This is a genomic window from Salipiger sp. H15, assembly GCF_040409955.1.
GTDB lineage: Bacteria > Pseudomonadota > Alphaproteobacteria > Rhodobacterales > Rhodobacteraceae > Salipiger.
The window spans coordinates 1,691,605-1,801,076 of sequence record NZ_CP123384.1; the positions used below are offsets into that span (position 1 = coordinate 1,691,605).

Consider the following 109,472-nt stretch of genomic DNA (forward strand, 5'->3'; position numbering starts at 1 on the left):
GAGGAGGCGCCGCGCGACGTGCCCTTCTTCCGGCTCGACCCGGACCACGGCGGCAAGGAGCTGACCGAGGACCAGGCGGCGGCGGCGGAGGTGCTGCGCGAAGGGGTGCGGTCGGGAAAATACGGCACGGTGCTGCTCAAGGGTGTGACCGGCTCGGGCAAGACCGAGGTCTACCTCGAGGCGGTGGCCGAATGCCTGCGCAAGGGCCGGCAGGCGCTGGTGCTGCTGCCCGAGATCGCGCTCACCTCGGAATTCCTGACCCGCGTCGAGGCGCGCTTCGGCGCGCGGCCCGCCGAGTGGCACTCGGGCGTCACCGTGACCGAGCGGCGGCGGGTCTGGCGGCAGGTGGCCGAGGGCGGCGCGCAGCTGGTGGTCGGCGCGCGTTCGGCGCTCTTCCTGCCGTTCCGCGACCTTGGCCTCACCGTCGTCGACGAGGAACACGACACCTCCTACAAGCAGGAGGAGGGCGTGCTCTACAACGCCCGCGACATGGCGGTGCTGCGCGCCTCGATCTGTTCCGGGCGGGTGGTGCTGGCCTCGGCGACCCCCTCGCTCGAGAGCTGGGCAAATGCCGACGCGGGCAAGTACCAGCGGCTCGACCTCGTCTCGCGCTTCGGCCCGGCGGTGATGCCGCAGATGCGCGCGCTCGACATGCGCGCCGAGGATCTGCCGGGCAGCCGCTGGATCTCGCCCTCGCTGCAGGCGGCGGTGAAGCGGCGGATCGCGCAGGGCGAGCAGTCGCTGCTCTTCCTCAACCGGCGCGGCTATGCCCCGGTCACCATCTGCCGCGCCTGCGGCCACCAGATCGCCTGCCCGCATTGCGACGCGCGCATGGTCGAGCACCGCTTCCAGCAGCGGCTGATCTGCCACCAGTGCGGCGAGAGCACGCCGAAGCCCGAGAAATGCCCCTCCTGCGAGGTCGAGGGCAAGCTCGCGGCGGTCGGGCCGGGGGTCGAGCGGCTGGCCGAGGAGGCGGCGGAGGTCTTCCCCGACGCCCGGCTCGCGGTGCTCTCGTCGGACCTCTTCGGTTCGGCCCGGCAGCTGAAGGACGAGATCGAGAAGATCGCCACGGGCGGCGCCGACATCGTCATCGGCACGCAGCTGGTGGCCAAGGGGCACAACTTCCCCAACCTCACGCTGGTGGGGGTGATCGACGCCGATCTTGGCTTGCAGGGCTCGGACCTGCGCGCGGCGGAGCGGACGTTCCAGCTGATGCGGCAGGTGGCGGGGCGCGCCGGGCGGGCCGAGAAGCCGGGCACGGCGCTCCTGCAGACCTTCCAGCCCGAGCACCCGGTGATCCGCGCCATCCTCTCGGGCGACGAGGAAGGGTTCTGGAAGGCCGAGGCGGACGAGCGCCGTATCGCCGGGATGCCGCCCTATGGCCGCCTCGCGGGGGTGATCCTGTCGTCGACCGAGGTGCAGGAGGTGTTCGACCTCGGTGCCGCCATGGCGCGGCAGGACGGGCCGCTGCGGCGGATCGGGGCGCAGGTCTACGGTCCCGCGCCGGCGCCGATCGCCCGGGTGCGCGGAAGGCACCGGGTTCGGCTGCTGGTCAAGGCGCCGAAGGGCGTGGCGCTGCAGGCGGCGCTCGCCGAATGGGCCGGGCAGTTCCGCCTGAAGGGCGAGCTGCGCATGGCGATCGACATCGACCCGCAGAGCTTTTTCTGACGCGCTAGCCCGACCGGCTCAGCTTCGTGCTGAGGTGGATGAGGCTTTCCGAGCTCTTCACCCCGCGCGCCTCGGCGATCCTGTCGAGCGTGGCGTCGAGCTCCTCGGTGCTGCGCGCGCTCACCTGCACCAGCAGGTCGACCCGCCCCGAGGTAGTGTGCGCGGCCTCGACCGCGGGCATCTGGCGCAGCCGGGCCAGCACCTCGGGCTGGCTGCGCGGCTCGATGCACACCAGCACCGTCGCGCGGATCGGCGCCTTCAGCGCGGCGCCGCGGCGGAGGGTGAAGCCGGCGATGATGCCGCGCGCCAGCAGCCGGTCGATGCGCGCCTGCACCGTGGTACGCGCCAGCCCGAGCTTGCGCGCGAGATCGGCCACCGGCAGCCGCGCATCGGCCTCGAGCAGCGCGATGAGCTGGCGGTCCGTCTCGTCGATCTGAAGGGTCTTGTCGTCGATCTGTCGCATCATACCGTATAGTCTGCGCCATCTGCCACGCGGATCCGAGCGTTTTCTGCGCCATGCTGAAAAGAAAACCGACAGGAGGCAGTGACCCATGCGCATCGATCCCACCCTCGCCCCGACGCCGGAATCCTGGCTCGCGGCCAATGCGCCGGACGAGCCGGTGTTCTTCTTCCACCCGGCGCGGCTGATGCAGGTCGCGCGGGATTTCCTTGCCGGGTTTCCCGGGCTGGTGACCTACGCGGTCAAGGCCAACCCCGCTCCCGAGATGATCCGCACGCTGCATGCGGCGGGGATCAGCGCCTTCGACGTGGCCTCGCCCGCCGAGATGGAGCTCGTCCGCGCCCATGCGCCGGGCGCGGCGCTGCACTACCACAACCCGGTGCGCTCGGCGGAAGAGGTCGCCGCGGGGCTGCGGGCCGGGTGCGTGTCGTGGTCGGTGGACCGCCCGGCGGAACTCGCCAAGCTCGCGGGCCTGCCGCGGGGCACCGAGATCGCCGTGCGGCTGAAGCTTCCCGTTCCCGGAGCGGCCTATGACTTCGGCGCCAAGTTCGGCGCGACGCCAGAGCAGGCGGCGGCACTGCTGCGGCAGGTGGTGGCGATGGGCTTCACGCCCTCGCTCACCTTCCACCCCGGCACGCAATGCACCCGGCCCGAGCCCTGGGCGCGCTACATCGTCGAGGCCGCGGCGGTCGCGCGCTCGGCGGGAGTGACGCTGCACCGGCTGAACGTCGGCGGCGGCTTCCCCGCGCATCGCGACGCGGCCCGGCCCGACCTTCAGGGCATCTTCGACACCATCCGCGAGGCGACGCAGGGCGCCTTCGACGAAGCTCCGCTGCTGGTCTGCGAGCCCGGCCGGGCGCTGGCCGCCGAGGCGCTGACGCTGGCGACCCGGGTCAAGGGCGTGCATGACGAGGCGGTCTTCCTCAACGACGGCGTCTACGGCGGGCTCGCCGAGTGGCGCGACATCGCGCCGATGGACCGGGTGCGGGCGGTGGGCCGGCAGGGCGGGGCGCTGACGGGCGAGACCCTGCGCCGCGTGGTCTTCGGCCCGACCTGCGACAGCATCGACCGCCTGCCCGAGACCCTGCCGCTGCCCTCTGACCTGCAAGAAGGCGATTTCCTGCTCTTCGCGGGCATGGGTGCCTATTCTCGCGCCCTCGTGACCGGGTTCAACGGCTACGGCGTGCGCAAGGTGGTGGAAATCGAAAGTCAGGACTGAGATCACAGTCCCGGGTGCTGGACTCTGCCGCCGCGGCCTCTACAGTCGCGGCGAATACGCAGTCGCGGGAGGACCAGCCAGATGGAAAAATTCGGCAAGAGCCAGTCGTTCAAACGCAGCGAGGACGTGCGCTTCCTGACCGGGCATGGTCGCTACGTGGATGATATCGTTCCCGAAGGGGCGCTGCATGCCTACCTGCTGCGCTCGCCGGTCGCCCATGCGGTGATCGCCAAGCTCGACGTGTCTGATGCGCGCGAGATGCCGGGCGTGCACCTCGTGGCCACGGTCGAGGACCTGCTCGCCGCGGGGGTGAACATCTCGATGGACGGCACGGTGATCAAGAACCGTGACGGCAGCAAGGCGGCCGACCCGCTGCGCCCGATGCTCGCGCAGGGGCGTGTGCGCCACGTCGGCGAGCCGGTGGCGGTGATCGTCGCCGAGACGATGATCGAAGCGAAGGATGCCGCCGAGGCGATCGTCTTCGATTTCGAGGACCTGCCGGTGCACCTCGCGCTCGAGGCGGGCGGCGAGGCGATCCACGCCGAGGCCCCCGACAACCGCGCCTTCGACTACGGCATGGGCAACGAGGCCGAGACCGACGCCGCCTTCGCCGCCGCTGCCAAGGTGGTCTCGCTCGAGGTCGGCGACAACCGCGTCATCGTCAATGCCATGGAGCCGCGCGGCGCCTATGCCGAGTGGGACGGCGAGAAGCTGCACGTCGCCTTCAACGGCCAGGGTGTCTGGGAGGTCAAGTCCGAGCTGGCGCAGGCCTTCGGCCTCGAGGTCGAGCAGGTGCGGGTCACCAACCCCGATGTCGGCGGCGGCTTCGGCATGAAGGCCCCGAGCTACCCCGAGTATTTCGCCATCGCCTTCGCCGCGATGCAGCTCGGCAAGCCGGTGCGCTGGATGTCGGACCGCACCGAGGCGATGCTCTCGGACCACGCCGGGCGCGATCTCGTCACGCTGGCCGAGCTGGCCTTCGACGCGGACAACCGCATCCTCGGCTACCGCAACCACACCCGCTGCAACCTCGGCGCCTACAACTCGAACTTCGGGCAGGCGATCCAGACCGCGCTCTATGCCAAGGTGCTGACCGGCACCTATGACATCAAGGCCGCCTACATGCGGGTCGAGGGCTTCTACACCAACACCACGCAGGTCGACGCCTACCGCGGCGCCGGCCGCCCCGAGGCGATCTACACGCTCGAGCGGATCATGGACCGCGCCGCCCGCGAGCTCGGCGTGGACCCGAGCGAGCTGCGCCGGATCAACTTCGTGCAGGAGTTCCCCTACAAGACCGTCACCGGCGAGAATTACGACGTCGGCGACTTCTCCCGCGTGCTCGGCCATGCCGAGGCGGATGCCGACATCGCGGGCTACGCCGCGCGCAAGGCCGCCTCCGAGGCGCAGGGCAAGCTGCGCGGGCTTGGCCTCTGCTACTACATCGAGAGCATCCTCGGCGATCCGGCCGAGGACGTGAAGGTCGAGTTCAACGAGGACGGCGGCGCCACGATCTACGTCGGCACCCAGTCGAACGGGCAGGGGCACGAGACGGTCTTCGCCAAGTTCCTGTCGGACCACACGGGCATCCCGGTCGAGAAGATCACCTTCGTGCAGGGCGACAGCGACCGCATCCCGCGCGGCGGCGGCACCGGCGGCTCGCGCTCGGTGACCACGCAGGCGACGGTGACGCTGACCGCGGTGCGCGACATGATCGCGGGCTTCTCGGAATTCCTCGCCGGCGAGATGGGCGTCGATCCCGACGAGGTGCGATTCGACGACGAGCAGTTCCGCGCCGACGGATCGAACCTGCATCCGACCATGCTCGAGGCCGCGGCCATGGCCCGCGCGAAGGGCCGCGACGACCTGCTGAGCTGGTCCGCCCGCACTGCGATCGACGCCCGCTCCTACCCCAACGGCGCGCATTTCTGCGAGGTCGAGATCGACCCCGAGACCGGCGTCACGCAGGTGGTGAAATACACGGTGGTCGACGATTTCGGCAATCTCATCAACCCGATGCTGGCCGAGGGCCAGGTCCATGGCGGGGTGGTGCAGGGGCTGGGCCAGGCGCTGACCGAGCACACGGTCTTCGACGAGGACGGCCAGCTCCTGACCGCCACCTTCATGGATTACGCCATGCCGCGCGCCAAGGATTCGCCCTGGATCGCCTTCGACGTCGAACCCGTGCCCTCCACCGGCAACCCGATGGGGATGAAAGGCTGCGGCGAGGCAGGGACCGTCGGCTCGATGGCTGCCGTGTCGAACGCCGTGCAGGACGCGCTGTGGGAGAAGGGGATTCGCCAGGCCGACATGCCCTTCACCCCGCACCGGGTCTGGCAGATGCTGAACGGTGTGGCGCTGGCGGCGGAGTGAGGCCGCCAGCACGTGACGCGAGGAAGGTCAAGATTTTTTCATCACATGATCGCGAGGGGTCTTCAATCTGTGGCATTTTCGCCTAACTCTGGTGCAGAGGCGCGGATCTGGAACCTCCGCGACCCCTTCACTGTCCCTCGTTCCGTAACTGCGTCCGGGTTTTCCCGGACGCTTTTTCTTTCCGCGGGAGGCGCCGCGGCGGCTTCCTCTTCCCGCGGCGCTGTGACAGGCTGAACGCATGAGCTATTCCGACGCATTCCTCAAAGACATCCTGACGCGGACCCGGGTGATCGCCGTGGTCGGCATCTCGACCAACCCCGTGCGACCGAGCCATTACGTCTCGCGCTTCCTGCACCAGCGCGGCTACCGGATCATCCCGGTGAACCCGGCGCATGTCGGCCAGACCCTCTTCGGCGAGGAGTTCCGCGCGGGGCTCTCCGAGATCGACGCGCCGGTCGACATGGTCGACATCTTCCGCCGCCACGACGCGGTGCCCTCGGTGGTCGGCGCGGCCCTGTCGCACCTGCCGCAGCTGCGCACCATCTGGATGCAGCTCGGCGTGGAACATGCCGAGGCCGCTGCGAAGGCGCAGGCGAAGGGCATCGACGTGGTGCAGGACCGCTGCACCAAGATCGAGTACGAACGGCTGCTGGGTGCCGGCGTGCCGCTGGCCGAGGTCATCGGCGGCTGACCCTGTCCCGGGGGCGCTGCCCCCGCCACGCCGGGCGCGCCTCCGCAGGACTGTTCCGCCCGCGGCAAGACCCGCCGCCGCGCCGGGCAGGGGCGGCATGTCCGATCTTCTTCTCTTGAAAAATACGCCGGGGGTGAGCCGCGCAGCGGCGAGGGGGCAGCGCCCCCTCTCTTCGGCTCAGCCCTTGGGGCGCGCGGCCTTCTCGGCGATGCCGGACTGGCCCTGCCGGCGTTCGAGCTCGGCCATCACCTCGGCCAGCGGCAACTCGCGCGCGCGCAGCATGACGAGGAAGTGGAAGAGCACGTCGGCGGCCTCGGAGGCAAGTTTCTCGCGATCGCCCTTCACCGCTTCGATGATGGCCTCGATCGCTTCCTCGCCGAACTTCTCGGCGCATTTCTCCGGGCCCTTGGCGAGCAGCTTGGCGGTCCAGCTCTCGTCGGGCGAGGCGGCGGCGCGGGCGGCGACGATCTCTTCGAGCTTTTCGAGGGACATGCCGGTCATCTCAGAGCCTCACGGGAACGCCGGCCGCGGCCATGTGCGCCTTGGCCTCGGCAATGGTGTAGGTGCCGAAGTGGAAGATCGAGGCGGCGAGCACCGCCGAGGCATGGCCCTCGGTCACGCCCTCGACCAGGTGGTCGAGCGTGCCGACGCCGCCCGAGGCGATCACCGGGATCGGCACCGCGTCGGCGATGGCGCGGGTGAGCGGCAGGTTGAAGCCCGCCTTGGTGCCGTCGCGGTCCATCGAGGTCAGCAGGATTTCCCCGGCGCCCTTGCGCGCCATGGTGATCGCGAACTCGACCGCGTCGATGCCGGTGGCGCGGCGACCGCCATGGGTGAAGATCTCCCAGCGGCCGGGCTCGACGGTCTTCGCGTCGATGGCGCAGACGATGCACTGGCTGCCGAAGTGGTCGGCGGCCTCGGCCACGACGTCGGGATTGGCGACGGCGGCGGAGTTGAACGAGACCTTGTCGGCCCCGGCCAGCAGCAGCGCCCGCACATCGGCGACGGTGCGCACGCCCCCGCCCACGGTGAGCGGGATGAAGCACTGCTCGGCGGTGCGGGTCACCACGTCGAACATCGTGCCGCGGTTTTCATGCGTGGCGTGGATGTCGAGGAAGCAGATCTCGTCGGCGCCGGCGGCGTCATAGGCTCGGGCGGCGTCGACCGGGTCGCCCGCATCGCGCAGGTCGACGAAGTTGACGCCCTTGACCACGCGGCCATCGGCCACGTCGAGGCAGGGGATGATGCGCGTCTTCAGCATGGGGACCTGATAGTGCGGAATTTCCCCGGGGGGAAGAGGATGTTGCGGCCCCGTTTTCCGGAAGGGTGCCGAACGGAAGGGGGCGCGCCGTTGCCGGCGCGCCCCCTGTTCGTGGCCGAGGCCGGGCGGATCACTCCTTCACGGTGATCCGGCCGTCGGTGTAGGGCGTGTAGGGCGTGCCGGCGGCGATGAACTCGGCCGTCACGTCGGCGAGGTCGGGGCCGAAGTCGTAGGCCTTCTCGGCGGTGGTGAACATCGCATAGCCGTCACCGCCGTTGCGCACGAAGTTGTTCGACACGACGCCGTAGGTCTTGGCCTCGTCCAGCGCGGCGGCGCCGACCATCACGTCCGAGATGCGGCTGCCGACCTCGGCCGAGGGGGTCACGGTGAAGCTGATCCCCGAGACCTGCGGGAAGCGGCCGCCGCCTTCCTCCATCTGGCTGACGCCGTTCTCCAGCGCTTCCTTGATGACCGCGCCGGTGACCTGGAAGGTCGAGAGCGTGTTCTGGAAGGGCAGCACGGTCAGCACCTCGCCCATGGTCACCTCGCCCGCGTCGATCGAGGCGCGCAGCCCGCCGCCGTTGGTGATGGCAAGGTCGATGCCCTGGTCCTTGACCCGGTCGAGCATGGCGTCGGCCACGAGGTTGCCCATCGGGCACTCCTCGGCGCGGCACATGTCGCGGTTGCCGTTGATCTCGTCGGTGGATTCGCCGATGACCTTGTTGCGGATCTCGTCGAGCGGCTTCGCGGCCTCCGAGATGCGCTCCTTGGTGGCGGCGTCCTCGGTCACGGCGGCGTCGAGGATGAGCGGCGCGCCCGAGGCCTCGGTGATGTTGCCCGCGTCGTCGAAGGTCACCTTCAGCTCGCCCAGGAACTTGCCGTAGGCATAGGCCGAGACGATGGCCGTGTCCTTGACCATGGTCGGGTAGGGGCCCTCGGCGCCGTCCATGTCACCGAGCAGCGTGTTGGAGTGGCCGCCGACGATCACGTCGACGCCGGTGGTCTCCTCGGCGATGCGCAGGTCGACGTGGTAGCCCGAGTGCGAGAGCACGACGATCTTGTTCACCCCCTCGGCGGTCAGCGCGTCGACCTCGGCCTGGACCGAATCGACCGGGTCGGTGAAGACGACGTTCTTGCCGGGGCTCGAGAGCTCGTCGGTGTCGACCGGCGTCAGGCCGATGAGGCCGATCTTCTGGCCGTCCTTCTCGATGATCGTGGATTTCTTGATCGCGCCCTTGAGCAGCTCCTCGCCGGTAAGGTCGGCGTTCGACATGAGCACGGGGAATTTCACCGAGTCGACGAAGCCGCGCAGCACCTCGGGGCCGTCGTCGAACTCGTGGTTGCCCACGGTCATCGCGTCGTAGCCCATCTGGTTCATCATCTCGGCGGCGAGCTTGCCCTTGTAGTAGGTGTAGAAGAGCGAGCCCTGGAACTGGTCGCCGCCATCCACCAGCAGGTAGTTGCCGGCGCGGGCCTTGGCCTCGGTGATCGCGGTCTGCAGGCGCGGCGAGCCGCCGAAGCACTTGCCCTCCGCGTTGTCCGCCTCGCCGCAGGTGGAATCGTACTTGCTGATCGGCTCGAAGCGCGCGTGGAAGTCGTTGGTGTGCAGGATGGTGATCGAATAGTCCGCGCTGGCTGCGCCGGCGGTCAGGGCGAGCGCTGCGGCGCCGGTCAGAAGACGAAGCGACATCTGGAATCCTCTCTGTCGGGTTTTTCTTATCTGCCGATCCTGCAACGGGTCTTCCCTTGAGTCAAAGCACGGGAGGTGAAGTTTTCACGGCAATCCAGCCTTGGCACAGAACGCGGGCAAGTATCTGGGGATCATCGTCTATTCCGCCCGAGAGCAGTTTGAACCAGAGCGTCGCGATGACGGAGTCGGCAAGCCGGGCAGGGGGCAGGCCGGGCGCCAGCTCGCTGCGGGCGCCGGCGCGGGCGATCACCGTCTCGAGCCCGGCGCGCCGTTCGAGGCGGAACTCGGCCAGCGCCTCGGCCACGTCCGGCTCGGCCTGCGCCGCGGCGATGATCGAGCGGAACACCTGCCCGGTCTCGCCCTGCCAATGCGCGAAGACCTGCGCGAAGACCGCCGCGAGATCGCCCTCGAGCGTGCCGGTGTCGGCGTAGGCATCGACCGGCTTGCGGCGCCGGTAGAGCGCCAGCAGCAGCGCGCCGCGGGTGGGCCACCAGCGGTAGAGCGTCGCCTTGCCGGCGCGGGCGCGTTTCGCCACCGCCTCCATGCGCAGCCCGGCGATGCCCGCCTCGGAGAGGATCTCGGCGGCGGCATCCAGCACGGCGGCTTCCGTCTGGGGGTTGCGGCGGGCGCCGATGGAGGCGCGCTTTTCGGTCATGTCCTTGGCTCCGGGGCGGATTGCAGGGGCTGCGACCGGCATAGCGCTTTACAGCCGCGCGCACCAAGCGTTATGAAACGAAACGTATCGTTCCGATATGCCCCCCCCGACACTGGAGACAGCCATGACACCCCCGTCGCGTCCTCCCTCGCGCCCGCGTCTCGCCCTCTTCGTCTTTCTCGCCGTCTATCCGCTGGTGACGCTGCTGCTCTACCTCATCGGCCCGGTGACGGCGGAGTGGGAACTCTGGCAACGCAACCTGCTCTTCGTGCCGATCATGGTGGTGGCGATGGTCTGGGTGATCATCCCGCGCATCCACCGCCATCTCGGCCGCTGGCTCTGAGCGCGCTTTCGCCCGGCCGCACCTGACGGCGGGGATTGACCGGAACGGGGTTCCACGGCATCAGCCGTTCATGCTGATCTACAAAATCCTCCGGGCCGACGAATGGGCGGCGTTGCAGGCGCAGGGCGAGACCGCCGGCGCCCCGATCGACGTGGCCGACGGCTACATCCACTTCTCCACCGCCGAGCAGGTGCGCGAGACGGCGGCGAAGCATTTCGCCGGTGTCGAGGGGCTGCAGCTCCTGTGCTACGAGGTCGAGGATTTCGGCGACAGGATCACCTGGGAGCCCTCGCGCGGCGGGGCGCTGTTCCCGCATCTCTATTCCGCGCTGCCGCTGGCCGGGATACTATGGTCGCGGCCGCTGCCGCTCGGCAGCGCCGGGGCGCACGTGTTTCCGGACGATCTGGCATGATGAGATTCATCGAGAAGATGGGACTGCCGCTGTTCCACAAGTTCGACCCCGAGCAGGCGCACGGGCTGGCGATCATGGCGCTGAAGATGGGCCTTGCCCCGGCGCCGGGCCTCGTCACCTCGGACCGCCTGCGCTGCGAGCTGGCGGGGCTGGCGCTGCCCAACCCGATCGGCCTCGCGGCGGGGTTCGACAAGAACGCCTCGGCGCTGCAGGGCCTTGCGCGCGCGGGCTTCGGCTTCGTCGAGGTCGGCGCGGTGACGCCCCGCCCGCAGCCGGGCAATCCCAAGCCGCGGCTCTTCCGCCTGACCGAGGACCGCGCGGTGATCAACCGCTTCGGCTTCAACAACGAGGGCATGGAGGTCGCGGCGCAGCGCCTTGCGCAGCGTCCGCGCGGCATGGTGCTGGGTCTCAACCTCGGTGCCAACAAGGACAGCGAGGACCGCGCGGCGGATTTCGCCAAGGTGCTGACGCGCTGCGGCGAGCACCTCGACTTCGCCACCGTCAATGTCAGCTCGCCCAACACCGAGCGGCTGCGGGACCTGCAGGGCAAGGACGCGCTGACCGCGCTGCTCGGCGGGGTGATGGAGGCGCGGGCGCGGCTCGACGACCGCATCCCCGTCTTCCTCAAGATCGCGCCCGATCTCGACGAGCAGGGGCTGAAGGACGTGGCCGAGGTCGCCATGGCCTCGAAGGTCGACGCGGTGATCGCCACCAACACCACCCTCTCGCGCGAGGGGCTGAGCTCGCCCTTCGCCTCCGAGGCGGGGGGCATGTCGGGCCGTCCGCTCTTCGAGAAATCCACCCGCGTGCTGGCCAGGCTCTCGGAGCTGACCGGGGGCCAGATGCCGCTGGTCGGCGTCGGCGGCATCGGCTCGGCCGAGCAGGCCTTCCAGAAGATCCGTGCCGGCGCCTCGGCGGTGCAGCTCTACTCGGCGCTGGTCTACGGCGGGCTCTCGCTGGTGCAGGAGATCGCCGAGGGGCTCGACGCGATCCTCGCGCGCGAGGGTTTCGCCTCGGTCGAGGAGGCCGTGGGCACCGGGCGGGGCGACTGGACATGATCCTCTGGCACAACCCGCGCTGCAGCAAGTCGCGCGAGGCGCTGGCGCTGCTGCAGGGCAAGGGCGTCGAGCCCGAAGTGCGGCGCTACCTCGAGGACGCGCCCAGCCTTGACGAGCTGAAGGCGGCGCAGGCCGCGCTCGGCCTCCCCGCGATCAAGATGGTCCGCGTGAAGGAGCCCGAGTTCGCGGCGGCGGGCCTGTCGAAGGACAGCGACGACGAAACCCTGCTGCGCGCCATGGCCGAGGTGCCGAAGCTGATCGAGCGCCCCATCGCCTTCGCGGCGACCCGCGCGGTGATCGGCCGCCCGCCCGAGCGCGTGCTCGACCTGCTCTGACGGGACATGTGATGGACAAGACATTCGAGATCTTCCTGGCCTGCGCGCCGGGGCTGGAGCCCGTGCTGGTGGCCGAGGCCAAGTCGCTCGGCTTCGGCCCGCTGAAGCCCGAGCAGGGCGGCGTCAGCTTCCAGGGCGGCTGGCCCGAGGTGGCGCGCGCCAACCTCGAGCTGCGCGGCGCGGCGCGGGTGCTGGCCCGCATCGGCGGCTTCCCGGCGGTGCACCTCGCGCAGCTCGACAAGCGCTCGCGCAAGTTCCCCTGGGCCGAGGTGCTGCGCCCCGACGTGCCGGTGAAGGTCGAGGCGCTGAGCCGCAAGTCGAAGATCTACCACGCCGGCGCCGCGAAGGAGCGCATCGAGCGGGCAATCACCGAGGAACTGGGCGCGCCGCTCGCCGACGACGGCGTGCGCATCCTCGCGCGGATCGAGGACAACATGGTTTCGTTCTCCGTCGACACCTCCGGCCAGCCGCTGCACCGGCGCGGGTTGAAGCAGGCGGTCAGCAAGGCGCCGATGCGCGAGACGCTGGCCTCGCTCTTCCTGCGCGCCTGCGGCTATGACGGGATCGAGCCTGTGCTCGACCCGATGTGCGGCTCGGGCACCTTCCCGATCGAGGCCGCCGAGATCGCCGCCGGGCTGCTGCCCGGCCGGGCGCGCGCCTTCGATTTCGAGCGGCTGGCGGTGTTCTCCCCCGCCGAGCTGAAGGGGCTGAAGCGCCAGGAGCCGCTGCGCACCCCGTCGTCGCGCTACTACGGCTCGGACCGCGACGCGGGCGCGGTGCGCTTTGCCACCGAGAACGCCGCGCGCGCCGGGGTCACCGACTGGACCCGCTTCGAATGCCGCCCGGTGAGCGAGCTCGAACGCCCCGACGGACCGCCCGGCCTCGTCATGGTGAACCCGCCCTACGGCGCCCGGATCGGCGAGAAGGGCCCGCTGCACGCGCTGCACGCCTCGCTCGGCTCGGTGCTGAAAGAAAGGTTCGGAGGCTGGCGCGTCGGCATCATCACCACCGAGCCGGGGCTCGCCAAGGCGACCGGCCTGCGCTTCCTGCCGACCGGCGCGCCGGTGGCGCATGGCAGCCTCAAGGTGAAGCTCTACCGCACCGAGCCGCTCTGAGCCGGGACAATGCAAGAAGGGCCGCCCTTGGGGCGGCCCTTTCGCTTTTGGGGGTGTCGCGCCGGATCAGCCCTTGAGGGCGACCAGCGCCTCTTTCAGGTCGATCGCGCCATCGTAGAGCGCCCGGCCCGAGATCGCGCCGTTGAGCGCAGCGCCACAGTCGCGCAGGGCGATGAGGTCGGCCAGCTTCGACACGCCGCCCGAGGCGATCACGGGGATCGACACGGCGCGTGCCATGGCGGCGGTGTACTCGATGTTGGGCCCCTGCATCGCGCCGTCGCGGTTGATGTCGGTGTAGATGATCGCCGCGACGCCATCGTCCTCGAAGCTGCGTGCGAGGTCGACCGCGTCGACGTCGGTCACCTCGGCCCAGCCCTTGGTCGCCACGCGCCCGTCGCGCGCGTCGATGCCCACGGCGACCTTGCCGGGGAAGGCCCTGGCGGCCTCGCGCACCAGCGCCGGGTTCTCCACCGCCACGGTGCCGAGGATGACCCGGGCGAGCCCCTTGTCGAGCCAGCGCTCGATCGTCGCCATGTCGCGAATGCCGCCGCCGAGCTGCGCCGGCACCTTGGTGCGCGCGAGGATCGCCTCGACCGCCGCGGCGTTCACCGGCTCGCCGGCAAAGGCGCCGTTGAGGTCGACGAGGTGCAGCCAGTCGCAGCCCGCCTCGACGAACTCCATCGCCTGCGCGGCGGGATCGTCGTTGAAGACCGTGGCCTTCTCCATGTCGCCGCGCAGCAGGCGCACGGCCTTGCCGTCCTTGAGGTCGATGGCGGGGTAGAGGATCATGGCGCGGCTCCCGAAATCAGTGTCGGCCCCCTATAGCCGCGAGCGACCGCGCTTTGCAATCCGCGCGCTGCCGCCGCGTGAGGCGAGGGGCGCTCAGGGCGCCCAGGTCAGGAAGTTGCCGATCATCCGCAGCCCGGTCTCGGCGCTCTTCTCGGGGTGGAACTGGAAGCCCAGCATGTTGTCCTGCCCGACGATGGCGGTGACCGTGCCGCCGTAGTCCACATGCGCCAGCCGGTGCTCGGGGGTGAGCATGCGCATCTGGTAGGAGTGCACGAAATAGGCGTGATCGCCGCTCTCCACCCCGTCCAGCACCGGGTGGGCGCGGTCGATCACCAGTTCGTTCCAGCCCATGTGCGGCACCTTCAGCGAGGTGTCGTCGGGCAGGATCTTCTCGACCTCGCCATCGACCCAGCCGAGCCCCTGCGTCTCCTCGTACTCGTAGCCCACCCGCGCCATCAGCTGCATGCCGACGCAGATGCCGAGGAAGGGCCGGCCCTTGACCGTCACCGCCTCGACCATGGCCTCGAAACAGCCCGAGTGGCGCAGCGCCCGGGCGCAGGCAGGGAAGGCGCCGTCGCCGGGCAGCACCAGCCGGTCGGCGCGGGCCACCACCTCGGGCGCGTCGGTCACCACGACCTCGCCCGCGCCGAGCTCCCGCGCCATGCGCTGGAAGGCCTTCTCGGCGGAATGCAGGTTGCCGCTCTCGTAGTCGATGATCGCCGTCAGCATGGATCCCACCTTTCCGGGCCGGATCGGTCCGGCCCCCTTTTCATCTTTCCGCAAATACTCCGGGGAGCGCGAGGGGCAGCGCCCCTCGCCGCGCGCCGGCAAACGTCAGAGCGCACCCTTGGTCGAGGGGATCGCGTCCCCCTTGCGCGGGTCGGGCTCGACCGCCTCGCGCAGGGCGCGGGCCACGGCCTTGAACGCCGCCTCGACGATATGGTGCGAATTCACCCCGTCCAGCATCTCGATGTGCAGCGTGATGCCGCCATGGGTCGCCAGCGCCTGGAAGAACTCGCGCACAAGCTCGGTGTCGAAGCTGCCGATCTTCTCGGTGGGCAGCGCCACCTTCCAGACGAGGAAGGGCCGGGCCGAGAGGTCGAGCGCGGCGCGCACCAGCGCGTCGTCCATCGGCAAGAGGCACGAGCCGTAGCGGCGGATGCCGCGCTTGTCGCCGAGCGCCTTGGCCAGCGCCTGGCCGATCGCGATGCCGGTGTCCTCGACGGTGTGGTGGTCGTCGATGTGCAGGTCGCCCTCGGCGCGCACCACCATGTCGATCAGCGAATGGCGTGCAAGCTGGTCCAGCATGTGGTCGAAGAACCCCACGCCGGTCTTCATGTCGTAGCTGCCCGTGCCGTCGAGATCGAGGCTGACCTCGATCTTCGTCTCGGCGGTACTGCGGCTCACCTCGGCCTTGCGCATGGACCATACTCCTCGATGTCTCGCAGGGGCTTATAGGGCGGGGCAGGGCGCAGGCCAAGCCCCGCGCGTGCCGGGCGTCGGGGCGTGCTTGCGGCGGCAGGGCCGGTGTGACAGCTTGCCCGCATATCAATGAAAGGCCCGCCCATGACCACCTGCGTCTTCGTCCAGATCCGCTGCAAGCCCGGCACCACCTACGAGGTCGCCGACCAGATCGCCCTGCGCGAGATCCATTCCGAGCTCTACTCGACGTCGGGCGAATGGGACCTGCTGCTCAAGCTCTACATCCCCGAGGGCGCCGACGTGGGGCATTTCATCAACGAGAACCTGCTCACGGTGCCGGGAATCGAGCGCACGCTGACCACGCTGACCTTCAAGGCGTTCTGAGACGACGGGGCCGGGGCGGCCGGGTGCCGCCCAGCATCCATGCGCTGCGCGCGACGGCAGAAGGGGCAGGCGGCAGAAGGGGCAGAGGCCGGCGAAGGTGAAGCGCCGGAAACGCGAAAGGCCCGTCGCAAGGACAGGCCGCGTGATCAGCGATCCGGGAAATTCTTCTTCGAGGAAAGTGGTGAATGGAGCGGGCGAGGCGATTCGAACGCCCGACCCTTACCTTGGCAAGGTAATGCTCTACCCCTGAGCTACGCCCGCAAACCATTCATCATGTGGGTCTTTCGACCCGTCCGGCCTTTCACCGGCCCGGCTTGCGCCGGAGGTCCAACTGGAGCGGGCGAGGCGATTCGAACGCCCGACCCTTACCTTGGCAAGGTAATGCTCTACCCCTGAGCTACGCCCGCTTCCTTGTTGGTGTGGGCGATTTAGAATTTCCCGCGGACCTCCGCAAGGGGAAAAACGACCTTTTTTCCGGAAATTTCTTCGAGGGCGAAAAAAACCCAATAAGACGCGACGGAAACCTCGGCCCCGCGCGTGAGGTCTTCGGAGCCGCGGGGGAGGACGCGGCGCCGGGACAGTCACTCACGGAGCCAGCCGAGCCATGAAACCGCTTCTCAACCGCTACGCCACGCCCTTCATCACCGGACTTTTCCTCGTTTCGCTGATTTCGGGAATCGCCCTTTTCTTCCACTGGAACTCCGGATGGTTCCACGGGATGCACGAATGGCTCAGCATGGTGCTGATTCTGCCCTTCGCGCTGCACCTGTGGAAGAACTGGCGGTCGATGACCACCTACCTGCGCAAGCCGGCCTTCGCGCTGGCGATGGCCGCCTCGCTGGTCATGGCGGCCGCCTTCGTGCTGCCGGGCCTCTCGGCCCAGCAGGGCGAGCGCCGCGGCGGCCCGCCGCAATTCGCCGCCGCGCAGATTCTCCTGAACGGCAGCGTGGCCGAGGTGGCGGCGCTGCTCGATGCGCCGGCGGACCAGCTTGCGGACGGGCTCGTGGCGGCGGGATTCGCCGTCGGCAGCACGGAGGAGAGCCTCTCGGCCGTCGCCGAAGCCTCTGGCCACAGCGACACCGAGCTGCTCGCGGCCCTGGTCTCCGCGGCACGCTGAGGACCGCCTCCGGCGGGCGTATGTTGAAAGAGAAGAAGCCCGGAGCGTTCGGCCACGGGCTTCTGTCGTGATCGGGTATCCCGTCGCAGGCGCGCGCAGCGGCGCTGGGGCGGAGTCCCATCCTCAGCCTGCGGGTCAGAACGGCACGTCGCCCGCCGAATCCGCCGCGGCGACGAATCGCGCCACCACCTTCTTCACCCCGGCCTTCTCGAAATCGATCTCGAGCTTGTCGCCCTCGATGCCGATGATCGCGCCGTAGCCGAACTTCTGGTGGAAGACCCGCTCGCCCATCTCGAAGGCCGAGACCGCCTGCAGGTCGATCACCGTGTTGCGGCTCTCGCGTGGCTGGCTGACCGGGCGCACGCTCGACGAGCGCTCCTGCAGCCGCTTCCAGCCGGGGGAGTTGTAGACATTCGCCTCGGCGGCGCGGGTTTCGAGCCCGGAGCCGCCGCCGTAACCGCCCCCGCCGAAGCCGCCGCTCATCCCCGCCGCGCCGTAGCCGCCGCCGTAAAGGCCGGGCGGGGTGAGAATCTCCACATGCGCCTCGGGCAGCTCGTCGATGAAGCGCGACGGCAGGGCGGATTGCCACTGCCCGAAGACCCGGCGGTTGGCAGCAAAGGAGATGGTGCAGAGCTCCTCGGCGCGGGTGATCCCCACGTAGGCGAGGCGCCGCTCTTCCTCGAGGCCCTTGAGGCCGCTCTCATCCATCGAGCGCTGCGAGGGGAAGAGCCCGTCCTCCCAGCCCGGCAGGAAGACCGCCGGGAACTCGAGCCCCTTGGCCGCGTGCAGCGTCATGATCGATACCTTGGCGCCGGTCTCCTCGGTCTCGTTGTCCATGATCAGCGCGACGTGCTCGAGGAAGCCCTGCAGGTTGTCGAAGCTCTCGAGCGCCTTCACCAGTTCCTTGAGGTTCTCGAGCCGGCCCGGCGAGTCGGGATTCTTGTCGGCCTGCCACATCTCGGTGTAGCCGCTCTCGTCGAGAATGGTCCCCGCCAGTTCCATGTGGCTGACCGCGCGGCTCAGCGGCTTGTCCTCGTCGATGAGCACGAGATCGTCGTCGTCCTGCTGCACCTCGGAGGGCAGGCCCATCTGCTGCCGCGCGACCTCGTGCCAGCGCTCGATCTGCTCGACGAAGGTGGCGAGCCTGGCCGCGCCCTTGCCGGTGATCTCCTTGTCGCGCAGCATCAGCCGCGCGCCGGCGAGCAGCGACACGCCATGTTCGCGCGCCTTCAGCTGGATCTTCTGCTGCGCCTTGTCGCCGAGCCCGCGCTTGGGGGTGTTGACGATGCGCTCGAAGGCGAGATCGTCCTCGGGCGAGACCACCAGCCGGAAATAGGCCATGGCGTCGCGAATCTCGAGCCGCTCGTAGAAGCGCGGGCCGCCGATCACGCGGTAGGGCAGGCCGATGGTCAGGAACCGGTCCTCGAAGGCGCGCATCTGGTGCGAGGCGCGCACGAGGATCGCCATGTCGTCGAGCGAGTAGGCGTGCATCCCGCGCGAGCCGCGCTGCGCCGCCTCGATCTCCTCGCCGATCCAGCGCGCCTCTTCCTCGCCGTCCCAGTGGCCGATCAGCCGCACCTTCTCGCCGCCGGGGGCGTCGGTCCAGAGCTCCTTTCCGAGCCGGTTCTCGTTGCCGCGGATCACCGAGGAGGCGGCGGCGAGGATATGCGCGGTCGAGCGGTAGTTCTGTTCCAGCCGCACCACGTGGGCGCCGGGGAAGTCCTTCTCGAAGCGCAGGATGTTGCCCACCTCGGCACCGCGCCAGCCGTAGATCGACTGGTCGTCGTCGCCGACGCAGCAGATGTTGGTGTGGCCCTGCGCCAGCAGCCGTAACCAGAGGTACTGGGCGACGTTGGTGTCCTGGTACTCGTCCACGAGGATGAAGCGGAACCAGCGCTGGTATTGCTGCAGCACGTCCGCATGCTGCTGGAAGATCGTCACCACGTGCAGCAGCAGGTCGCCGAAGTCGCAGGCATTCAGCTCGCGCAGGCGGGTCTGGTACTGGGCGTAGAGCTCGGTGCCGCGGTTGTTGAAGGCCGAGGCCTCCGACGCGGGCACCCGGTCGGGCGTCCAGGCGCGGTTCTTCCAGTTGTCGATGAGGCCCGAGAGCTGGCGGGCCGGCCAGCGCTTCTCGTCGATGTTGTTGGCAGCGATCACCTGCTTCAGCAGGCGGATCTGGTCGTCGGTGTCGAGGATGGTGAAGTTGGTCTTCAGCCCCACCAGCTCGGCGTGGCGGCGCAGCAGCTTGACGCAGATCGAGTGGAAGGTGCCCATCCAGGGCATGCCCTCAACCGCGTGGCCGAGCAGGCGCGCGACCCGTTCCTTCATCTCGCGCGCGGCCTTGTTGGTGAAGGTCACCGACAGGATCTCGTTCGGGCGCGCGCGGCCGGTCATCAGCAGGTGCGCGATGCGGGCGGTCAGCGCCTTGGTCTTGCCGGTGCCTGCCCCGGCGAGCATCAGCACGGGGCCGTCGAGCCGCTCGACCGCCTCGCGCTGCGCCGGGTTGAGATCGTCGAGATAGGGCGCGGGACGCGCCGCCATGGCCCGCGCCGACAGCGAGGCTCCCTCGAATGCATCCATGTCGTCGAAACTGCTCATGCCCCAAATCTAGCGTGCCATGCCGCGTTGCGAAAGGTGCGTTCTGTGTTTGTTCATCACTTTCCTCGGCGTCGGATCCCCGTGCCGGACGCGCCCTGCGCGGGGGCTTTTGCAAACTGCCGAAACTCTGGTGCTAACTTTGCATAGACACCTTGCGCTGCAACGCAGCATGGCGTTCACTCCACGTCAACCGGCCCGGCAGGCCTGTGACGGAGGAAAGAATGCCAGAGTTCCAGAAGATCCTCATCGCCAACCGTGGCGAGATCGCGATCCGCATCATGCGGGCGGCGAACGAGATGGGGAAGAAGACAGTTGCCGTCTTTGCCGAGGAGGACAAGCTGGGGCTGCACCGCTTCAAGGCCGACGAAGCCTATCGCATCGGCGAGGGGCTCGGGCCGGTGGCGGCGTACCTGTCGATCCCCGAGATCATCCGCGTCGCCAAGGAGTCCGGCGCCGACGCGATCCACCCGGGCTACGGGCTGCTGTCCGAGAATCCCGAGTTCGTCGACGCCTGCGACGCGGCGGGGATCACCTTCATCGGCCCGCGCGCCGAGACCATGCGCGCGCTCGGCGACAAGGCCTCTGCCCGCAAGGTGGCGGTCGCCGCCGGGGTGCCGGTGATCCCGGCGACCGAGGTTCTGGGCGACGACTGGGAGGCCATCGAGAAGGAGGCCGGGGAGATCGGCTACCCGCTGATGCTCAAGGCGAGCTGGGGTGGCGGCGGGCGCGGGATGCGCCCGATCAACGGCCCGAAGGAGCTCAAGGAGAAGGTGCTCGAGGGCCGGCGCGAGGCCGAGGCCGCCTTCGGCAACGGCGAGGGCTATCTGGAAAAGATGATCCTGCGCGCCCGCCACGTCGAGGTGCAGATCCTCGGCGACAAGATGGGCAACATCTACCACCTCTACGAGCGCGACTGCTCGGTGCAGCGCCGCAACCAGAAGGTCGTCGAGCGCGCCCCCGCGCCCTACCTTTCGGAGGCGCAGCGCGAGGAGATCTGCGAGCTCGGCCGCAAGATCTGCGCCCATGTGAGCTACGAATGCGCCGGCACCGTCGAGTTCCTGATGGATATGGACACGGGCAAGTTCTACTTCATCGAGGTCAACCCGCGCGTGCAGGTCGAGCACACCGTCACCGAGGAGGTGACCGGCATCGACATCGTGCAGGCGCAGATCATGATCGCCGAGGGCAAGAGCCTCGCCGAGGCCACCGGCAAGGCCAGCCAGTACGACATCCGGCTGACCGGCCACGCGCTGCAGACGCGGATCACCACCGAGGATCCGACCAACAACTTCATCCCCGACTATGGCCGGATCACCGCCTACCGCTCGGCCACCGGCATGGGCATCCGGCTTGACGGCGGCACCGCCTACGCCGGCGGGGTGATCACCCGCTACTACGACTCGCTGCTGGTGAAGGTGACCGCCAAGGCGCCGACCCCCGAGAAGGCCATCGCCCGCATGGACCGCGCCCTGCGCGAGTTCCGCATCCGCGGCGTGAGCACGAACATCGACTTCGTGATCAACCTGCTCAAGCACCCGACCTTCCTGACCAACCAGTACACCACCAAGTTCATCGACACGACGCCCGAGCTCTTCGACTTCAAGAAGCGCCGCGACCGCGGCACCAAGGTGCTGACCTACATCGCCGACATCACCGTCAACGGCCACCCCGAGGTGCAGGGCCGCCCGCGGCCCCATGCCGAGCTGAAGCCCGCCCGCGCGCCCCAGCTGCGCGCGGACCTGCCGCCGCCGGGCACCCGCACGCTGCTCGAGGAGAAGGGCGCGCAGGCGGTGGCCGACTGGATGGCGGCGCAGAAGCGGCTCCTGATCACCGACACCACCATGCGCGACGGCCACCAGTCGCTGCTCGCCACCCGCATGCGCTCGCTCGACATGATCAAGGTGGCGCCGGCCTATGCGGCGAACCTGCCCGGGCTCTTCTCGGTGGAATGCTGGGGCGGCGCGACCTTCGACGTGGCCTACCGCTTCCTGCAGGAATGCCCCTGGCAGCGCCTGCGCGACATCCGCGCCAAGATGCCCAACATCCTGACGCAGATGCTGCTGCGCGCCTCGAACGGCGTCGGCTACACCAACTACCCCGACAACGTGGTGCAGAGCTTCGTCGCCCGCGCGGCGGAGAGCGGCGTCGACATCTTCCGCGTCTTCGACTCGCTGAACTGGGTCGAGAACATGCGCGTCGCCATGGATGCCGTGATCGAGAGCGGCAAGATATGCGAGGGCACGATCTGCTACACCGGCGACATCCTCGATCCCGCCCGCGCCAAGTACGACCTCAAGTACTACGTCGCCATGGGCAAGCAGCTTCGCGACGCCGGCGCGCATATCCTCGGGCTGAAGGACATGGCCGGGCTTCTCAAACCCTCGGCCGCCGGGGCGCTGATCACCGCACTGAAGGAAGAGGTCGGCCTGCCGATCCACTTCCACACCCATGACACCTCCGGTGCCGCCATCGCCACCATCATGGAAGCCTCGCGCGCCGGGGTCGACGCGGTGGACGCGGCGATGGACGCGCTCTCGGGCAACACCTCGCAGCCCACCCTGGGCTCGATCGTCGAGGCGCTGCGCCACACCGACCGCGACACCGGGCTCGACGTCGACGTGATCCGCGAGGTCTCGAACTACTGGGAGGCGGTGCGCGGCCAGTACGCCGCCTTCGAGAGCGGCATGCAGGCGCCCGCCTCCGAGGTCTACCTGCACGAGATGCCGGGCGGGCAGTTCACCAACCTCAAGGCGCAGGCGCGCTCGCTGGGGCTGGAAGAGCGCTGGCACGAGGTCGCCAAGACCTATGCCGACGTCAACATGATGTTCGGCGACATCGTGAAGGTGACCCCGTCCTCCAAGGTCGTGGGCGACATGGCGCTGATGATGGTGAGCCAGGGCCTCAGCCGAGCGCAGGTCGAGGATCCGAAGACCGAGGTCAGCTTCCCCGACTCGGTCATCGACATGATGCGCGGCAACCTCGGCCAGCCGCCGGGCGGCTTCCCCGCAGGCATCCTCAGGAAGGTGCTGAAGGGCGAGACCCCGAACACCGAGCGCCCGGGCAAGCATCTGCCGCCCGCCGATTTCGCCAAGCTGCGCGCCGAGCTGCAGGCCAAGTTCCCGGATGTCGAGTTCGACGACGAGGACTTCAACGGCTACCTCATGTACCCCAAGGTCTTCACCGACTACGTGGCGCGGCACGAGGATTACGGCCCCGTGCGCACCCTGCCGACGCTGACCTACTTCTATGGCATGGAGCCCGGCGAGGAGCTCACCGCCGAAATCGACCCCGGCAAGACGCTGGAGATCCGCCTCATCACCGTCGGCGACACGCAGGATGACGGCGAGGTGCGGGTGTTCTTCGAGCTGAACGGCCAACCGCGCACCGTGCGCGTGCCCGACCGCAAGGCCAAGGCCGCAGGCGGCGCCAAGCCCAAGGCCGAGGTGGGCAACCCGGGCCACATCGGCGCGCCGATGCCGGGCGTGGTCGCCACCATCGCGGTGCAGGCGGGCGCCAAGGTCAAGGAGGGCGACCTGCTGCTCACCATCGAGGCGATGAAGATGGAGACCGGCCTGCACGCCGAGCGCGACGCCACCATCAAGGCGGTGCACGTGCTGCCGGGCGGGCAGATCGACGCCAAGGACCTGCTGATCGAGCTGGAGTGAACGGGAAGGGGCCGCCGCCCCGCCGCGGGGCGTGCGGCAGGTCATGAAAGAGGGGGCTCCGCCCCCGCCGCGCTGCGCGCGGCTCCTCCGGCGTATTTGAAGAAGAGAAGAAGGGGAGGGCGCGCGCCTTTGCCTTCTTCTCTTTGAAAAATACGCCCGCCGGAGGCGGTCCTGCCCGGGCCACGGGCGCGGCGCCCGAGGGAAAGTGCCGGGGACGCCGGGAAAAGCGCGGGCGCGTCTGGTGCGCGGCGCGCGGCTTTAGTAGGGTCGCCGGCATGACGGCACCCGCGATCAGTTTCTCCGAGGATCAGGCCGAAGCCTGGGACCGCGTGGCCGAGATGCTGCGCGGCGCCGGCGTCGATCTCGACGAGGGCACCACCGAGCCCGCGCGCGAGGGCCTTTCCAAGGTCATGGCGCTGATGGGCAAGGCCGGCTCGGGCAAGACGCTGTTGCTGGCCGAGCTCTGCAAGGCGCTGCAGGAGGCGGGCTGCGAGGTGGTCTCGGGCGATTTCGAGAGCCGCCGCAAGCGCGACAAGCGCACGCTGGCGATCCTCGCCCCGACCAACAAGGCCGCCTCGGTGCTGCGCATGCGCGGCGTTCCGGCGACCACGATCCACCGCATCCTCTACACGCCGGTCTACGATCCGGTCTACGAGCGCATCGCCGAATGGCTGATGGGCAACGAGGAGCGCCCGGTGATCGAGGCGCTGACCGACGAGGCGCTCGACCGGGCCCATGCGTCGTACCAAGGCCACAAGTCGGTGCCGGCGGCGCTGGCGGCGGCCGGGCTGCGCGGCAGCGATTTCATCACCGGCTGGAAGCGCCGCGAGGAACCGCTCGACATCGGTTTCGTCGACGAGGCCTCGATGCTCGACGACCGGCAGTTCGAGGACCTGAAAGAGATCTTCCCCAACCTGCTGCTCTTCGGCGACCCGGCGCAGCTGGCGCCGGTGAACCAGTCGGGCAAGATGGTCTTTGACGCGGTGCCCGAGGACCGCAAGATGGAGCTCTCGCGCATCCACCGGCAGGAGGCGTCGAGCCCGATCCTCGACCTTGCGCACGCGCTCGCCGACCCGGAGGTGGACTTCTACCGTTTCGAGCGGCTGGTCGAGGAGGCGGCGGCAAGGGACGACCGGGTGGTCTGGGGCCAGCGGGTCGAGGTCGACCTCATGGCGCGCTCGCCGGTGCTGGTCTGGCGCAACGCCACGCGCATCCGGCTGATCAACGCCTTCCGCGCGGTGCATGGCGCGCCCGAGACCGAGCTGCTGCCCGGCGAGCCGCTGATCTGTGACGGCATCGAGCTGCCGCTCAAGCACCGCAAGAAACGGCTCGACCTCGAGGCGCGTGGGCTCATCAAGGGCGCGCAGGTGGTCTATCTCGGGCCGGGCAAGAAACCCGGCTTCTCGCGGCTGCACGTCATCGGCGCGCCCGACCCGCAGGTCTCGGCCGCCTCGATCGTGAAGATCGAGAAGCCCGACGAGGAAGAGCCCTTCATCCCCTTCGCCGCGCGCATGGGGGCGACCTTCCTGCACGGGGCGGCGGTGACCATCCACAAGGCGCAGGGCTCGCAATGGGAAAACGTGCAGGTCTTCGCGCCCGATCTCTACACCGCGGCGCGCATGGGCCGGGTCGAGGCGGGCCAGCCGCTGTGGAAGCGCCTTGCCTATGTCGCGGTCACCCGCGCCTCGGACCGGCTCTACTGGGTGGTGCGCAACCGGCTGTCGCGCCCCTCGGGGCCGCTGCGGGTGGATGACCTCGGCGGCGGGCCGGTGCCGCTCGAGCTCGAGATGCAGGGCGAGGACGTGGAGGGCTGAGCCCCTGCCGGGCGGCGTGCTGCCCGGATTTTGTCTTGCCAGCGGCAGGGGCGATCCGCCACTCTGCCCCGGGATCCGGATCATCGCGGGAGACGGGATGCGGCGCGGAAGAGTTCGAAGCGGGGGAGCGGGCCATGCCGGCTGAGGCAATTCTGGAAATGGAGCCCAAGGTGTCGCGCTGGTTCACGCTCGACGCCGAGACCGTGGCACGCTTCGGGCAGGTGACCGGCGATCTCAAGTTCTTCCATTCCGACGAGGAGCGCGCGGCCGAATTCCTGTTCGGCGCGCCGGTGGCGCAGGGGTTCCTGACGCTCTCGCTGCTCTCGGCCATGTGCGCCGATGCCGTGCCGCCCTTTCCCGGGCAGATCGCCAACGTCAACTACGGCTTCGACCGGGTGCGTTTCGTCACGCCGGTGCCGGTGGGCTCGCGCGTGCGCGGGCATTTCACCGTCGGCGGGGTCGAGGAGGAGGACGAGCGGCTGACCGTGCACTGGGATGTCGAGGTCGAGATCGAGGGCCGGGGACGCGGCGAGCCGGCGCTTGTCGCGCAGTGGCTGACCTTTCTCGAGCTGCGCGACTGAGGTTCGGGCGCATGGCTTGACCCCGCCGCGTGCAGGGCCGAGAACGGGCGCGCAGAGCAGGAGAGGCCCATGGACAAGCAGAGCGCGGACACCCAGATCACCGAGGCCCCGTCGGGCTACCTGTCGCATCTCGGCATCGAGATGGTGGCATGGGGCGAGGGGTTCTCGCGGTTCGAGCTGGCCATCGCGCCCGAGCACCTGAACCGCCACGACAACCCGCATGGCGGGGTGCATGCCTCGATGATCGACACCGCCATGGGCTACGCGGGCTGCTGGACCGGCGACGCGGAGGACAGGCTCATGGCGCTGACGCTCTCGCTCAACGTGCAGTACCTGTCGCGGCCCAGGGGCACGCGGCTGATCGCCGAGGGAGTGAAGACCGGCGGCGGCAAGAGCACCTTCTTCGCCGAGGCGACGATCTCGGACGAGACCGGCGAGGTGATCGCCAAGGGCACCGGCGTCTTCCGCTACCGCCGCCGGGGCTGAGGCCTCAGGCCAACGCCTCGAGCGCCGCCACGTCGCCTGCTTCGAGCGCGGGGCGGGCGGCGGCGATGCGCTCGGGCGGCCAGTCCCACCACGCAAGGCGCAGCAGGCGGGCGATCTCGTCTTCCGTGAAGCGCAGTCGCGCAACCCGCGCGGGGTTGCCGGTGACCACGGCATAGGGCGGGATCTCGCCCCGCACCACCGTGCCCGCGCCGATGATCGCCCCCGAGCCGATCCGCGCCCCGGCCAGCACCAGCGCGCCGGTGCCGAGCCAGACGTCGTGGCCGATCTCGATGCCGCGCGGGTCGGGCTGGGCATCGTGCATGGCGTCGGGGTCGAAGGCGGTGAACGGGTAGGTGGTCAGCCCGGTCATCGCGTGGTTCGCCGAGCCGCCGATGAAGCGCACGCCGTGGGCGATCTGGCAGAACCTGCCGATCACCAGCCGGTCGCGCGAGAAGGGGAAGAGATAGGGGGCGAGCCGCGCGATCCAGCCGCCCGGCGGCGGCGGGTCGAAGTCCGAGGCATAGGTGTAGGCGCCGATCTCGGCCTGCGGATGGTCCGCGACCACGGCAAGGTGGACGGTGCCCGCGTGGGGCGTGCCATCCGGCAGGATGATGGGGTGAACGGCATCCGCCGGGGGAAGGGCAAAGGGCATGGGAGCCTCCTTTCGAAACGCGTGTGACTGGGTTTCAAAGGTGCTGGTCCATGGCGCCCTCCCTCGGTGGATGGCTCAATTATAGGGCAGGGCGCGCCGGGGCAAAGGCGGGCGGGCGGAAACCCGCCTCACTCGCCCGGGCGCTTGAGCGAGAAGACCTCGCGGATCACCGAGTAGTCGCGGTAGCCGAGCCGGGTGAGCGGCTGGAATTTCGTCACGTCGAACCGCCCGTCGACAAGGCAGTCGTCGCGCATGTGCACGCCGGTCACCTCGCCGAAGACCGCGAAATTGGCCTCGCCCTCGAGCCTGACGATCTGCGTCACCCGGCATTCCAGCGAGGCGGGGGCATTGGCGACGCGCGGGCAGTCGATGGTCTGGCACTGGGCCTTGTCGATGCCGGCCAGCGCGAACTCGTCCTCGCCCGCGGGCCAGGGGCCCGAGCTGAGGTTCATCACGTCGCGCGCCGCATATTCGACGATGTTGACGCAGAAGACGCCGCTCTCGCGGATCTGCGCCACGCTGTCCTTGGTGCCGTCGCGATCCTCCTTGGCCGAGGTCGAGGCGAACATCACCTGCGGCGGCACATAGGCCACGGCGTTGAAGAAGGAGTAGGGGGCGAGGTTGTCGCCAAGGCTGCCACGGGTCGAGATCCAGCCGATGGGGCGGGGCGTCACGATGGCGTTGAACGGGTTGTGCGGCAGTCCGTGGCCGTCTTCCGGGCGATAGAACATGCCAGTCCTCTCAGCTGTTTGCGCGTGTGTCGGACCCGTGATAGGGCGGATTCGTCCGAAACGCCACGGGGAGAGCCCGCCTCTGTACAGTCTGTCTCAGGAACGCCCGGACGATCTCTGGGAGGTCGAGGCCCTTTACGACCTGTGCTTCGCACCGGGTCGGACGCTGCTGTCGTCCTACCGCCTGCGCGACGGCGTGCCGCCGGTGGCCGAGCTGTGCCGCGTCGCCAAGGACGAGGCCGGCACGATCGGCGGGGCGATCCGCTACTGGCCGGTGCGCATTGGCCCTGCGCAGGCGCTGCTGCTGGGGCCGGTCGCGGTGCACCCGACGGCGCAGGGCGAGGGGCTGGGGGCCGCGCTGATCCGCGACACGCTGGAACGGGCACGGGCGCTGGAATGGGGCCGGGTGCTGCTGGTCGGCGACGAGCCCTATTACCGCCGCTTCGGGTTCACCAAGATCGAGGGGGTCACCATGCCCCCGCCGACCAACCCCGACCGGGTGCTGGCGCTCGAGCTGCGCCCCGGCGCCTGGGCCGGGGTGACCGGCGAGGTCATGCGCAAAGCTTGAAATCCGCCGTTGCGGGCCGATCTTCTATGGAAGACCGTAGGAGGCGCCCATGACCGCACCCGTCACCGGAACGCAGCTCGTTCCCCTCAGCATCGACGCGGAGATCGCCGCGCTTGCCCGCCGTCACCGCGCCGCGGGCGGGGTCGGGCTGCAGGTGCTCAACATCATCGGAGGCAAGGCCGAGAACCTGCTCGAGCGCCTGCCGGACAAGGTGAAGGAACGGCTCGAAGGCAGCACGGCCAAGGCGCTGGAGCTGGCGTTCAAGGCCGCGTCGGGCTCGCGCCGGGCGGTGCCCGACCAGAAGGGCTGGCTCAACACCGCGCTCGCCACCGCCATGGGCGCGGCGGGCGGGGCCGGGGGGCTGCCGACGGCGCTGGCCGAGCTGCCGGTGACGGTGACCGTGCTGCTGCGTGCGATCCAGGGCATCGCCGCGGAATACGGCTTTGACCCCGCGACGCCCGAGATCGGCCGCGAGTGCCTCAGCGTCTTCGCCTCGGCCGGGCCGCTGTCGCAGGACGACGGGGCGGAGCTCGGCTTTCTCGCCACGCGCGTCACGCTGACCGGGGCGACGGTGCACGGGCTGATCGGCAAGATCGCGCCGCGGCTCGCGACGGCGCTGGGGCAGAAACTGGCGGCGCAGACTGTGCCGATCCTCGGCGCGGCGGCGGGGGCGGCGACGAACTACGCCTACACCAGCTACTACCAGCAGATGGCGCACGTGCATTTCGGCCTGCTGCGCCTGTCGGAGCAGAGCGGCCGGCCGCGCGCCGAACTGGTCGCGGCGCTGCAGAAGAAGCTGGAACTTCGCGGTTAACCGCTTCGCAAGGTTAATGCCCTAGGACAGCCCCGGGGCGCGGTGAAACCCGCGCCGCCGCACCCGCGCAGAAGGCGCGGGTCGTGTCCCGTGTCAGAAGGCCGGCGATGCGCGCAGGAAGATTGTCGCCCGGGGCGTCGGCGAACCGATGCGCCGGGCGAGGCTCAATCCTTCAGCCCTGCCAGCGCATGTATTCCATGACCGCCCCGCGCACCGACTGCTCGCCGCGCTCGCGCGCGTCGCAGATCACGTCGTAGAGCGCATCGAGGTCGGTGCGCATGATCAGGCTCTTGACCGGCCCGATCGAGGCCGGGCGCATCGACAGCCGGTGCAGGCCGATGGCGGCGAGGCAGATCGCCTCGATTGGCCGGCCCGCATCCTCGCCGCAGAAGCTGAGCGGCGTGCCGGTGGCCGAGCAGCGCTGCACGATCTGCTCGAGGAAGGTCAGGAAGCTGACGTTGAGCGTATCGTAGCGCCGCCGCACCCGCTCGTTCTCGCGGTCGGCGGCGAAGAAGAACTGCTTGAGATCGTTGCCGCCGATCGAGACGAACTCGACCTCCTCGAAGAACTTGTTCGAAGCATAGGCAAGGCTCGGCGTCTCGAGCATGGTGCCGACCGAGATCTTCTCGGGGACCACGTGGCCGAGTTTGCGCTCGGTGGCCACGGCCTTGTCGACCTCGGCCCGCGCGGCGCGGAACTCTTCCCACTGCGCGACGAAGGGGAACATCAGCGTCAGCGGCCGCCCCTCGGAGGCGCGCAGCAGCGCCTGCAGCTGCATGCGCATGACGCCGGGCCGGTCGAGACCGACGCGGATCGCCCGCCAGCCGAGCGCCGGGTTGGGCTCGTCGGTGGGCTTCATGTAGGGCAGCACCTTGTCCGAGCCGATGTCGAGCGTGCGGAAGATCACCGGCTTGTTGCCGGCGGCCTCGGCGGCCTCGATCACCCGCTTGTAGACCGCCACGAGATCGGTGCGCGAGGGCATCTTGTTGCGCACGAGGAACTGCAGCTCGGTGCGGAAGAGGCCCACGCCCTCGGCGCCGGAGCTTTCCAGCGAGGGCAGGTCGGCCAGCAGGCCCGCGTTCATGTAGAGGCTGATGCGCTTGCCGCATTGCGAGATCGCGGGCTTCTGCCGGATCGAGGCGTAGCGCTCCTGCGCCTCGGCCTGCATGGCGATCTTGTCGCGGAAGGCGGTGACCACGGTGTCGTCGGGGCGCAGGTGCACGATGCCCTGGTCGCCGTCGACCATGATGTGATCGCCGTTCAGCGCCTCGGTGGTGATGCGCGGCGCGTTGATCACCAGCGGGATCGCCAGCGCGCGGGCGACGACGGCGGCGTGGCTGCCGACCGAGCCTTCCTCGAGCACGACGCCGCGCAGGCGGCGGCCGTATTCGAGCAGCTCGCCGGGGCCGATGTTGCGCGCCACCAGGATCGGATCGGTGGGCATCGAGGCGCCGGTGTCCTTGCCCTGGCCGGTGAGGATGCGCAGGAGCCGGTTCGACAGGTCGTCGAGATCGTGCAGCCGCTCGCGCAGATAGTTGTCGGTGACCTGGCTCATCCTGGCGCGGGCGGCGGACTGTTCCTTTTCCACCGCGGCCTCGGCGGAAAGCCCGCGCGAGATGTCCTCTTCCATCCGCCGCCGCCAGCCCTTCGAGTTGGCGAACATGCGATAGGCCTCGAGCACTTCGAGCTGCTCGGCGTCCTCGACCGCGCCGGCGAGCATCTCGTCGACGCTGACGCGCAGCTGGTCGATGGCGTCGCCGAGCCGCTCGCGCTCGCGCTCGGGGTCGTCGGCGACGAGGTTGGTGACCATCACCCGCGGCTCGTGCAACCAGACATGGCCCTCGGTCGTGCCCTCCTGCCCGGTGCCGCCGCGCAGCATGGTGGGCTGGGTGTGCCGCGCCGAAAGCGCCGCCGTGTCGCCGACGAAGGCGCCGAGCTCGGTCATCTCGGCGAGCACCATGGCGACCACTTCCAGCGCGTAGACCTCGTCTGAGGTGAACTCGCGCTTCTGCTTGGTCTGCACCACGAGCACGCCCAGCGTCTCGCCGAGGCGCTGGATCGGCACGCCGAGGAAGCTGGAGTAAATCTCCTCGCCGGTCTCGGGCATGTAGCGGAAGCCGCGTTCGGTGGGCGCGTCGGCGGTGTTGACCACCTTGCCGCTGCGCGCGACCCGGCCGACGAGGCCCTCGCCCATGCGCATGCGGGTCTGGTGCACGGCCTCCTTCTTAAGGCCCTCGGTGGCGCAGAGCTCGAGCGTCTCCTCGTCGCGGAAGAGATAGATCGAGCACACCTCCGAACCCATGGAGTCGGCCGTCAGATGCGTGATCTTGTCGAGGCGCGCCTGCCCGGCAGCATCCTCGGCCATGGTGTCCCGCAGCCGCCCCAGCAGCTTGCGGCTTTCGCTTTCCGTGCCATCCGGCATAGTGTGCTCGACTTCATCCGTTCCGGTCTCCCGATCAGCTATATGCGGTTTGCTCCGAGAAAGGAAACGGCATCAAATACACCGGTCGCAATCCTGTGTCCCTACCGGGACTCTGCCGGGGGATTGCGCTTCTTTTCTGGTCTCATTTCCGCGGGATGCTCGTCCGCCGGAGGTGTGGAATAGCCAATCCGGAATGCGAATAAAGAAAAACGGCGCCGAAATGAACGGCGCCGCAATTCGTGATGCTGCTGAGAGCGCGCCGGTAATCGGGCCGCGCGCGGAAAGGTCTCAGACCGGCTTTTCGAGCTCGAAGGCGTCGTGCAGGGCCTGGACCGCAAGCTCCATGTACTTGCGCTCGATCAGCACGGAAATCTTGATCTCGGAGGTGGTGATCACCTGGATGTTGATGTTCTCGTCCGAGAGGATCTTGAACATCTTGGCCGCGACGCCGGCCGCCGACCGCATGCCGATGCCGACGACGGAAACCTTGGCGACCTCGGTCTCGGTCTCGAGCTTGTCGAAGGTCAGCGTGCCCGCCGCCTGCGCGTCGGCCAGCGCCTTCTCGGCGCGCTTCACCTGGTTGACCGGGCAGGAGAAAGTCATGTCGGTGACGCCACCTTCATGGTCCTTGTAGTTCAGCTCGGACACGTTCTGCACGATCATGTCGACGTTCACGCCCGCATCGGCCAGCGTGCCGAAGATGGCCGCGGCGATGCCCGGACGGTCGGCGATGGTGACGAGGGTCATCTTGGCCTCGTCGCGCGAGAAGGCCACACCGGCCACAACTTTCGATTCCATGATATCCTCCTCGTCGCAAACGAGCGTGCCTGCCTCGTCGGACTGTTCCTCGAAGCTGGAGAGCACCCGCAGCTTCACCTTGTAGCGCATTGCAAGTTCGACCGAGCGGGTCTGCAGCACCTTGGCGCCGAGCGACGCGAGTTCCAGCATTTCCTCGAATGAGATGCGGTCGAGCTTGCGGGCCTTCTCGCAGACGCGCGGGTCGGTGGTGTAGACGCCGTCGACGTCGGTGTAGATGTCGCAGCGCTCGGCATCGAAGGCGGCGGCGAAGGCGACGGCGGTGGTGTCCGAGCCGCCACGGCCCAGCGTGGTGATGCGGCCCTCGGGGCTGATGCCCTGGAAGCCGGCGACCACGGCCACCTTCATGCCCTCACCGAACTTGCGGTTGATGTTCTCGGACGGGATCTCCTCGATGCGCGCGGAGCTGTGCGCCGAGGTGGTGATCAGCGGCACCTGCCAGCCCTGCCAGCTGCGGGCGGGGATGTCCATTTCCTGCAGGGTCAGCGCCATCAGGCCGGCGGTCACGTTCTCGCCCGAGGACACGACGGCGTCATACTCGCGCGCGTCGAACAGCGGCGAAGTCTCCTCGACGTAGCCGACGAGCTTGTTGGTCTCGCCCGACATGGCCGAGACGATGACGATCACGTCGTAGCCCTTGGCCACCTCGACGCCGACGCGTTTGGCAGCCCGGCGAATCCGGTCCAGCGTGGCGACGGATGTGCCGCCGAATTTCATCACGAGAACGGGCATGGCGCCTCCCCGGGTGTCCTTTGAATCAGCGGTCCTTTACGCGGGGGGGCGGGGCTGCGCAAGGGGATTGCACGGCCGCCGCGAGCGATCGCTGCGTGAGGGGTAGGGTCCGTGAGTATTTTCGGAAAGATGAAAGCGCCCGCAGTTCCGGGATGTTCGGGGACGGGGCGCGGCGGGGCTCAGCGACCGCGGTAGTCGGCGGGCGAAAGCCCGTCCTGCGCGACGAAGGTTTCCTGCCCCGGCACGACCTCGGTGTTCTGCGCGGCGACCGCTTGCCAGCCCTCGGCGCGGCGCTCGAGCACGAAGATGAGGATGGTCTGGCGCGGCCCGGCCGCGGTGCCGTCGGGCGCGCGCTGGCCGGTCATGTGGAAGCGGCAACGCACCACGGCATGGTCGGTGCCCAGCATTCGAACGGCGATGCGCCCGGGGCGCAGCGTGGTCGCGGCGAAGAAGCTCTTCAGCGCGTAGTCGTGCGGGCGGGCGATGGCCTCGCGCCCGGTCCACCAGAGGCCGGTCACGTTGACGAACTCGGCGTCCTCGGCGAAGAGCGCGGCGATGGCCGCACCCTCGCGCGTGGCCCAGGCGCGGGCAAAGGCGGCGGGGAAATCCCCGGGCCGCCGCGGCAGGTCAGTAACGGTGGGGCCGGCCATCCCAGGTCTCGAAACGGCCGGTGGACTCGAGGCTCAGCGCCTCGAGCCGGTCGGCGAGCCCCTCGGCGGATTGCCGGGGCGTCAGTTCCGCCGCCGCGCCGCCCATATCGGTCGAGACCCAGCCGGGGTGGTAGATGCCGACCGCGATGCCGCGCGACCTGAGCCCGGCGGCGAGGTTGCTGCCGAGGTTCAGCACCGCCGCCTTGGAGGCGCGGTAGATCAGCGCGTTGCCGCTGGCGAGCGCGTTCGAGCCCATCTGCGACGAGATGATCATGATCTTCGGCTGCGCCGCGCGTTCGAGCAGCGGCAGCATGGCCTGCACGGTGAGGAAGGTGCCGGTGACGTTGACCGCGAAGGTTTCGGCCCACATCTCGGCCGAGTAGCCGGTGTCGATCTGCTCGGGCCGGTCGAGGAAGACGCCGGCGTTGCAGACCAGCGCGTCGAGCGCCATGTCGCCGAGCGAGGCCGCGAGCGCGCGCGGCCCGGCGGGATCGGTCACGTCGAGCGGCAGCAGGCCCGGGGTGTCGCGGGCGGTGCCGAGCACCTCGTGTCCGCGGGCGCGCAGGGTCTCAGAGAGCGCCGCGCCGATTCCGCGGTTGGCGCCGGTGATCAGCAGGGGCATGGGCAGGCCTTCAGTTGGATTTCCGGGTGGGCAGGAAGGGCAGGGGCGCGACGGGCACGCCATCCTCGATCAGCGCCTTGGCCTCGTCGCCGCGGGTCTCGCCCCAGATCGGCCGGTGCGGGGTGTCGCCGCTGTGCATGGCGCGCGCCTCGCGGGCGAAGTCGCGGCCGACATAGTCCGAGGTCTTCTCGACGTGCTCGCGCAGGGCGCGCAGGGCCTGTTCCGCCTCGGAAGAAGGTTCGGAGAGGTTCGGCTTCTGCGGCGCGGGGGTCTGCTCGGGGCGGGCCGCGCCGCTGTTCACGCGCGGCGCCATGGGCACCTTCTCGACCTTGGACGAGCCGCAGACGGCACAGGCCACCATGCCCGCCGACTGTAGCTTGTCGAAGGCGCTGGCCGACTGGAACCAGCTGTCGAAGCGGTGGTCTTCCGCGCATTTGAGAGAGTACTGGATCATGCGGCTTTTCCGAAATGATCCCTTTTACCTAGTCAAATTCCCGGAGAGATCAAGCCGGGGTCAGTGGTGGCGCAGCGGCGGCCGGAAGTTCAGCAGCAGGTTCGCGAGCCCGGGCTGATCGACCAGTTCGGCCGCGCGTTTCGGACTGACCCAGCGCTGCTTGCGCTCGCCGCGCTCGGGGTAGCTCTTGTCCCGCGACTCGACCTCGAGCGGATAGACCAGCGCCATGTGCGGGTGCGGCGAGTTGCGCTTCATGTAGACGAAGCCGCCGACGCAGGTTTCCTGTACGAGGCCGCGGATGCCGGCCTCTTCCCAGGCCTCGCGCGCCGCCGACTTCGCCGGGCTCTGGCCTTCGACCGGCCACCCCTTGGGAAGCGTCCAGCGGCGGCTGCCGCGGCTGGTGATGAGCAGGACCTTCAATTTTCCGTCACGAATGCGAAAGCACAGCGCGGCATATTGCACGTGCGTGCGCCTCGGCAGTTGGCCAATTCGCGGTGCGCGGGGGGAAATTTCCGGCGATGCACTCATCCTGTTGTCCTGCTCGTTTTGAGAGGATGGTGCGCCTATTTCGTCGCCGCGTCTATATGCAGGGTCAGATCTTCGACGAGATCGGCGGCAGATGCCTCGGGTTCGAGCAGGGCGCGGGCGGCGGCCCCGGCGCTGCGCTGCGCCTTTTCGTCGGAAAGCGCCAGCAGGGCGGCCGCGAGGCTGGCCGCGTCGGTGATCGGCGAGGCCGCACCGGCGGCGTCGAGCAGGCCGAAGGGCACGCGGAAATTGCGCACATCGGGGCCATGCAGCAGCGCCGCACCAAAGGCCGCGGGCTCGTAGGGCGTGTGGCCGCCGCGGTCGGTGAGCGTGCCGGCGATGAAGACCCGCCCCGCGAGCCGGTAGAAGAGCGCCATCTCGCCCAGCGTGTCGGCAAGGTAGACATCGGCACCGCTCGGCGTCTCGCCGAGGCTGCGGCGCGCGCAGCTGAGGCCGCGGTCGGCGGCGAGCCGGGCGATCTGCTCGGCCCGGCGCGGGTGGCGCGGCGCGAGAATCAGCCGCAGCCCGGGCTCCTGCAGGCGCGCCTCGGCATGGGCGGCGAGCACGGTCTCGTCCTCACCCTCGTGGGTCGAGGCGGCGAGCCAGGTGCTGGCGCGCGAGAATTCCGCCTCGAGCGCGGCGTCGTGCTGCTCGGGCGGGGTGTAGAGCGCCTTGAGATCGACCACCGGGCCGCAGGCCTGTTTCGGCAGGCCGGCCTCGAGGAAGCGGTCGCGCGAGTCGGGATCCTGCGCCGAGAGGAAGGCGATGCGATGCAGCACCCGCGCCTGCAGCCCGCCGAAAAGCCGCCAGCCCTTGGCGGTGCCCTCGGTCAGCCGTCCGCCCAGCACCAGCACCGGGCCGGGGCAGGTCAGCAGCCGGTGCGGCCAGAGCTCGGATTCCATGGTGATGTGGCTGCGCACGTTCCAGCGCCGGTGCATGCGCTTCGAGGCGCGGGCAAGGTCGAGCGGCGCGAGTCGCGCGCAGAGGCCCCAGCTTTGCGCCAGCGCCACGCCCGACTCGGAATTGCAGGTGACCAGCAGCTTCATCGCGGGCCGGGCGGCGCGCAGCGCCTCGATCACCGGCCGCGCCGAGGCCAACTCGCCGTTCGAGGCCGCGTGCAGCCAGACATGCGCGCCGGGATTCGCCTTGCCATGCCCGAGTCGCGCGCGCAGCCCGTCCCAGTCGCGTCTGAACGCGGCGCGAACCAGCACCACGGTCGCGAACAGGGATAACAGCAGGCGGTAACGCAGCATCGGTCGGGCTGGGTCCTCGTGAATATGAAAAAGGCACTTAGGCCGAAGGGCCAAGCGCCGCAACACTCTGGAGCAGCGTGATAACACATCACTGCCGAAAGCATGTATAGAAGGAGATGTCGTCTGGGAGGGAAAGTGGTGGGCGACCCTGGAATCGAACCAGGCGTGCGTCTCCGCGAGGGAGTTACAGTCCCCTGCCACACCTTGCGGCCTGTCGCCCACTTTCCGCCGTCTCCGGCGTCCTCTGCCGTTTGACCGGCGTCGTGGGGCGCTGACTACAAGCAGTCAAAAGGGCCGTCAACAGGAAAATATCTTGCAGCGCGTCACGGGGCGATGCAGAGACCGAAGCTCAGGAAAAAGGGGCGCGTGCCATGGTCAAGAAACCGAAGTGGGTGGTCGAGAAGGAACAGACGAAGAAGGCCAAGGCGGCCGAGACCGTCTGGCTGTTCGGCCTGCATGCGGTGCGCGATGCGCTGATGAACCCGAAGCGCGAGAAACTGCGCTTGATATTGACCTTGAACGCAAAATCCAAGCTCGAGGACGCGCTGGAGGCGGGCGGAATCGAGCCCGAGATCCACGATCCGCGCAAGTTCGGCGCGCCCATCGACCCGCAGTCCGTGCACCAGGGCGCGGCGCTGGAAGTCAAGCCGCTGAACTGGGGCCGACTCGAGGACGTGGCGCTTGGCGATGGCAAGACGCCGCCCCGCCTGGTGCTTCTCGACCGGGTGACCGATCCGCATAACGTCGGGGCAATCCTGCGCTCGGCCGAGGTGTTCGGCGCGCAGGCGGTGATCGGCACGCTGCACCACTCGGCCCCCGAGACCGGCGCGCTGGCGAAAACCGCCTCGGGCGCGCTCGAACGCCAGCCCTACCTGCGCGAGCGCAACCTCGCGGACACGATCGTCGCGCTGCAGGGGATGGGGTACATCGTGCTGGGTCTCGACGGTGAGGCCGAGGTGAGCATCGACGAGGCGATGGAGGGCAAGCGCGACCGCGCCGTGGCGCTGGTGCTCGGCGCCGAGGGGCCGGGGCTGCGGCAGCGCACCAAGGAGACGGTCGACCAGCTGGTGAAGATCGAGTTCGCGCGCGGCTTCGGCTCGCTCAACGTCTCGAACGCGGCGGCGGTGGGGCTCTACGCGGTCCGTCCCTGAGACTTCATGCCCCGGCGCCTCCGGGCGCCGGGCACCTGCACAGGGTGCAGCACAGTCCCGCACAAAAACCGGCCTAGTCTTTTTTGCCCTCCTGCCGTATTTGGCGGGTGCAGATCAGAGAGGCGAAATGGTGGATTACAAGACCCCCGGCCCGGTTGAAGAAAACTGGAAAGACGCGATCTCTTCGGTGGAAGAGATCATCGAAGATGCCCGCAACGGGCGCATGTTCATCCTCGTCGACCACGAGGACCGCGAGAACGAGGGTGACCTCGTGATCCCGGCGCAGTGGGCGACCCCCGACGCGATCAACTTCATGGCCACCCATGGCCGCGGCCTGATCTGCCTGTCGATGACCTCCAAGCGCATCGACGAGCTCGGCCTGCACCTGATGTCGGTCAACAACTCCTCGCGCCACGAGACGGCCTTCACCATCTCGATCGAGGCCCGCGAGGGCGTGACCACCGGCATCTCGGCCGCCGACCGCGCCAAGACCGTGGCCGTGGCGATCGACGCCTCGAAGGGCGCTGCCGACATCGCCACCCCGGGCCACGTCTTCCCGCTGCGCGCCAAGGACGGCGGCGTGCTGGTCCGCGCCGGCCATACCGAGGCCGCGGTGGACGTCTCGCGCCTTGCCGGGCTGAACCCCGCCGGCGTGATCTGCGAGATCATGAACGAGGACGGCACCATGTCGCGCCTGCCCGAGCTGGTTGCCTTCGCGCAGCGCCACGGGCTGAAGATCGGCACGATCTCGGATCTGATCGCCTACCGCCGCCGCCACGACAACCTCGTGCGCGTGCGCTCCGAAGAGGTCGTCCGCTCGGAATTCGGCGGCGACTGGCACATGCGCATCTACACCGACCAGAGCCACGGCGACGAGCATATCGTGCTGACCAAGGGCGATATTTCCGGCCCCGAGCCGGTGCTGGTGCGGATGCACGCGCTCGATCCCATGCTCGACATCATCGGCACCGGCCACGAGGGCCGCTCGGACGAGTTCCGAGACTCGATGAAGGCCGTCGCCGAAGAGGGGCGCGGCGTGGTCGTGCTGCTGCGCGACACCTCGATGAAGCTTGAGTTGCATGACGACGTCTCTCCGCGCACGCTGCGTCAGTACGGGCTCGGCGCGCAGATTCTCTCGTCGCTCGGCCTGTCGAAGATGGTTCTGCTGACCAACTCGCCCACCCCGCGCGTCGTCGGGCTCGAGGCCTACGGGCTCGAGATCGTGGGCACCCGCAAGATCGGAGAGTGACGATGGCCTCGAGCGAAACCCATTACACCCTGCCGCGCGCTGAGTTCGACAGGCCGGTGAAGATCCTCATCGTCGTCGCTCCCTACTACAAGGATATCGCCGACGAGCTGGTCGCCGGTGCCATCGCCGAGATCGAGGCGGCGGGCGGCTTCCATGAGATCGTCGAGGTGCCGGGCGCGCTGGAAGTGCCGACCGCCATCGGCATCGCCGAGCGCATGTCGAACTTCGACGGCTACGTGGCGCTTGGCTGCGTGATCCGCGGCGAGACCACCCATTACGACACGGTCTGCAACGACAGCTCGCGCGGGCTGACGCTGCTCGGCCTGCAGGGGCTCTGCATCGGCAATGGCATCCTCACCGTCGAGAACTACGAGCAGGCCCGGGTCCGGGCCGAATCGCAGGGTCAGAACAAGGGTGGCGGTGCCGCTGCTGCGGCCTTGCATCTTGTCGCTCTGGCCCGTAGGTGGGGCGGCGCCCGCAAGGGGGTGGGATTCGTGCCCGCCCAGGATGAATATCAGATCGCGGGCGCTTCCAAAGGAAAGCATAGCGCATGACGACCCCGGTCCCCCCCTCCGGCAATCTCAAACGCCGTATGAAATCCGCATCGCGGCTCTATGCCGTGCAGGCGCTCTACCAGATGGAGCTCTCGGGCACGACGGCCGAGAAGACGATGCGCGAATTCCTCGACTACCGCTTCGGTGCGGAGGTCGAAGAGGGCGTGGAGCTGGTGGACGGGGACGTCGACCTCTTCGGCAAGCTGCTCGGCGAGGCGGTGAACTGGCAGGCGAAGATCGACCAGATGACCGACCGCGCGCTCGTCGCGAAATGGCCGATCGACCGGATCGACCCGATCCTGCGCGCGCTGTTCCGCGCCGCCGGCGCCGAGCTGGTGGCGCTCGACACGCCGCCCAAGGTGGTCATCACCGAGTTCATCGACGTGGCCCGCGCCTTCTTCAACGAGGGCCGCGAGGTGCAGTTCGTCAATGCCGTGCTCGACCACATGGCGCGCGAGGCGCGGCCCGAGGCGTTCTGAGCCGGGCCGGGGAGGGGCGCTGCCCCGATTGACCCCGGGATGTCCGAACATGGAAAAGGCCGGTCGCGCGGGGGCGTGACCGGCCTTTTCGCGTCGCGGGCCCATGTCCTCGCGGCAGCCTGTCTTGTGTTCCGGCCCGGGCTTCCTAGATTCCGATGTGACGGGGCGGAATTTTCCGCGGGGCTTGTGCTTTGTCACGGCTGCGCTACGCTTCGTGAGACAGAAGAAGGAGAGAGTCACATGCCGAAACTCGTCCGCCTCTACATCAGCCAATGCGCGATCGGCTTCGGCCTGTCGGCGGGTTTCGTGGCGCTGCTGCTCTGGCAGAACGTCGCCAACCTGCAGCACCTGGTGACCCATTCCGACGCGGGGATGCTGGCGGTGTTTCTCCTGTGGCTTTTCAATGGCCTGGTCTTCGCGGGCGCGCAGTTCGGCATGACCGTGATGCGCATGTCCGGCGATCAGGACCGCCCGGCCGGCGGCAAGCGCATGGCGCTCGAGCCGATGCCGATCCGCATCCCCGTCGAGCAGAAGAAGCGCCGTCTTCTCTGATCCCGGGCCAGCCGGACGTGATTCGAAGCGCCTCCTCGCGGGGCGCTTTTTTCATGCGCGCGTCATGAATGGAGACCTGCGCGCAAAAAGAACGGCCCATCGCCGGGCCGCGCCTGTTCGGATCGTTCTGTGGGGGGAAGCGGCGGGAACCGGTCCTTCCGTGGGGTTATCTCATTCCCGAGGACCTGTATATACAGGTGGGCGTCAGGTAACCGGACCAGGGCCCGGACAGAGCCAACTCCCTCGGAATTGCTTAAGGCCACCGGAATGCAACCATGCACGCAAAGGTCAGAACCCGCCTGATCCCGAGATAGTATCGCCGGGGCCTTTCGACAAGAGGCAAGCTGTGTCCGGTCAGCCCTCGTCCGTCACGAATTTGTATCGGGCCAGTTCCTCGGGCAGCAGGATGTAGATCTGGTCGGCGGGCGTGGCGAGCGCGGGGCGCAGCACCATGGGATCGATCCCCATCTCCTCGAGGTATTCCATCACGTCGCCCTGGCCGCGCTGGATCTGCTCGACCGCGACGAAGGCGGGCAGCAGCGTGCTTTCGCCGAAATAGTGCTGGTGAACGCCGACCGAGGCGCCCTCGGCGATCTCGCGCGTGGTGCCCGAGGCCAGCAGGTAGGGGCAGGCGGAATAGCAGAACTCGCCCTCCAGCATCCGCGTGGCGAGTCCCAACTGCCGCACGTGCCGCCCGATGGCGAGCGCGTCGGGCACTGAGCCGCCGGGGCTCTGCAGGATCAGCGTCTCGATCGTACCTGCCTCGACGAGCGCCGCGATGACCCGTTCGGCGTCGCCCTCGGCGATGGTGCCCTCGAGCCGCCATGTCGCGCCCTCGGCGCGGGTGAGGGCGAGGCGGCCGGGCATCTTGCCGGGATCGCGCAGCGGCACGAGCGGCGGCAGGTCGCGGCCCGGCGCGAAGGTGCGGCGCTGGTCGCCGGGCTGCACCGGCTGCGACAGGCGCGGCGCCGAGGGACCGAAGCGGGGCAGGGAGAAGTCGCTGCCGCCAAGATCGCCGAGCACGAGGAAGGCGCCGAGCGCCAGTTGCAGCACCAGAGCGCCGGTCAGCGCCCGGGCGACGGTGAGGTGCCTCATGGCGTGCGCCCGGTGAAGCGCGAGACCTCGGGGCTGTCCGCCGGGGAGGAGGCCGGACCCGTGACCGGCGCGGGCGCCTGCGGCACGGCCTCGGCGCTGGCGGGGGCTGCGGCGGGTGCCGGGTGCAGCGCGAAGTCCACGTCGCGCATGGCGTGGAGGGCGGCGCGAAGCTCGGCGAGGGTCAGCGTGTCCTCGATCTCGGCCCCCTCGCGCCCGTGGCGGATCGCGCCATGGGTGACGGCGAGGATCAGCACCAGCACCGCGGGCAAGAGGTCGATGGCGATGGCACCGGCCCAGGAGGGGATGAAGTTGCGCGCGTACATGATCACCGCGTCGGCGGCGGAGACGGGCGTGTAGGTCACCTCGGCGGCGGGCTGCAGCGCCAGCACGTTCTGCGCGGCGCGCTCGAGCGTGGTGGCGCGCTGGCCGAGGACTTCCAGCACCGAGGTGATGGTCGCGGCCTGGTTGCCGCGGTCGGCATCATTGCGCCCGTCAAGCTCGGGCAGCACCACCGAGGCGGCCAGGTCCTGCGCCGCGCGCTCGACCAGTGGCGCGACCGAGAGCTGGCGAAGCTGCGCGATGAGGCCCTGAAGCTCGACCGCCGCCTCGGAAAACTCCACCGAGCGCGGCTCGACCGGGCCGGGCTCGACGGTGAGGGCGCGCATCCGCGACAGTATGGCGTTGCCCTGCGCGAAGGCGCTGTCCACGAGCGGCGTCTGCTCGGCGATCTGCGCCTCGAGCGCCGAAAGCTCCGCCGCCTTCTGCCGCAGCACCCGGAACACCGCGCCGCGCCCGGCGAGGCCGGAGAGCGAGCCCTGCGCCTCCTGCTCCGAGAGGTCCTCGAAACTCTGCCGCACCCGCGCCACGTCGCGTTCCAGCGACTGGCCGGTGAGGGCGATCTCATGCGTGCGCTCGAGCGCGCCCTGGTAGTCCTGCACGGTTTCGGCGAGGTGCTGCTCGACCGCCGCCGAGCCCGCCAGCGCCGCGGCGTTGAGCCAGGAGGACATGGCGATGATCGCCAGCGAGCCGAGCCCCATCGCCCCCAGCAGCCCCATGCGCGAGCGCGTCGAGCGCATCGCCGGGAAGAGCCGCATCAGGTAGGACCAGAACACGAAGATGCCCACCGAGACCGCCACCGAATAGGCGATGGCGGCAAAGACGGTGAAGGCGCCGCCCTCCTCGAGCAGCGACGAGACCCCGAGATAGGTGTAGATGCCCGAGGCCACCGAGAGCACGCCGAGCGCCGTGCCCGAGAAGGTGTCGAGCCATCCCAGATGCGATTCGAGCTCGCGCGCGTGGCGGATGCCGCGGGTCCGCGACCGGGCGGAGCGGGTATCGTCGGTCTCGTCGGGGACGGTGGTCATGGGCGGGGCCTCCTGCAACCATTTGACAGGAAATAGGCGCAGAGACGGCGCAAAAAAGAGTGAGGCGCCTCGCGCTTGCGTTTGTTCACCTATTGTTCATAGTGGGGGCATGAGCATGCTGAGCGAAACCCCGATGATGCCCGGCCAGCTTCTGGCGCGGGGCGTGTGCCGTCACCTTGCCAGTCTCGGCTTCGCGCCGGTCGAGGAATTCGTGCCCGAGCGCGGCCGCCGCGTCGATGTCATGGCGCTGGGGCCGAAGGGCGAGATCTGGGTGGTCGAGTGCAAGAGCAGCCGCGCCGACTTCATGTCGGACGGCAAGTGGCAGGGCTATCTCGATTGGTGCGACCGCTATTTCTGGGCGGTTGACGAGGTCTTTCCGACCGACCTGCTGCCCGAGGGCACCGGGCTCATCATCGCCGATGCCTATGACGCGGAGATCCTGCGCATGGCCCCCGAGCACAAGCTCAGCGGGGCGCGGCGGGCGGCGCTCACGCGGCGCTTTGCGACCCATGCGGCGCGGCGGCTGCACGCGCTGCGGGACCCCGAGGCGCGGCTCGACGCCTAGGGGTAGATCGCGCGGCGGATGCGCTCAGCGGCGCGTCTTCATGTTGCGCGCGGTGGCGGCGGCGGCCCGCAGCTCCTCGGCGATTTCCTCGGCTTCCTCGGGATCGAAATCCATCGGGATCTCGAGATCGCCGGCGTAGACGTAGAGACGCACCATCCCCTGGTCGGTCGGGCCGATCTGCAGGTTGGCTTCGATGTCGCGTTCGGTGTTGATCCCCATGACCGTCCCCATGAAACTGGAATTGCGCGGGCTTAGACCCGCGGGGTGCATATTGCAAGCGCGGGGGGCAGGATGTCCATGTTGCACGAGGTTGAAGAGGGGCTTGAGCTGAGGCTCTACGAGGCGGCCGACCGGGACTGGCTGGTGCGCCAGCATGCCGAGCTCTACGCCCGCGACGAAGGGTTCGACGACACGTTCGGTGCGCTGGTCGAGCAGATCCTGCGCGGCTTCGAGGCGGGGCACGACCCGGCACGCGAGCGCGGCTGGATCGTCTGGGACGGGGAGGCGCGGCTCGGCAGCATCTTCTGCGTGGATGCGGGCGGGGAGCAACTGGCCAAGCTGCGGCTCTTCCTGCTGTTGCCCGAGGCGCGGGGCAGGGGGCTGGGGCAGCGCCTGCTGGACACCTGCCTCGGATTCGCGCGTGACGTCGGGTACACCAAGATGACGCTCTGGACCCACGAAAGCCACCGCGCCGCCTGCGCGCTCTATGCGAAGAACGGGTTTTCCCTTGTGTCTTCGGTACCTGTGACCAGCTTCGGGGTGGCTCTGGTCGAGCAGCACTGGGAGCGTGCAATTTAACTCAGGATTGGGGCTTGCAATCGAAAAAGGCTGGCGTTATTCCCCCCGAGCGTGCCGCCTTAGCTCAGTAGGTTAGAGCGCTTGATTGTGGATCAAGAGGTCTCCCGTTCGAACCGGGAAGGCGGTACCATCTCCCCCTCATCAGAGTAACGACAGATCGCCCCTTCACGGGCGGATCGCGTTTCTCATGCTCGGGGTTCTGCTTCGCCTGTGCTTTCCCGCGGTATCCGGGGGATTCCTTGCCATAGGAAAATCCCCGGGACGGGGCTCAATCGGCGGGGGTGATGGCGATGGTCTGGCGCAGCGCGTGGCTCTTGCGGTCGAAGATGAGAATCTGATCGTCCTCGGTGACCACGGCGTACCAGTCGCCGCCTTGCGTGAAGGCGTTGGCCTTGGCGCCCGAGGGCAGGGTGATCTCGGCGGGCAGCGGCGCGGGGGCGGTGGTGGCGGCCGTGAAGCGGATGACAATCAGCGACACAATGGCTACAAGCCCTGCGATCATCACCGCCGTGAGCACCGTGACCAGCCGCCGCAGGAAGCGCAGGTTGGCCGGTTCGGGCAGGATTTCGGGATCTTCAGGAGTATTGGACATGGAGCAGCCTCTGCGCGTCGTCATCGGGGAAGCCCCGCCGCCGCGTCTTGATAAGGCGCTGGCACGCGATGTGCCAGAGGAAGCCGCGCTGTCGCGCACGCGCCTCGCGAAGCTGATCGCCGAGGGCGCGGTCTCGCGCGCAGGCGAGGTGCTGTCCGATCCCAAGACGAAGGTCGAAGAGGGCGACGTGCTGGAGATCAGCGTGCCGCAGGCCGAGGAGAGCCACATCGGCCCCGAGGAGATTGCGCTCGACATCGTCTGGGAGGATGCCGACCTCGTGGTGGTCAACAAGCCCGCGGGCATGGTGGTGCACCCCGCGCCGGGCACGCCGACCGGCACGCTGGTCAACGCCCTGCTCTGGCATTTCGGCGACGATCTCTCGGGCGTCGGCGGGATGAAGCGGCCGGGCATCGTGCACCGGATCGACAAGGACACCTCGGGCCTGCTGGTGGTGGCGAAATCCGACCGGGCGCATCACGGGCTTGCCGAGCAGTTTGCCCGCCACAGCGCCGAGCGCGCCTATCTCGCGCTGGTGCACGGCGTGCCCTCGACCGCCGATCCGCGCCTGCACGGCGTGCGCGGCGTCTCGGTCGAGCCGGGCGAGGTGATCCGCATCCAGTCCGGCCTCGCGCGGCACAAGACCGACCGGCAGAAGCAGGCGGTCTATTTCGACGGGCAGGGCCGGCACGCGACGACCCGCGCGCGGGTGCTCGAGAGCTTCGGCACGCCGCCGACGATCGCGCTGGTGGAATGCCGGCTCGAGACCGGGCGCACGCACCAGATCCGCGTGCACATGGCCCATGCCGGGCACGGGCTGATCGGCGATCCGGTCTATGGCGGACGCCGCAGGATCGCCGCCAAGGCGCTGCCGCCGCAGGTGGTCGCCGAGGTCGAGGCCTTCGACCGGCAGGCGCTGCATGCCGCGCTGCTCGGCTTCGAGCACCCGGTGACCGGCGAGCATCTCAGCTTCGAGGCGGAGTTGCCGGAGGACATGGCGCATCTGCTGCAGACACTGCGTGGCGAGTGACATAAGCTTCGCATCTGCGTGAGCTCGCCGAAATCCGGATCCGCGCGACGGAGTTATGAGTTAAATACGTGATAACCTTGAACACCCTACTGTGCGTTACCGCGCGGAGGGGCGGTTGAATTCAATCGAGGGAGTGCCCATCTGGCATGTTAACCCTCATAACATTGGAGGAAGGGGCACGTGAGCAACTACGCTAATCTGCCGGCGCCGTCGCCGGAAGCCGGCCTCAGCCGTTACCTGCAGGAGATCCGCAAGTTCCCGCTGCTGGAGCCGGAAGAGGAATACATGCTGGCCAAGCGCTGGGTCGAGGAGCAGGACGCGGCCTCGGCCCACAAGATGGTCACCAGCCACCTGCGCCTCGCCGCCAAGATCGCCATGGGCTATCGCGGCTACGGGCTGCCGCAGGCCGAGGTGATCTCGGAGGCCAACGTCGGGCTGATGCAGGCGGTGAAGCGTTTCGACCCCGAGAAGGGCTTCCGCCTCGCGACCTACGCCATGTGGTGGATCCGCGCCTCGATCCAGGAGTACATCCTGCGGTCCTGGAGCCTGGTGAAGCTGGGGACGACCTCGGCGCAGAAGAAGCTCTTCTTCAACCTGCGCAAGGCCAAGAACCGCATCGGCGCGCTCGAGGAGGGCGACCTGCGGCCCGAGCATGTCGAGAAGATCGCCACCGACCTCGGCGTCTCCGAGGACGAGGTGATCTCGATGAACCGGCGCCTGTCGGGTGGCGACGCCTCGCTCAACGCGACCGTCGGCTCCGAGGGCGAGGGGACCATGCAGTGGCAGGACTGGCTCGAGGACGAGGATGCCGACCAAGCCGCCGACTATGCCGAGCGCGACGAGATGGACGCGCGCCGCGCGCTGCTGGCGCAGGCGATGGACGTGCTGAACGAGCGCGAGAAGGACATCCTTACCCAGCGCCGGCTCGCCGAGCAGGCGGTCACGCTCGAGGAGCTTTCGGGCATCTATGACGTCAGCCGCGAGCGCATCCGGCAGATCGAGGTCCGCGCCTTCGAGAAGCTGCAGAAGCGCATGCGCGAACTGGCTCTTGAGCAGGGCATGCTCACCGACGCCTGAGCCTTTCCCGGCTTGACCCATGCAAACGCCCGTCGCCCTGCGGCGGGCGTTTCGCTTGCGGGCGGCGCTGTCGGCGCTACCATCGGCCGCGACACAGCAAGGGACAAGATCATGGCCGACCACGTCAGATGGGGCATCCTCGGCGCCGCCAATTTCGCGAAGAACCACATGGGCCCGGCGATCCACGCCGCGCGCGGCGGCGCGCTGGCGGCGGTGGCCACCTCGAAGCCGGAGAAGGCCGCGCCCTTTGCCGCCTTCGCGCCGGGGCTGAAGGTGCACGCAAGCTACGAGGCGATGCTCGCCGACCCCGGGATCGACGCGGTCTACATCCCGCTGCCCAACGCCATGCACGCGGAGTGGAGCCGCAAGACCGCCGAGGCGGGCAAGCACGTGCTCTGCGAGAAGCCCATCGCGATGAAGGCCGAGGAGATCGACGATCTGATCGCCGTGCGCGAGGCCACCGGCAAGCTGGTGGCCGAGGCCTGGATGGTGGCGCATCACCCGCAGTTCGCCAAGGCGCGCGAGCTGCTGCAGGCGGGCGAGATCGGCGATCTCGTGCGCGTGGATTCCACCCACAGCTTCTACAACGACGACCCGGCCAACATCCGCAACCAGGCCGATGTCGGCGGCGGCGCGCTGCGCGACGTCGGGGTCTATGCCTTCGGTTCGGTGCGGCTGATCACCGGGCAGGAGCCGGGCGAGATCCTCGCCACCGAGATCGACTGGCGGAACGGCGTCGACGCCACGGCCCATGTCATGGCGCGTTTCCCGGGCTTTCTCTACACCGGCCGCGTCTCGACCCGGGCGGCTCCGTGGCAGGAGATCGTGCTGCACGGCACCAAGGCGGTGATGCGCCTACCGGTGCCGTTCAACGTGCAGGTTTTCGGCCAGGCCGAGCTGCACCTGCACGGGCCGGGGCTGGAAACCCGGATCTGGCGCTGGCCGGCAGAGAATCACTACGTGCTGCAGGTCGAGGCGTTCAACGCCGCGGTGCAGGGCAGGGCGGACTATCCGCTGCCGCTGGAGTTCTGCCGCGGCACGCAGGAGTTCGTCGACCGGATCTTCGCAGCGGCGCCGCAGGTGTGATGCTGCGCAGCATTTTTCCGGCCGCGGCGCAGAAAAACCCCGGCCCGCGGTCGGCAAGTGCCGGTGAAACGGATGCTTTTCTTTTTTTCTGCACTCGCATAGGCTTTTCCCGAGCTCTGCGTGGAGGGAGGCACCAACGTGGCCGACAAGGATAAACCGCTGCTGATCAAGCGCTATGCAAGCCGGCGGCTCTACAATACCGAGACCAGCGACTACGTGACGCTCGAGGATATCTCGGGTTTCATCCGGGACGGGCGCGACGTGCAGATCGTGGATCTGAAGTCGGGGGACGACCTGACCCGCCAGTACCTGCTGCAGATCGTCGCCGAGCATGAGAGCCGCGGCGAGAGCGTGCTGCCGATCAACGTGCTGACCGACCTCGTGCGCAGCTACACGACGCAGGCCACCTCGGCCGTGCCGCAGTTCCTTGCCGCGAGCTTCGAGATGTTCCGCGAGAGCCAGAGCAAGTGGGCCGAGGGCATGAGCCAGATGAACCCGATGATGCCGAAGATCCCGGGGCTCGAGGCGATGCAGGCCCAGCAGGAGGCCTTCCTCAAGGCGATGTCCGGCAACATGGGCAAGAGCTGGTCCGCGCCCGAGAAGGACGAGGCGGCAAGCGAAGGCGGGGAGGACCTCGCGGCGATCAAGCGGCAGCTGGCCGAGCTGCAGCAGAAGCTCTCGAAGATGGACAAGTGACGCGGCGGGCCCTTCGGGGCCCGAACTGCTTCCGCCTGCCGTGGCGCCAATGCGCAGGATCCGGATTTCCCCGGAGCGCGGCTTGCGGCAAAGAGCGTGCATGGACCACGCATCTTCCCCCCGCATCGACCGGCTCGCCGCCCTCCTGCTGCTCTCGCTGGCAGCGCTCTGGGGCAGCAGCTTCCTCTTCGCCAAGATTGCCCTGACCGAGCTCAGCCCGATGCAGGTCACCCTGCACCGCGTGGTGCTGGCGCTGCCCGCGCTCTGGCTGGTGCTGCGCTGGCGCGGGCTGCGGGTGCCGATGCAGCCGCGGCTCTGGGGCGCCTACCTCGTCATGGGCGCGCTCAACAACGCGCTGCCCTTCACGCTGATCTTCTGGGGCCAGACCCATATCGAGGCCGGGCTCGCGGCGATCCTCAACGCCTCGACCGGGGTGCTGGGCGCGGTGGTGGCGGGGCTGCTGCTGCGCGACGAGCGGCTCAGCTGGAGCAAGCTCGCGGGCGCGGCGCTGGGGCTGGCCGGGGTGGCGGTGGTGATCGGCCCGCAGCGGCTGACCACGCTCGACCCGCGCAACCTCGGGCAGGGGGCGGTGCTGCTGGCGGCGCTGAGCTACTCGCTCGCGGGGGTCTGGGCCAAGCTGCGCCTTTCCGGGCAGCCGCCGCTGCTCAACGCCTTCGGAATGCTGGCGGGCAGCGCCGCGATCATGCTGCCGCTGGTGCTCTGGCAGGAGGGTCTGCCGGTGCTGCACCATTCCGCCCGGGTCTGGGGAGCGCTGCTCGGCCTGTCGCTGCTGGCAACGGCGCTGGCCTTCATCCTCTACTTCGCGATCCTCACCCGCGCGGGCGCGGCGAACCTGATGCTGGTGACCCTGCTCATCCCGCCCTTCGCCATCCTCTTCGGCCGGCTCTTCCTCGGCGAGCAGCTGCCGCCGGGCGTCTACCTCGGCCTCGGGATCATCGCGGCGGGGCTGGTGGTGACCGACGGGCGGCTGACGGCGCGGTTGCGCCGACGTCCGCCCGCCGAAAAGCCTCAGGTGCCATAAGCGCGCTGCGGGCCCATCACGGCCTCGGCGGCGCCGACCAGCACCGCCGCCACCGCCTCGCATTCGCCCAGCGTGAGGCGCGCAGGCAGGCGGGTGTCGCAGGCGCGCTCGAGCATGGCGCGGGTGCGCGGCAGCTCGGGCAGGTCCTCGAGGAATTGCCAGTTCCAGAAGGCGCGGGCGTTGTCGGTCGAAAGCCCGAAGAGCTGCACCTTGACGCCGCTCGCCTCGGCCGCCGCGATGAAGGCGCGCATCTCCTCGGGGCCCATGCCGGTCAGGTTGAACTGCAGCGAGTCCGGCGCGCGCTCCTCGGGGCCGAGCTTGCGCGGCACCTCGATCCAGGGCGAGCGGTCCAGGATCGCCGCCACGTGGTCATGGTTGCGCCGCCCGTCGCGCACCCGGCGTTCGACATGCGCGAGCTGCGGGCGGATGACGGCGGCGGAAAGGTTCGACAGGCGCAGGTTGTAGAGCGGCAGGCGGTTCTGCCAGCGGGAGAAGGCCTCTTCGAGCTCGGACGAATTGTCGCCCGGCGCCATGTGCTTCTTCCAGTTGTGCTCGTAGGCGCCCGAGAGGATCACCGCGCGGGCCACAAGTTCGGCGTCGTCGGTGATCAGGATGCCGCCTTCGCCGGCGTTGACCAGCTTGTAGCTCTGGAAGCTGAAGCAGCCGACGCGGCCGATCGTGCCGATGTTGCGCCCGGCCCAGGTCGTGCCGAGCGAATGCGCCGCGTCCTCGATCACCGGCAGGTCGCGCGCATCGCAGAGCGACAGGATCGCGTCCATGTCCGAGGTGTGGCCGCGCATGTGGCTGATCAGCACCGCGTCGACGCCGCCCAGCTTGGCCGCGAAGTCGGCCAGGTCGATGCGGTAGTCCTCGCCCACCTCGCAGAGCACCGGCACGCAGTCGGCATGCACCACCGACGAGGGCACGGCGGCAAAGGTGAAGCCCGGGATCAGCACCTTCGCGTCGCGCGGCAGGTCCAGCGCCTTCAGCGACAGGAAGAGCGCGGCCGAGCAGCTCGACACCGCCAGCGCGTACTTGGCTCCCATCATCGCGGCGAACTCGCGCTCGAGCAGGGCGACGGGGGCATCCTCGGGGGCGGTGTAGCGGAAGAGGTCGCCGGAGAGCAGCAGCCGGTCGATCTCGGCGCGGGCCTCCTCGGGGATGGGCTCCGCGTCATGCATGTTCGGAAGACGGCTCATATAACCAAACCCAAATTGTTTATTCTGAAAATCTTAAACACCGCGTCCATGACGCCCAAGTGAAAATGCTTCCGCTGGGGAAGCATTTCGCGGCGTTGAGCGGATTTTCTCTCAGAACCCGAGGCGGTCGCGCAGCGCGTACCAGCTCATCGCCAGCGCCAGCAGCGGCGAGCGCAGCGCCGCGCCGCCGGGGAAGCCCGGCACCGGCAGGGCCGCCATGGCGTCGAACCCGGCGGACTGTCCGCGCACCGCCTCGGCGAGCAGGCGTCCCGCGTGGACGGCGGTGCCGACGCCGTGGCCGGAATAGCCCGAGGCGCTCAGCACGTTGGGCGCGAGCCGGGCAAGTAGCGGCAGGCGCTTCATGGTGATCGCCAGCGTGCCGCCCCAGGCGTAGTCGATCTTGACGTCGCCCAGGTGGGGGAAGATCTCCAGCATCGGCTTGCGCACCAGCGCCTTGATGTCGGCGGGGAAGCGGTAGCCGTAGCTCTCGCCGCCGCCGAAGAGCAGCCGCCCGTCATGGCTGAGCCGGAAGTAGTTCACCACGAATTTCGAATCCGCCACCGCCACGTCGCGGGTCAGCACCTCGCGGGCGCGCCTGCCGAGCGGTTCGGTCGCGACGACGAAATTGTTGATCGGCATGACCCGCGCCGCCACCCTGGGCTCGAGCCCGCCGAGATAGCCGTTGCAGGCAAAGATCACGTGGCCCGCGCGCAACGTGCCGCTGCCGGTGTGGACCAGCACCTCGCGCCCCTGCTCGACGCTCTCCACGTGGCTGGTCTCGTAGATCCGCGCCCCGGCCCCGGCGGCGGCCTTCGCCAGCCCGAGCGCGAAGCGCAGCGGGTGCAGGTGCGCGGCGCCCATGTCCAGAACCCCGCCGCGGTAGTCGGGCGAGGGGCAGAGCGCGCGGAAGGCGTCGCGGTCGAGCGCCTCGATCGCGTAGCCGTATTTCTCGCCCATGTGCGCGGCGTAGTGGTGCAGGTGCTCGACCTCGCCCTTCGAGGAGCCGCACCAGGCCACGCCGTCGCGCAGGTGGCAGTCGATGCCGTGCTTCGCGATCAGCGATCGGCAGAGATCCTTCGCCTCCTCGCCAAGATCCCAGAGCACCCGCGCCGCGGGTTCGCCGACGATCTTCTCGAGGCTGACCTGGTCCTGCCGCTGCCCCGAACCGAGCTGCCCGCCGTTGCGCCCCGAGGCGCCGAAGCCGACCCGGTGCGCCTCGAGCAGCGCCACGTCCAGCCCCGCCTCGGCGAGGTGCAGCGCCGCCGAGAGCCCGGTGTAGCCGCCGCCGATGATGCAGACGTCGGCCCGCGCCTGGCCTTCGAACTTCGGGAAGGGCGACAGCAGATCCGAGCTTGCCGCGTACCAGCTCTGCGGATACTCGCCGCGCCGATCGTTGGAGAACAGCAGATCCATCTCGCCCTCGTCCCCTCTTCCATATGGTCCAAATATCCCGGGGAGCGCGAGGGGCAGCGCCCCTCGCCTGTCCCGCCCCGCCGCGCTTCCCGCTCAGACGTTGAGCAGCAGGTGCTCGCGTTCCCAGGGCGAGATCACCGCGAGGAATTCCTCGTACTCGGTGCGCTTCACGATCGAGTAGACGCGGGCAAACTCCGGTCCCAGCACCTCGTGCAGCTTGGTCGCCTCGTCGAACAGGTCGAGCGCCTGGCCGAGCACGCGCGGGATGTCGCCCTCGCCCTCGTAGGCGTCGCCGCGGAACTGCTTGGAGGGGCGGCGCTCCTCCATCAGCCCGAGGTAGCCGCAGGCCAGCGAGGCGGCGATGCCGAGGTAGGGGTTGCAGTCCATCCCCGCGAGCCGGTTCTCGACCCGCCGCGCCTCGGGGCTCGAGATCGGGATGCGGATGCCGGTGGTGCGGTTGTCGCGGCCCCATTCGAGGTTGATCGGCGCGGCGCTGTCGCGCACGTAGCGGCGGTAGCTGTTGACGTAGGGCGCCAGCACCGCGATCGCCGCGGGCAGGTAGGTTTGCAGCCCGCCGATGAAGTGGAAGAAGGCGTCGGTCTCGCCCCCGGCCGGGCCGGAGAAGATGTTGCGCCCGGTCTCGCGGTCCATCACCGAGTGGTGGATGTGCATGGCCGAGCCCGGCTCGTCGGCGATCGGCTTGGCCATGAAGGTGGCAAAGCAGTTGTGGCGCAGCGCCGCCTCGCGGATCAGCCGCTTGAAGTAGAAGATCTCGTCCGCCAGCTTCACCGGATCGCCATGGCGCAGGTTGATCTCGAGCTGGCCGGCGCCGCCTTCCTGGGTGATGCCGTCGATCTCGAAACCCTGCGCCTCGGCGAAGTCGTAGATGTCGTCGATCACCGGGCCGAACTCGTCGACCGCGGTCATCGAATAGGCCTGGCGGGCGGCGGCGGGGCGGCCCGAGCGGCCCATCATCGGCTCGATCTCCTTGGCGGGATCGAGGTTGCGGGCCACCAGGAAGAATTCCATCTCGGGCGCGACGACCGGGCTCCAGCCCTGCTCCTCGTAGAGCTTTACCACGCGCTTCAGCACGTTGCGCGGCGCGTTGGGGATCGGCTTGCCCTTGCGGTCATAGGCGTCGTGGATGACCTGCAGCGTCCAGTCCGCGGTCCAGGGCGCGGCGGTGGCGGTGCTCATGTCCGGGCGCAGGATCATGTCGCGCTCGATGAAGCCGACGGTCTCGTCCGCGGCATCGCCCCAGTCGCCGGTGATGGTCTGGTAGAAGATCGACTCGGGCAGGTGGAAATAGTCCTGGCGCGCGAATTTCGACGCCGGAACCGCCTTGCCGCGGGCGATCCCGGGCAAGTCGGCAATCACGCATTCGACCTCGTCAAGCCGTCGCCCCTCCAGGTAAGCGGTGGCGGGGAGGGGAAGCTGGTTGGTCCAGTCTTCGGTCATGCGAGAGCCTTTTGCTTGAAGAAATGTGCGAACTGGTCGGCGATGGCGCGCTGGTCGAGCGGGATGCCGAGGGCCTTGCCCGCGGCGTCGAGCCGCTCCTGCGGCACCACGCCGGGGCCGCGGGTCTCGATCAGGGCGCGGGTGAAGTCGTCGTTGAATTCGGGGTGCGGCTGCACGGTATAGGCGCGGCCCGGGTAGAGCAGCGCGGCGTAGTCGCAGATGTCGGAGCTGGCGACGACCTCGGCGCCCTCGGGCAGCTCGGTGACCTGGTCCTGGTGCCAGGCGTTGATCACCTTCTCCTGCCCGTCGCGGAAGCGGTAGGTTGTCGGCCCGACGACCCAGCCGCCGGGGAATTTCTCGACCTTGCCGCCGAGCGCCTGCGCGATGATCTGGTGGCCGAAGCACACGCCGATCAGCGGGCGGCCCTGCGCGTAGATGTCACGGATCAGCTGCTCGAGCGGCGGGATCCAGGGGTGGTCCTCGTAGGCGCCGTGGCGCGATCCGGTGATGAGCCAGCCATCCGCCGACTCGGGGCCTTCCGGGAACTCGCCGTTCACCACCGCCCAGCTCTGGAAGTCGAAGCCGTAGCCGCCGAGCAGCCGGGCAAAGAAGTCGGGGTATTCACCGGTCTCGGCCGCGAGTTCCGCGGGGACGAGTCCGGTCTGCAGTATGCCGATTTTCATGGATCACACGTTGGTTTCGCTGGCTCGAAGGTAGACCTGCCGCAAGGTCGCGGCAAGGCACCTGTCAGACCGTGTCGAGATAGATCTCCACCTGCTCGAGCGGCGAGAGCTCGGTCATGTAGAGCTGCTCCTGACGCTTGGTCAGCAGCAGGTTGTGGATCAGCTCCTGCGGCAGGATGCGGGGCATGATCTCGCTGGTCTCGAAGGCGTCCATCGCCGATTCCCAGTCGGTCGGGACCATCGGCAGGTCCTGCGCATAGGCGTTGCCGGTGATCGGGGCGGGGGGCTCGATCTCGTCCTCGATGCCGTTGAGCGCGGCGCCGAGGATGGTGGCGATCAGCAGGTAGGGGTTCACGTCGCCGCCCGCCACGCGGTGCTCGATGCGCCGCGCCGCCGGGCTGCCCGAGGGCACGCGGATCGCCGCGGTGCGGTTCTCGTAGGCCCAGGAGATGCCGACCGGCGCGTGGTTGCCGGGGATCAGGCGATCGTAGGAGTTGAGGTGCGGGGCAAAGATCAGCGTGCTGTCGTGCATCGCGGCGACGCAGCCGCCGATGGCGTGGTGCAGCACGTCGGTGCCCTTGGGGCCGCCGTCGTCGAAGATGTTGTTGCCGTCCTCGTCGAGCACCGAGAAATGCATGTGCATCCCCGAGCCCGCGTAGTCCTCGTAGGGCTTGGCCATGAAGGAGGCGGCGAAGCCGTGGCGGCGCGCCATCCCCTTGAGCAGCATCTTGAAGAGCCAGGCATCGTCCGCCGCGCGCAGCGCGTCGTCCTGGTGCATCATGTTGATCTCGAACTGCCCGAGCCCCGCCTCGGAAATGGCGGTGTCGGCGGGGATGTCCATGTCCTCGCAGGCGTCGTAGAGATCGGTGAAGAAGGTGTCGAAGGCATCGAGCGCGCGGATCGAGAGCACCTCGGCGGCCTTGCGGCGCTTGCCCGAGCGGGGCGAGACCGGCACCTGCAGCGTGCGGGTGCTGTCGTCGATCAGGAAGAATTCCATCTCGAGCGCGACCACCGGGGTCAGCCCGTGGCGCTTGTAGCGGTTGACCACCTGCGCCAGCGCGTGGCGGGGGTCGCCCTCGTAGGGCTTGCCGCCCTCGTGGTACATCCAGATCGGCAGGAGCGCGGTCGGCGCCTCGAGCCAGGGCATCGGCACGAAGCCGCGCTCGGTGGGCTTGAGCACCCCGTCGCGGTCACCGGATTCGAACACCAGCGGGCTGTCGTCGATGTCCTCGCCCCAGATGTCGAGGTTCAGCGCGGAGAAGGGGAAGCGCGTGCCGTCCTCGACGACCTTGTGTGCGAAGCGGGAGGGGACGCGCTTGCCGCGAGGCTGTCCGTTGAGGTCGCATGCGGCCACGCGGATGGTGCGGACCTGGGGGTTCTTGCGGAGCCAGGTTTTCGGGTCTGTCATTTTCTGTCCAAGAATTTGATCAAATTTAGCGTAGCGAGTCGGATCGAAGCTGGCAAGCGGGGGCTTGCGGCGGGAAAGGGAGTATTTTTGGAAAGATGAAAGGGGAGGCGGCGCGCGGCGGGGGGCCGGGAGCCGCGCCGCTGCGCGGCAGGCATGAAAAAAGCCGGGCGCGCGGGGCGTCCGGCTTTGGGGGCTTTTGAAGGGGCGGCCTCAGCGCATCAGCAGGCGCGGGCGCATCCGGATTTTCTTGCGGCGCTCCTTCGGCAGGTGCCGGTTCAGCCGCTTGTTGATCAGCCCGAAGAGCCCCACGACCGTCAGCGTCAGCAGGATGAAATAGCCCGCGAGGATCGGGTAGGGGATGAACGGGTTGAAGGTCTTGTCGGCGAAGTAGTTCGCGTAATAGAGCGCGTCGCCCCGCTGCTGCCAGGCCGGGAAGCCCGAGAAGAACACCAGCGTGGTGGCGTGGAAGAGGAAGATCGCCTCGTTGGTGTAGGCGGGCCACGCGAGCCGCAGCATGGTCGGCCAGACGATCCGCCGGAAGCGCGGCCAACCCGAGAAGCCGTAGGCATCCGCCGCCTCGACATCGCCCTTCGGCACCGAAAGCAGCGCGCCGTAGAAGATCTCGCCGGTATAGGCGGCGGTGTTCAGGAACAGCACCAGCGCCGCCCCGAGCCAGGCCGAGGTGAACGGATCGAAGGCGGGCGAGACGCCCTTGAGGCTGAGGAAGAGGAAGTAGGCGAAGAAGAACTGGATGAACAGCGGCGAGCCGCGGAACACGAAGATCACCCATTCCGCCAGCTTGCGGACCGGCGTGATCCGCGACGCCTTGCCGAGTGCCAGCGCGGTGGCGAGGAAGAAGCCCGTGACCAGCGCGACCACGCCGAAGTAGATGTTCCACAGCATCCCCGAGCCGATCAGCGTGAACTGCTGGCACAGGGTGAAGTTGTCGCGCGGCAGCAGCCGCTCGCCGATGCCGATCGAGCGCAGCCCGTAGTCCGCGATGGTTTCCCAGCAGCTCATGTGGCCTTCCTCTGCGCTTCGCCGCCCATGGTCGCCTGGCCGTGGGTGAGCCGCTTCATGATCCGGTCGAGCACGATCTCGGAGACGCGGGTGAACAGCAGGTAGAAGACCAGCAGCGCCAGGAAGTACCACACGCGCCAGTCGGGGTGGGGGTAGTCGGTGAACTTGGTGGTCTTCGATCCGCCGAGCTCGCGCGCCCAGTAGACGATGTCCTCGACGCCGAGCAGGAACAGCAGCGGAGTGGCCTTGATCAGCACCATCCACAGGTTCGACAGGCCCGGCAGGGCATAGACCCACATCTGCGGCACGAGGATGCGCCAGAAGGTCTGGCGGCGGGACATGCCATAGGCCTCGGCGGTCTCGAGCTGCGCATGCGGCACGGCGCGCATGGCACCGTAGAGCACGTTCGCGGCGAAGGCGCCGAAGACGATGGAGAAGGTCAGCACCGCGAGCGAGAAGCCGTAGGTCTCGTGCACCCACTGGGCGGCGTTCGAGAGCGGCAGCTTGGCCTGCGGGCAGACCACGAAATCATTGCCCTGGCGGATCGGCTGGTCCCAGTCGGGGCATTTCACCTTGTGACGCATCCACTCGAAGAACTGGTCGAGGGCGATCACGAAGAAGAGGAAGAAGGCGATGTCGGGCACGCCGCGCACGATGGCGATATAGGCCTTGCCGAGCCACGACAGCGGCGGGAAATGCGAGCGCGCGGCCATGGCGCCGCCGAAGCCGAAGGCGAGGGCGACGGGCGCGGTGATCGCCAGCAGCAGCAGCACGGTGCCCACCGACAGATAGATCGACAGGTGCTTGCCCGTGGTCAGGTAGCAGCTCAGCCATGCCAGGCCGTCGATCGCGTTGGGGTCGGTACACCAGGAGAACATGTCTTGTCAGCCGTCGAGGGGGCCGCGCGGGCCCCCTCCCGTTGGAGCGCTCAGAAGGGAGCGCCGATTTCCCATTTTTCCAGCAGCGCGTTCAGCGAGCCGTCGTCCTTCATCGACTGGATGGCCGCGTCGAACTTGCCCTTCAGCTCGCTGTCGCTCTGGCGCAGGCCCATGCCGACGCCGCCACCGATCATCTCGTCCTGCGGCAGCAGCGCGACGTCCTCGCTCTCGTCGGCGACGGGCGCGAGGTAGCTCTTGTCGGCGAGCACCGCGTCGGCCTCGCCGTTGCGCACGGCGGCGACGGTCTCGTCCGGGGTCGCGTATTCGACCAGCGTGGCGCCCATCTCGGCGACGAAGGCGGCCTGGATGGTGCCGGTCTGCGCGGCGATCACCGAACCTGCAAGGTCGATGTCCTCGTTGCCCGTGAGCACGAGGTAGGCCGAGGGATCGGGCTGGGTGTAGTTCTGGGTGAAGCCGATCACCGCCTCACGTTCGGGCGTGATCGACATGCCGGCCATGATGGTGTCGTAGTTGCCCGAAACGAGGTTGGGGATGATCGAATCCCAGTCGTTGGTCACCCACTCGCAGTTGAGTTCGGCGCGCTTGCACAGCTCGTCACCCAGCTCGCGCTCGAACCCGTCCACTTCACCCTTGTCGTTGATGAAGTTGTACGGAGGGTAGGCGCCCTCGGTGCCCATGCGCACGACGTCCTGGGCCAGCGCCATCGAGGCGGTCAGGGCCAGCGCGGCGGTGCCGAGAAGGATGGATTTCATTGGTCTTGCTCCCTGGTTAGGTAGATGTCCGGGGTGGTCTCTTGCCACCCGTCAGACGTGGCTGGTCGACCGCAGGAAGCCCTGCAGCCGTTCCGACTTGGGCGCGCCGAACAGCTCGGCCGGTGCGCCTTGTTCCTCGATCAGGCCCTTGTGCAGGAACACCACGTGATCGCTCACGTCATGGGCCATCTTCATGTCATGGGTGACGATGATCATGGTGCGCCCCTCGGCGGCGAGGTCCTTGATCACCCGCACCACCTCCTGCTCGAGCTCGGGGTCGAGCGCCGAGGTCGGCTCGTCGAAGAGCAGCGCCTCGGGTTCCATGCAGAGCCCGCGCGCGATCGCCGCGCGCTGCTGCTGGCCGCCCGAAAGCTGCGCCGGCCACGCGTCGGCCTTGTCGCCGATGCCGACCTTGTCGAGATAGCGCCTTGCGGCGGCCTCGACCTCGTCGCGCGGGCGGCCGAGCACGGTGAGCGGCGCTTCCATGACGTTCTGCAGGATGGTCATGTGGGCCCAGAGGTTGAACTGCTGGAACACCATCGACAGGTTGGTGCGCATGCGCAGCACCTGCTTGGGATCGGCCGGCCGGCGGTGGTGGCCGGTGCCGTGCCAGCGCACGGGCTCGCCCTTGAACAGGATGTCGCCCTGCTGGCTGTCCTCGAGCAGGTTGCAGCACCGCAACAGCGTCGACTTGCCGGAGCCCGACGAGCCGATCAGCGAGACCACATCGCCGCGCCGGGCGGTGATGCTGACCCCCTTGAGCACTTCGAGCTCGCCATAGGCCTTGTGCAGATCGCGGATCTCGATGACTGGAGCTTGGGCTGGGGCTGTATCGGTCAAGCCATACCTTCTTGGGCAGTTGCTGATATTGGCGGCGAGAATGGGCGAAAATAGGGCCGATTGTCCATGTGCAAAAAGGCCCTCATATCCGGGTTTGCGCGGGGTAAACGGGCATATGCCCGGAATTCAGCCGCCCGGGGGGCGTCTCAGCCCGCCGCCTCGACCCGTTGCCGCGCCAGCGCCGAATCCCTGTCGTTGATGCCGAGCAGGTTCGCGACCAGCCGCAGCACCGCGTCCTCCTCGTCGTCGCGGGTCCCGTCGGCCAGCGCCACCTGCCACAGCGCCTCGATCACCGCGATGCGCTCCTCGTAGGCGACGGCCTCCTTGATCGCCCGGGTGAAGCGCACCGTGTCGGGCGCCTCGGCCTCGAGCGCCTCGGCCTCGCGCCGCAGCCGTGCCGCCTCGAAGGGCGAGAGCGCGTAGCGCGCCGCGGCGATGCGGTCGATCCGGTCCTGCTCGGACTGGTCGTAGGTTTCATCGGCCCGTGCGACGCGCACGAGCAGCGCACAGAGCGCCAGCCGCGCATCGGCGTCGGGCAGGGGCTCAAGGCCGGGAGTGACCAGCCGTTTCAGGAAATCCGCGAACATGCGCAAGATATAGCCGGGTCTTGCCGCCGCGCCAACGGCCCGCGCCGTCCCTCGGGTTCAATTCTCCGGGCAGAGACCGCTTGCGCGCGGAGCCCTTGCCGGCGCGCTAACCCGCCCGGCTCGCCGTCAGGTCGCGCGGCGCGACGAAGAGCAGGTGCTCGGACAGCCAGAGCGCGGTCTGCAGCGCGTTCGGGGCGGTGTCGGTCGCGGCCATGACCTCGCAGAGGCAATGGGCCAGCGCCAGCCGGTCGCGGTAGGTCACGGCGCGGGCGAGCATGGCGGCGAAACAGGCGGTGTCGGGGGCGGCGGCGGCGACCGCCTGGCAGGCAAGGCGCATCTCGGCGGCCTCGCGGCGGGTCAGCTCGTGGCGCCGCGCCAGCACCGCGTCGACCAGCGCCACGCCGATCAGCGGCGAATGCTCCTGCGCCTCCGCGGCGGCGCGCAGAAGCAGCGCGCCGAGAGCGAGCGGCACGTCGCCGGGCTCCAGAGGCGTGGCCTCCGGTGCCGCCATCCAGAATCTCAGCCCGCGCGCCACGCGCGGCGATGCCGGCTCGAACCGGCGCGCTTCGGGGTGTGCCGTGCCATCGTGGTCCCGTTTCCCAGTGTCAACGGGCTTACTCTGCGTCAGCTTGCGGGCTTCGGCAATGGGCTTGCGCGCTCAGCGCGCGGCACCGGCATTGCGCAGCCGATCGGTCAGCGCCGCGGCGGCCTCGGCGAGGCCCCAGGGCGGGTTCACGATGAACATGCCCGAGCCGATCATCCGGTGCCCCTCGCGCACGGGGGGGAAGCGGATCTCGTGGCAGAGCGCCTCGGGGAAATCCTCGGAGAGGGCGGCGAGCATGGGCACGTGGGCGGCGTTGGACAGGATCGGGTACCAGAGCGCCAGCACGCCGACGTTCCATTTCTTGGCGACCTGGCGGAAGAACTTCGGCAGCTCGACATAGTCCTGCTTGAGCTCGTAGGGCGGGTCGACGAGCAACACGCCGCGGCGCGGCTCGGGCGGGCAGAGGCTCTGCGCGAGGTCGAAGCCGTTCTGCCGGTGGACCGCGATATTCGGCCCGCGCAGCGCCCGGACGAGCGCCTGGTGCTCCTGCGGGTGAAGCTCGGCGAGGTGGATTTTATCCTGCGGGCGCAGCAGCTTGGCGGCGATCAGCGGCGAGCCGGGATAGGCGTTCGGCCCGTGCTCGGCGCGCACCTCGGCGAGTGCCCGGAGGTAGGGGTGATCGGCGCGGAAGATGCCCTGGTGCGCCTCGATCCCCTGCGCCGCCTCGCCGGTCTTGACCGCCTCGGCCGAGGTCAGGTCGTAGAGGCCGCGGCCGGCATGGGTCTCGATGTAGGTGAGCGGCTTGTCCTTCCTGGTGAGGTACTCGAGCAGCTCGGCCAGCAGCGCGTGCTTCTGCAGGTCGGCGAGATTCCCGGCGTGGAAGGCGTGTTGGTAGGAAAGCATTGCGGGCCTCGGCAGCTGGGCGGTTTCGGGAGATGGGCAGGAGGCACGGGTCATGCACCGGCCATGCACATCCCATGCGCATCCCGCCGCAGATAGCGCCAAGGCGGCGCGAAGTCGAGCGGGGCGCCGCGGCACAGAAATCGGGCAGGAGCCGCCTGGCTGACCGCCCGGCAGGCGGAATCCCGACAGTTGTGGCCCTCGGGGCAGTTCCCGCTTGCCGTGCGCGGGATGCTGCGCGAGCATCGCCCCATTGTGAGAAGTGATATTCCACCTTTTTCGCGCACTCCCAGCCATGGTTTTCGTTGGTCATCTCCGAGATTCCGGTCAGGTCGTGCGCAAAGGAGCGACACCGTGACCCTGAACGACCACCTGGAGGCCGCCGACAGCCGCCCGAGCGGTTTCGACTACATGCGCCTCATCCTCTCCGTGCTGGTTCTGGTGATTCACAGCGTGCAGATCGCCTATGGACACAAGATTTACATGAACGCGGTCTGGGGGCATTTCCCCCTCGACGGTCTCGCGATGACCGTGCTGCCGATGTTCTTTGCCCTGTCGGGCTTTCTCGTGGCGGGCAGCCTCTACCGCTGCCGCACGCTGCTGAGCTTCATGGGGCTGCGCTTCCTGCGCATCTACCCGGCGCTGGCGGTCGAGGTGACGATCTCGGCCATGCTGATCGGGCCGATGGTCACCAGCTTGCCCTGGGCCGAGTATTTCACCAGCGAGGGATTCTTCCGCTACCTGCTCAACGTCACCGGCCACGTGACCGACGCGTCGCTCTACCTGCCGGGAGCCTTCGAGGGCAATCCGACGCCGGGCATGGCCAACGGGCAGCTCTGGACCGTGCCCTTCGAACTGGTCTGCTACATCGGGCTGGGGATCCTGGCGCTGGTCGGGGCGCGGCGCGACCGCCGCGTGCTGCTGCTGGGGCTGCTGGCCTTCTTCGCGCTGTCGATCCTCAGGATGGGGATGAAGACCGGCTGGCATTTCGACCCCTGGGTCGGGCCGGTGACCGGGCGGGCGCTGGTGCTGGCCTTTATCTGCGGCGTCTGCCTGCACGCCTATCGCGACCGGATCCCTGTCCGCGCCGGTCTCGTGGGTGTCGCGGCACTGGTGTCGGTGCTTGCCTTCAGCCTGAGCGGGCTGGGGCAATACGTCGGGATCGCCGCGGTCTCCTATGTCACCGTGGCGCTTGGGGTGATGAACCTGCCGCGGGTGCGGCTGCTGAAGCAGGCCGACCTCAGCTACGGCATCTTCCTTTATCACTTCATCATCCAGCAGCTGATCGCCTACCTGCTGCCGGGGCTGCGCGAATGGTACTGGATCACGCTGCTGTCGCTGCCTCTGACGATGCTGGTCGCGCATGTCTCGTGGGTCGGCATCGAGCGCCCGGCGCTGCAGCTGCGCAAGCTGGTCTTCGCGCTGGAATGCCGGATCATGCGCAGCCTGCCGGCGCTGACCGGATGGCACACCCCCGCCGAGAGGTGAAGCCGCGGGGGCGTCACCGCATGTGAAAACGCCCCCGCGGGTCTCCGCGGGGGCGTTCACAATTTCAGCGCTGCGCCGGATCAGACCAGGCGCGAGACCTCTTTCGCGGCGCGGACGAAGTCCTTGAAGAGGGGATGCGGATCGAAGGGCTTCGACTTCAGTTCCGGGTGGAACTGCACGCCGATGAACCACGGATGGTCGGGCCATTCGACGATCTCGGGCAGCTTGCCGTCGGGCGACATGCCCGAGAAGCAGAGCCCGCCGGCCTCGAGCGCCTTGCGGTACTTGATGTCGACCTCGTAGCGGTGGCGGTGACGCTCGTCGATGGTGGTGGTGCCGTAGACCTGCGCCACTTTCGAGCCCTCGGCCAGCACCGCGTCATAGGCGCCGAGGCGCATGGTGCCACCCTTGTCGTCGGCCACCGAGCGGTTGACCTTCTGGTTGCCCTGCACCCATTCCTTGAGGTGGTAGACGACCGGCTCGAAGCGCTTCTCGCCCTTCTCGTGGTCGAATTCCTCGGAGCCGGCCTTGGCCACGCCCGCGACGTTGCGCGCCGCCTCGATGACCGCCATCTGCATGCCGAGGCAGATGCCGAGGTAGGGCACCTTGTGCTCGCGCGCGAACTGGGCGGCCTTGATCTTGCCTTCGGTGCCGCGCTCGCCGAAGCCGCCGGGCACGAGGATCGCGTCGTAGCCCTCGAGGTAGGGGGCCGGGTCCTCGCGCTCGAAGAGCTCGGCATCGACCCAGGAGACGTTGACCTTCACCCGGTTCGCCATGCCGCCATGGGTCAGCGCCTCGGCGATCGACTTATAGGCGTCCTCGAGCTGGGTGTACTTGCCGACGATGGCGACGTTGACCTCGCCCTCGGGGTTGTGGATGCGTTCCGATACGTCTTCCCACTTCTCGAGGTTGGGGCGCGGTGCCGGGGTGATGCCGAAGGCGTCGAGCACGGCCTGGTCGAGACCCTCGCGGTGGTAGGCCAGCGGCGCGTCGTAGATCGACGGCAGGTCCTGCGCGGCGATCACGCTGTCGGGGCGCACGTTGCAGAAGAGCGCGAGCTTCTCGCGTTCCTTCTGCGGGATCGGGCCCTCGGAGCGGCAGACGAGGATGTCGGGGGCGAGACCGATCGAGCGCAGCTCCTTGACGGAGTGCTGCGTCGGCTTGGTCTTCAGCTCTCCGCTCGCCTTGATGTAGGGCAGCAGCGTCAGGTGCATGAAGACGCACTGGCCGCGCGGCTTGTCCTGGCTGAACTGGCGGATGGCTTCGAAGAAGGGCAGGCCCTCGATGTCGCCGACCGTGCCGCCGATCTCGCAGAGCATGAAGTCCACCTCGTCCTCGCCGATCGAGATGAAGTCCTTGATCTCGTTGGTGACGTGGGGAATGACCTGGATGGTCTTGCCGAGGTAGTCGCCGCGGCGCTCCTTCTCGAGCACGTTGGTGTAGATGCGGCCCGAGGAGATGGAATCGGTCTTGCGGGCCGGAACGCCGGTGAAGCGCTCGTAGTGGCCGAGGTCGAGGTCGGTCTCGGCCCCGTCATCGGTGACGAAGACCTCGCCATGCTCGAAGGGGCTCATGGTGCCCGGATCGACGTTCAGGTACGGATCGAGCTTGCGCAGACGGACCGAGAAGCCCCGCGCCTGAAGCAGCGACCCGAGAGCCGCCGAAGCAAGACCCTTGCCGAGTGAAGAAACGACACCGCCGGTGATGAAGATGAAACGTGCCATGGGCAGCGCGACCCCGTGATTTGCGTCAAAATGGAGGACACCCACGGCCCGAAGACCGCAGCATCACGGGAGTCCACGTATAAAGGATTCGGGCCGCACTGTCTAGCCAACCGCAAGATGCTGTTGCGGCTGACAGGCGACCCTCAAGCTATTGTTAGTCGAGCAGTTCTTAGTCGGCGCTCGGAACCATCGGCGCATCTGCGCCTGCGTCATTTCCGCCCGCGGGCGGGGGCAGGAGCCCGTCGGTGTTCAGCGGTGCCGGTGCCGAGCTGTCGGTTTCCGTGGCCGGAGCCGAGCCGGTGAGGCGATCCATGACCGAGACGCCGCTGGCATCGCTGGCCGCGAGCACCGTCAGGGTGATCGAGGTCACGATGAAGGCGCCGGCGAGCACCCAGGTGATCTTGCCGAGAGCCGTGGCTGCCGCGCGCCGGCTCATCGCCCCGCCGCCGCCACCCATGCCCAGACCGCCACCCTCGGAGCGCTGGAGCAGCACGACGCCGATCAGCGCGAGCGCAAGGAGGAGGTGCACGATAAGGATCACGTTTTCCATGGGGCGTCTCAGGCATTCCGGCTGTGTTGAACGGGCGCTATGTAGGCCAAGGCGGATGCACACGCAACCCGGCACTTGGCGACAAGGGCGCGGCATCGCGGCGATGGTGCCTCCGGGCCGCGCCGGAAGCGCCGCGAAACCCCGCCCGGGGTGGCCGCCGCGCCGCGCAAGCGGCCTTCATCGCAGGGCAATCACGGCGAGGCGAGGGGGGCACTGCACGCGCTGCCCCGCGCCGAGATGCCGCACGGAAGGAAAATATTGTTATGATTTCGGGGCACGGCTATCGTCCGGCGCATGGTTGGTGATCGCCCCCTTCTCGGTATCCTGCTGATGTTCGGCTTCTGCGTCGTGGCCCCGATGGGGGACGCGGTCGCCAAGCTGCTCGGCAACGAGGTGTCGATCGGCCAGCTGCTGCTGCTGCGCTTCGCCTTGCAGGCGGCGGTGCTGATCCCGATGGTGATCGCCACGCACCGGGTCTGGCGGATGCGGCGGCGGGTGCTCGGGCTGACCGTCCTGCGCACGCTGATGCACATGCTGGGCATCGGCATGATGTTCGCGGCGCTGCGCCATCTGGAACTGGCGGATGCGGTGGCCATCGCCTTCGTCATGCCCTTCTTCATGCTGCTGCTGGGTCATTACGTGCTGGGCGAGGAGGTCGGCTGGCGGCGGCTGGCGGCCTGCGGCGTCGGCTTCATCGGCACGCTGCTCGTGGTGCAGCCCGCCTTTGCCGAGGTCGGCTGGCCGGCGCTGCTGCCGCTGGGCGTGGCGCTGAACTTCTCGCTCTTCATGCTGGTTACCCGGCAGATCGCGCGCGAGGTCGACGCGATCTCGCTGCAGGCGGTGTCGGGGGTGATCGCCGTGGCGATCATGGCGCCGGTGCTTCTGCTGGTGCCCGGCGGCGCGGTCCCGGCGCTGGACTGGAGCCTGCCCGACGCCCGGGTCTGGGGGCTGATCGTCGCGATCGGCCTGCTGGGCACGCTGGCACACCTGCTGATGACATGGTCGCTGCGCTTTGCCCCCGGCGCGACGCTGGCGCCGATGCAGTATCTCGAGATTCCCTTTGCCACGCTCTTCGGCCTGCTGGTCTTCGGCGACCTGCCGAACCGGCTGGCGACGGTGGGCATCTGCGTCACCGTCGCCTCGGGGCTCTACATCCTCATGCGGGAGCGGGCCATCGCGAAGGCGCGTGCAGCAGCGCCCGTTCCAGAGCAGCCAGCGCCTGCGCCGGCAGAATGACCAGCATCTTCGGTGCGTCGAGGCTCAGCGCGACGCGCGGCGCGTCGGTCTCGTTCGAGGTGCCGGTGACGCGGTCGGGGGCGAAGCGCAGCCCGTCGATCGGCCAGCGCAGCCCGCGGCTGGTGCCGCCGACCGGACCCATCGGGAAGAGCGAGAAGCGGCTGCCGACGGGCAGCTCGAGCGTCAGATCGGGCGGGCAGAGCGCCACCACGTCCTCGCGCCCGACCAGCAGGCAGGGCCGGTCCGGGCGCCGCGCGAGCACGGTCATCGCCGCCAGCTGGTGATCGAGCCGCGCGCCGAGAAACCCCGCCGCCAGCACCAGCGGCGCGTCGATGTTGCGCAGGCACTTGTCGAAATCGGTGCTGTCCTGCTCGGCGATGCGGTGGACGCGGTCCGCGGGAATGCGGGCGCGGTCCGCGGCGGAGAGCGAGTCGAGATCGCCGATGACCGCGTCGGGGGTCACCCCCGCGCCGAGCAGCGCCGCCGCGCCGCCGTCGGCCGCGACGCGGATCGCGCTGCGGGCAAGCAGCGGCTCGAGCAGTTCGGCGGGGCAGTCGCCGCCGCCCACCAGCAGCACCGGGGATTGTGATCGGATCAGTCCGGAGTTCATGGCTTTTTAGTGGCCTTCCGCGAAAACGACCACAATCTGGTCATGAAATGATACTGTGAAAACCTCAGATTCGGTCAGCTTTGGTCTCCTAGTGGATGGTAAACAGTCTGTTGCAGAGCGTGTGAAAAGTGAGCGGAACATGGTGAGTTCGAGCAAGATTCTGACGGTGTCCTACGGCACCTTCTCGTGCACGGCAGAAGGCTTCGATGATCCCCTGGGCGTGGTCAAGGACACCACGCATTTCTTCCGGGGCGTGGTGCGCGAGGACCGCTTCTTCGGCGCCGAGCCGCCGCAGTTCGATCCCGAGCTTGCCGCGCAGCTGCTGAAGGCGCAGCTCGATGCCGAGGTGCAGGGAGGCCGGCTGGTGCTGCGCGGTCCGCTCGCGGATGTCGCAACGCCGATGACGGCGCCCCTGACTGCGCCGCTGACGGCTCCCCTGACCCGTCCCGCCGCCGAGGTCGTCGGCCCCGACGCCGATCGCGGCATGGAGGAGGCGCTGGCCGCCACCGCCGCCCGCGCCGCCGCCGAGGCGGAAGCCGAGGCCGAGGAGGCCCGCGCCGCGGCGCAGGCCGCGCAGGTCCGAGCCGAGGCCGAGCTGGCGCCGGTGCAGCCGCGTCTCGACAGCCTTGCCGCCGAGGCCGCCTTCTTCGCCGCCGAGGCGGGGCAGGGGGCCGCGGAGGATTACGATTACGAGGAAACCGCCTACGAGATGCCCGCCGCCGCCGCGGCGCCGGCCGGTGGGGCGGATCTTTCCGATGACAGCGTCGCCGCCAAGCTGCGCCGGATCCGGGCGGTCGTCTCGGGCGGTGCCGCCCCGGCCCAGCCCTCCGCGCTGATGCCCGACGAGGACCAGGACGCGGCGCTTGCCGAGGGTACGGACACCATTGCCGCCGTCTCGGCGATGCTGGGCACGCTGGCCTCCGACACCGCGGCGCAGGACGCCGTCGAGGACGCGGAGGAGGACGATCTCGCCGCGACGCTGCTCGCCGCCGGGGAGCCGGAAGTCGCCGCGCCCGTCGCGCCGCTGGCGCTGACGCCCGATCTTGCCGCCGCGCCCGAGACGCCCGCCGAGCAGCTGCGCACGCCGCGCCGGGTGCGCGTCGTCAAGGTGACCCGCGCCGCCTTCGAGGCCGCCGTCGCCACCGGCCAGCTCGAGCAGATGCAGGAGCCGAAACCCTCGAGCAGCCTTTCCGCCGAGGACGAGGCCGAGCTTGCCCGCGAACTCGAGGCGGTGAAGGCCGAACTGGCCGCCGGCATCGAGAAGGACTGGGACGAGGTCGCGGATCTCGAGACGCTCGAGTCCGGTGCCGGGGTGGAGCTTCCCGTCGAGGCCGCCGCCGTGCTCGCCGATCTCGAGGCCGATACCGCCTCGGACGAGGACTGGGACGACGAGGACTGGGACGACGCCGAGGATGACGGGGAAGAGGACGAGGACTGGGACGATACCGCCTGGGACTCCGAGGATCTCGACGACGACGAGGCGCCGGAGGAACTGGCCGCGACCCGCGTCCAGCCCCGCATCGAGGCCCGTGACGAGGAGTTCGACGAGGACGAGTTCGACGAGTTCGACGACGAGGACGAGCTCGAGTCGGACGCCTTCGCCGAGGCCTTCGACGAGACCCCCGCCGCGGCCGAGGCTGCCGACGAGGACGAGGACGACCTCGAGGATGCGATCGCCCGCATGGCCCACCAGGACGTGCGCAAGGCGGTGAAGATGTCGAGCCCCGCCCGGGTGATGCTCACCGAGCAGAGCGTCGAGGACAATGACACCTCGCGCATCCTCGACGAGACCAACACCCAGCTCGAGGAGCCCGAGGGCAACCGCCGCCGCAGCGCGATCGCGCATCTGCGCGCCGCCGTCGCCGCGACCCGCGCCGACCGGCTGCTCGGCCGCAAGAAGGATGCCGAGGCGCAGACCCAGCCCTACCGCGAGGATCTGGCCGACGTGGTGCGCCCGCGCCGCCCCGCCGCCCCGGCCCGCGCCGAGCGCCCGGTCGAGGAGGTCGTGCCGCAGCGCCCGGCACCGCTGAAACTGGTGGCCGCGCAGCGGGTCGACGAGACCGCGCCCGAGATCCTGACCGAGGTCGCCGCGGCGCCGCTGCGTCCGCGCCGCGTGACGCTGGCGGACATCGAGGTGCAGGAAAGCGCCGGCACCACGGGCGATTTCGCCGATTACGCCGACAGCGTCGGGGCGCATGACCTGCCCGAACTGCTCGAGGCGGCCGCGGCCTACCTCTCCTACGTCGAAGGCCGCGCCGAGTTCTCGCGCCCGCAGCTGATGACCAAGGTGCGCCAGGTCGAGGCGCAGGACTCCAGCCGCGAGGACCGGCTGCGCAGCTTCGGCCAGCTGCTGCGCGAGGGCAAGATCGAGAAGGCCGGCGGCGGGCGGTTCACCGTCTCCGACCGGATCAGCTTCAAGCCCTCGGCCCGCGCCGCGGGCTGAGCGGCGGATCGCCGGACATGGACGAAGGGCGGGGGCGCGGCTCCCGCCCTTTTCCTTTGGCGCGGACTCCCCCGGAATATTTGGGCCTAGAAGAAAGGCGGCAGCGGGGCCGCCTGCGGAGGCGCGGCCTCAGCCCGGAGTTCTTTTCCGCCGCCGTCTTGTCGTTGCTGGGGGGGGTGTCTACATCACCCGCATGCAAATCCGGATCCCCTTCCTGAAACCCAAGCCTCTTGTCTCGGTCGTGCGTCTGCAGGGCGCCATCGGCATGCAGGGGCGCGGCGCGCTCAACGACGCTTCGCTGGCACCGGTGCTCGAGCGGGCCTTCCGCCGCGGCAAGCCGAAGGCGGTGGCGCTCGAGATCAATTCGCCCGGCGGCTCGCCGGTGCAGAGCTCGCTGATCGGCGCGCGCATCCGCCGCCTGTCGGAAGAGACCAAGGTGCCGGTTTTCGCCTTCGTCGAGGACGTGGCGGCCTCGGGCGGCTACTGGATCGCCTCGGCGGCGGACGAGATCTTCGCCGACGAAAGCTCGATCCTCGGCTCGATCGGGGTGATCTCGGCGGGTTTCGGCGCGCAGGTCTTCCTCAACCGGAACGGGATCGAACGGCGGGTGCACACCGCCGGCAAGTCGAAAAGCATGCTCGACCCGTTCCGCCCCGAGACCGAGGAGGACGTGGCGCGGCTGAACCGGATCCTCGGCCAGCTGCACGAGACCTTCATCGCACAGGTGAAGGCGCGGCGCGGCGCCAAGCTGAAGAACGACCCGGACCTCTTCACCGGCGAGATCTGGATCGGCCGCCCGGCGGTCGAGGTCGGGCTCGCCGACGGCATCGCCCATCTCGTGCCGGGGATGAAGGCGCGCTACGGCGACAAGGTCCGCTTCCGCCGCTACGGCGCCAAGCGGCGCCTGATCCCGCGGCTGGGCCTGAGCCTTGCCGAGGAGACGCTGGGGCTGATCGAGGAGCGCGCGGGCTACGCGCGCTTCGGGCTCTGACATGCTTGCCAAGGTTGTCGCCCTCTTTCTTGTGGTCATCGCGGTGCTGGGGATCTTCGGCAAGCTGCGCATGCCCGGAACGGGCCGGCTGAGCCGCCGCGAGGCGGGAAGGAAATGTCCGCGCTGCGGCCGACACAGGATCGGCAAGGGGCCGTGCCCCTGCAGCGAACGAAAGGTCTGAAATGGTATTTCTCTACGCGGCCCTGGGCCTTGTGATCCTGCTTCTGGCGGGGGATGCACTGGTCAAGGGGGCGGTGAACCTGTCCCTGCGCATGGGCATCCCGGCGCTGATCGTCAGCCTGACCATCGTCGCCTTCGGCACCTCTGCCCCGGAACTGCTGATCTCGATCCAGGCGGCGCTCGACGGCGTGCCGGGGATCGCGCTTGGCAACGTTGTGGGCTCGAACACCGCCAACGCGCTGCTGGTGCTGGGCATCCCGGCGCTGATCACGGTGATCCACTCCTCCACCCATGACACGCGCAAGAGCTACCTGATCATGCTCGGCGCGACCGTGCTGTTCATCGCGCTGGCCTTCCGCGGGGTCTTCGACTGGATCGCGGGCGTCGTGATGCTGGGGGTGATGGCGCTGATCCTGTGGGATTCGGTGCGCGACGCGCTCTGCCACCGCCGCAACGGCAAGGAAGAGGCGGCGGCCTGCGAGGCCGGCGAGCTGGAGGAGCCCGAGGGGGCCGATCCGGACATGCCGGGCTGGAAGATCGCGCTCTACCTCGCGCTGGGCCTCGTCGGCCTGCCGGTCGGGGCGAACCTGCTGATCGACAGCGCCACCGAGATCGCCGAGATGTTCGGCGTGCCCGACACGGTGATCGGCCTGACCTTGGTCGCGCTCGGCACCTCGCTGCCCGAGCTTGCCACCTCGGTCATGGCGGCGATCCGCAAGCAGGCGGACGTGGCGCTGGGCAATGTCATCGGCTCGAACGTGTTCAACCTGCTGGCGATCATCGGGGTGGCCGCGCTGATCAAGCCGCTGCCGGTCGATCCGCAGTTCCTCGGCTTCGACCTCTGGGTGATGCTGGGCGCCTCGCTCATCCTCGTGCCTTTCGTCTTCCTCGGACGCGACATCGGCCGTATCTGGGGGGCGATCCTGTCGGCGCTCTACGTCGGCTACGTGGTGGCCGTGCTGGTCTGATCGGTTTCGAAGGGAAGAGGTATGGGTATCGAGAAACGCGCGCTGGTGACCGGCGCGGGCAAGCGGCTGGGGCGGGCGATGGCGCTCTACCTTGGCGAGCGCGGCTTCGACGTCGCCGTGCATTACGGCGGCTCGGCGGAGGCGGCCGAGGAGGTCGCGGGGCTGATCCGCGCCATGGGCCGCAAGGCGGTGACGCTGCAGGCCGACCTGCTCGACGAGGCGCAGACGGAACCGCTGGTGGCGCGCGCCGCCGGGGCGCTCGGCGGGCCGCTCGGGGTGCTGGTCAACAACGCCTCGATCTTCGAGCATGACGACATGGGCACCGCCACGCGCGAAAGCTGGGACCGCTCGATCGAGTCGAACCTGCGCGCGCCCTTCGTGCTCTTGCAGGCCTTTGCCGCGCAGGCGCCCGAGGCCGAGACCGACGAGCGCGGCGAGCCGCGGGCGCGGGCGCTCTGCGTCAACATGCTCGACCAGCGGCTGCGCAAGCTGACGCCGGAGTTCATCACCTACACGCTGGCGAAGTCGGCGCTCTGGACGCTGACGCAGACCGGGGCGCGGGCGCTGGCGCCGAAGGTGCGGATCAACGCCATCGGACCGGGGCCGACGCTGCAGGGCGCCGACCAGAGCGCCGAGGGCTTTGCCAAGCAACGCGCGGCGACCGTGCTGCAGCGCGGCTCCAACCCCGAGGACATCTGCGGCGCGCTGGGATATTTCCTCGACGCGCCTGGGGTCACCGGGCAGTTCCTCTGCACCGACGGCGGCCAGCACCTCGGCTGGCAGACCCCGGACACCGGCGACCGCGACTGAGGTCGCGGTTGTCCCGCCGCGGGGAGTCCCTGCGGCAAGTTGTGCACCTGTCACGATACCTTCACGGAACCGTTAGGAAAGCGTCAAGCTTTCAAGGGTTTGGGGTCACGGCAGGAATTCTTTGTAGCGAAATCAGTATGTTATAAATCAGCCTAATAATTGTGCAAATCAACGAAACGGCCCGGATTCAAGGGAAAATCGAAGTAGTCTGGATTTCGCCCGCAGGCTTATCCACAGGAATGGTGGATGCAATCTTCCTTGATCTCGGGGTCCCGGCATTGCAGCGGGATGCAGAATCAAGGCAAGCCGTGAACATTCCGGAAACGACGCGATGAACGACGAACAAGACACCCATCAGACGGCGCCGAAACGCGGCTACGAGGTCATCCAGGGCTACCTGCGGACGCTGGAGTCGAGCCCCGGCGTCTACCGCATGCTCGATGACCAGAGCCGGGTGCTCTACGTCGGCAAGGCGCGCAACCTCAAGGCGCGGGTGTCGAGCTATTCGCGGCCATCGGCGCAGCACTCGCGGCGGATCACGCGGATGATCTCGGACACCGCGTCGATGATGTTCCTGACGACGCGCACCGAGACCGAGGCGCTGCTGCTCGAGCAGAACCTCATCAAGCAGCTGAAGCCGAAGTTCAACGTGCTGCTGCGCGACGACAAGAGCTTTCCGAACATCCTCGTCACCACCGGGCACGACTTCCCGCAGATCAAGAAGCACCGCGGCGCGAAGACCGAGAAGGGCGCCTATTACGGCCCCTTCGCCAGCGCCGGGGCGGTGAACCGCACGCTCACCCAGCTGCAGCGGGTGTTCCTGCTGCGCAACTGCACCGACTCGATGTTCGACAGCCGCACGCGGCCCTGCCTGCTGTTCCAGATCCGCCGCTGCTCGGGGCCCTGCACCGGGGAAATCAGCCGCGAGGACTACCTTTCGTCGGTCGAGGACGCGCAGCGCTTCCTGTCGGGTAAATCCACCGAGATGCAGGCGCGGCTGGCCGAGCAGATGATGGCGGCCTCCGAGGCGATGGAATTCGAGCGCGCCGCGGCGCTGCGTGACCGCATCCGCGCGCTGACGCAGGTGCAGTCGGTGCAGGGCATCAACCCGCAAGGGGTCGAGGAGGCCGATGTCGTCGCGCTGCACCTCGAGCACGGGCAGGCCTGCGTGCAGGTCTTCTTCATCCGCTCGGGCCAGAACTGGGGCAATCGCGACTTCTACCCGCGCGTCGGCGAGGACGTGGAGGAGGCCGAGGTGCTCGAGGCCTTCCTCGGCCAGTTCTACGACGGCAAGGAGCCGCCGCGGCTGGTGCTGCTGTCCCACGAGATCGAGAACCCCGATCTGATGTCCGAGGCGCTTTCCGGCAAGCTCGGGCGCAAGGTCGAGGTCGCGGTGCCGAAGCGCGGCGAGAAGGCCGAGCTGGTCGAAGGCGCGGCGCGCAACGCCCGCGAGAGCCTCGCTCGGCGCATGGCCGAGACCGCGACGCAGGCGAAGCTGTTGCGCGGGGTGGGCGAGGCCTTCGGGCTCGACGGGCCGCCGCAGCGCATCGAGGTCTACGACAACTCGCACATCATGGGCACCAATGCCGTGGGCGGGATGATCGTCGCGGGCCCCGAGGGGTTCATGAAGAACCACTACCGCAAGTACAACATCCGCGGCGAGGACCTCGTCCCGGGCGACGACTTCGGCATGATGAAGGAGGTGCTGACGCGCCGCTTCACCCGGCTGCTGAAGGAGGACCCGGACCGGTCCAAGGGGCTCTGGCCGGACCTGCTGCTGATCGACGGCGGCGCCGGACAGGTCTCGGCGGTCTGGGAGATCATGCAGGAGCAGGGGGTCGAGGACATCCCGATGGTGGGTGTCGCCAAGGGTGTCGACCGCGACCACGGCAAGGAGGAGTTCCACCGCATCGGCGAGCGGCCCTTCGCGCTGCAGCGGAACGATCCGGTGCTCTACTTCATCCAGCGCCTGCGCGACGAGGCGCACCGCTGGGCGATCGGCACCCACCGCGCCAAGCGCGCCAAGGCGCAGATGGCCAATCCGCTCGACGAGGTGCCCGGCGTCGGCGCGGCGCGCAAGCGCGCGCTCTTGGCGCATTTCGGCTCGGCCAAGGCGGTGGGCCGGGCGAATCTGGCGGATCTGAAGGCGGTGGACGGGGTCAGCGAGGCGCTGGCCGAGCGCATCTACGCCTTCTTCCACGAGCAGGGGTAGGGGCAAGTTTCTTCGAAGAAACTTGCAAAAGCCTTCGAAGGCTTTTGATCGCGCGGGGGGGCCGCCATAGTTTATCTGCCACGGCGTCTCTGTTATAGGGGCGCCACGTTTACCCAAGGAGAGAGGCCATGGCCCACAAGGTGTTCATCGACGGCGAGGCCGGCACGACCGGTCTGCAGATCCGCGAGCGGCTCGAGCAGCGCGCGGACATCACGCTCGTCCAGGTGGACCCGGCCCGACGCAAGGACGCCGGCGCGCGGTCCGAGGCGCTGGCCGAGGCCGATGTCGCCATCCTCTGCCTGCCCGACGACGCCGCGCGCGAGACCGTGACGCTGGCCGAACCGCACGGCACCAAGATCATCGACGCCTCGACCGCGCACCGCGTCGCCGAGGGCTGGGTCTTCGGCTTCGCCGAGATGGCCCCCGGCCAGCGCGACGCCATCGCCGCGGCGCAATACGTGTCGAACCCCGGCTGCTGGTCGACCTGCGCCATCGCGCTGATCCGCCCGCTGGTCGGCGCGGGGCTGATCGACCCGGCCTCGGGCCCGGCGATCTCGGGCGTCTCGGGCTACACCGGCGGCGGCAAGGGCATGATCGCCGAGTACGAGAACGGCGAGGTCGTGGGCTCGTTCCTCTATGCCGCGTCGCAGGGCCACAAGCACCTGCCGGAGATCGTGAAGCACGGCCTGCTGAGCGCGGTGCCGGTCTTCGTCCCCTCGGTCGGCGCCTATGCGCAGGGCATGGCGGTGGCGGTGCAGCTTCCGGCCATGGGCGCGGAGGGCATCGCGGCGGCGGAGGCGGCGCTGAAGGCGGCCTACGCGGGTGAGCGCTTCGTCAAGGTGGTCGATGCCTCGGTGCACGAGCCGCGGGTGATGCCGCAGCGGCTCAACGGCACCAACGCGCTCGAGCTGTCGGTGCACGGCAACCCGGCGACCGGGGCGGTGACGCTGGTGGCGGTGCTCGACAACCTCGGCAAGGGCGCCTCGGGCGCGGCGGTGCAGAACCTCAACATCATGCTCGGCTGCGACGAGGCGGCGGGGCTCGAGGCGGGGACCGCGGCGGCGGCCTGATCCCGGCGCGGGGAAGGGAGGGGCGCTGCCCCTCTTGGCCTTCGGCCAATTCACCCCGGCGTGTTTGGAAAGAGAAGAAGGGCGCGGGCCGCGGGGGCCGCGCCTTTTTTCATGCGCTGGCGCGGGGTGTGGGGCGGCCAAAAGAAAAGCGCGGCGCCCCGGGGGAGCGCCGCGCTGTCTTTGCCGATGGGGCGGAGATCAGGTGTTGAACAGGAAGTGCAGGACGTCGCCGTCCTTGACCACGTAGGTCTTGCCCTCGGCGCGCATCTTGCCCGCTTCCTTGGCGCCCTGTTCGCCCTTGTTCGAGACGTAGTCGTCATAGGCGATGGTCTCGGCGCGGATGAAGCCGCGCTCGAAGTCGCCGTGGATGACGCCGGCGGCCTGCGGTGCCGCGGTGCCCTGGCGGATGGTCCAGGCGCGGGCCTCCTTGGGGCCGACGGTGAAGTAGGTCTCGAGGTGCAGCAGCTCGTAGCCGGCACGGATGAGGCGGTCGAGACCGGCCTCCTCGAGGCCCAGCTCCGACAGGAACATCTCGGCTTCCTCGGCGTCGAGCTGGCTGATCTCCTCCTCGATCTTGGCGGAGATCACCACGTGGCTGTTGCCCTGCGCGGCGGCCATCTCGGCGACCTGCTGCGACAGCGCGTTGCCGGTGGCGGCCTCTTCCTCGGAGACGTTGCAGACGTAGAGCACGGGCTTGGAGGTCAGGAGCTGCAGCATCCGCCACTGCTTGGCGTCCTCGGCATCGACCTCGACGAGGCGCGCCGGCTTGCCCTGCTCGAGCATCGCCATGGCGTCCTTCATCAGGCGCTCCTGCTGGACCGCCTCCTTGTCGCCGCCGCGCACCTTGCGGGTGATGTTCTGCAGGCGCTTTTCCAGCGATTCCATGTCGGCGATGATCAGCTCGGTCTCGATCGTCTCGGCGTCCGAGACCGGATCGACGCGGCCGTCGACGTGGGTGACGTCGTCATCCTCGAAGCAGCGCAGCACGTGGGCGATGGCGTCGGTCTCGCGGATGTTGGCGAGGAACTGGTTGCCGAGGCCCTCGCCCTTGGACGCGCCCTTCACCAGGCCCGCGATGTCGACGAAGGTCATCCGGGTGGGGATGATCTGCTTCGAGCCGGCGATCTCGGCCAGCGTGTCGAGGCGCGGATCGGGCACTGCGACGTCACCGACGTTGGGCTCGATCGTGCAGAAGGGGAAGTTGGCCGCCTGTGCGGCGGCGGTCTTGGTCAGGGCGTTGAACAGGGTCGATTTGCCCACGTTGGGCAGACCCACGATCCCCATGCGAAATCCCATGTCGTGCTCCTTGGCTCGGGCTTGGCGTATGATCGCGCCGCTTCTAGTCGCCGTCCGCCGCCCTTGCAAGCGCGAGGCCGGACAGGTGCGGCACCTGGCGGTGCCAGAAGCGCCAGTAGAGCAGCGCGGCGGCAAGGCCGAGGCCGAGGCTGAGCCCCATCCAGACCCCGCCCGCGCCGTAGCCGAGCGGGAAGCCGAGCACCCAGGCCACCGGCATGCCGACCAGCCAGTAGGAGACCGCGGCGATCAGCATCGGCACGCGCGTGTCCCTGAGCCCGCGCAGCACGCCGAGCACGATCACCTGGATCGAGTCGACCAGCTGGAACACCGCCGCCAGCGCCAGGAGCAGCGTGCCGACGCGCAGGATCTCGCCGCGCTGCGGATCCTCGGGCGACAGGAAGAGGTCGAGCAGGGTCTTCGGCATGCCGAGGAAGAGGATGACGGTGATCACCACCATGCCGAGCGACAGGACCTGCGCCGCCATGGTGCTGCGGGTGAGGAAGTTCAGATCGCTGCGGCCCATCGCCTGCCCGGCGCGCACCGTGGCGACGTTGGACAGGCCGAGGTGCACCATGAAGATCGCGCCCGAGAGCTGCATGGCGATGCCATGCGCCGCCAGCGGCACCGCGCCGAGCCAGCCCACCATGACGGCGGTGGCGGCGAAAAGCCCGACCTCGGCGAGGGTGGTCAGGCTGATCGGCCAGCCGAGGTGGAAGACCTCGCGCAGCATCTCGATGTCGGGGCGCCAGAAATGGGTCCAGAGATGGTGCTCGGGCAGGCGCAGCCTCGCGTAGAGGATGACCCCGGCGAAGGCGGCGCTGTGGGCGCAGACCGAGGCGATGGCGGCGCCGGTGATGCCGAGCTCGGGCGCGCCCCAGTTGCCGAAGATCAGCGCGTAGTTCGCCAGCCCGTTGACCACGGCGGCGCTGACGGTGATCCAGAACACCGCCCGGGTGCGCTCGAGCGCGGCGAGGTAGTTCTTGAACACCATGACACCGAGCGCCGGCAGCAGGCCGCAGCCGGCGATGCGCAGGTAATCCTGCGCATTGGCCGCGACCTCGGGGGTCTGGCCGAGCAGCAGCAGCAGCGGCCGGGCGAACCAGAAGAGCGGCAGCGCCAGCAGGAAGAAGCCGATCGACAGCCAGAGCGCCATGCGCGCGGCGCGGCGCACGTGCACCTCGTCGCCGCGGGCGGCGAATTGCGCCACCATCGGCATCACCGCGAAGGCAAAGCCCGAGCCGAAGAGGAAGAGCACCGAAAAGACCGTCATCGACAGGCTGAGCGCGGCGAGCTCGGGCACGCCGTAGCGGCCCATCATCACCATGTCGGTCAGCCCGATGGTCAGCTGGGCAAGGTGCCCGCCGATCAGCGGCAGCCCCATCACCAGAACGGCGCGGATATGGGCAGAATATGGGAGTTCGTGCGTCATGATCGGGCTTTAGGAGGCAGGGAGGAGTCGCGCAACCTCAGAGTGTGACGCCGAGGAGTTGCACCGCCATGACTGTGACCAATGCGCCCGCAAGGGTTTCCAGCAGCGCCAGCGCTCGGGCGGTGCCGGGCCCGCCCGCAAGCCGCGCCAGCGCCCCCTCGCGCAGGGTGACCGAGGCGAAGGCGACCACGAGCGTCACCGTGGCGGTGCCGAGCCCCATGGCGAAGGCGCCGAGGATGCCGGCGGCGCCGATCTCCATGCGCCAGGTGAGCACGAGCAGGAAGAGCGCGCCGGTGCAGGGGCGCAGGGCGATGGCGCCGACGAGCAGCGCCGCGTCGCGCAGGCCGTGCACCGCCTGCGCCTGCTCGAGGCTCGGGCCGTGGGCATGGCCGCAGCTTTGGCAGGTGTCCGTGTGCGCGTGGTGGTCCCGCACCGCGAGCAGCCGCCGCGCGCCGCGCAGCAGCAGCCAGAGGCCGATGGCGGCGATCGCCGCGTGGCTCGCCGGGGCGAACCACTGCTCGGCCGCGAGCGTCATCCGCTCGCGCCCCCAGCCGAGCAGCCAGACGCCGGCGTAGACCAGCAGCACCGCGGTGGCTGCCTGCGCGATGCTCGAGACCAGCGCCAGCGCCGAGAGCCGCCCGAGCGCGACGCGCCGCCCGAGCCCGTAGCCGCCGATCAGCAGCTTGCCGTGGCCCGGTCCCGCCGCGTGGAAGACGCCGTAGCCGAAGCAGACCGCCAGCAGCGCCGCCAGCGCGCCGGGCTCCTTCGCGCGCAGCGCCCGGAGGCCGCGGGCCATGGCGGTCTGCGCCTCGCGCTGGCCCTCCATGGCAAGCTGCGCAACCTGGCCCGAGCCGCCGAAGCCCCAGAGCCAGACCGCGAGCCCCAGCACCGCCAGCGCGCCCAGCGTCAGGACGAGGCGCATGTCACCTCGATCCGGTCGGCGTAGTCGCGGCCCGGCTCGATCTCGAGGAACTTGTCCTCGGGGATCCGCGCCAGCTCGGCCTGCAGCTTGCGCGCCGCGGCGTCGAGGTCGGGCCGGTGGCGGATGGCGCGGCAGGGGGCGGGCAGGGTGACCGGCAGGCTCGCCTCGAAGGCGATGTAGTAGGTCGGGTCATAGGGCTCGATCACCAGCCCCTCGGCGGGGGCGGGGGTCACGCTGCGGCGGTGCACCGAGGTGATGCGCCCGTCCTCGAGCGCGACCGAGACGAACTCGGGCGCGCCGAGGCCGAGCTGCGCGCCCTCCGAGTACATGTAGAGATCGCCCTCGAACCCCTCGTACCAGTTGTCGAGGTCGAAACGCTCGAGCGCCGCCTGCTCGGCGGGCGCGAGCACGCCGTCGCCGTCCGCGTCGAGCCCCATGTCCTCGAGGATGAGCAGCGAGAAGAACTCGTCGTAGCGCCAGGTGACCTCGACCGAGACCACCTGCTGCCCGGCGTCGAGCGCCAGCGCGAGCCCGACATCGGCGAAGACATGCGGATGGGCCGCCGCCGGGCCCGCCATGACGGCGCCCGAAATCAGGGCGGCGCCGAGCCATTTGCCCGGGGCCCGGCCGCGACGGCACCTGTCACGAGTGAAGGACATGCCTTTTCCGGAGTTCATGTTAGGCTGGCCATATTTGAGACATGATTCCCTTGGGAAATTTTCTTGATGGCAAGTTTGATTGATCTTACGGCGTTTGCGCCACAGGCCCGGCGTTTCCTGTCCGAACTCGAGGCGCACAACGACCGTGCGTGGTTCAGCGCCCACAAGCAGCGATACGACACCGAGGTCAAGCGGCCCGCCGAGCTGATGATCGCGCAGCTCACCCCGGAACTGGAGGTGCTGAGCGGAGAACGGCCGAGACCCAAGCTGTTCCGGCCGCACCGCGACGTGCGCTTCTCCGACGACAAGCTGCCGTTCCACACGCATCTGCACGCGATCTGGACGCTGCCGGACGGGCGGGCGTGGTATTTCGCGCTGTCGAGGGACTATGCCACCGCCGGCGTCGGCATCCTGACCTTCGACGCGCGGCAGATGCTGGCCTGGCAGGCGGCGCTGATGGGCCGCGAGGGCGAGGAGCTCGAACGCATCATCGCGCGCAGCGGCGCGCGACTCGACCCGGCGCCGGAGCCCGCGACCGGGCCCGCGCAGGGGCCGCGCGCCGAGCTGATGCGCCGTCCGGGCTGCGTGCTCTGGATCGACGGCATCTTCGACGACCTGACCCCCGACCCGGTGGCGACCTTGCTGCAATGCTACGCCCGGCTGCAGCCGCTGCAGGACTGGCTCGGCAAGCGGCTCTGAGCGCTCAGCCCGCGCCGTCGGGCGCCGGGCCCTCCGCCGGGGCGGCCGGGGTGATCGCCAGCGCCGCGCCGAAGATGTGCTCCGAGCGGTGGATGACATGGCCCGCGCCACCGACGATCAGCGGATCGGGCAGGGTGGCGATGCGGTGGTCCTTGCCCGGGTAGTCGAGCGTCGAAAGGAAATGCCGCATGCAGTTGAGCCGGGCGCGCTTCTTGTCGTCGGATTTCACCACGGTCCAGGGCGCGTCGGCGGTGTCGGTGTAGAAGAACATCGCCTCCTTGGCCTCGGTGTACTCGTCCCACTTGCCGAGGCTGGCCTTGTCGATGGGCGAGAGCTTCCACTGTTTCAGCGGGTCGGTCTCGCGGCTCTTGAAGCGGATCCTCTGCTCGTCGCGGGTGACCGAGAACCAGTACTTGTAGAGCCTGATCCCCGAGCGCACGAGCATCCGCTCGAGCTCGGGCGTCTGGCGCATGAACTCGAGGTATTCGCCCGGCTCGCAGAAGCCCATCACCCGCTCGACCCCGGCGCGGTTGTACCAGGACCGGTCGTAGAGCACGATCTCGCCGGCGGTGGGCAGGTGCTCGATGTAGCGCTGGAAGTACCATTGCCCGCGCTCGACGTCGCTCGGCTTGTTGAGCGCGACCACCCGCGCGCCGCGCGGGTTGAGATGCTCGGTGAAGCGCTTGATCGTGCCGCCCTTGCCCGCCGCGTCGCGCCCCTCGAAGAGCAGCACGACCTTCTGACCGGTGTCCTGCGCCCAGATCTGCACCTTCAGCAGCTCGGCCTGCAGCCGGGCCTTCTGGCGCTCGTAGGTGCCGCGCGCCATCTTCTGGGTGTAGGGATACTCGCCGGTCTCGAAGGCGCGGCGGATCTCGTCGGGCGTGGGGACGCGCCGGCGCAGGGCAGGGGCGGCCGGGGGTGTCGCGGCACCGGCCTCGGGCCCGGTCGGGGCGGCGAGGGGTTCGGGATCGGGCGCTTTCGGCATCTCGGTCATGGCGGCTCCCTTCGGGCGCGTGAGCGGCGCAGCATGGGCTTCCAGCCTGCGCCCCGGCCCGGGGCCTGTCAAACCCCGCCGCGCCGCTCAGCCCCCGAGTTCGCTGCGCCAGTCGTGCCGCGGCGAAAACCCGAGCAGGGCGCGCGCCTTCGCGTTGCTGTAGAAGGCCTGCCGCGGCTGCATCGGCGATTTCACCGGCACGCCGTCGTAGAAGCGCGCGCGGATCGTCTCGTTGTCCTGCGGCACCGCAAGGTCGTCGTTGGCGACGTTGAAGAGCTGGAAGCCCAGCCCGTCGGTGGCAAGGCAGCGCTCCACCACCTGCGCGAGATCGCGCACGTCGATGTAGCCGAAGATGTTGCGCAGTCGCGGCGCCGGGTCCCCGGCATAGGGCGGGAAGTCGCGGTGGTAGTCCTCGACCTCGCAGACGTTGGAGATGCGCAGCCCGTAGATGTCCTGCCCGCTGCGCCGCTGGATGCCGCGCGCGGTCACCTCGCCCGCCACCTTCGAGAGGGCGTAGGCGTCCTCGGGAACCACCGGGTGCTCCTCGTCGATCGGCAGGTACTCGGGGCGCCGCTCGCCCTGCGCGAAGCAGATGCCGTAGGCGGTTTCCGAGCTGGCGAAGACCACCTTCGGCACGCCGAGCTTCGCCGCCGCCTCGAGAATGTTGTAGGTCGAGAGCGTGTTGACCCGGTAGGTCTCGCAATCGGGCCGGATGAGGATGCGGGCCAGCGCGCCGAAATGCACCACCGCGTCGAAGCGCTGCGGCCCGGCGGTGTCGAGCTCGTCGAAGCCCGCCAGCGAGGTCATCGCGCCCCAGACCTGCCCGGGATCGGTGAGGTCGGTGACGAGGTCGTGCACGCCCGGATGGCCGAGCGGCACGAGGTCGGCGTTCAGGATGCGGTGCCCCGCCTCCGCGAGGTGCCGCACCACGTGCCGCCCCGCCTTGCCGCTGCCGCCGGTGAACAGAATGCGCATGTCGTCCTCCCTTTCCGCCCGGGTCTCTCTCCGGGGCCTCTCTCCGCGGGCCCCGCTCCCCGGGCACAGCATCCGGGCCAAAGCCGGGAAGGTCCAGAGGGGCCATTGATTTTCCCTTACGTATCCGGCACAGGTTTCGCGACATTCCGGGCGGCCCCGCGCCACCCGCCAGAGACCCGCCAGACCGCGCCTGCCAAGGGAAGGACCGCCATGACCCGCATCGACGCCAAGTTCGCCGCTCTCAAGGCCGAGGGGAAGAAGGGATTCGTCGCCTACGTGATGGCCGGGGATCCCGACTATGACCGCTCGCTCGAGCTGGTGCGCGGCCTGCCGGGCGCGGGTGTCGACGTGATCGAGCTGGGCCTGCCTTTCACCGACCCGATGGCCGATGGCGAGACCATCCAGCTCGCCGGCCAGCGCGCGCTCGAGGCGGGCATGACGCTGAACCGCACGCTGCAGATGGTGCGCGACTTCCGCACCGGCGATGACACCACGCCGATCGTGCTCATGGGCTACTACAACCCGATCTACAGCCACGGCGTCGACGCCTTCCTCGTCGAGGCGCGCGAGGCCGGCATCGACGGGCTGATCATCGTCGACCTGCCGCCGGAAGAGGACGAGGAACTCTGCATCCCGGCGCAGAAGGCGGGCCTGAACTTCATCCGCCTCGCCACGCCGACCACCGACGCCAAGCGCCTGCCGAAGGTGCTGCAGAACACCTCGGGCTTCGTCTACTACGTCTCGATCACCGGCATCACCGGCGCCGCCGCGGCGCAGGCGACCGACGTCGGCCCCGAGGTCGCGCGGATCAAGGCCGGCACCGACCTGCCGGTCATCGTCGGCTTCGGCATCCGCACGCCCGAGGCCGCCGAGAGCATCGCCTCCGTCGCCGATGGCTGCGTCGTCGGCTCTGCCATCGTCGGCGCCATGGCCGAGGGCAAGCCGGTCTCCGAGGTGCTGGCCTTCGTGGAATCCCTCGCGGGGGGCGCCCACCGCGCCTGAACGCCGCCCGACCCCGATCCCGGGAAAGCCGCGCCGCCCGCCGAGCGCGGCTTTTTCATGCCCGTCCCGTCAATCCGCCTCCGCCCGGCGCCCCCCCTTCTTCTCTTTCCAAATACCCCCGGGAGCGCGAGGGGCAGCGCCCCTCGCCTTGACCTTTGCCGCGCCTCCGGAGCGAGGGGCAGCGCCCCTCGCTCCACCCCCTGGACAGGCGCGTTACCGCCACCACCTGCATTGACTCTGCCCGGCGCAACCTTCATCCTCATTTGGTATACCATTTTGCGGGAGGAGCGCTTTGGCAGAGATCACGGTGATCGGGCTCGGCTCGATGGGCATGGGCATGGCGCAGTCGCTGCTGCGCGCCGGCCATGTCGTGCACGGGCTGGATATTTCGACCGAGCGCATGGAGGCCTTCCGGGCCGAGGGCGGCGCCGCGGGCGGCCTTGCCGAGGCGCTGGGCGCCAGCGCGATCCTCGTCTGCGTGGTGCTGAACGCGGCGCAGACGCGCGAGGTGCTCTTCGGCGAGAGCGGCGCGGCGGCGCACCTGCCGGAGGGCGCGGCGATCATCTCCTGCGCCACCATCGCCCCGAGCCAGGCGCGCGAGTTTGCCGACATGGCCTCGTCGCAGGGTCTGCGCTACCTCGATGCGCCGATCTCCGGCGGGGCGGTCAAGGCGGCTCAGGGCCAGCTCTCGATCATGGCCTCGGGCACGCCCGAGGCCTTCGCGGCGGCGGCACCGGCGCTCGACGCCATGGCCGCCACCGTGCACCGGCTCGGCGACGAAGCCGGGGCAGGGAGCGCGATGAAGGCGGTGAACCAGCTGCTCGCTGGCGTGCACATCGCCGCCATGGGCGAGGCGATGGCGCTCGGCATCAGCCAGGGGCTCGACCCCGCGCGCATCGTCGAGGTGATCTCGGCCTCGGCAGGGACCAGCTGGATGTTCGAGAACCGCGGCCCGCACGTGGTCGACGGCGACTACACGCCGCGCTCGGCGGTCAACATCTGGCCCAAGGACCTCGGCATCGTCGGCGGCATCGCCGGTGAGGCGGAGCTGCCCGTGCCGATGACCGAGGCCGCGCTGGCGCAGTTCAAGTCCGCCGCCGAGGCGGGTGACGGGCTCATCGACGACGCGGCGGTGATCAAGGTCTACGCCCGCGCCGCGGGGCTGAAGCTGCCGGGAGACGCGTAATGCTGCTGGGCTGTATCGGCGACGATTTCACCGGCTCGAGCGATCTCGGCAACACGCTGGTCAAGCAGGGCATGCGCACCGTTCAGTACGTCGGCGTGCCGAAGGGCGATGCCGCGCCCGAGGTCGAGGCCGGGGTGGTGGCGCTGAAATCGCGCTCCATTCCCGCCGCCGAGGCGGTCAGGCTCTCACTCGAGGCACTCGAGTGGCTGAAGGCGCAGGGCTGCGAGCAGTTCCTCTTCAAGTACTGCTCGACCTTCGATTCAACCGCCGAGGGCAACATCGGCCCGGTGGCCGAGGCGCTGGCCGATGCTCTGGGGACGCAAAGCGTGATCTTCTGCCCGGCCTTCCCGGCGACGGGGCGGACGATCTACCAGGGCCATCTCTTCGTGCAGGACCACCTGCTGTCGGAGAGCGGCATGGAGAACCACCCGCTGACCCCGATGACCGACCCCGACCTGCGGCGCGTGCTCGCCGCGCAGGTCACGCGCGGCGTCGGCCACGTGCCCGCGAGCACCGTCTGGCAGGGGCCCGAGGCGATCCGCGCCCGGCTGGCGTCCGAGGCGGAGGCGGGCCGCGGCTTCGTCATCGCCGACGCGATCCGCGACGAGGACCTGCTGACCTGGGGCAAGGCGCTCAAGGGAACGAAGCTGCTCACCGGCGGCTCGGGCATCGCGCTCGGCCTGCCGGGCAACTTCACGCTGTCGGGCAAGGCGGGGGCATGGACCGGGCAGGGCGGGCAGGTGGTCGCGCTCTCGGGCTCCTGCTCGAACGCCACCCGCGCGCAGGTCGCCGCCCACGCGGGGCCGAAGCGCGAGGTCACCGCAGAGGAGGCGCTTTGCGGGCTCTCCGCCGAGACGCTCGCCGACTGGGCGCTGGGTCAGGACGGGCTGCCGCTGGTCTATTCCTCGGCCGAGCCCGCCACGGTGGCCGCCGCGCAGAAGGCCCATGGCCGCGAGAAGGTCGCCGCGGCGCTCGAGGGGCTCTTTGCCAAGACCGCCGCGGCGCTGGCGGCCAAGGGCGTCAGGCGGATCATCAGCGCCGGGGGCGAGACCTCGGGCGCGGTGGTCGAGGCGCTGGCCCCCGAGGCGCTGGAGATCGGCCCCGAGATCGACCCCGGCGTGCCGGTGATGCGCGCGGGCGATATGGTGCTGGCGCTGAAATCCGGCAATTTCGGCGCGGTGGACTTCTTTGCCAAGGCGGCGCGGGTCATGGAGCAGGGCGCATGAACGAGACGAGGCTGCGCGAGCAGATCTGCGAGATGGCCGCCTCGATGTTCGCGCGCGGCCTCACGGGCGGCGCCTCGGGCAATATCTCGGCGCGCACCGAGGATGGCGGGCTGCTCGTCTCGCCCACCGGCTCGAGCTTCGGCAGCCTCGATCCGGGGCGGCTGTCGCGCTTCGACGCGAAGGGCGTGCTGGTCTCCGGCGATGCCCCGACCAAGGAGATGCCGCTGCACAGCGCCTTCTACGAGACGCGCGGCAAGACCGGGGCGGTGGTGCACCTGCATTCGACCCATGCCGTGGCATGGTCGATGATGCCCGACATCGACCCCGAGAACCTCCTGCCGCCACTCACCGCCTATGCGGTCATGCGGCTCGGCAAGGTGCGGCTCTTGCCGTTCTTCGTGCCGGGTGACCCGGCCATGGGCGACGCGGTGCGCGGGCTCGCGGGCCGGCGCTCGGCGGTGGTGCTCGCCAACCACGGGCCCGTGGTGGCGGGCAAGGATCTCGAGGCAGCGGTCTACGCCATGGAAGAGCTCGAGGAGACCGCAAAGCTCGCGCTGCTGCTGCACGGCCGCCAGCCGCGGATGCTCACCTCCGGGCAGGTGAAGAAGGTGGTCGACAAGTTTGACGTGGACTGGGACTGAGACATGAAGTTTTCCGCCAATATCGGCTTTCTCTACACCGAGCTGCCGCTGCCCGAGCGCATCCGCGCGGCGAAACGCGACGGGTTCGACGCGGTGGAGTGCCACTTCCCCTATGACGTGCCCGCCGCCGAGATGAAGGCGGCGCTGGAGGAGACCGGCTTTGCCATGCTCGGGCTCAACACCATTCCGGGCAACCCCGCGGCGGGCGACTTCGGCCTTGCCGCCCTGCCGGACCGGCGCGAGGACGCGGCCGCGGCGGTGCGGCAGGCGGTGGCCTATGGCGCGGCGATCGGCGCGCTGAACGTGCACGTGATGGCGGGCCGCACCGATGGCGGCGCGGCGGCCGAGGCGGCCTACCGCGAGACGCTGATGCTCGCCTGCGACCTCGCAGCGGCGGCGGGCATGGGCGTGCTGATCGAGCCGATCAACCACCGCGACGTGGCGGGCTATCACCTCAGCCGCGTCGAACATGCCGCCGAGATCGTCGCGGCGCTTGGCCGGGACAACCTGCGCATCATGTTCGACTGCTACCACACGCAGATCATGCAGGGCGACCTGACCAAACGCTTCGCCGTGCACCTGCCGATGATCGGCCACGTGCAGATCGCCGCCGTGCCCGATCGCGGCGAGCCCGATGGCGGCGAGATCTGCTTCGAACGCCTGCTGGCCTCCTTCGCGGACGCCGGCTGGGAGGCGCCGGTGGGCGCGGAATACAAGCCGCGCGGCGGGGACACGAAGGCCGGCCTCGGCTGGCTGGCCCCCCTGCGCGCGGCGCTGGCTTGAACCGAGAAGGATTGAACGGATGACGGACGTACTGGCAGTCGGCAAGCCCGACCAGATGAGCCGCGAGGCGCTGGCCGGGCTGGGCTGGACCCACGTGGAAAGCCTCGATGCCGCGCAGGCGCTGGACGAGGAAGCGCGCAAGGGCGTGAAGGCCATCGCCTTCTACGGTCACAGCCCCTTTGCCGCCGCGCAGATGGAGGCCTTTCCGAACCTCGGCCTCATCGCCAACTTCGGCGTGGGCTATGACGCGATCAACGTCGGCGACGCCTCGGCGCGGGGCATCAAGGTGACCAACACGCCCGACGTGCTGAACGACGACGTGGCCGACCTCGCCGTCGCCATGCTGCTCGACTATTGCCGCGACATGCGCCGGGCCGAGGCGCGGGTGCGTTCGGGCGCCTGGGGCAAGGAGGGGTCGCACCCGCTGCAGCGCAAGATGAGCGGGCAGAAGGCGGGCATCCTCGGCATGGGCCGGATCGGGCGCGAGATCGCCGACCGCCTCGCCGCCTTCAAGATGGAGATGCACTACCACGCGCGCTCCGAGAAGGAGACGCCGGGCTGGACCTTCCACGCCGATCCCGTGTCGCTGGCGCGCGAGGTCGATTTCCTCGTCGTGGCGCTGGTCGGCGGCCCGGCCACCGCGGGCTACGTCACGAAGGAGGTGCTCGAGGCGCTGGGACCGGATGGCGTGCTGATCAACATCTCGCGCGGCACCACGGTCGACGAGGAGGCGCTGATCGAGGCGCTGCAGGCCGGCACCATCCAGGGCGCCGGGCTCGACGTGTTCCTCAACGAGCCGAACCCCGACGCGCGCTTCCTGGCGCTCGAGAACGCCGTGCTGCAGCCGCACCAGGCCTCGGCCACGAAGGAGACGCGTTCGGCCATGGGCCAGCTCCAGCGCGACAACATCGCCGCCTTCATCGCGGGCAGGGACCTGCTGACGCCGGTGAACTGAAGCACAACGTCCTTCGAAGGACGTTGCAAATCTCTTCGAAGAGATTTGGCCCCTGCCTTGGCGGGGGCCTTTTCGTTCAGGCCGGGCGCGACCCGTTGGTGTCCGCCCCGGCAAAGCCCGCGTCGAGCGGCCGCCAGGCCCAGGCGGTCAGCACGACCACCCCGGCGGCGGCGACCACGAAGGGCATTTGAAGTGCCAGCGCGCGCGGCATCACCTCCTCGGCAAACCGGATCACCAGCCCCGACAGCAGCAGCCCGAGCGGCATCATCCCCCAGGCGAAGAGCCGGTAGGTGGCATTGACCCGCCCGAGGATCGCGTCGGGCACGTGGCGCTGGCGGTAGGAGACCGAGACGGTGTTCCACACCAGCCCGCAGAACTCGAAGACCGCCAGCACCGCCGCCAGCGCCCAGCCGTTCGGCGCCAGCGGCAGCGCGGCGAAGGCCAGCGCCGAGGCCAGCGTCATCCACTGCGCCGAGGGCCCGTTGCCCAGCCTGCGCACGATGCGCTCGGCGCAGAACCCGCCCAGCACGCCGCCCACCGCCCCCGCGGCGAGGATCAGCCCGTAGCCCGAGGCGCCGAGGCCGAGGTTTTCCTGCACGTGCAGCACCAGCGCGATCACCACCATCTGGTGCAGGAGGTTCCAGACCCCGGTGATCACCGCCAAGAGGCGCAAGAGCGCCGAGCCGCGCAGGAAGGCGAGCCCGTCGCCGAGTTCCCTCTTCCAGTCGCGGGCGGCGTCGCGGCGCGGGGTGAAGCGGCCCTGCAGCGTGCGCATCAGCAGCACCGCGCCGAGGAAGGCGAGGGCGTTGAGCGCGAAGGGCAGCCAGACCACCGAGGCGATGAGGAAGGCTCCCACCGCCGGGCCCAGAAGCGCGTTGCCGACCATCTCGACGCTCCAGAGCCGGCCGTTGGCGCGCTCGAGCTCCGCGTGCGGCACGATGGCGGGCAGCATGGTCTGCGCGGCGCTGTCGCGGAACACCTCGGCCGTACCGACGAGCAGCGCGCAGCCGAGCAGGGCAGTGAAGAGCCCCGGGCTCGCCGTGCCCGTGTCCGGCGCAGGGGCCAGCGGCAGGGCCAGCCAGATCACCAGCGCCGCCAGCGCGAAGGCACAGGCGCGCACCACGTCCATGGCGACGATCAGGCGGCGGCGGTCCATGCGGTCGGTGACCACCCCGGCGGGCAGGGCGAACAGGAACCACGGCAGGCGCAGGGTGATCGGCATCAGCGTGACCAGCAGCGGATCGCGGGTCAGCAGCGTGGCGAGCCAGGCCCAGACCACCACGGCGACGCCATCGGCAAGGTTGGTCATGCCGCTGGCGAGGATGAAGCGCCGGAGGGGGTGGGAGGCGGAAAGGGTCACGCGGGCTCCTTTGGGAAATTCAACCGTGTCGCAACGACCCTAAGTCCCCATGCCCGCATGAGGTCAAACGAAACCCGCCGCCCTTCCGCAGCGGCATTCCGCACCGGGGCTCACTCGAAGATCGAGGGCACCAGCGCGCCGCGCGCCTGGATCACCTTGGCGGCAAGGCGCATGGCCTCGGCCGCGGCCTCCTGCGGGGCCTTGCCGCGCGCCAGACCCGCCAGCAGCCCGGCGGCAAAGCTGTCGCCCGCGGCGGTGGTGTCGACCACGTTGGCCACGGTCTCGGCGGCGATCTCGTGCAGCCCGGCCTCGCGCTGCCACAGGTGCAGCGCCGCGCCGCCCTGCTTGACCGCCACCATGTCGGCGCCGCCGTTGCGGTAGCGCTCGATGGTCTCGAAGGGCGAGGCGTCGCCGAAGAGCTCCTCCTCCTCGTCGAAGCTCGGCAGCACGATGTCGGCGGTGCGCGCGCCCATGGTCAGCCCGGCGCGCATGGCGTCGGCGCTTTCCCACAGCCGCGGCCGCAGGTTGGTGTCGAAGGAGACGATCGCCCCCTTGGCGCGCGCCTTGGCCAGCGCGCCACAGAAGGCCTCGCGCTGCTTCGGCGGCAGGATGGCAAGGGTGATGCCCGAGAAATGGATCATCTCGCGGCCCTTGAGGATGCCGTCGAGCCAGCCGAGGTCGTCGGCCATCAGCTTCGCCGCCGACTGGCCGCGCCAGTAGGAGAAGCTGCGCTCGCCGTTCTCGAGCGAGATCATGTAGAGCCCGACGGTGCGGTCGGGGATTCGGCGGATGGTCGAGACGTCGAGCCCCTCGCCCGAGATGAACCCGACCATCTCGCTGCTGACCGCATCCTCGCCCACGCAGGTGCCGTAGCTCACCATCCACTCCGCGGGGAGCAGGCGGCGGGCGTACCATGCGGTGTTGAACGTGTCGCCGGCAAAGCCGCGCCGGTAGAGGCCGTCTCCGGCCTGCGACAGTTCCACCATGCATTCTCCGAGGGCGAGGAAGGCGGTCACAGAAGGTCTCTCCGAGCAAGGTTGCGCATCAGCGCGCTGCTGCCGAAGGTCCATTCCGGGGCCTCGGTCGAGAGCCGGACGGTGTTCCGCAGCGCGCCGAGCGCGGGTTCCGAAATGGTTACCACGTCTCCCACGTGATGTGTAAAGCCCTGACCGGGCGCGTCGCGGTCCTCGGTCGGGGCAAAGAGCGTGCCGAGGAACAGCAGGAAGCCGTCCGGGTACTGGTGGTGGCGGCCGATGGTCTGGGCGACGATCGACGCCGGATCGCGGCTGATCTTGCTCATCGACGAGGCGCCGTTGAGCACGAAGCCGTCCTCGCCCTCGACGGTCATGCTCAGTTCCGCACGGCGCACGTCGTCGAGCGTGTAGCTGCCGTCGAAGAGGCGGATGAACGGGCCGATGGCGCAGGAGGCGTTGTTGTCCTTGGCCTTGCCGAGCAGCAGCGCCGAGCGGCCCTCGACGTCGCGCAGGTTCACGTCGTTGCCCAGCGTCGCGCCGAGAATGTCGCCGCGCGAGTTGATCGCCAGCACGATCTCGGGCTCGGGGTTGTTCCACTTGCTGATCGGGTGCAGGCCGACCGTCGCGCCGAAGCCGACCGCCGCCATGGGCTGCGCCTTGGTGAAGACCTCGGCGTCCGGGCCGATGCCGACCTCGAGGTATTGCGACCACATGCCCTCCTGCTGGAGCACGCGCTTCACCTCCATCGCCTTGGGCGAGCCGGGCTCGATGCCGGAAAGCGAGTCGCCGATGACCGACTTCACCTTGGCACGGATCGCCTCGGCGGCGTCGGGATCGCCCGCCGCCTGCTCCTCGATCACCCGCTCGACCATCGACTGCGCGAAGGTGACGCCCGAGGCCTTCACCGCCTGCAGATCGCAGGGGGCGAGCAGGCGCAGCGCGTCCTCGCCCGCGCCCTCGACCGAGCCGGCCACGAGGTCCGCCAGCGTGCCGATCTCCGCGCCGGTGGCGGCGCGCAGGGTCTCGGCGGGGTTGTCGCTTTCCAGCAGGTCGCGCATCGTCGGCAGCGCCTTGCTGGTGATGTCCACCAGCACCTCGCCGCGCAGCGCGACCAGCGCCGGGCCGATGCCGGGGCGCCAGACGCGGCCGACCAGAAGGGCCTCGGGGGTGGGGTTGGTGTGCGGCAGCATGGATGTCTCCTCCGTCATCGGTACCGGGTCTTCGGGTAATCTGGGGTGGGGGCTCGGGCGGTCAGTCCGCGGGCGGCAGCAGCTTGCCGGGATTGAGGATGCCCTGCGGGTCGAAGGCGGTCTTGATCCGGCGCATCCAGTCGAGCGCCGGGCCATGCTCGGCCTTCATGTATTTCTGCTTGCCGATGCCGATGCCGTGCTCGCCGGTCACCGTGCCGCCGAGCCGCAGCGCGGTCTCGTTGAGCTTGCCGGCAAAGGCGTGGACCGCCGCGACCTCGGCCGGATCGCTCGGATCGAAGCGCGCGGCGCAGTGGAAGTTGCCGTCGCCGACATGGCCGACGATGGTGCTGACCAGCCCCGCCGTGCGGGCGTCGGCCTGCGCCTGCAGCACCGCCTCGGCAAGCTTCGAGATGGGCACGCAGACATCGGTCGCCAGCGTGCCGATATGGGCACCGGGGCGCAGCGCGCCCGAGGCGAAATGCGCGCCGTGGCGCATCTTCCAGAGCGCGTTGCGCGCCTCGGTGGTGCTGGCCTCCTGCCAGGCCTCCATGCCGAATTCCCCGGCGATCTCGCGGAAGCTGGCCGATTGCTCGGCGACGCCCGCCGGGCTGCCGTGGAACTCGACGAAGAGATGCGGCTGCTCGGGCAGGCTTGATCCCGCGTGGATGTTGAAGCCGCGCACCATCATCTCGTCCACCAGCTCGATCCGCGCCATGGGCAGGCCGGACTGGATGGTCAGGATCACGCAGTTCACCGCGTCCTCGACGGTGGGGAAGCGGCAGGTGGCGGCGGCAATGCCCTCGGGCAGGCCGTGCAGCTTCAGCGTCAGCTCGGTGATGATGCCGAGCGTGCCCTCGCTGCCGACCAAGAGGTGCGTCAGGTCATATCCGGCCGAGCTTTTCCGCGCCTTGGTGCCGGTGCGGATGATGCTGCCGTCGGACATGACCGCCTCGAGCGCCAGCACGTTCTCGCGCAGCGTGCCGTAGCGCACCGCCGTGGTGCCCGAGGCGCGCGTCGCCGCCATGCCGCCGAGCGAGGCGTCGGCACCGGGGTCGATCGGGAAGAAGAGCCCGGTGGCGCGCAGCTCCTCGTTCAGCCCGGTGCGGGTGACGCCGGGCTGGACCACGACGTTGAGGTCCTCGGCGTTGATCTCGAGCACCTTCTTCATGCGCGAGAAGTCGAGGCTGATGCCGCCCCTGATCGCGAGGTGCTGGCCCTCGAGCGAGGTGCCGGTGCCGTAGGGGGTGACCGGCGTGCCGGTCTCGGCGCAGAAGCGCACGATGGCGGCGACCTCCTCGGTGGTCTCGGGGAAGGCCACGGCATCTGGCATGGCGATCGGGAAATGCGCCTCATTGCGCGCGTTCTGGGCACGGATGGCCTCGGACGTGGCGAGACGCTCGCCGAGGAGCTGTTCGAGGGGCGCGAAGAGGGTCATGTCTCAGGTCTCCAGTTTGGGGGCCCGGGCACCGGCCCGCCCGTCACGGACGGAAGCCGGCGCCGCGGGAGCCGGGCGGCTGTGCGCCCGGCGGCCTTGCCTTGCGTCCGGGCGGACCTGCGCGGTCCTTACTTGCCCCAGTTCAGCACGAGCGGATCGAGCGGCTTGATCAGCTCGATCAACATCGAAGCGGTGTCGGGATGCAAGGGGGCAATCGGGTGCCGGCAGAAGGCCGACTTGATCACGCCGCCGACCATCATCGCGTGCTTGGCCGAGCGGAAGCCGCACTGGCGGTTCTCGTGGTTCACCGCGGGCAGGATGCGGGCATAGCCGTCGAAGGCCGCCTGCCGGTTGCCGGCGAGGAAGTCGACGACGATCGGGCGGATCTGATCGGGAATCATCGCCGAGGTCATGCAGCCCGTGGCGCCCGCGTCGAGATCGGCGAGCAGGGTGATCGCCTCCTCGCCGTCGAACGGCGCCTCGATCGCCGCGCCGCCCTCGGCGATCAGGCTGCGCAGCTTGGCGGCGGCCTGCGGGCACTCGATCTTGAAGAGCTTCAGCATCTCGATCTCGTTCGCCATCTTGACCAGCAGCGGCACGGGCAGGTCGACACCCGAGAGCGGCGCGTCCTGCAGCATGATCGGGATGCCGACCTCGCCCACCTGCCGGAACTGCTCGAAGGTCTGCTCGGCGGTGCCCTTCAGCAGCGCGCCGTGGTAGGGCGGCATCATCATCACGATGTCGGCGCCGAGCGCCTTGGCGTTGCGTGCGCGCTCCACCACGATCGGGGTGGCGTAATGCGAGATGGTGACGATCACCGGCACCCGGCCCGCCACATGCTCGAGGCAGAGCTTGGTGAGGATCGCGCGCTCCTCGTCCGAGATCAGGAACTGCTCGGAGAAGTTGGCAAGGATGCAGATGCCGTCGACGCCCATGTCGATGGTGCAGTCGAGCACGCGCTTCATGCCCTCGAGGTCGAGCGTGCCGTCCTCGTGGAAGGGGGTCGGCACGACGGGCCAGCATCCGGTGTAGGTGGTCATTTGGGGTCCTCCCGAAAGGTCGTTATGTGTCAGGTCGCGCCGAGGGCCGAGACGAGGGCCAGGGCCACGACGCCCAGCATGGCCAGCGCCATGCCGTAGTTGATCAGCCGCTGCGTGCGGTAGCTGAGGTTGAGCCGGTGCAGGGTCACCCCCGCCGCGAGCCAGCACAGGTGCACCGGGATCCAGATCGCGTTGAGGATCAGGACCTTGGTGACGGTCTCGAAGGCAAGGTTCCCCGGCGCGTAGGAAAACCCGGTGAGCATGGCGGTGTTCACCGCGTAGGCCTTGGGGTTGATCAGCTGCAGCAGCACGCCCGCGCGCAGGCCGGGCGCGGCCTTCGCCTCGGCAAAGGCGATGCGGCTGCCGGCCAGCGCGATCCGCGCCGCGAGGTAGAGCAGGTAGCACACCGAGAGCCCCATCAGCACCAGCCGCACGGCGGGCACCGACAGGACGATGGCGGCAAGCCCGGTCAGCACGAGGGTCATCACGAGGTTGGTGCCGATGAAGAGCCCGGTGCCGTAGCGCAGCCCGCCCTGCCAGCCATAGCCCGAACCGACCCCCGCAAGCGACAGCACGCCCGGGCCGGGGGTGATGAACAGCAGGAAGACGGCGGCGGCAAAGCTCAGCACGGGCCGCGCCTCGGGTCCAACAGGGCTGCGCCGGGTCTCCTCACCTCGCCTCGTCCTCCTCGCCGTCCCTGCCGCCGGGGCCGCGCTTTTGCGCCGGGCCCGCTTGCATCCGGGATCATTTGGTATACCATTTTCCTGAATACGGTCCCGCCCCGGTTTGTCAATGGCCCTTGCGGGTCCGCGCAGGCCGCGCCGCCCTTCGGCGGGGCCATGGGAAGAGGAGCTATCATGTCCCTGTTTGATCTGACGGGCCGGACCGCACTGGTCACCGGCTCTACCATGGGTATCGGATTCGCGCTGGCGCGCGGCCTCGCGCAGGCGGGAGCCAAGGTGCTGCTGAACGGGCGCGACCCGCAGCGTCTGGAGGAGGCCGTCGAGGCGCTCAAGGCCGAGGGGCATCAGGCCGAGGCGCTCGGCTTCGACGTCACCGACCACGCCAGCGTGCGCGCCGCGGTGGACGGCTACGAGGCCGGTCACGGCCCGATCGACATCCTGATCAACAACGCCGGGATGCAGCACCGCGGCCCGCTCGAGGAGTTCGACCCCGAGGCCTTCGACCGGCTGATGCGCACCAATGTCTACTCGGCCTTCTACGTCGGGCAGGCCTGCGCGCGGCACATGATCGGCCGCGGGCAGGGGCGGATCGTCAACATCGCCTCGGTGCAGAGCGCGCTCGCCCGGCCGGGCATCGCGCCCTACACCGCTTCGAAGGGGGCGATCACCAACCTGACGAAGGGCATGGCGACCGACTGGGCCAAGCACGGGCTCAACTGCAACGCCATCGCGCCGGGCTATTTCAAGACGCCGCTCAACGCCGCGCTGGTCGCCGATCCCGAGTTCAGCGCCTGGCTGGAAAAGCGCACCCCGGCGGGCCGCTGGGGCGATGTCGAGGAGCTGGTCGGCGCCTGCGTCTTCCTCTGCGCCCCGGCCTCGAGCTTCGTGAACGGCCACACGCTCTTCGTCGACGGCGGCATCACCGCCTCGCTGTAACGCATCCCCGGGAGGAGAGAACATGAGTGACGAACCCGTAGTGGGCTTCATCGGCGTCGGCCTGATGGGCCACGGCATGGCGAAGAACATCCTTCAGGGCGGCTACCCGCTCTGGGTCAAGGGCAACCGCGACCGCGCGCCGGTCGAGGACCTCGTGGGGCAGGGGGCGCGGGAGGCGGCCTCGGCGAAGGAGATGGCCGAGAGCTGCGACATCATCCACCTGTGCCTGTCGAACTCGCCGCAGGTCGAGGCGGTGATGCGCGGGCCGGAGGGCATCCTCGCCGGGGCGCGTCCGGGGCTGATCGTGGTCGACTGCTCGACCGCCGATCCCGCCTCGACCGAGGCGCCGGCCGCCGAGCTTGCCGCCAAGGGCTGCCACATGGTCGACGCGCCGCTCGGGCGCACGCCGAAGGAGGCCGAGGCCGGCACGCTCGACGCCATGGTCGGCGCCGATGACGAGACCTTCGCCAAGGTGCTGCCGGTGATCGAGTGCTGGGCGGGCAACATCAACCGCGTCGGCGGGGTCGGCGCGGGCCACAAGATGAAGCTGGTGATGAACCTCATCTCGATGAGCTACGCCGCGCTCTACGCCGAGGCGACGGTGCTCGCCGCCAAGTCCGGCATCTCGCCGCAGACGGTTCGGCAGGTCATCGGATCGAGCCGGCTCGGCAACGGCTTCTTCGACACCTTCATGCGCTACGCCGTCGACCGCGACCCCGACGCGCACAAGTTCAGCATCTTCAACGGCGGCAAGGACGTGCGCTACGCCAATGCCATGGCCGCCAAGGTCGGGGCCCCGGCGCTGATCGCCAGCGCCACGCGGCACTACTTCGCCACCGCCGAGGCGACCGGGCATGGCGCGGATTACGTGCCGAGCCTGTCGGACCGGATCGCCGAGATGGGCGGCATCGACCTTGCCGAGGAGGTGCGCAAGGGCGCGGAGTGATCCGCGCCCGCGCGCTCAGGTCGTCGCGCGGCGCACCAGCGTGAAGCCCATGTCCTCGCGCAGCCCCATCGGCAAGTCGCCCGACAGGATCAGCTCGGCGGCGCGGCGGCCGATGGCGGCGCCGTCGATGCGGATCGTGGTCAGCGCCAGCGCCGAGGCGCCGGCCATGTCGAAATCGCCGAAGCCCGAGATCGCCAGCCGCCCCGGCACGTCGATGCCGCGCCGCCAGGCCTCGCAGAGCGCGCCGCTCGCCAGCATGTCGCTGACGCAGACCACCGCCTCGGTGTCGGGCCAGCGCCGCAGGATCTCGGCCAGACCCGCCGCGCCCATGTCGGGGCCGCTGCGATCCGGCGCGGGCGGCAGCGCCACGATCCGCTCGCCCGCCAGCTGGCCGACGCAGTCGCGGTAGCCCTCGAGCCGCAGCCTGCCACGCGTGTCATGCGGCCGGTCGAGCCCGAGGAAGGCGACGCGCCGCCGCCCGGTCTCGACCATGTGCCGGGTGATCGCCGCCCCGCCCGCGCGGTTGGAAAACCCCACCGCCGCGTGCACCGGCTGGTCGGGCAGCCCCCAGAGTTCCAGCACCGGGATCCCGGCGCGCGAGAGCAGCGCGCGGGCCGCCTCGGTGTGCCGGTCCGAGGTCAGCACCAGCGCCTCGGGGCGGCGTCCGAGCAGGGTGGGGATCAGCGCCGCCTCGGTCTCGGGGTCGTATTGCGTGGTCGAGAGCATCAGCTGCAGCCCGGCCTCCGCCAGCCCTTCGGTGAGGCCCCGGATCGTCGCGGCGAAGACCGGCTCCTCCAGCGTCGAGACCAGCGCCGCCACCACCCGCGAGCGCTGCGAGCTGAGCGCCCCCGCCGTCTCGTCGAGCACGTAGCCCAGCTCGTCCACCGCCGCGCGCACCTTGCGCAGCGTTTCGGGGCTGACCTTGCCCGGTGTGCGCAGCGCGCGGCTCACTGTGATCGTGCCGACCCCCGCGTGTTTCGCCACGTCGCCCATCGTGACCCATTTCCTGCCGTCCGCCATGTCACCCCCGCCTGCCGTGTTGACGCCCTCACACATACGATGGTATCGATACCACGAAAAGCATGGTATCGATACCACGGAGTCTCGATGCCTGACGGTTTCAGGTTCACAAGGCGCGTTTGGAGGAGAAGCGATGCTGACGAATGACCAGAAAGCCTTCTACGACGAGAACGGATATCTCATGGTCGAGGACGTGCTGCGCCCGGAGGAGCTGGCACGGCTGCAGGAGATCACCTACGGGCTGATCGAGGGCTCGCGCAGCGTGACCGCGAGCAACGACGTCTACGATCTCGACAAGGGCCATTCCGCCGAGCAGCCGAAGCTCACGCGGATCAAGCTGCCGCACAAGCAGGACCCGTATTTCTGGGACCTCCTGCGCGGCTCGCGGGTGACCGAGGTGCTGAACGACCTGCTGGGCCCGGACACGACGATCCTCACCTCGAAGCTGAACACCAAGGCCCCGGGCGGCGGCGCTGCGGTGGAATGGCACCAGGACTGGGCCTTCTACCCGCACACCAACGACGACCTGCTGGCCTTCGGCATCATGCTTGAGGACGTGGACGAGGACACCGGCCCGCTGATGGTGATCCCCGGCACCCACAAGGGGCCGATCCTGAGCCACATGGCCAACGGCGTCTTCGCCGGGGCGATCGACCCCGACGATCCGCTCTTCGAGCGCGAGAAGGCGGTGACCCTGACCGGCAAGGCGGGCAGCATGACCGTGCACCACGCGCGCATCCTGCATGGCTCGGCGCCGAACGTGTCGGACCGGGCGCGGCTGCTGCTGTTCTACGAGATCGCCAAGGGCGATGCCTGGCCGATCCTCGGCAGCAACTCGTATTTCCACGCGCTCGGGCAGAAGAAGTTCTGGGAAGACCTGCAGAGCCGCACCATCACCGGATCCCCCTGCCTGACGCCGCGGCTCGAGAAGGTGCCGGTCACCATGCCGCTGCCGCCCGCGCCGGACACCGGCTCGATCTTCCGCATGCAGGAATCTGCGGGGGCGAAGAGCGCCTTCGCCTGACGGATCGCGGGGCCCGCCGCCCTCGCAACCGGTGGAGCCTCGCAGGGGGCCGGTCTCGGAGGAGGGGACCGGCCCTCACCTTTTTCGGGGGATCCTCAGAGCAGCGCCTGCATGAGGTAGAGCGTGCCCATCCCCGCCACCAGCGCGCCGGTGACCGACAGGCGCAGCGCCACGAGGAAGGTGACCAGCGCGGCGATGATCCGCGCAGGCTCGGTCTCGCCGCCGGTCGCCTGCGGCCAGAGCACCAGCGGCGTCACCATGGCGGGCAGCACGCCGACCCCGACGTACTTGAGGTGCAGCACCAGCCAGTCGGGCAGCTGCTTGCGGCCGAAGAAGCCGAGGAAGGAGAAGCGCACGAGGAAGGTGCCGATGCCCAGCAGCACCGTCAGCGTCCAGAAGGTTGCCGTGTCGATCATGCCCGGCCCTCCGCCTCGCGCCGCGCGGCGCGGCGGCGCAGCGCCAGCTCGGCCTGCGCCCCGACCAGCATCGCCACCAGCGCCGCGGCGATCAGCCCGAGCCCGGCGGGCAAGCCCGCGAAGAGGATCGCGCAGGCCACCGAGACCGCCGCCGCCAGCATGTGCGGCAGCGAGCGCAGCAGCGGCGCGGTGATCGCGATGAAGCAGACGGGCGCGGCGAAATCGAGGTGCAGCGAGGTGGGGATCGCCGTGCCCACAAGCGCGCCGATCAGCGTACAGCCGTACCAGAAGGGGCAGATCAGCGCCATCACCCCGAAGTAGTAGGCGACCTTGTCGGGGCGGCTCATGCCGGGGTTTTCCTCGTAGGTCTTCACTGCCACCGCATAGGCCTGATCGACCATGAGATAGGCCATCAACGCCCGCATCCCGAGCGGCGCGTGGCCCACGTGCGGCACCAGCGCAGCCGAGTAGAGCGCCATGCGCAGGTTGACCGCCAGCGCCGCGGTCAGCGCGATGAACACCGGTGCGTGCTCCTGCAAGAGCGCCAGCGCGGTGAACTGCGAGGCCCCGGCGATCACCAGCACCGACATGGCCATGACCTGCAGGATGTCGAGCCCGGCATCGCGCGCGACCACCCCGAAGAGCAGCGAGAAGGGGACGACGACCGAGATGAAGGGGGCGCAGTCGCGGTAGCCCTGCCAGAACGCCGCTCGGCTCATGGATGACTCGCCGCGGCGGACTTCGGGCGCGAAGTCATGACTTTGAAAACGCACGGAAATAATCCGCCGCCCTGCCGATTTTCGCGCATCTGAACCGCGTCCTCCCATGATTGCTCTTGCATTTGGTATACCAAATTGGGAAGCTGTCGCAAGGAAGCAGCGCGTCACGCGGCGCGCCGCAGAGGCGCGCGGGGAGGCGCGTCTAGGAGAGGAACCGACCCGTGTCCGATACACGTGCCCACAAGCGATTCCGCTCGCAGGAGTGGTTCGACAACCCAAACAATCCCGGCATGACCGCGCTCTACGTCGAGCGCTATCAGAACCAGGGATACACCCAGGACGAGCTGCAGTCGGAGAAGCCGATCATCGGCATCGCCAACAGCGGCTCGGACATCGCGCCCTGCAACAAGATCCACGTCTTCCTGATGGACCGGATCAAGGCGGGCATCCGCGAAGCGGGCGGGATTCCGATGGAATTTCCCGTTCACCCGATCCAGGAGACCGGCAAGCGCCCGACCGCGGCGCTCGACCGGAACCTCAGCTACCTCGGCCTCGTCGAGGTGCTGCACGGCTACCCGATCGACGGCGTGGTGCTGACCACCGGCTGCGACAAGACCACCCCCGCCATGCTGATGGGCGCGGCGACGGTCGACATTCCGGCCATCGCGCTCAACGGCGGGCCGATGCTCGACGGCTGGTGGAAGGGCAAGCGCGCGGGCTCGGGCACGATCATCTGGGAATCGCGCCGCCTGCTCTCCGAGGGCAAGATCGACTACGACGAGTTCATGTCGCGCGTCTGCTCCTCGGCCCCCTCGCTCGGCCATTGCAACACCATGGGCACCGCCTCGACGATGAACGCCATGGCCGAGGCGCTCGGCATGTCGCTCACCGGCAACTCGGCCATTCCCGCGCCGTTCCGCGAGCGCATGGCCATGGCCTACCAGACCGGCAAGCGCATCGTGGAAATGGTCTACGAGGATCTCAAGCCGTCGGACATCCTGACCCGCGAGGCCTTCGAGAACGCCATCGTCGTCAACGGCGCGATCGGCGGCTCGACCAACGCCCCGCCGCACCTGCAGGCCATCGCGCGCCATGCCGGGGTCGAGCTGAACGTGAAGGACTGGGAGACCATCGGCTTCGACGTGCCGCTCCTCGTCAACATGCAGCCCGCCGGCGAATACCTCGGCGAGAGCTTCTTCCGTGCCGGCGGCGTGCCCGCGGTGATGGAAGAGCTGCGCAAGGCCGGTCGCATCCACGAGGGCGCGATGACCGCCACCGGCAAGACCATGGGCGAGAACGTCACCGGGCAGGGCAGCCAGGACACCGACGTGATCAAGACCTACGACGCGCCGATGCGGCAGAACGCCGGGTTCAAGGTGCTCTCGGGCAACCTCTTCGATTCCGCGCTGATGAAGACCTCGGTGATCTCGGCCGACTTCCAGAAGCGCTTCCTGTCCGAGCCGGGCCGGGAGGGCATCCTCGAGGCCCGCGCCGTCGTCTTCGAGGGGCCGGAGGATTATCACGAACGGATCAACGATCCCGCGCTCAACATCGACGAGCACTGCATCCTCTTCATCCGCAACGTCGGCTGCGTCGGCTATCCCGGCTCGGCCGAGGTGGTGAACATGCAGCCGCCGGATGCGCTGATCCGCAAGGGCATCAACCACATGCCCACCGTCGGCGACGGGCGCCAGTCCGGCACCTCGGAAAGCCCCTCGATCCTCAACGCCTCGCCCGAGGCGGTGGTCGGCGGCGGGCTCGCCTACCTGCAGACCGGCGACATGGTGCGGCTCGACCTCAACACCAGCACGATGAACGCGCTGGTCGACGACGCCGAGTGGGAAAAGCGCAAGGCCGCCTGGACCGCGCCCGAGATCGTCAACCAGACGCCCTGGCAGGAGATCTACCGCCGCCACGTCGGACAGCTCTCCGACGGCGGCTGCCTCGAGCTGGCGACGGCCTACCAGAAGGTCGCCCGGTCGCTGCCGCGCGACAACCACTGACGCAAGACAGTTCCGGCGCGGGCGAGACCAACGCCCGCGCCGTTTCCTTGGGAGGAATTTCATGCAGAGCATCATCATCACCGGCGCGGGCAGCGGCATCGGCCGGGTCACCGCGAAAGCCTTCCTCGATGCGGGCTGGAAGGTCGGCCTCGTCGGCCGCCGCGAGGCGCCGCTGGAAGAGACCGCGGCCGGCAACCCCAACGCGCTGGTCCTGCCCTTCGACGTGGCGGACCCCGAGGCGGTCGAGGCCGGCTTCGACCGGGCGATGGCCGAATGGGGCCACCTCGACGCGCTCTTCAACAACGCGGGCGTGGGGCTCAAGGGCGCGATGATCGACGAGATCCCCGCCGAGGAGTGGCTCAAGCTCTCGGCGATCAACATCACCGGCGTGTTCCTCTGCGCCCGTGCCGCCTTTGGCCGGATGCGCCGCCAGGATCCGAAGGGCGGGCGGATCATCAACAACGGCTCGGTCTCGGCGCATGTGCCGCGCTGGGGCTCGTCGCCCTACACCACCTCCAAGCACGCGGTGACCGGGCTCACCCGCTCGCTGTCGCTGGACGGTCGCGCCCACAACATCGTCTGCGGCCAGATCGACATCGGCAACGCGCTGACCGACATGGCGCAGGCGATGACCCAGGGCGTGCCGCAGGCCGACGGCTCGATCGCCGTCGAGCCGGTGATGGACGCGGCGCATGTCGCCAGCACGGTGCTGCACATGGCGTCGATGCCGCTTGATGCCAACGTGCAGTTCGTCACGGTCATGGCACCGGGAATGCCCTATATCGGGCGCGGCTGACCGCCATTCCGGGACCCCGGCGATTTACAATCGGCGGGGTCTGGCCTATCGGGGGCGCAACGACAGAAAGAGGCGGCCCTGATGCCCAAGACGCTCGTGACCGGCGCGGCCGGTTTCATCGGTTTCCACCTGTGCCAGCACCTGCTTGCCGAAGGCCACGATGTCGTGGGCCTCGACGCGGTGACCGACTACTACGACACGGCGCTGAAACGCGCCCGGCTGGCGCGGCTCGAGGGCGCGGGCTTTGCCTTCGTCGAGGGCCGGGTCGAGACCCGCGGCCTGCTCATGGGGCTCTTCGAGGCGCACCGCTTCGACTATGTCTACCACCTTGCCGCGCAGGCCGGGGTGCGCCACTCGATCGAGCAGCCGCGCGACTACCTCGAAAGCAACATCGCCGGCACCTTCGAGCTGCTCGAGGCGGCGCGGGCCTATCCGCCCAAGCACATGCTGATCGCCTCGACCTCCTCGGCCTACGGCTCGAACACCGAGATGCCCTATGTCGAGACGATGAAGACCGACCACCAGATGTCGTTCTACGCGGCGACCAAGAAGGCGACCGAGAGCATGGCGCACAGCTACGCGCATCTCTACGACCTGCCGACCACGATGTTCCGCTTCTTCACCGTCTACGGCCCCTGGGGCCGGCCCGACATGGCGCTCTTCAAGTTCACCAAGGCGATCCTCGCCGGCGAGCCGATCGACGTCTACAACCACGGCGACATGATGCGCGACTTCACCTATGTCGAGGACCTGGTCGCTGCGCTCGGCCGTCTTGCGCCGGTCGCGCCGGTGCGCGGCGCGCCCGCGGGCCCCGAGGACAGCCTCTCGCCGGTCGCGCCCTGGCGGGTGGTGAACATCGGCAACGGCAGCCCGGTGAAGCTCGGCGAGTTCATCGAGGCGATCGAGATCGCCACCGGGCTCCCGGCCAAGCGCAACCTGCTGCCGATGCAGCCGGGCGACGTGCCGGCGACCTGGGCGAGCACCACGCTCCTGGCGCGGCTCGCGGGCGAGTCGCAGTACACGCCCGTCGGCGAGGGCGTGCGCCGCTTCGTCGCCTGGTACCGCGACTACTACGCGGTCTGACGCGCCGCCGCCCGGCCTCCGGTCCCCACACAGTCAGCCCGGTCGGCAGCCCGCGGAGAAATCTTCGGGATGCCGCCGCCTTTGATGTTGAAGCCGAACCCGCCCGACTCTAGGTATGCCTTGCCGGTAATAGAGTTGCAGGGTGGTGTCTCCTGCGCCTGTCATGTGACGGGTTCTTCCCAGCCACGGCGTCAACCCTGACCTGATCAGGAAGACGCTCCGACCCTGGTCCGCGGCCTTTCCTGATCCTCAATCTGCCGGACCGCGTGCGTCCGGCCGGGAAAGCGCGAACGTCATGCCAACGCATCTTGTGTCCTATCTCGCCCTCGCAGGCGCCATCCTCTGCGAGGTCGCGGGCTCCAGCTTCCTTCAGAAATCCGCCCAGTTCACCCGGCTCGGGCCAACCGCGATCATGGCGGTCTTCTACATCGCCTCGTTCTACCTTCTCTCCGTCGCGCTCAGGACCCTGCCGCTCGGCATCGCCTACGCGGTCTGGGGCGGGCTGGGAACGGTGCTGGTCGCGATCGTGAGCGTCGTGGTCTTCCGCCAGACCCTCGACGCGATGGCGATCCTCGGGATCGCCATGATCGTCGGAGGCGTGGTGATCATGAACGCGTTCTCGGGCGCAGCCCACTGAAGCGGGAAGGGGGGCCGAGGCCCCCCTTTTCGCGCCGCTCAGAGCCGCGGCGTGATCTTCGAATGCGGCACGCCGCGGCGCCGCTCGCGGTGCCAGATGTAGAGCCCGGCGCTGATGATGATCATCGCCCCGACCAGCGTCCAGGGCGTCGGCCAGGTGCCGAAGACCAGCAGGCCCGCCACCGCGGCGCTCATCAGCTGCAGGTAGACCATGGGCGCCAGCACCGAGGCATCGGCGTAGCGGTGCGCCGCCGTGGCCAGCATGTGCGCCACCGCGCCGAAGACGCCGATCACCGCCAGCATGACGCCGGTGCCGGTTGTCGCGGGCGTCTCCCAGGCCGGTAGCACGAAGGGGGCGAGCAGCAGGGTCGGCAGCCCGCCGCCCCAGACCTGCAGCGTGCCGTTGCTCTCCTCGCCCGCCATCTGCCGGGTCAGGATGAAGTAGATCGCCGCGCTGCAGAGCGCGCCGAGCGAGAGCAGCATGGCCGGGTGGAACTCGGCCCCCCAGGGCTGCATCACCACCAGCACGCCGAGAAAGCCGACGCAGACCGCGGCGATGCGGTGCTTGCCGACCCGCTCGCCCAGCATGGGGATGGCCAGCAGCGTCACCACCACCGGCCCCGCGAACATGATCGTCGTGGTCACGGTGATCGGCAGGTAGGCCAGCGCGATGAAGTTCAGCATGGTGCTGCCGAAGAGCCCGGCGGCGCGGAAGGCCTGTTTCCACGGGTGCCGGGTGCGAAAGAGCGACGCCCCCTCGCGCGGCAGGAAGGCGACGAGCACCAGCACGAGATGCGCGGCGTAGCGGCACCAGACCACCTGCAGCGCCGGCACGCCGTGCTGCAGGAGCCACTTGGCCGAGGTGTCGATGCAGGTGAACCCGAGAACGCCGAGGGCCATGAGCCCGAGGCCCAGGGCCGTCCTGTCTTCGCGCGAGGCGATCGCCATGCGTCAGCGCGTCCGCGCCGGGAGGAGGGACATTTTGCTCAGCCTTTCAGATGCCTGGAGAGGTAGTCGACCATTTCCGGCACCATGTGCCCGGCAAATCCGTTTCGCAAGGCCTCGGCCAGCGTTTCCGCCGCACAGCCGGACATGCGCGAGTGTGCCCCCATCTCCTCGGCCATGGCGCGGTAGTAGCCCACGTCCTTGGCCGCGTTGTCGAGCGAGAAGGCGAGGTCGATCTTGCCGTCCATCGCCCAGGCCTTGACGAAATCCATCATGCCCGAATGGTTCGGCCCCGCCGCCAGCACGCCGTAGAGCTTGTCGCGCGGCACGCCCGCCGCGTCGCCCATGGCAAAGGCCTCGGACATGGCCATGGCGGTGGTCATGGCGAAGAAGTTGTTGATCAGCTTGATCGTGTGCCCCGAGCCGAGCGGGCCGAGGTGGAAGACGTTCTCGCCCAGCACGTCGAGCACCGGCTTCACCCGCGCATAGGCGGCCTCGTCCCCGGCGCACATGATGTTGAGCTTGCCCTCCTTGGCGTGGGCGGGCGTGCGGCCGAGCGGCGCGTCGAGGTAGGTCGCGCCCTTTTCGGCCAGTTCGGCGCCGATGCGCTTGGTCGAGCCGGGCAGCGAGGTGCCGAAGTCGAGGACGATCTGGCCTTCCCTGGCGCCCGCCAGCACGCCGTCCTCGCCGAAGACCCGGCTCTCGACCTGCTCGGAGGTGCCAACGCAGAGCATCACGAGATCGCAGCCCTCGGCCAGCGCGCGCGCCGAGCGGGCCTCGGACCCGCCGCGGGAAAGCGCCTCCTCGACACCGCTGCGGTCGCGGTTGCCGAGGACCGTCACGTCGTAGCCCGCCTTCTGCAGGCACTCGACCATGGCCCGGCCCATGAGGCCGAGCCCGATGAACCCGATGCTGGGTTTGCTCATGTCTTTCTCCTTCCTTCGGGGGGAGGGAGACGCGGCGGTCACATCACCGCGCCGACCTGCCAGGGGACGAATTCGTAATCGCCGAGCCCGAGCGTCTCGGACTTGCTCGGCTCGCCCGAGGCCATGCGCAGCCACATCTCGTAGATCTCGCGGCCCACTTCCTCGACCGTCGCGCCCTCGGTGAGGATGCGCCCGGCGTTGACGTCCATGTCCTCGGTCTGGCGCTGGTAGAGCTCGTTGTTCGAGGCGACCTTCATCGAGGGGCTCGGCTTGGCACCGAAGGCCGAGCCGCGGCCGGTGGTGAAGCAGACGAGGTTGCAGCCCGAGGCGATCTGCCCGGTGACCGAGGCCGGATCGTAGCCGGGGCTGTCCATGAAGGTGAAGCCGCGCGCAGTGACCTGCTCGGCGTACTTGTAGACGCCGTTGAGCGGCGTGGTGCCGCCCTTGGCCGCCGCGCCGAGCGATTTCTCGAGGATGGTGGTCAGCCCGCCCTTCTTGTTGCCCGGCGAGGGGTTGTTGTCCATCGAGCCGCGGTTGCGCTCGGTGTAATCCTCCCACCAGTGGATGAGGTCGATCAGCTTGTGGCCGATCTCGGGCGTCGCGGCGCGGGCGGTGAGCAGGTGCTCGGCGCCGTAGATCTCGGGCGTCTCGGCCAGCACGCCGGTGCCGCCCTGCGCGACCAGCAGGTCGCAGGCATAGCCGACGGCGGGGTTGGCGGTGATGCCCGACCAGGCGTCCGAGCCGCCGCATTGCAGGGCGACCATCAGCTCCGAGGCGGGGCATTCGGTGCGCGTGGCCTTGTTGACCTCGGGCAGCATCTTCTCGACCTGCGCGATGCCGTGCTCGACGGTCTTGCGCAGCCCGCCCTCGTCCTGGATGTTCATCTTCTGGAAGAGCGGGCCGGGCTCGAGCCCGTAGGCCTGCACCAGCCAGTCGATCTGCATGACCTCGCAGCCGAGCCCCGCCATCAGCACGCCGCCGACGTTGGGGTTGCGCGCGTAGCCCCAGAGCACGCGCTGCAGGAACTCGAAGCCGGTGCCGTCGCCACCCATGGCGCAGCCGGTGCCGTGCACGAAGGCGACGACGCCGTCGACGTTCGGATAGGCGGCCATCTTCTCGGGGGTGAAGTGCTGGGCGATCATCCGCGCGGCGGTGGCCGAGCAGTTCACCGAGGTGAGGATCGCGAGGTAGTTGCGCGTGCCGACGCGGCCGGTCGAACGGCGGTAGCCCATGAACGTGTCCTGCTTTTCGGGGGCGGGCACGGGGCGCAGGTTGGTGCCGAACTCGTACTCGGCCTCGACGTTGCGGAACTCGAGGTTGTGGATGTGGATATGCGCGCCCGCCGGGATGTCCTCGGCCGCGTAGCCGATGATCTGGGCGTATTTGCGCACCGCCTCGCCCTTCGCGATGTCGGTCGTGGCCATCTTGTGGCCGCGCGGGATCAGCGTGGTCGCGCCCTCGTCGCCCACTTCCAGCGGGACGACTGCGGTGACGACATTGTCATGTTCGGAGAGGCGGACGGTTTTCATCTTGGCGTGGGCTCCATGGAGCGGCTGGGGAGGTGTCGGATCGGGAGAGGGGCGGCGCGCTTCGGGCCTGCGGCTCTCGTGGGGGAACTCTCTGCCTCCCGCGGGGGAGGGTCAAGCGAAGGCGGAGGGGCGGCGCGAGCCGCCCCTCCGGATTGGCGTTACAGGAACAGCGTCACCATCGGCGGCCATGCCAGCAGCACCAGCAGGGCCAGAAGCTGCAGCCCGATGAAGGGCAGGAAGCCGCGGAAGATGTCGGTCAGCGAGATATGCGCCGGGGCGACGGACTTCAGGTAGAAGGCCGCGGGGCCGAAGGGCGGCGACAGGAAGCTGACCTGCATGTTCATGCAGAACACCACGCCGAACCAGATGCCGATGTAGTTGCTGTCCACGTGGCCGAGCCAGCCGATCTCCTCGGCGGGCAGGCGCATCACGATGGGCAGGAACACCGGCATGATCAGCAGCACGATGCCGACCCAGTCCATGAACATCCCCATGACGAGGAAGATGAACATCATCACGAGGATGATCCCCATGGTGGGCAGGTCCGAGCCGACGATCATGTTGGCGACGTAGGTCGGGCCGCCCGCCAGCGTGTAGGCCGCCGCGAGCGCCGCCGCGCCGATGGTCACCCAGATGATGGTGCCGGTCGACTTGAGCGTGCGCATCACCGCGTCCCAGACCACCTCGAAGGTCATCTCGCGGCGGATGAGGCCGATGACGAAGACCGCCACCACGCCCATGCCCGCGGCCTCGGTGATGCCGGTGATGCCGCCGTAGATCGAGCCGAGCACCACGCCGATCACGATGGTCGGGGCGATGAGGCCCTTGCCCATCTCCCAGCCCTGCGCGGTGCGCTCGCGGCCGACGACGAAGAAGACCACGAGGCCGAAGATCACCAGCGCGCCGATGAGCCAGGGCAGGTCCGACACCATCCCGAGCGGGATCGGATCGACGCCGGGCGTCACCACGTTCATGCCGGTCACGGTGAAGAAGAGCGCGCGCAGCGCCAGCGCCGCCGCGATCCACATGCCGAAGCGCGAGATGAAGCCGAGGAACATGAGGGCCTTCTCGCGGCCCGCGGGGGCATCGGGATCGGCCGGGGGCAGGGGGGCCTCTTCGGGGTTCATCCGGGTGCGGATGAAGATGTAGATGATGAAGAACGAGGCCAGCATGAAGCCCGGCAGGAACGAGGCGGTGAACAGCGCCTTGATCGAGGTCTCGGTGACCAGCCCGTAGAAGATCAGCACGATCGACGGCGGGATCATCGTGCCGAGCGAGCCGCTTGCGCAGATCGTGCCGATGGCGAGGTTCTGGTTGTAGCCGAGCCGCAGCATCTGCGGCAGGGCGATGAGGCCCA

General features: G+C 69.1%; 108 protein-coding genes and 4 tRNA genes (2 of these 112 only partly in view). 53 read left to right on the forward strand and 59 right to left on the reverse strand.

The window, feature by feature from the left end; all coding sequences use genetic code 11:
• Positions 1-1,668 carry the 3' portion of a primosomal protein N' gene (locus PVT71_RS08285; protein ID WP_353471324.1) on the forward strand. Its footprint begins 522 nt before the window's first position, so 1,668 of the gene's 2,190 nt are visible here — the last part of the coding sequence; its start codon lies off the left edge, out of view; its stop codon occupies positions 1,666-1,668.
• 4 nt (positions 1,669-1,672) lie between these two features.
• On the opposite strand, the gene PVT71_RS08290 is transcribed toward PVT71_RS08285, so the two are convergent.
• The gene (locus PVT71_RS08290) at positions 1,673-2,131 is read right to left on the reverse strand and encodes an Lrp/AsnC family transcriptional regulator (RefSeq protein WP_353473854.1); all 459 of its coding nucleotides are present in this window, start codon (positions 2,129-2,131) and stop codon (positions 1,673-1,675) included.
• Positions 2,132-2,219: 88 nt separating this feature from the next.
• Here PVT71_RS08290 and PVT71_RS08295 point away from each other — a divergent pair, with 88 nt between their 5' ends.
• The 3 genes from PVT71_RS08295 (at position 2,220) to PVT71_RS08305 (ending at position 6,411) form a co-directional block, all read left to right on the forward strand.
• Positions 2,220-3,347 (forward strand): type III PLP-dependent enzyme, encoded by a 1,128-nt coding sequence (locus tag PVT71_RS08295; RefSeq protein WP_353471326.1) that lies wholly within the window; start codon positions 2,220-2,222, stop codon positions 3,345-3,347.
• Positions 3,348-3,428: 81 nt separating this feature from the next.
• Positions 3,429-5,720, forward strand: coding sequence for a xanthine dehydrogenase family protein molybdopterin-binding subunit (locus PVT71_RS08300; protein ID WP_353471327.1), 2,292 nt, complete (start codon positions 3,429-3,431; stop codon positions 5,718-5,720).
• Positions 5,721-5,958: 238 nt separating this feature from the next.
• Complete coding sequence (locus tag PVT71_RS08305; RefSeq protein WP_353471328.1) at positions 5,959-6,411, forward strand: CoA-binding protein; 453 nt, start codon at positions 5,959-5,961, stop codon at positions 6,409-6,411.
• Positions 6,412-6,588: 177 nt separating this feature from the next.
• Here the strand turns inward: PVT71_RS08305 and PVT71_RS08310 are convergent, their stop codons facing one another.
• The 4 genes from PVT71_RS08310 to PVT71_RS08325 all read right to left on the reverse strand — a co-directional run bounded on the left by PVT71_RS08310 (position 6,589) and on the right by PVT71_RS08325 (position 10,017).
• Positions 6,589-6,903: a phosphoribosyl-ATP diphosphatase gene (locus PVT71_RS08310; protein WP_353473856.1), complete on the reverse strand. Its 315-nt coding sequence runs from the start codon at positions 6,901-6,903 to the stop codon at positions 6,589-6,591.
• A 10-nt stretch (positions 6,904-6,913) separates the two neighbouring features.
• Positions 6,914-7,672, reverse strand: a complete 759-nt coding sequence (gene hisF / locus PVT71_RS08315) for an imidazole glycerol phosphate synthase subunit HisF (protein WP_194133920.1) — start codon at positions 7,670-7,672, stop codon at positions 6,914-6,916.
• 130 nt (positions 7,673-7,802) lie between these two features.
• Positions 7,803-9,362: a bifunctional metallophosphatase/5'-nucleotidase gene (locus tag PVT71_RS08320; RefSeq protein ID WP_353471329.1), complete on the reverse strand. Its 1,560-nt coding sequence runs from the start codon at positions 9,360-9,362 to the stop codon at positions 7,803-7,805.
• A 61-nt stretch (positions 9,363-9,423) separates the two neighbouring features.
• Entirely contained in the window at positions 9,424-10,017 is a 594-nt protein-coding gene (locus PVT71_RS08325) for a TetR/AcrR family transcriptional regulator (RefSeq protein ID WP_353471330.1), read from the reverse strand.
• 124 nt (positions 10,018-10,141) lie between these two features.
• Here PVT71_RS08325 and PVT71_RS08330 point away from each other — a divergent pair, with 124 nt between their 5' ends.
• From PVT71_RS08330 to PVT71_RS08350, 5 genes are all read left to right on the forward strand, one after another.
• Entirely contained in the window at positions 10,142-10,360 is a 219-nt protein-coding gene (locus tag PVT71_RS08330) for a hypothetical protein (protein WP_353471331.1), read from the forward strand.
• Between the two features lie 70 nt (positions 10,361-10,430).
• Positions 10,431-10,772 carry a DUF952 domain-containing protein gene (locus tag PVT71_RS08335; protein WP_353471332.1) on the forward strand — a complete coding sequence of 114 codons (342 nt, stop codon included), beginning with the start codon at positions 10,431-10,433 and terminating at the stop codon, positions 10,770-10,772.
• The gene (locus PVT71_RS08340) at positions 10,772-11,830 is read left to right on the forward strand and encodes a quinone-dependent dihydroorotate dehydrogenase (protein ID WP_353473857.1); all 1,059 of its coding nucleotides are present in this window, start codon (positions 10,772-10,774) and stop codon (positions 11,828-11,830) included. The genes PVT71_RS08335 and PVT71_RS08340 overlap by 1 nt, the downstream gene beginning before the upstream one ends.
• The gene (gene arsC / locus PVT71_RS08345; RefSeq protein WP_353471333.1) at positions 11,827-12,165 is read left to right on the forward strand and encodes an arsenate reductase (glutaredoxin); all 339 of its coding nucleotides are present in this window, start codon (positions 11,827-11,829) and stop codon (positions 12,163-12,165) included. The genes PVT71_RS08340 and arsC overlap by 4 nt, the downstream gene beginning before the upstream one ends.
• Before the next feature lie 11 nt (positions 12,166-12,176).
• Positions 12,177-13,280, forward strand: coding sequence for a class I SAM-dependent RNA methyltransferase (locus tag PVT71_RS08350; RefSeq protein WP_353471334.1), 1,104 nt, complete (start codon positions 12,177-12,179; stop codon positions 13,278-13,280).
• Between the two features lie 66 nt (positions 13,281-13,346).
• Here PVT71_RS08350 and hisA read toward each other — a convergent pair whose 3' ends face one another.
• The 3 genes from hisA to hisB form a co-directional block, all read right to left on the reverse strand.
• On the reverse strand, positions 13,347-14,069 hold the full coding sequence (gene hisA / locus PVT71_RS08355; RefSeq protein ID WP_353471335.1) for a 1-(5-phosphoribosyl)-5-[(5-phosphoribosylamino)methylideneamino]imidazole-4-carboxamide isomerase: 723 nt from the start codon (positions 14,067-14,069) through the stop codon (positions 13,347-13,349).
• A gap of 93 nt (positions 14,070-14,162) precedes the next feature.
• A complete protein-coding gene (hisH, locus tag PVT71_RS08360) occupies positions 14,163-14,798 on the reverse strand; it encodes an imidazole glycerol phosphate synthase subunit HisH (protein ID WP_353471336.1) in 636 nt (211 codons plus the stop codon).
• 105 nt (positions 14,799-14,903) lie between these two features.
• Positions 14,904-15,491, reverse strand: a complete 588-nt coding sequence (hisB, locus tag PVT71_RS08365) for an imidazoleglycerol-phosphate dehydratase HisB (RefSeq protein WP_353471337.1) — start codon at positions 15,489-15,491, stop codon at positions 14,904-14,906.
• Positions 15,492-15,635: 144 nt separating this feature from the next.
• Here hisB and PVT71_RS08370 point away from each other — a divergent pair, with 144 nt between their 5' ends.
• Complete coding sequence (locus tag PVT71_RS08370; RefSeq protein WP_353471338.1) at positions 15,636-15,875, forward strand: Lrp/AsnC ligand binding domain-containing protein; 240 nt, start codon at positions 15,636-15,638, stop codon at positions 15,873-15,875.
• A 186-nt stretch (positions 15,876-16,061) separates the two neighbouring features.
• On the opposite strand, the gene PVT71_RS08375 is transcribed toward PVT71_RS08370, so the two are convergent.
• Positions 16,062-16,136 (reverse strand) — tRNA-Gly (locus PVT71_RS08375).
• A gap of 71 nt (positions 16,137-16,207) precedes the next feature.
• Positions 16,208-16,282 (reverse strand) — tRNA-Gly (locus PVT71_RS08380).
• Between the two features lie 197 nt (positions 16,283-16,479).
• Between PVT71_RS08380 and PVT71_RS08385 the strand changes: the two genes are divergently transcribed.
• The gene (locus PVT71_RS08385) at positions 16,480-16,992 is read left to right on the forward strand and encodes a DUF4405 domain-containing protein (protein WP_353471339.1); all 513 of its coding nucleotides are present in this window, start codon (positions 16,480-16,482) and stop codon (positions 16,990-16,992) included.
• Positions 16,993-17,127: 135 nt separating this feature from the next.
• Here the strand turns inward: PVT71_RS08385 and PVT71_RS08390 are convergent, their stop codons facing one another.
• A complete protein-coding gene (locus PVT71_RS08390) occupies positions 17,128-19,590 on the reverse strand; it encodes a UvrD-helicase domain-containing protein (RefSeq protein WP_353471340.1) in 2,463 nt (820 codons plus the stop codon).
• Between the two features lie 221 nt (positions 19,591-19,811).
• Between PVT71_RS08390 and PVT71_RS08395 the strand changes: the two genes are divergently transcribed.
• From PVT71_RS08395 to PVT71_RS08410, 4 genes are all read left to right on the forward strand, one after another.
• Positions 19,812-23,255 carry a pyruvate carboxylase gene (locus PVT71_RS08395; protein ID WP_353471341.1) on the forward strand — a complete coding sequence of 1,148 codons (3,444 nt, stop codon included), beginning with the start codon at positions 19,812-19,814 and terminating at the stop codon, positions 23,253-23,255.
• Between the two features lie 275 nt (positions 23,256-23,530).
• The gene (locus PVT71_RS08400) at positions 23,531-25,069 is read left to right on the forward strand and encodes an AAA family ATPase (RefSeq protein WP_353471342.1); all 1,539 of its coding nucleotides are present in this window, start codon (positions 23,531-23,533) and stop codon (positions 25,067-25,069) included.
• 134 nt (positions 25,070-25,203) lie between these two features.
• Positions 25,204-25,650: a MaoC family dehydratase gene (locus PVT71_RS08405; RefSeq protein WP_353471343.1), complete on the forward strand. Its 447-nt coding sequence runs from the start codon at positions 25,204-25,206 to the stop codon at positions 25,648-25,650.
• A gap of 69 nt (positions 25,651-25,719) precedes the next feature.
• Positions 25,720-26,136, forward strand: a complete 417-nt coding sequence (locus PVT71_RS08410; protein WP_353471344.1) for a PaaI family thioesterase — start codon at positions 25,720-25,722, stop codon at positions 26,134-26,136.
• Positions 26,137-26,140: 4 nt separating this feature from the next.
• On the opposite strand, the gene PVT71_RS08415 is transcribed toward PVT71_RS08410, so the two are convergent.
• Together PVT71_RS08415 and PVT71_RS08420 are read right to left on the reverse strand one after the other, a co-directional pair.
• On the reverse strand, positions 26,141-26,788 hold the full coding sequence (locus tag PVT71_RS08415) for a CatB-related O-acetyltransferase (protein WP_353471345.1): 648 nt from the start codon (positions 26,786-26,788) through the stop codon (positions 26,141-26,143).
• 128 nt (positions 26,789-26,916) lie between these two features.
• On the reverse strand, positions 26,917-27,519 hold the full coding sequence (locus PVT71_RS08420) for a flavin reductase family protein (protein WP_353471346.1): 603 nt from the start codon (positions 27,517-27,519) through the stop codon (positions 26,917-26,919).
• An 82-nt stretch (positions 27,520-27,601) separates the two neighbouring features.
• On the opposite strand from PVT71_RS08420, the gene PVT71_RS08425 reads away from it, so the two are divergent.
• The gene (locus PVT71_RS08425; RefSeq protein ID WP_353473858.1) at positions 27,602-28,087 is read left to right on the forward strand and encodes an N-acetyltransferase; all 486 of its coding nucleotides are present in this window, start codon (positions 27,602-27,604) and stop codon (positions 28,085-28,087) included.
• Between the two features lie 49 nt (positions 28,088-28,136).
• Entirely contained in the window at positions 28,137-28,901 is a 765-nt protein-coding gene (locus PVT71_RS08430) for an EcsC family protein (RefSeq protein ID WP_353471347.1), read from the forward strand.
• A gap of 172 nt (positions 28,902-29,073) precedes the next feature.
• On the opposite strand, the gene ptsP is transcribed toward PVT71_RS08430, so the two are convergent.
• From ptsP to PVT71_RS08470, 8 genes are all read right to left on the reverse strand, one after another.
• The gene (gene ptsP / locus PVT71_RS08435; protein ID WP_353471348.1) at positions 29,074-31,323 is read right to left on the reverse strand and encodes a phosphoenolpyruvate--protein phosphotransferase; all 2,250 of its coding nucleotides are present in this window, start codon (positions 31,321-31,323) and stop codon (positions 29,074-29,076) included.
• A gap of 288 nt (positions 31,324-31,611) precedes the next feature.
• Complete coding sequence (locus PVT71_RS08440; protein WP_353471349.1) at positions 31,612-32,871, reverse strand: aspartate kinase; 1,260 nt, start codon at positions 32,869-32,871, stop codon at positions 31,612-31,614.
• A gap of 179 nt (positions 32,872-33,050) precedes the next feature.
• Entirely contained in the window at positions 33,051-33,521 is a 471-nt protein-coding gene (locus PVT71_RS08445; RefSeq protein WP_353471350.1) for an SgcJ/EcaC family oxidoreductase, read from the reverse strand.
• Positions 33,499-34,143, reverse strand: coding sequence for an SDR family oxidoreductase (locus tag PVT71_RS08450; protein WP_353471351.1), 645 nt, complete (start codon positions 34,141-34,143; stop codon positions 33,499-33,501). The genes PVT71_RS08445 and PVT71_RS08450 overlap by 23 nt, the downstream gene beginning before the upstream one ends.
• Positions 34,144-34,153: 10 nt before the next feature.
• The gene (locus tag PVT71_RS08455) at positions 34,154-34,597 is read right to left on the reverse strand and encodes a DUF1178 family protein (RefSeq protein WP_353471352.1); all 444 of its coding nucleotides are present in this window, start codon (positions 34,595-34,597) and stop codon (positions 34,154-34,156) included.
• A gap of 60 nt (positions 34,598-34,657) precedes the next feature.
• Entirely contained in the window at positions 34,658-35,017 is a 360-nt protein-coding gene (locus tag PVT71_RS08460) for an NUDIX hydrolase (RefSeq protein ID WP_353471353.1), read from the reverse strand.
• 143 nt (positions 35,018-35,160) lie between these two features.
• The gene (locus tag PVT71_RS08465; protein ID WP_353471354.1) at positions 35,161-36,375 is read right to left on the reverse strand and encodes a glycosyltransferase N-terminal domain-containing protein; all 1,215 of its coding nucleotides are present in this window, start codon (positions 36,373-36,375) and stop codon (positions 35,161-35,163) included.
• 136 nt (positions 36,376-36,511) lie between these two features.
• Positions 36,512-36,595, reverse strand: a tRNA-Tyr gene (locus PVT71_RS08470).
• Between the two features lie 151 nt (positions 36,596-36,746).
• On the opposite strand from PVT71_RS08470, the gene rlmB reads away from it, so the two are divergent.
• The 5 genes from rlmB to PVT71_RS08495 all read left to right on the forward strand — a co-directional run bounded on the left by rlmB (position 36,747) and on the right by PVT71_RS08495 (position 40,360).
• On the forward strand, positions 36,747-37,526 hold the full coding sequence (rlmB, locus tag PVT71_RS08475) for a 23S rRNA (guanosine(2251)-2'-O)-methyltransferase RlmB (protein WP_353471355.1): 780 nt from the start codon (positions 36,747-36,749) through the stop codon (positions 37,524-37,526).
• A 127-nt stretch (positions 37,527-37,653) separates the two neighbouring features.
• Positions 37,654-38,775, forward strand: coding sequence for a 3,4-dihydroxy-2-butanone-4-phosphate synthase (ribB, locus tag PVT71_RS08480; RefSeq protein WP_353471356.1), 1,122 nt, complete (start codon positions 37,654-37,656; stop codon positions 38,773-38,775).
• 2 nt (positions 38,776-38,777) lie between these two features.
• Positions 38,778-39,329: a 6,7-dimethyl-8-ribityllumazine synthase gene (locus PVT71_RS08485; RefSeq protein WP_353471357.1), complete on the forward strand. Its 552-nt coding sequence runs from the start codon at positions 38,778-38,780 to the stop codon at positions 39,327-39,329.
• Complete coding sequence (gene nusB / locus PVT71_RS08490; RefSeq protein ID WP_353471358.1) at positions 39,326-39,808, forward strand: transcription antitermination factor NusB; 483 nt, start codon at positions 39,326-39,328, stop codon at positions 39,806-39,808. Before PVT71_RS08485 ends, nusB begins: the two co-directional genes overlap by 4 nt.
• 240 nt (positions 39,809-40,048) lie before the next feature.
• Positions 40,049-40,360, forward strand: coding sequence for a hypothetical protein (locus PVT71_RS08495; RefSeq protein ID WP_353471359.1), 312 nt, complete (start codon positions 40,049-40,051; stop codon positions 40,358-40,360).
• Positions 40,361-40,714: 354 nt separating this feature from the next.
• Here PVT71_RS08495 and PVT71_RS08500 read toward each other — a convergent pair whose 3' ends face one another.
• Entirely contained in the window at positions 40,715-41,455 is a 741-nt protein-coding gene (locus PVT71_RS08500; protein ID WP_353471360.1) for a hypothetical protein, read from the reverse strand.
• Positions 41,452-42,819, reverse strand: a complete 1,368-nt coding sequence (locus PVT71_RS08505; RefSeq protein ID WP_353471361.1) for a hypothetical protein — start codon at positions 42,817-42,819, stop codon at positions 41,452-41,454. The genes PVT71_RS08500 and PVT71_RS08505 overlap by 4 nt, the downstream gene beginning before the upstream one ends.
• Positions 42,820-42,928: 109 nt before the next feature.
• Between PVT71_RS08505 and PVT71_RS08510 the strand changes: the two genes are divergently transcribed.
• Complete coding sequence (locus PVT71_RS08510; protein ID WP_353471362.1) at positions 42,929-43,384, forward strand: MmcB family DNA repair protein; 456 nt, start codon at positions 42,929-42,931, stop codon at positions 43,382-43,384.
• A gap of 24 nt (positions 43,385-43,408) precedes the next feature.
• On the opposite strand, the gene PVT71_RS08515 is transcribed toward PVT71_RS08510, so the two are convergent.
• Positions 43,409-43,603: a DUF6324 family protein gene (locus PVT71_RS08515; protein ID WP_353471363.1), complete on the reverse strand. Its 195-nt coding sequence runs from the start codon at positions 43,601-43,603 to the stop codon at positions 43,409-43,411.
• 78 nt (positions 43,604-43,681) lie between these two features.
• Between PVT71_RS08515 and PVT71_RS08520 the strand changes: the two genes are divergently transcribed.
• Positions 43,682-44,182, forward strand: coding sequence for a GNAT family N-acetyltransferase (locus PVT71_RS08520; protein ID WP_353471364.1), 501 nt, complete (start codon positions 43,682-43,684; stop codon positions 44,180-44,182).
• Between the two features lie 53 nt (positions 44,183-44,235).
• A tRNA-His gene (locus PVT71_RS08525) sits at positions 44,236-44,312 on the forward strand.
• 138 nt (positions 44,313-44,450) lie between these two features.
• Here PVT71_RS08525 and PVT71_RS08530 read toward each other — a convergent pair.
• On the reverse strand, positions 44,451-44,774 hold the full coding sequence (locus tag PVT71_RS08530) for a DUF6476 family protein (RefSeq protein ID WP_353471365.1): 324 nt from the start codon (positions 44,772-44,774) through the stop codon (positions 44,451-44,453).
• Here PVT71_RS08530 and PVT71_RS08535 point away from each other — a divergent pair.
• From PVT71_RS08535 to PVT71_RS08555, 5 genes are all read left to right on the forward strand, one after another.
• Positions 44,773-45,801, forward strand: a complete 1,029-nt coding sequence (locus PVT71_RS08535) for an RluA family pseudouridine synthase (RefSeq protein ID WP_353471366.1) — start codon at positions 44,773-44,775, stop codon at positions 45,799-45,801. The two genes, PVT71_RS08530 and PVT71_RS08535, sit on opposite strands and share 2 nt — an antisense overlap.
• A 180-nt stretch (positions 45,802-45,981) precedes the next feature.
• On the forward strand, positions 45,982-46,878 hold the full coding sequence (gene rpoH / locus PVT71_RS08540) for an RNA polymerase sigma factor RpoH (RefSeq protein WP_353471367.1): 897 nt from the start codon (positions 45,982-45,984) through the stop codon (positions 46,876-46,878).
• Positions 46,879-46,989: 111 nt separating this feature from the next.
• A complete protein-coding gene (locus PVT71_RS08545; RefSeq protein WP_353471368.1) occupies positions 46,990-47,964 on the forward strand; it encodes a Gfo/Idh/MocA family oxidoreductase in 975 nt (324 codons plus the stop codon).
• A gap of 138 nt (positions 47,965-48,102) precedes the next feature.
• On the forward strand, positions 48,103-48,660 hold the full coding sequence (gene phaR / locus PVT71_RS08550) for a polyhydroxyalkanoate synthesis repressor PhaR (RefSeq protein WP_353471369.1): 558 nt from the start codon (positions 48,103-48,105) through the stop codon (positions 48,658-48,660).
• 100 nt (positions 48,661-48,760) lie between these two features.
• On the forward strand, positions 48,761-49,702 hold the full coding sequence (locus tag PVT71_RS08555; RefSeq protein WP_353471370.1) for a DMT family transporter: 942 nt from the start codon (positions 48,761-48,763) through the stop codon (positions 49,700-49,702).
• Here the strand turns inward: PVT71_RS08555 and PVT71_RS08560 are convergent.
• The 12 genes from PVT71_RS08560 to rlmJ all read right to left on the reverse strand — a co-directional run bounded on the left by PVT71_RS08560 (position 49,690) and on the right by rlmJ (position 61,408).
• A complete protein-coding gene (locus PVT71_RS08560; protein WP_353471371.1) occupies positions 49,690-50,901 on the reverse strand; it encodes an aminotransferase class I/II-fold pyridoxal phosphate-dependent enzyme in 1,212 nt (403 codons plus the stop codon). The two genes, PVT71_RS08555 and PVT71_RS08560, sit on opposite strands and share 13 nt — an antisense overlap.
• 111 nt (positions 50,902-51,012) lie before the next feature.
• The gene (locus PVT71_RS08565) at positions 51,013-52,314 is read right to left on the reverse strand and encodes an FAD-binding oxidoreductase (protein ID WP_353471372.1); all 1,302 of its coding nucleotides are present in this window, start codon (positions 52,312-52,314) and stop codon (positions 51,013-51,015) included.
• A gap of 93 nt (positions 52,315-52,407) precedes the next feature.
• Positions 52,408-53,772, reverse strand: a complete 1,365-nt coding sequence (locus PVT71_RS08570) for a glutamine synthetase family protein (RefSeq protein ID WP_353471373.1) — start codon at positions 53,770-53,772, stop codon at positions 52,408-52,410.
• Positions 53,769-54,455 (reverse strand): type 1 glutamine amidotransferase, encoded by a 687-nt coding sequence (locus tag PVT71_RS08575; RefSeq protein WP_353471374.1) that lies wholly within the window; start codon positions 54,453-54,455, stop codon positions 53,769-53,771. The genes PVT71_RS08570 and PVT71_RS08575 overlap by 4 nt, the downstream gene beginning before the upstream one ends.
• 64 nt (positions 54,456-54,519) lie before the next feature.
• Positions 54,520-55,863 (reverse strand): glutamine synthetase family protein, encoded by a 1,344-nt coding sequence (locus tag PVT71_RS08580; protein WP_353471375.1) that lies wholly within the window; start codon positions 55,861-55,863, stop codon positions 54,520-54,522.
• Between the two features lie 210 nt (positions 55,864-56,073).
• Positions 56,074-56,883, reverse strand: coding sequence for an amino acid ABC transporter permease (locus tag PVT71_RS08585; protein WP_353471376.1), 810 nt, complete (start codon positions 56,881-56,883; stop codon positions 56,074-56,076).
• Entirely contained in the window at positions 56,880-57,761 is an 882-nt protein-coding gene (locus PVT71_RS08590; protein WP_353471377.1) for an ABC transporter permease subunit, read from the reverse strand. The genes PVT71_RS08585 and PVT71_RS08590 overlap by 4 nt, the downstream gene beginning before the upstream one ends.
• 50 nt (positions 57,762-57,811) lie before the next feature.
• Positions 57,812-58,534, reverse strand: a complete 723-nt coding sequence (locus PVT71_RS08595) for a transporter substrate-binding domain-containing protein (RefSeq protein WP_353471378.1) — start codon at positions 58,532-58,534, stop codon at positions 57,812-57,814.
• 51 nt (positions 58,535-58,585) lie between these two features.
• Complete coding sequence (locus PVT71_RS08600; RefSeq protein WP_353471379.1) at positions 58,586-59,374, reverse strand: ATP-binding cassette domain-containing protein; 789 nt, start codon at positions 59,372-59,374, stop codon at positions 58,586-58,588.
• Between the two features lie 146 nt (positions 59,375-59,520).
• Complete coding sequence (locus PVT71_RS08605) at positions 59,521-59,961, reverse strand: TerB family tellurite resistance protein (RefSeq protein ID WP_353471380.1); 441 nt, start codon at positions 59,959-59,961, stop codon at positions 59,521-59,523.
• A gap of 106 nt (positions 59,962-60,067) precedes the next feature.
• The gene (locus PVT71_RS08610; RefSeq protein ID WP_353471381.1) at positions 60,068-60,472 is read right to left on the reverse strand and encodes a hypothetical protein; all 405 of its coding nucleotides are present in this window, start codon (positions 60,470-60,472) and stop codon (positions 60,068-60,070) included.
• A 147-nt stretch (positions 60,473-60,619) separates the two neighbouring features.
• Positions 60,620-61,408: a 23S rRNA (adenine(2030)-N(6))-methyltransferase RlmJ gene (gene rlmJ / locus PVT71_RS08615; protein WP_353471382.1), complete on the reverse strand. Its 789-nt coding sequence runs from the start codon at positions 61,406-61,408 to the stop codon at positions 60,620-60,622.
• 351 nt (positions 61,409-61,759) lie between these two features.
• Here rlmJ and PVT71_RS08620 point away from each other — a divergent pair, with 351 nt between their 5' ends.
• Entirely contained in the window at positions 61,760-62,893 is a 1,134-nt protein-coding gene (locus PVT71_RS08620) for an acyltransferase (RefSeq protein WP_353471383.1), read from the forward strand.
• Positions 62,894-62,973: 80 nt separating this feature from the next.
• Here PVT71_RS08620 and PVT71_RS08625 read toward each other — a convergent pair whose 3' ends face one another.
• Both PVT71_RS08625 and secG read right to left on the reverse strand, forming a co-directional pair.
• The gene (locus PVT71_RS08625; protein WP_353471384.1) at positions 62,974-64,617 is read right to left on the reverse strand and encodes a CTP synthase; all 1,644 of its coding nucleotides are present in this window, start codon (positions 64,615-64,617) and stop codon (positions 62,974-62,976) included.
• 169 nt (positions 64,618-64,786) lie between these two features.
• A complete protein-coding gene (gene secG / locus PVT71_RS08630; protein WP_353471385.1) occupies positions 64,787-65,167 on the reverse strand; it encodes a preprotein translocase subunit SecG in 381 nt (126 codons plus the stop codon).
• A 294-nt stretch (positions 65,168-65,461) separates the two neighbouring features.
• On the opposite strand from secG, the gene PVT71_RS08635 reads away from it, so the two are divergent.
• Entirely contained in the window at positions 65,462-66,403 is a 942-nt protein-coding gene (locus PVT71_RS08635; RefSeq protein WP_353471386.1) for a DMT family transporter, read from the forward strand.
• On the opposite strand, the gene PVT71_RS08640 is transcribed toward PVT71_RS08635, so the two are convergent.
• On the reverse strand, positions 66,324-67,013 hold the full coding sequence (locus tag PVT71_RS08640) for a thiamine diphosphokinase (RefSeq protein WP_353471387.1): 690 nt from the start codon (positions 67,011-67,013) through the stop codon (positions 66,324-66,326). The two genes, PVT71_RS08635 and PVT71_RS08640, sit on opposite strands and share 80 nt — an antisense overlap.
• Positions 67,014-67,152: 139 nt before the next feature.
• Between PVT71_RS08640 and PVT71_RS08645 the strand changes: the two genes are divergently transcribed.
• The 7 genes from PVT71_RS08645 (at position 67,153) to argC (ending at position 75,687) form a co-directional block, all read left to right on the forward strand.
• The gene (locus tag PVT71_RS08645; protein ID WP_353471388.1) at positions 67,153-69,456 is read left to right on the forward strand and encodes a hypothetical protein; all 2,304 of its coding nucleotides are present in this window, start codon (positions 67,153-67,155) and stop codon (positions 69,454-69,456) included.
• 193 nt (positions 69,457-69,649) lie between these two features.
• Positions 69,650-70,447 carry a S49 family peptidase gene (locus PVT71_RS08650; protein ID WP_353471389.1) on the forward strand — a complete coding sequence of 266 codons (798 nt, stop codon included), beginning with the start codon at positions 69,650-69,652 and terminating at the stop codon, positions 70,445-70,447.
• A gap of 1 nt (position 70,448) precedes the next feature.
• Positions 70,449-70,628, forward strand: a complete 180-nt coding sequence (locus tag PVT71_RS08655; RefSeq protein WP_353471390.1) for a hypothetical protein — start codon at positions 70,449-70,451, stop codon at positions 70,626-70,628.
• Between the two features lies 1 nt (position 70,629).
• Entirely contained in the window at positions 70,630-71,595 is a 966-nt protein-coding gene (locus PVT71_RS08660; protein WP_353471391.1) for a calcium/sodium antiporter, read from the forward strand.
• Positions 71,596-71,616: 21 nt separating this feature from the next.
• Positions 71,617-72,405 carry an SDR family oxidoreductase gene (locus tag PVT71_RS08665; protein ID WP_353471392.1) on the forward strand — a complete coding sequence of 263 codons (789 nt, stop codon included), beginning with the start codon at positions 71,617-71,619 and terminating at the stop codon, positions 72,403-72,405.
• A 331-nt stretch (positions 72,406-72,736) separates the two neighbouring features.
• On the forward strand, positions 72,737-74,617 hold the full coding sequence (gene uvrC / locus PVT71_RS08670) for an excinuclease ABC subunit UvrC (protein ID WP_353471393.1): 1,881 nt from the start codon (positions 72,737-72,739) through the stop codon (positions 74,615-74,617).
• A 128-nt stretch (positions 74,618-74,745) separates the two neighbouring features.
• Positions 74,746-75,687, forward strand: coding sequence for an N-acetyl-gamma-glutamyl-phosphate reductase (argC, locus tag PVT71_RS08675; protein ID WP_353471394.1), 942 nt, complete (start codon positions 74,746-74,748; stop codon positions 75,685-75,687).
• A 198-nt stretch (positions 75,688-75,885) separates the two neighbouring features.
• On the opposite strand, the gene ychF is transcribed toward argC, so the two are convergent.
• From ychF to PVT71_RS08695, 4 genes are read right to left on the reverse strand one after another with little or no spacing between them, the layout of a single operon-like run.
• Positions 75,886-76,983: a redox-regulated ATPase YchF gene (gene ychF / locus PVT71_RS08680; protein ID WP_194133841.1), complete on the reverse strand. Its 1,098-nt coding sequence runs from the start codon at positions 76,981-76,983 to the stop codon at positions 75,886-75,888.
• Between the two features lie 43 nt (positions 76,984-77,026).
• Positions 77,027-78,412 carry an MATE family efflux transporter gene (locus PVT71_RS08685; RefSeq protein WP_353471395.1) on the reverse strand — a complete coding sequence of 462 codons (1,386 nt, stop codon included), beginning with the start codon at positions 78,410-78,412 and terminating at the stop codon, positions 77,027-77,029.
• A gap of 37 nt (positions 78,413-78,449) precedes the next feature.
• Entirely contained in the window at positions 78,450-79,334 is an 885-nt protein-coding gene (locus PVT71_RS08690; RefSeq protein WP_353471396.1) for a hypothetical protein, read from the reverse strand.
• On the reverse strand, positions 79,319-79,993 hold the full coding sequence (locus PVT71_RS08695) for a DUF1007 family protein (RefSeq protein WP_353471397.1): 675 nt from the start codon (positions 79,991-79,993) through the stop codon (positions 79,319-79,321). The genes PVT71_RS08690 and PVT71_RS08695 overlap by 16 nt, the downstream gene beginning before the upstream one ends.
• A 66-nt stretch (positions 79,994-80,059) precedes the next feature.
• Here PVT71_RS08695 and PVT71_RS08700 point away from each other — a divergent pair, with 66 nt between their 5' ends.
• The gene (locus PVT71_RS08700; protein WP_353471398.1) at positions 80,060-80,692 is read left to right on the forward strand and encodes a TIGR02453 family protein; all 633 of its coding nucleotides are present in this window, start codon (positions 80,060-80,062) and stop codon (positions 80,690-80,692) included.
• A 4-nt stretch (positions 80,693-80,696) separates the two neighbouring features.
• Here PVT71_RS08700 and ppk2 read toward each other — a convergent pair whose 3' ends face one another.
• Both ppk2 and PVT71_RS08710 read right to left on the reverse strand, forming a co-directional pair.
• Positions 80,697-81,686, reverse strand: coding sequence for a polyphosphate kinase 2 (gene ppk2 / locus PVT71_RS08705; protein ID WP_353471399.1), 990 nt, complete (start codon positions 81,684-81,686; stop codon positions 80,697-80,699).
• A gap of 87 nt (positions 81,687-81,773) precedes the next feature.
• Positions 81,774-82,661: an NAD(P)-dependent oxidoreductase gene (locus PVT71_RS08710; RefSeq protein ID WP_353471400.1), complete on the reverse strand. Its 888-nt coding sequence runs from the start codon at positions 82,659-82,661 to the stop codon at positions 81,774-81,776.
• Positions 82,662-82,871: 210 nt separating this feature from the next.
• On the opposite strand from PVT71_RS08710, the gene trpA reads away from it, so the two are divergent.
• The 6 genes from trpA (at position 82,872) to PVT71_RS08740 (ending at position 88,454) form a co-directional block, all read left to right on the forward strand.
• On the forward strand, positions 82,872-83,663 hold the full coding sequence (gene trpA, locus PVT71_RS08715; protein WP_353471401.1) for a tryptophan synthase subunit alpha: 792 nt from the start codon (positions 82,872-82,874) through the stop codon (positions 83,661-83,663).
• Between the two features lie 292 nt (positions 83,664-83,955).
• Positions 83,956-84,849, forward strand: coding sequence for an L-threonate dehydrogenase (ltnD, locus tag PVT71_RS08720; RefSeq protein WP_353471402.1), 894 nt, complete (start codon positions 83,956-83,958; stop codon positions 84,847-84,849).
• Positions 84,849-86,075 carry a 3-oxo-tetronate kinase gene (otnK, locus tag PVT71_RS08725; protein WP_353471403.1) on the forward strand — a complete coding sequence of 409 codons (1,227 nt, stop codon included), beginning with the start codon at positions 84,849-84,851 and terminating at the stop codon, positions 86,073-86,075. Before ltnD ends, otnK begins: the two co-directional genes overlap by 1 nt.
• Positions 86,072-86,716 (forward strand): 3-oxo-tetronate 4-phosphate decarboxylase, encoded by a 645-nt coding sequence (otnC, locus tag PVT71_RS08730; RefSeq protein WP_353471404.1) that lies wholly within the window; start codon positions 86,072-86,074, stop codon positions 86,714-86,716. The genes otnK and otnC overlap by 4 nt, the downstream gene beginning before the upstream one ends.
• A gap of 3 nt (positions 86,717-86,719) precedes the next feature.
• Positions 86,720-87,499, forward strand: coding sequence for a TIM barrel protein (locus tag PVT71_RS08735; protein WP_353471405.1), 780 nt, complete (start codon positions 86,720-86,722; stop codon positions 87,497-87,499).
• A gap of 19 nt (positions 87,500-87,518) precedes the next feature.
• A complete protein-coding gene (locus PVT71_RS08740) occupies positions 87,519-88,454 on the forward strand; it encodes a 2-hydroxyacid dehydrogenase (protein ID WP_353471406.1) in 936 nt (311 codons plus the stop codon).
• Between the two features lie 76 nt (positions 88,455-88,530).
• On the opposite strand, the gene PVT71_RS08745 is transcribed toward PVT71_RS08740, so the two are convergent.
• The 6 genes from PVT71_RS08745 to PVT71_RS08770 form a co-directional block, all read right to left on the reverse strand.
• On the reverse strand, positions 88,531-89,814 hold the full coding sequence (locus PVT71_RS08745; RefSeq protein ID WP_353471407.1) for an MFS transporter: 1,284 nt from the start codon (positions 89,812-89,814) through the stop codon (positions 88,531-88,533).
• A 110-nt stretch (positions 89,815-89,924) separates the two neighbouring features.
• Positions 89,925-90,830, reverse strand: a complete 906-nt coding sequence (locus tag PVT71_RS08750) for a sugar kinase (protein ID WP_353471408.1) — start codon at positions 90,828-90,830, stop codon at positions 89,925-89,927.
• Positions 90,827-91,978 carry a fumarylacetoacetate hydrolase family protein gene (locus PVT71_RS08755; RefSeq protein ID WP_353471409.1) on the reverse strand — a complete coding sequence of 384 codons (1,152 nt, stop codon included), beginning with the start codon at positions 91,976-91,978 and terminating at the stop codon, positions 90,827-90,829. The genes PVT71_RS08750 and PVT71_RS08755 overlap by 4 nt, the downstream gene beginning before the upstream one ends.
• Positions 91,979-92,039: 61 nt before the next feature.
• Complete coding sequence (locus PVT71_RS08760) at positions 92,040-93,413, reverse strand: FAD-linked oxidase C-terminal domain-containing protein (RefSeq protein ID WP_353471410.1); 1,374 nt, start codon at positions 93,411-93,413, stop codon at positions 92,040-92,042.
• 128 nt (positions 93,414-93,541) lie between these two features.
• A complete protein-coding gene (locus PVT71_RS08765) occupies positions 93,542-94,453 on the reverse strand; it encodes a dihydrodipicolinate synthase family protein (protein WP_353471411.1) in 912 nt (303 codons plus the stop codon).
• 29 nt (positions 94,454-94,482) lie between these two features.
• Positions 94,483-95,082 (reverse strand): LysE family translocator, encoded by a 600-nt coding sequence (locus PVT71_RS08770; protein WP_353471412.1) that lies wholly within the window; start codon positions 95,080-95,082, stop codon positions 94,483-94,485.
• 228 nt (positions 95,083-95,310) lie between these two features.
• On the opposite strand from PVT71_RS08770, the gene PVT71_RS08775 reads away from it, so the two are divergent.
• Both PVT71_RS08775 and PVT71_RS08780 read left to right on the forward strand, forming a co-directional pair.
• On the forward strand, positions 95,311-96,072 hold the full coding sequence (locus PVT71_RS08775; RefSeq protein WP_353471413.1) for an SDR family oxidoreductase: 762 nt from the start codon (positions 95,311-95,313) through the stop codon (positions 96,070-96,072).
• Between the two features lie 22 nt (positions 96,073-96,094).
• Positions 96,095-97,018 (forward strand): NAD(P)-dependent oxidoreductase, encoded by a 924-nt coding sequence (locus tag PVT71_RS08780; protein ID WP_353471414.1) that lies wholly within the window; start codon positions 96,095-96,097, stop codon positions 97,016-97,018.
• Between the two features lie 15 nt (positions 97,019-97,033).
• Here PVT71_RS08780 and PVT71_RS08785 read toward each other — a convergent pair whose 3' ends face one another.
• Positions 97,034-98,038 (reverse strand): LacI family DNA-binding transcriptional regulator, encoded by a 1,005-nt coding sequence (locus PVT71_RS08785; protein WP_353471415.1) that lies wholly within the window; start codon positions 98,036-98,038, stop codon positions 97,034-97,036.
• A gap of 133 nt (positions 98,039-98,171) precedes the next feature.
• On the opposite strand from PVT71_RS08785, the gene PVT71_RS08790 reads away from it, so the two are divergent.
• Positions 98,172-99,062 (forward strand): phytanoyl-CoA dioxygenase family protein, encoded by an 891-nt coding sequence (locus PVT71_RS08790; protein WP_353471416.1) that lies wholly within the window; start codon positions 98,172-98,174, stop codon positions 99,060-99,062.
• Positions 99,063-99,157: 95 nt separating this feature from the next.
• Here the strand turns inward: PVT71_RS08790 and PVT71_RS08795 are convergent, their stop codons facing one another.
• Both PVT71_RS08795 and PVT71_RS08800 read right to left on the reverse strand, forming a co-directional pair.
• Positions 99,158-99,478 (reverse strand): AzlD domain-containing protein, encoded by a 321-nt coding sequence (locus PVT71_RS08795; RefSeq protein ID WP_353471417.1) that lies wholly within the window; start codon positions 99,476-99,478, stop codon positions 99,158-99,160.
• Positions 99,475-100,197: an AzlC family ABC transporter permease gene (locus PVT71_RS08800; RefSeq protein WP_353471418.1), complete on the reverse strand. Its 723-nt coding sequence runs from the start codon at positions 100,195-100,197 to the stop codon at positions 99,475-99,477. Before PVT71_RS08800 ends, PVT71_RS08795 begins: the two co-directional genes overlap by 4 nt.
• Before the next feature lie 221 nt (positions 100,198-100,418).
• Here PVT71_RS08800 and PVT71_RS08805 point away from each other — a divergent pair, with 221 nt between their 5' ends.
• From PVT71_RS08805 to PVT71_RS08820, 4 genes are all read left to right on the forward strand, one after another.
• On the forward strand, positions 100,419-102,200 hold the full coding sequence (locus tag PVT71_RS08805) for an IlvD/Edd family dehydratase (protein WP_353471419.1): 1,782 nt from the start codon (positions 100,419-100,421) through the stop codon (positions 102,198-102,200).
• A 61-nt stretch (positions 102,201-102,261) separates the two neighbouring features.
• A complete protein-coding gene (locus tag PVT71_RS08810; protein WP_353471420.1) occupies positions 102,262-102,996 on the forward strand; it encodes an SDR family oxidoreductase in 735 nt (244 codons plus the stop codon).
• Between the two features lie 81 nt (positions 102,997-103,077).
• A complete protein-coding gene (locus tag PVT71_RS08815; protein WP_353471421.1) occupies positions 103,078-104,079 on the forward strand; it encodes an SDR family NAD(P)-dependent oxidoreductase in 1,002 nt (333 codons plus the stop codon).
• Between the two features lie 295 nt (positions 104,080-104,374).
• Entirely contained in the window at positions 104,375-104,716 is a 342-nt protein-coding gene (locus tag PVT71_RS08820; RefSeq protein WP_353471422.1) for a multidrug efflux SMR transporter, read from the forward strand.
• Between the two features lie 38 nt (positions 104,717-104,754).
• On the opposite strand, the gene PVT71_RS08825 is transcribed toward PVT71_RS08820, so the two are convergent.
• The 4 genes from PVT71_RS08825 to PVT71_RS08840 form a co-directional block, all read right to left on the reverse strand.
• Complete coding sequence (locus tag PVT71_RS08825) at positions 104,755-105,663, reverse strand: DMT family transporter (RefSeq protein WP_353471423.1); 909 nt, start codon at positions 105,661-105,663, stop codon at positions 104,755-104,757.
• 38 nt (positions 105,664-105,701) lie between these two features.
• Positions 105,702-106,586 carry an NAD(P)-dependent oxidoreductase gene (locus PVT71_RS08830; protein ID WP_353471424.1) on the reverse strand — a complete coding sequence of 295 codons (885 nt, stop codon included), beginning with the start codon at positions 106,584-106,586 and terminating at the stop codon, positions 105,702-105,704.
• Between the two features lie 38 nt (positions 106,587-106,624).
• A complete protein-coding gene (locus PVT71_RS08835; protein ID WP_353471425.1) occupies positions 106,625-108,115 on the reverse strand; it encodes an altronate dehydratase family protein in 1,491 nt (496 codons plus the stop codon).
• 158 nt (positions 108,116-108,273) lie between these two features.
• On the reverse strand, positions 108,274-109,472 hold the 3' portion of the coding sequence (locus PVT71_RS08840) for a TRAP transporter large permease subunit (RefSeq protein ID WP_353471426.1). 397 nt of this gene lie beyond the right edge of the window; the window shows 1,199 of its 1,596 coding nt (coding positions 398-1,596); its start codon lies beyond the right edge, outside the window; its stop codon occupies positions 108,274-108,276.

Excerpts from the sequence above, each read along its gene's own strand:
- PVT71_RS08815 (WP_353471421.1), top strand. The coding sequence starts at position 103,078 with ATGCCCAAGACGCTCGTGACCGGCGCGGCCGGTTTCATCGGTTTCCAC.
- arsC (WP_353471333.1), top strand. The coding sequence starts at position 11,827 with ATGATCCTCTGGCACAACCCGCGCTGCAGCAAGTCGCGCGAGGCGCTG.
- PVT71_RS08590 (WP_353471377.1), bottom strand. The coding sequence starts at position 57,761 with ATGTTCTCCTGGTGTACCGACCCCAACGCGATCGACGGCCTGGCATGG.
- PVT71_RS08580 (WP_353471375.1), bottom strand. The coding sequence starts at position 55,863 with ATGACAGACCCGAAAACCTGGCTCCGCAAGAACCCCCAGGTCCGCACC.
- PVT71_RS08510 (WP_353471362.1), top strand. The coding sequence starts at position 42,929 with ATGAGCATGCTGAGCGAAACCCCGATGATGCCCGGCCAGCTTCTGGCG.
- PVT71_RS08350 (WP_353471334.1), top strand. The coding sequence starts at position 12,177 with ATGGACAAGACATTCGAGATCTTCCTGGCCTGCGCGCCGGGGCTGGAG.
- PVT71_RS08500 (WP_353471360.1), bottom strand. The coding sequence starts at position 41,455 with ATGAGGCACCTCACCGTCGCCCGGGCGCTGACCGGCGCTCTGGTGCTG.
- ppk2 (WP_353471399.1), bottom strand. The coding sequence starts at position 81,686 with ATGACCGAGATGCCGAAAGCGCCCGATCCCGAACCCCTCGCCGCCCCG.
- ychF (WP_194133841.1), bottom strand. The coding sequence starts at position 76,983 with ATGGGATTTCGCATGGGGATCGTGGGTCTGCCCAACGTGGGCAAATCG.
- PVT71_RS08765 (WP_353471411.1), bottom strand. The coding sequence starts at position 94,453 with ATGACCACCTACACCGGATGCTGGCCCGTCGTGCCGACCCCCTTCCAC.
- PVT71_RS08535 (WP_353471366.1), top strand. The coding sequence starts at position 44,773 with ATGGAGCAGCCTCTGCGCGTCGTCATCGGGGAAGCCCCGCCGCCGCGT.
- PVT71_RS08785 (WP_353471415.1), bottom strand. The coding sequence starts at position 98,038 with ATGGCGGACGGCAGGAAATGGGTCACGATGGGCGACGTGGCGAAACAC.
- PVT71_RS08595 (WP_353471378.1), bottom strand. The coding sequence starts at position 58,534 with ATGAAATCCATCCTTCTCGGCACCGCCGCGCTGGCCCTGACCGCCTCG.
- secG (WP_353471385.1), bottom strand. The coding sequence starts at position 65,167 with ATGGAAAACGTGATCCTTATCGTGCACCTCCTCCTTGCGCTCGCGCTG.
- PVT71_RS08650 (WP_353471389.1), top strand. The coding sequence starts at position 69,650 with ATGCAAATCCGGATCCCCTTCCTGAAACCCAAGCCTCTTGTCTCGGTC.
- PVT71_RS08610 (WP_353471381.1), bottom strand. The coding sequence starts at position 60,472 with ATGGCGGCACCGGAGGCCACGCCTCTGGAGCCCGGCGACGTGCCGCTC.
- PVT71_RS08740 (WP_353471406.1), top strand. The coding sequence starts at position 87,519 with ATGACGGACGTACTGGCAGTCGGCAAGCCCGACCAGATGAGCCGCGAG.
- hisB (WP_353471337.1), bottom strand. The coding sequence starts at position 15,491 with ATGCGCAAGGCCGAGGTGAGCCGCAGTACCGCCGAGACGAAGATCGAG.
- PVT71_RS08415 (WP_353471345.1), bottom strand. The coding sequence starts at position 26,788 with ATGCCCTTTGCCCTTCCCCCGGCGGATGCCGTTCACCCCATCATCCTG.
- PVT71_RS08655 (WP_353471390.1), top strand. The coding sequence starts at position 70,449 with ATGCTTGCCAAGGTTGTCGCCCTCTTTCTTGTGGTCATCGCGGTGCTG.
- PVT71_RS08575 (WP_353471374.1), bottom strand. The coding sequence starts at position 54,455 with ATGAAAATCGGCATACTGCAGACCGGACTCGTCCCCGCGGAACTCGCG.
- PVT71_RS08820 (WP_353471422.1), top strand. The coding sequence starts at position 104,375 with ATGCCAACGCATCTTGTGTCCTATCTCGCCCTCGCAGGCGCCATCCTC.
- PVT71_RS08735 (WP_353471405.1), top strand. The coding sequence starts at position 86,720 with ATGAAGTTTTCCGCCAATATCGGCTTTCTCTACACCGAGCTGCCGCTG.
- PVT71_RS08760 (WP_353471410.1), bottom strand. The coding sequence starts at position 93,413 with ATGACCCTCTTCGCGCCCCTCGAACAGCTCCTCGGCGAGCGTCTCGCC.
- PVT71_RS08335 (WP_353471332.1), top strand. The coding sequence starts at position 10,431 with ATGCTGATCTACAAAATCCTCCGGGCCGACGAATGGGCGGCGTTGCAG.
- PVT71_RS08495 (WP_353471359.1), top strand. The coding sequence starts at position 40,049 with ATGCCGAAACTCGTCCGCCTCTACATCAGCCAATGCGCGATCGGCTTC.
- PVT71_RS08450 (WP_353471351.1), bottom strand. The coding sequence starts at position 34,143 with ATGCCCCTGCTGATCACCGGCGCCAACCGCGGAATCGGCGCGGCGCTC.
- PVT71_RS08485 (WP_353471357.1), top strand. The coding sequence starts at position 38,778 with ATGGCCTCGAGCGAAACCCATTACACCCTGCCGCGCGCTGAGTTCGAC.
- otnC (WP_353471404.1), top strand. The coding sequence starts at position 86,072 with ATGAACGAGACGAGGCTGCGCGAGCAGATCTGCGAGATGGCCGCCTCG.
- PVT71_RS08645 (WP_353471388.1), top strand. The coding sequence starts at position 67,153 with ATGGTGAGTTCGAGCAAGATTCTGACGGTGTCCTACGGCACCTTCTCG.
- PVT71_RS08800 (WP_353471418.1), bottom strand. The coding sequence starts at position 100,197 with ATGAGCCGAGCGGCGTTCTGGCAGGGCTACCGCGACTGCGCCCCCTTC.
- PVT71_RS08395 (WP_353471341.1), top strand. The coding sequence starts at position 19,812 with ATGCCAGAGTTCCAGAAGATCCTCATCGCCAACCGTGGCGAGATCGCG.
- uvrC (WP_353471393.1), top strand. The coding sequence starts at position 72,737 with ATGAACGACGAACAAGACACCCATCAGACGGCGCCGAAACGCGGCTAC.
- PVT71_RS08400 (WP_353471342.1), top strand. The coding sequence starts at position 23,531 with ATGACGGCACCCGCGATCAGTTTCTCCGAGGATCAGGCCGAAGCCTGG.
- PVT71_RS08685 (WP_353471395.1), bottom strand. The coding sequence starts at position 78,412 with ATGACGCACGAACTCCCATATTCTGCCCATATCCGCGCCGTTCTGGTG.
- PVT71_RS08330 (WP_353471331.1), top strand. The coding sequence starts at position 10,142 with ATGACACCCCCGTCGCGTCCTCCCTCGCGCCCGCGTCTCGCCCTCTTC.
- PVT71_RS08545 (WP_353471368.1), top strand. The coding sequence starts at position 46,990 with ATGGCCGACCACGTCAGATGGGGCATCCTCGGCGCCGCCAATTTCGCG.
- PVT71_RS08405 (WP_353471343.1), top strand. The coding sequence starts at position 25,204 with ATGCCGGCTGAGGCAATTCTGGAAATGGAGCCCAAGGTGTCGCGCTGG.
- PVT71_RS08310 (WP_353473856.1), bottom strand. The coding sequence starts at position 6,903 with ATGTCCCTCGAAAAGCTCGAAGAGATCGTCGCCGCCCGCGCCGCCGCC.
- PVT71_RS08585 (WP_353471376.1), bottom strand. The coding sequence starts at position 56,883 with ATGAGCTGCTGGGAAACCATCGCGGACTACGGGCTGCGCTCGATCGGC.
- PVT71_RS08290 (WP_353473854.1), bottom strand. The coding sequence starts at position 2,131 with ATGCGACAGATCGACGACAAGACCCTTCAGATCGACGAGACGGACCGC.
- PVT71_RS08665 (WP_353471392.1), top strand. The coding sequence starts at position 71,617 with ATGGGTATCGAGAAACGCGCGCTGGTGACCGGCGCGGGCAAGCGGCTG.
- PVT71_RS08300 (WP_353471327.1), top strand. The coding sequence starts at position 3,429 with ATGGAAAAATTCGGCAAGAGCCAGTCGTTCAAACGCAGCGAGGACGTG.
- PVT71_RS08625 (WP_353471384.1), bottom strand. The coding sequence starts at position 64,617 with ATGGCACGTTTCATCTTCATCACCGGCGGTGTCGTTTCTTCACTCGGC.
- PVT71_RS08420 (WP_353471346.1), bottom strand. The coding sequence starts at position 27,519 with ATGTTCTATCGCCCGGAAGACGGCCACGGACTGCCGCACAACCCGTTC.
- hisA (WP_353471335.1), bottom strand. The coding sequence starts at position 14,069 with ATGATCCTCTACCCCGCCATCGACCTCAAGGACGGCAAGGCCGTGCGC.
- PVT71_RS08830 (WP_353471424.1), bottom strand. The coding sequence starts at position 106,586 with ATGAGCAAACCCAGCATCGGGTTCATCGGGCTCGGCCTCATGGGCCGG.
- PVT71_RS08635 (WP_353471386.1), top strand. The coding sequence starts at position 65,462 with ATGGTTGGTGATCGCCCCCTTCTCGGTATCCTGCTGATGTTCGGCTTC.
- PVT71_RS08810 (WP_353471420.1), top strand. The coding sequence starts at position 102,262 with ATGCAGAGCATCATCATCACCGGCGCGGGCAGCGGCATCGGCCGGGTC.
- PVT71_RS08660 (WP_353471391.1), top strand. The coding sequence starts at position 70,630 with ATGGTATTTCTCTACGCGGCCCTGGGCCTTGTGATCCTGCTTCTGGCG.
- PVT71_RS08775 (WP_353471413.1), top strand. The coding sequence starts at position 95,311 with ATGTCCCTGTTTGATCTGACGGGCCGGACCGCACTGGTCACCGGCTCT.
- PVT71_RS08780 (WP_353471414.1), top strand. The coding sequence starts at position 96,095 with ATGAGTGACGAACCCGTAGTGGGCTTCATCGGCGTCGGCCTGATGGGC.
- PVT71_RS08755 (WP_353471409.1), bottom strand. The coding sequence starts at position 91,978 with ATGCTGCCGCACACCAACCCCACCCCCGAGGCCCTTCTGGTCGGCCGC.
- PVT71_RS08560 (WP_353471371.1), bottom strand. The coding sequence starts at position 50,901 with ATGAGCCGTCTTCCGAACATGCATGACGCGGAGCCCATCCCCGAGGAG.
- PVT71_RS08835 (WP_353471425.1), bottom strand. The coding sequence starts at position 108,115 with ATGAAAACCGTCCGCCTCTCCGAACATGACAATGTCGTCACCGCAGTC.
- PVT71_RS08390 (WP_353471340.1), bottom strand. The coding sequence starts at position 19,590 with ATGAGCAGTTTCGACGACATGGATGCATTCGAGGGAGCCTCGCTGTCG.
- rlmJ (WP_353471382.1), bottom strand. The coding sequence starts at position 61,408 with ATGCTTTCCTACCAACACGCCTTCCACGCCGGGAATCTCGCCGACCTG.
- rlmB (WP_353471355.1), top strand. The coding sequence starts at position 36,747 with ATGGTCAAGAAACCGAAGTGGGTGGTCGAGAAGGAACAGACGAAGAAG.
- PVT71_RS08445 (WP_353471350.1), bottom strand. The coding sequence starts at position 33,521 with ATGGCCGGCCCCACCGTTACTGACCTGCCGCGGCGGCCCGGGGATTTC.
- PVT71_RS08370 (WP_353471338.1), top strand. The coding sequence starts at position 15,636 with ATGACCACCTGCGTCTTCGTCCAGATCCGCTGCAAGCCCGGCACCACC.
- trpA (WP_353471401.1), top strand. The coding sequence starts at position 82,872 with ATGACCCGCATCGACGCCAAGTTCGCCGCTCTCAAGGCCGAGGGGAAG.
- PVT71_RS08795 (WP_353471417.1), bottom strand. The coding sequence starts at position 99,478 with ATGATCGACACGGCAACCTTCTGGACGCTGACGGTGCTGCTGGGCATC.
- PVT71_RS08565 (WP_353471372.1), bottom strand. The coding sequence starts at position 52,314 with ATGGATCTGCTGTTCTCCAACGATCGGCGCGGCGAGTATCCGCAGAGC.
- PVT71_RS08690 (WP_353471396.1), bottom strand. The coding sequence starts at position 79,334 with ATGCGCCTCGTCCTGACGCTGGGCGCGCTGGCGGTGCTGGGGCTCGCG.
- PVT71_RS08410 (WP_353471344.1), top strand. The coding sequence starts at position 25,720 with ATGGACAAGCAGAGCGCGGACACCCAGATCACCGAGGCCCCGTCGGGC.
- PVT71_RS08640 (WP_353471387.1), bottom strand. The coding sequence starts at position 67,013 with ATGAACTCCGGACTGATCCGATCACAATCCCCGGTGCTGCTGGTGGGC.
- PVT71_RS08320 (WP_353471329.1), bottom strand. The coding sequence starts at position 9,362 with ATGTCGCTTCGTCTTCTGACCGGCGCCGCAGCGCTCGCCCTGACCGCC.
- PVT71_RS08340 (WP_353473857.1), top strand. The coding sequence starts at position 10,772 with ATGAGATTCATCGAGAAGATGGGACTGCCGCTGTTCCACAAGTTCGAC.
- otnK (WP_353471403.1), top strand. The coding sequence starts at position 84,849 with ATGCTGCTGGGCTGTATCGGCGACGATTTCACCGGCTCGAGCGATCTC.
- PVT71_RS08440 (WP_353471349.1), bottom strand. The coding sequence starts at position 32,871 with ATGCCCGTTCTCGTGATGAAATTCGGCGGCACATCCGTCGCCACGCTG.
- PVT71_RS08295 (WP_353471326.1), top strand. The coding sequence starts at position 2,220 with ATGCGCATCGATCCCACCCTCGCCCCGACGCCGGAATCCTGGCTCGCG.
- hisH (WP_353471336.1), bottom strand. The coding sequence starts at position 14,798 with ATGCTGACGGCGATCATCGACTACGAGAGCGGCAACCTGCATTCCGCC.
- PVT71_RS08530 (WP_353471365.1), bottom strand. The coding sequence starts at position 44,774 with ATGTCCAATACTCCTGAAGATCCCGAAATCCTGCCCGAACCGGCCAAC.
- ptsP (WP_353471348.1), bottom strand. The coding sequence starts at position 31,323 with ATGCCGGATGGCACGGAAAGCGAAAGCCGCAAGCTGCTGGGGCGGCTG.
- PVT71_RS08520 (WP_353471364.1), top strand. The coding sequence starts at position 43,682 with ATGTTGCACGAGGTTGAAGAGGGGCTTGAGCTGAGGCTCTACGAGGCG.
- PVT71_RS08710 (WP_353471400.1), bottom strand. The coding sequence starts at position 82,661 with ATGCGCATTCTGTTCACCGGCGGCAGCGGCAAGGCGGGGCGGCACGTG.
- PVT71_RS08325 (WP_353471330.1), bottom strand. The coding sequence starts at position 10,017 with ATGACCGAAAAGCGCGCCTCCATCGGCGCCCGCCGCAACCCCCAGACG.
- argC (WP_353471394.1), top strand. The coding sequence starts at position 74,746 with ATGGCCCACAAGGTGTTCATCGACGGCGAGGCCGGCACGACCGGTCTG.
- PVT71_RS08430 (WP_353471347.1), top strand. The coding sequence starts at position 28,137 with ATGACCGCACCCGTCACCGGAACGCAGCTCGTTCCCCTCAGCATCGAC.
- PVT71_RS08515 (WP_353471363.1), bottom strand. The coding sequence starts at position 43,603 with ATGGGGATCAACACCGAACGCGACATCGAAGCCAACCTGCAGATCGGC.
- PVT71_RS08790 (WP_353471416.1), top strand. The coding sequence starts at position 98,172 with ATGCTGACGAATGACCAGAAAGCCTTCTACGACGAGAACGGATATCTC.
- PVT71_RS08695 (WP_353471397.1), bottom strand. The coding sequence starts at position 79,993 with ATGTCCTTCACTCGTGACAGGTGCCGTCGCGGCCGGGCCCCGGGCAAA.
- ribB (WP_353471356.1), top strand. The coding sequence starts at position 37,654 with ATGGTGGATTACAAGACCCCCGGCCCGGTTGAAGAAAACTGGAAAGAC.
- hisF (WP_194133920.1), bottom strand. The coding sequence starts at position 7,672 with ATGCTGAAGACGCGCATCATCCCCTGCCTCGACGTGGCCGATGGCCGC.
- nusB (WP_353471358.1), top strand. The coding sequence starts at position 39,326 with ATGACGACCCCGGTCCCCCCCTCCGGCAATCTCAAACGCCGTATGAAA.
- PVT71_RS08305 (WP_353471328.1), top strand. The coding sequence starts at position 5,959 with ATGAGCTATTCCGACGCATTCCTCAAAGACATCCTGACGCGGACCCGG.
- PVT71_RS08570 (WP_353471373.1), bottom strand. The coding sequence starts at position 53,772 with ATGACCGAAGACTGGACCAACCAGCTTCCCCTCCCCGCCACCGCTTAC.
- PVT71_RS08555 (WP_353471370.1), top strand. The coding sequence starts at position 48,761 with ATGGACCACGCATCTTCCCCCCGCATCGACCGGCTCGCCGCCCTCCTG.
- PVT71_RS08455 (WP_353471352.1), bottom strand. The coding sequence starts at position 34,597 with ATGATCCAGTACTCTCTCAAATGCGCGGAAGACCACCGCTTCGACAGC.
- PVT71_RS08700 (WP_353471398.1), top strand. The coding sequence starts at position 80,060 with ATGGCAAGTTTGATTGATCTTACGGCGTTTGCGCCACAGGCCCGGCGT.
- PVT71_RS08825 (WP_353471423.1), bottom strand. The coding sequence starts at position 105,663 with ATGGCGATCGCCTCGCGCGAAGACAGGACGGCCCTGGGCCTCGGGCTC.
- PVT71_RS08605 (WP_353471380.1), bottom strand. The coding sequence starts at position 59,961 with ATGTTCGCGGATTTCCTGAAACGGCTGGTCACTCCCGGCCTTGAGCCC.
- PVT71_RS08465 (WP_353471354.1), bottom strand. The coding sequence starts at position 36,375 with ATGCTGCGTTACCGCCTGCTGTTATCCCTGTTCGCGACCGTGGTGCTG.
- PVT71_RS08385 (WP_353471339.1), top strand. The coding sequence starts at position 16,480 with ATGAAACCGCTTCTCAACCGCTACGCCACGCCCTTCATCACCGGACTT.
- PVT71_RS08505 (WP_353471361.1), bottom strand. The coding sequence starts at position 42,819 with ATGACCACCGTCCCCGACGAGACCGACGATACCCGCTCCGCCCGGTCG.